Source organism: Pseudomonas sp. rhizo66 (assembly GCF_031931925.1).
GTDB lineage: Bacteria > Pseudomonadota > Gammaproteobacteria > Pseudomonadales > Pseudomonadaceae > Aquipseudomonas.
On sequence record NZ_JAUJWZ010000008.1, the window covers coordinates 1 to 115,343 of the forward strand.

Below are 115,343 nucleotides of genomic sequence, written 5' to 3' on the forward strand. Positions count from 1 at the left end.
GCTCTTACGGCGACTCACTTTTTTTACAAACCGGAAACGCCTAAAAAAAGTAAGCAAAAAAACGCTTGCTCCTACGTGCGGCCCGCTCGCTGAGGCTCGGGGTTCCTTCGCTCCGGGATTGATCCGGGCGCAGCGCCTACGGTTTGCTTCGCTGCACCTCCTCTCGCTGTGTTTGGCTTCGCCAAACGGTCGCTGCGCTCCCACCCCCGGATCAATCCCTCCACTCAGCCTTCCGACGTCGCCCGTGGGTCAAGATCAAGAGCTGCAGCCGAGCTAACGCTCATCCTGTTGAGTGGTGAGGAGCAGAAGCGATGTTAGGTGGGCGCTGCTCCTGCTTTTGCTTTTCTGTGGGAACTGGCCTGCCAGCGATGGCGGCCTGACAGCCGACCAATCTCTTACTGATGCACCCAACCCAACTGTAGGAGTGAGCCTGCTCGCGATGGCGGCCTGACATCCAACCAATCTCTAACTGAATGCACTCAACCCATTGTGGGAGCTGGCCTGCCAGCGATGGCGGCCTGACAGCCGACCAATCCCTTACTGATGCACCCGGTCCAAATGTGGGAGCGAGCCTGCTTGCGAAAGCGTTCTGACAGACACCATCAAAAGAACAGGGCATTTGCGGATTTTTCTGTCAGTAAACGCAATCCTGCAAGCACGTTTAAATCACACAACCCGTTACGCCATCGGGCCTACAACACCTTGCGCCGTTACCTACGCGTACGCCAGAATTCGCCGGCTTACGCGGCTATAGGCCGGGCTATATCGTTTGCCTGTCACTGCAAATCAGTGATCGGGTTTGGTAGCCCGCCTTAAATTGTCGTTGTTGCGACACCGTCGATGCTGTCTCCTTTTTTGAGATATGGCTTTGTATGGTGGGCATGCGTGGGGCTCCTCTGTGAGCGCCGGGTTACCCAATTTGACCGGTCTACCAACCCGCGCATGGCCGCCACCCGCCGTTTGGTAGCGAGGGTGATGGCTCCCGTTTTTTCAAATTGGAGCTTTATCTATGTTCAAAATCACACCAAATCCACCCCCCACAGACCCAATCCCTCACGACCCCGCGCTCAGCCCGCAAAAGATCAAAGAAGCAACCGACCGCGCCCTCGACTACTACCTCAAACCCGAAGACCTGGCGGCCCCGCCAAGCTCGCCCAAGTTTCGCCCCGTCTATCTCGTTGATCCCACGCTGGATGACGAAACCCTGCTGGTCGAGGCGAGCGAGTCGCTTTCATACGCCCATGCCATGGCCGGTAATATCGCCAACTCAATTGGCGGCCCGGAGCGCAAACCGCTGCTGGCGCTGCAACAGGTGATCATGCTCAACGAATTGTTGGTTAATCGGCTGCTGGATAAGCTGAAGTTGCCTCAATAATTTCGCTGGCTGTTATTGCCTCATCGCGAGCAGGCTCGCTCCCACAGGGGATTGTCGTCGGACACAAATCTGTGATCCCACTACGTTCCAAAGTGGGAGCGAGCCTGCTCGCGAAAGCGCTCTGCCAAGCACCATCACTTTCAGACAAGCAACAAAAAACCCGGAAGCTTTCGCCGTCCGGGCTTTGAAGATCAAAGGATCGCAGCCTTCGGCAGCTCCTACATTGGAATGCATGTTCCTGTAGGCGCTGCCGAAGGCTGCGATCTTTTGCTTTTAGCGGTTAAACCGCTCCACCAACGAGTACTGCGTATTCGCCGTCTTCGTCAGTTCTTCACTCAACAACGCCGAGTTATGCGCCTGCTCGGAGGTCTGATCCGCCAGTTCCGAAATATTGCTGATGTTGCGGCTGATCTCTTCAGCCACCGCACTTTGCTCTTCCGTCGCTGCAGCAATTTGCGTGGTCATGTCGGTGATGTTGGCCACCGCTTCACTGATCCCGACCAGTGCCTGATCCGCCTCCAGTACCCGCGCCACACCTTCTTCGGCCTGACGATGCCCGGCTTCCATGGTTTGCACGGCGCTTGAAGCTGTCTGCTGCAACTTGGCGATCAGGGCATGAATCTGCCCGGTCGATTCGCTGGTGCGTTGCGCCAGTTGGCGAACTTCATCGGCCACTACCGCGAAACCACGGCCCATTTCGCCGGCACGCGCGGCTTCAATCGCAGCGTTCAGTGCGAGCAGGTTGGTCTGGTCGGCGATGCCTTTGATCACATCCACCACGCCGCCGATTTCGTCGCTGTCCTTGGCCAGTTGGGTAACGGTCAGGCCGGTTTCGCCGACGACCACGGACAAACGCTGGATGGCTTCGCGGGTTTCCCCAGCGATGTCACGACCGCGACCGGTCAGGCGATTGGCTTCCTGGGTGGCGTCAGCAGTGCGCTGTACGTGGCTCGCCACTTCCTGAGTCGTCGCGGCCATCTGGTTGACGGCGGTGGCGACCTGTTCGGTTTCCACCCGCTGACGTTCCAGGCCGGTCGAGCTGCTGTGTGCCAGTCGGTCGGACTGCTTGGCCTGATCGGTCAAGTGTTCGGCGGTGTCCTGCAGACGGGTCAGGCAGGTTTTCAGGCGCGCTTCCTGGCTGAGGATGGACATTTCCAGACGCGCCTGGGCGCCACGGCTGTCGGTGTACATTTGTGCGATCAGCGGGTCGGAGGTGGTCTGTTCGGCCAGGCGCAGCAGGCGCTTGAGCCCGCGTTGCTGCCATTGCAGGCCCATCAGGCCCAGTGGCACCGACAAACCGGCCGCGAGGGCGAAGCCCCAGTGCGAGTTGAGGGTCGCGCCGATCACGAAGCTCAGTTGGCTGACCAGAATGAACGGCAGCCAGTCCTGAAGCACTGGCAGCCATTTATCGCTGGAAGGGATCGCCGACTTGCCTTGGTTGATGCGTTGGTAGAGCGCTTCGGCACGGCGGATCTGTTCGGCGGTGGGTTTGATCCGCACCGACTCGTAACCGATCACCTGACTGCCATCGAACACCGGAGTCACGTAGGCGTTCACCCAGTAGTGGTCACCGGATTTGCAGCGATTCTTGACAATGCCCATCCATGGCAAGCCTTGTTTCAGTGTGCCCCACATGTGCGAAAACACCGCCGCCGGAACGTCTGGGTGACGGACCAGGTTGTGCGGCGCACGGATCAGTTCTTCACGCGAAAACCCGCTGATTTCGACGAAAGCGTCGTTGCAGTAGGTGATCACGCCCTTGGCATCGGTTGTGGAAATCAACCGCTGCTGAGCCGGGAAAGTCCGTTCGCGTTGTGTAATGGGCTGGTTGTTACGCATGTTTTTCAATCCGCAAGGCTTTGAAAGGTTGTCGGCGGTGACAGCTTTTTATTGAAATTTTTTTTCAATAATCAGCACAGCGTCGCAAAACGGCGCTTGCTTCAGCCAGCGAGCATCGGATAAGTGAACAGGCCGAAGTGCAGCAGGTTCAGCCCGAAATGCGTGGCGATCGCCGCGCCGAGCCCGCCAAAACGGTAGGCCAGACCATAGCCGACACCCGCCAGACCCGCCAGTGACACCCAGGTCCAGCCTGCGCCTGCGTGCACCAGGCCAAACAGCAACGAGGCCAACAGCAGGGCGAGGTTTTCGCCGTAAGGCAGGTGTTTGAAGCGCTGACTCAGACCGCCCTGTATATATCCGCGAAACAGCGCTTCCTCGACCAAGGTCACCAGCAGCAGATTGTTCAGCACCCACAACCACGCCTGATCCGGCCACTTCGGTGCCCAGGCGATCACGCCCAGCAACAGCGCGCCGCCGAGAGCGAGAACCGCGCACAAGGTCAGGGCGAGGGCGGTGGCGTACACGCTCAGGCGCAACGAACGTCGCCCGACAATCCACGGGCACACCAGCAACAGCCAGAAACCAACCAGCGGTTTGTCGAGATTCAGGTACATCGCGAACGGCACGGCGTTGTCGGTGAAGCGCTGCGGATCAATCGCTCTACCGTTGGCGAAGCCCGGCAGCCAGTGCAGCGCCAGTGCCACGGCCAGCACGATAAACAGACCATGGCCTAGAAAACGTGCGACCGGCACCTGTTGTTGGCGCACCGCAAAACCGGCGAACACCAACAGCCCAATGGAAATCAGCGCCAGCCAGCCGAGGTGGCCATAACTCAGCGCCCATCCATAACCGAGGCTGAGAAGCGCCAGATAGAGCCATGGCAAAGCCTTCATCGAAAGTCCCTGTGCAAATTTTGTGGAAGGGCTTTCTACACGGACGAGCGGCGGGGGACAAGTGAAGGTGAGGCGGGATGTGGGGACGACAAACAAACCTGTGGTCAACCCCGTTACCTGTGAGAGCTGGCTTGCCAGCGATGAGGCCTGTTCAGCCGACATCTTTATAGACTGGTCCACCGCTATCGCTGGCAAGCCAGCTCCCACAGGGTTTTGTGGATGGCTGGGAATCAGTGCAAGTTAAGTTTCGCGGCCGCACGCTCGGTGATTTCCGTGCGCAGCTTCAGCGATGGCGCGGCACGCAGGCGAGCCTCATCGACAATCGCACTCGGCGCAGTCTCCGGGCTGCCCGAGTTGAACGGCGGCGCTGGCGCATATTCCAGCTGCAACTGCACCAGTTGCGCCGTGTCGGCATCGAACAATTCCGCCGCCAGCACCAAGGCGAAATCAATCCCCGCCGTAATCCCGCCACCGGTAAACAGATTGCCGTCACGCACCACCCGATCCTTCACCGCGATCGCGCCCAGTGTTGGCAGCAGATCGTGATACGCCCAATGCGTGGTCGCGTGTTTGCCTTGCAGCAGACCCGCCGCGCCGAGTACCAGCGAGCCGGTGCACACCGATGTCACGTACTTCGCCTGAAGGGCCTGGCGTTTGATGAAGCCCAGCGTCTGCGCGTCTTCCATCAACGGCCCGACACCGCCGCCACCGGGAATGCAGATCACATCAAGAGCCGGGCAATCCTCGAACGTGGTCGTCGGCTTCAGCAACAGACCGGTACTGGCGGTAACCGGCATCAAATCTTTCCAGATCAGATGCACCTGCACGCCCGGCAACGAGGCGAGTACGTCGTACGGTCCGGTCAGGTCGAGTTGCTGAACTTGCGGGAACAACAGAAAACCGATCTGCAGCGTCATTGTTCTTGCTCCATGAAAAGGGGTGGACGGCTTCACTGTAGGCGCGTAGGTTCTGGCGCATACGCCAATATCCCCACGAATTACGCCAAATGCCCAAAACCATTCATGTCCTCGCGTTTGCCAACATGCAGATTCTCGACGTCACCGGGCCGTTGCAGGTGTTTGCTTCGGCCAACGACATCGCCCGCCAGCGCGGTTTGCCGATCCCGTACGCGCCGAGCGTGATTGCCAGCGGCGGCGGGGCGGTGATGTCCTCGGCGGGTCTGGCGGTATTAGCCGAACCGTTGCCAGAAGCGCCCAGCGATACGTTGATCATCGCCGGTGGCTGGGGCATTTATCCTGCCGCTGAAGACGTGCTTCTGGTGGATTGGGTACGCGAACATGGAGCGAAATGCCGACGCGTGGCCTCGGTGTGCACAGGGGCTTTTTTGCTGGCGGCCAGTGGCTGGCTCGATGGCCGCCGCGTGGTTACCCACTGGACCCGTTGCGAGCAACTGGCACAGCAACATCCGAATTTGCACGTCGAGGCCAATCCGATTTTCATCAACGACGGCCCGGTCTGGACCTCGGCGGGGGTCACCGCTGGCATCGATCTGGCGCTGGCGATGGTTGAAGAGGATCTGGGCAGCGACATCGCCCTGGACGTCGCCCGCCATCTGGTGGTGTTCCTCAAACGCCCGGGCGGGCAATCGCAATTCAGCGTGACTTTGTCGTTGCAGAATCAGGGCAATCGCTTTGATGAACTGCACGCGTGGATCGCCGAGAATCTCACTTGCGACCTCGGCGTTCCGACCCTGGCCGAGCAGGCCGGCATGAGCGAACGCAGTTTTGTCCGCCACTACCGCGCCGACACCGGCCAGACCCCGGCGCGGGCGATTGAATTGATCCGCGTCGAAACCGCCCGGCGATTGCTCAGTGACACAGGTTTGCCGGTCAAACGCATCGCCGCCAATTGCGGGTTTGGCAGTGAAGAGACGTTGCGCCGAAGTTTTCTGCGAGCGATTGGCGTAACGCCGCAGGCTTATCGGGAGCGGTTTTCGGTCAGCGCTGCTACAGATCCAGTAATGCCTTGAGTTAAACCTCGGCTTCCGCCACCTGATTGAAATACTTGCTCCGATCCGGGGTAAACGTCACCCGCATCTTCGTCCGCGAGCACGTCAGCGAACGCTCTTCACTCAAAGCAATATCCAGATCCTCACCGCGCAAGCCTTGCCACTGCGCCAGATACTTCAGCGAGCCATATTTTTCGTTTTTCTTCAGGCTGCGACTGACGCCGCCTTTCCAGCCGAGCACGGGCAGTTCGCCGGCGAGGCATTTTTGCGCGAGGTCGGGGAAGCGGGTGGCGCGCTGGCGGCCGATTTCCCAGCATTTGATCAGGCCTTTGTCCGCGGCTTCCCAGAGTTGGTCGCGGGTCAGGCCGCTACGAAGGGGCGTGTCGATGGTGCGGTGGACATGCTGGGTCATTCTGGTTCCTTGAATTCGGGTTTTATTGGACAGCTCCGCTGTGCCCGTTGCGGTGGATGGTAGGGGTGGATGTAACAGCTGGCAACAGGGTATTACCGGGTGTGACTGCGAGTTGCAGCGCATGCACGGGTCAGAGAATGTTGACCGCTTGTAGTCTTCTGGCGAGTGAAAACTGTGGCAAGGGGCTTGCTCCCGCTCGGCTGCGCAGCAGACGCAAAGTCAGGCAACCCGGTGCTTCAATGGGATTGGGGAGGCAGGTTTCAGGGCCGCTTCGCGACCCGGCGAGAGCAAGCTCCCTCGCCATAGGGGGTGGGAGTGAGCCTGCTTTTGCGTAGGTGTCAGTCCTACAATTGGCTGTTGATGCGGACTATTTCCTACAGAGCTTGGTGACAATTACGGCTGCCAATAACTCTTTTCCCCACTCAACTTGCGATCGAGAAAACTCGCCGCGCTGATCAACGCCAGATGCGTCAAGGCCTGCGGGGTGTTGCCCAAGTGCCGGCCATGGGCATCGAATTCTTCGGCGTAAAGGCCCAGCGGATTGGCATAACGCAGCAATTGCTCAAACTCCAGATGCGCTTTTTCAATTTGCCCGGCGCGAGCCAGACATTCGACATACCAGAACGAACATGCGGCGAAGGCGCCTTCGGTGCCGGCCAGGCCATCGATATTGCTGTCGTCATTGCGATAGCGGTAAACCATGCCGTCGCGCACCAGGGTCTTTTCGATCGCCTCAAGAGTGGAGAGCCAGCGCGGATCCTTGGCGCTGACGAAGCGCACCAACGGCATCAACAACATCGAGCCATCCAGCGCCGTGCCGCCCTTGTACTGGACGAAGTGCCCGCGTTCTTCATCCCAGAAGTTGTCCCAGATATCCGCGTAGATTGCCTGCCGGGTTGTGTCCCATTGCGCAAACGGTGCCGGCAGCGAGCGCTTCGAAGCCAGTCGAATGGCCCGGTCCAGCGCCACCCAGCACATCAGCCGCGAATGCAGAAAGTGGTGTTGCTCGCCGCGCATTTCCCAGATGCCGACGTCCTTGGTCTGCCAGGTCTCGCAGACTTGATCGACCACTTCGCGCACGTGTTGCCAACCTTCGTGGGAAATTGCGTCGCCGTATTTGTTGACCAGATACACGGCGTCCATCAACTCGCCAAAGATGTCGAGCTGGACCTGGTCGTACGCGCCGTTGCCGATGCGCACCGGTTTTGCGTCGCCGTGTCCCGACAAGTGATCAAGTTCGGTTTCCGGTAATTCCTGACGGCCATCGATGGCGTAGAGAATGTTCAACTTCATCGGCTTGCCGCAGCAATCGCTGACCCGTCCGCGCAACCAGCGCATGTAGTCATTGGCTTCGCCGACAAAACCCAGGCGCATAAAGGCATACACCGTGAACGAGGCATCACGGATCCACGTGTAACGGTAATCCCAGTTGCGCTCGCCGCCCGGCGTTTCCGGCAGACCGAAGGTGGCGGCCGCGAGAATCGCGCCGTGTTTGCGCGAGGTCAGCAGCTTGAGGGCGAGGGCGGAGCGATGGACCATTTCCCGCCAGCGCCCGCGGTAAATCGACTGGCCGATCCAGTCGCGCCAGAACTTCAATGTGCGTTCCATGCACAAGTGTCCGGCGCCTTCGGCGAATCGTGGATCATCGGTCGCCCCGAGCATGAACGCCGCCGTTTCATTTTGCTTGAGCGTGAATTGTGCCACCGCCGCTTGCGCGTCGATCTGCATCGGCTGGTCCGAAGCCAGGCGCAGTGACGGTTGGCCGGAAGCGCTAAATGTCACGTCTTGTTGATCCATCTGAGCTCGGGTGTCGGCTCGGGCGTAATCGTGGCGCACGGCGCAGCGCATCGTGAAAGTCGCTTCGCCGCTGACCACGCGCACCCGACGAATCAACAGTGGCAGGTCATCGGCGTTGTCCGCCACCGGCAGCAGATCGGTGACTTCGACGACGGCGCGTTCACTCAGCCAGCGGGTTTGCAGAACGTTGGTGTCGGGCAGGTAAATCTGTTCGCGGCGGGCGTCGGGCAAGTCCGGCGCCAACTGGAAAATCCCCGCGTCCGGGGTGTCCAGCAACGAACAGAAAATCGATGGACTGTCGAACTCCGGCCAGCAGAAAAAATCCACGCTGCCCCGGTCGTTGACCAGTGCCGCACTGCGCATGTCGCCGATGATGCCGTGGGCGTCGATCGGGCTTTGTCGTTCCAGGTGATGCTCAGCCATTGCCGCGAAACTCCGGATAGAGGCTCATGCCGCCGTCGATGAACAGGGTGGTGCCAACGATGTAATCGGAGGCATCCGAGGCGAGAAACACCACGGCGTTGGCGACGTCTTCCGCGTCGCCGATGCGCCCGTAGGGAATCAGATCAAGCAGCTTCTCGCCGGCTGCGCCTTCTGTAGCATCTTGATTGATCGCCGTGCGAATCGCCCCCGGCGCGACGCCGTTGATACGAATGCGTTGGTGGCTGACTTCCTGCGCGAGGGTCTGCATCAACTGATCGACGCCACCCTTGGACGCGGCGTAATTGACGTGCCCGGCCCAGGGAATGCGCTGGTGCACCGAACTCATGTGGATGATCTTGCCGGCCGCGCGCGATACACCTTCGCGAACGCCCTGGCGATTGAAAATCCGCAGGGCAGCGCGGGCGCAGAGGAACTGTCCGGTGAGGTTGACGCCAATCACCGTGTTCCAGTCGTCCAGTGACATATCCACAACGGCGGCGTCTTTTTGCATACCCGAGTTGGCCACCAGAATATCCAGCGAACCGAAGGCATCGATGGTCGCCGAGAACAGTTGCTCCACCTCGTCTTCCTTGGAGACATCAGCGCGAATGGCGATGGCCTGCCCACCGTCAGCGATGATTTGCCGGGCCAGTGCTTCGGCAGGTTCTGCCTGGCGGTTGTAGTTGATGACCACTGCCGCGCCGGCAGCGGCCAGGGCTTTGGCGCACGCCTGGCCAATGCCGGAGCTGGCGCCGGTGATCAGGGCTGTTTGTCGGGCGAGGGAGATGTGCATGCAAAGTCGCGCCTTGGGTCGTGGGCTTATTTAGCTGACTGACAGGCGGCGACGAGAGTTCATCTCGCGATCATGAAAAGATCGACAGCTTCAGAGCTGATAACGCCCACTGGTGCGATGCCATTCCACATTGCCGGCCAGCCAGCTCTTGATTCCGCACAGGTAACGTTTGAGCGGCGCTGATGCGTGCGGCAGTACGGCCTGTTCTGCGGCCTCGTACAAATGCATGATTTCGTCGTGAATGGCAGCACTATGCGCCATTGCTTGCTCGGGCGAGCCTTGCTGTTCACGGATCAACAGTGAGGGCAGGTTGAAATCACCGATCCCGGCCTGCTGTTCCTTCAGCGCCGAAAAGAGATCATTGGCAATCATCGTCGCGCTGGCGGCCAGTGCCGTGACGCGTCGCACTCCCGGTGCGCTATACACATTCGCGGGGAGTTCGTAGCCCCCGATGATGTCGATCAACGACAGGCACGGCAGGAAACTGTTGACCTGACGGTGGGCCAGATATTCCCAAAGCGCTGGCGTGAGACCTTCGGTGCGCCAAGCCGCTTCGGCGCTCATGGTCACGAACATGGCGACGATTTCATGGCGTACGCGCGCGACCTGTGCCGGTGTAGCGAGGGCCTCGACCCGCGTCAGATAGGCGCGCAGAGCGACCAATACCGGATCGCTGTTCAATGCCTGCTCGAGGCCGGGGCGGAACCGTTCGCTCAAGTAAACCGGTTCCAGTGCCGCCAGCGCCACGGACAGGCGCGGGCCGACCATTTTCGGTTCAGATCCGCTTCTCTCATCATCACAGTAGTAATCATCCACGGCGAACAGGGCGGCAAAACATTGCGCCGCCAGCAACAGACGATCCGGATCATCCGTGTCGGTATGACACAGCATGGCGAAGCGGCCGAAGTCCATGGCGCGCACTTTTTTGTGCTGGCCTGGAAAAATCCCGACCTGCTCGATCCACGGCATAAGGCGTTCCTCCACTGCTGCGGCCAGAGCGGGGTCGACTCTGAAAGGTGCAAGTCCATACAGTGGCGGGACGGTCCAGGGCGATTGCATCGACGATTCCTTCGCGGTTGAGCGCAGGATCATCAGAGTCCGATTGGCGAAAAAAGGCACCTGTCAAACCTGACAGGTCTGTGCGCTTTGCGACAGACGGTCGTCGTCGACCCAGAATCCGACGGAGGTATCTTTCGGTCTGGTCGGTTGCCACCGGCAGGCTCGCTGGGGCGGCAGAGTCACCTGTTCAGCGAAAGGTCCTTGGGCTTCACACCTTCACATTCCACCAACAATTCCCTGCTTCCACGCCACCCGACCCTATGGCAACTTGGCGGCCCTTGATGAGGCTGCAGTCCATGGCTAACCCCTACCGCGAATTGTTCAACGCCCCCGGCGCACGGAATTTTGTGCTGGCCGGGATGATCGCGCGCATGCCGATCTCCATGACCGGCATCGGCGTGATCACCATGCTCTCGCAGTTGAAGGGCGGGTATGCGCTGGCCGGCGCGGTGGCGGCAACTTTTGCCCTGGCCACGGCGTTTTGCGCGCCGCAGGTATCGCGTCTGGTCGACCGCTATGGTCAGCGACGCATTCTGCCGGTATCGGCACTGATCGGCGGCGGGGCACTGCTGCTGTTGTTGCTGTGCACGCGGTTGCAGGCGCCGAACTGGACGCTGTTTATCTTCGCCGCGCTGGCCGGCTGTATGCCGAGCATGTCGGCGATGGTGCGGGCGCGCTGGACGGAGATCTATCGCGGCCAGCCGCAGTTACAGACGGCTTATGCGCTGGAGTCGGTGCTTGATGAAGTCTGCTTTATCGTCGGTGCACCGCTGTCGGTGGGGATGTGCGTGACGCTGTTTCCCGAGGCCGGACCGATGGCGGGGCTGTTGATGCTGGCGGTCGGCGTCACCGCGTTTGTTGCACAGCGCAGCACCGAGCCTTCGGTGCATCCGCATGAGCCACACCATCAAGGCTCGATCATTCGCTCCACGGACATGCAATGGCTGCTGTTGTTGATGACCGCCATGGGCGTCATCGTCGGTGTGATCGATGTGGTCAGCGTCGCGTTCGCCCAGCAACAAGGGCAACCGGCGGCGGCGAGTATCGTGTTGTCGGTGTACGGCATCGGTTCTTTCCTGTCCGGTATCGCGTTCGGTGCGATGCGCTCGAAGCTGCCGTTGCCGAGGCTGTTTTTGTACGGTGGGGTGGCGACGGCGGTGACCACATTGCCGCTGTTGCTGGCGAGCAATATTGTTGGATTGTCGGTGGCGGTGTTCGTCGCCGGGCTGTTCTTCTCACCGACGCTGATTGTGGCGATGGCGTTGATCGAACGCATTGTGCCGCCGGCCAAACTCACCGAAGGCCTGACCTGGCTGGTGACCGGTTTGAGTATCGGCGTGGCGGTGGGGGCTGCCGGCGCCGGTGCGCTGGTCGATGCCTTCGGCGCGCGCAGCGGTTTCTGGCTGGCGATTGCTGCCGGGGCGGTAGTCCTCGCATCGGCGGTGCAGAGTTTCCGTCATCTGAAGTGATCGGCTCACCGACTAATTCCCGCGTCACCTCATCCGTTCTCTTTTACAGATAACCCTATTGAGGTAAACGCGGTGACAAAGCTGACACTGCTGTGCCTGCCCTATTCGGGCGCCAGCGCCATGGTCTACAGCCGCTGGCGGCGCCAACTGCCGTCGTGGCTGCACCTGCAACCGGTGGAATTGCCCGGGCGCGGTGCCCGTTTCGACGAACCCCTGCAAATCGACATGCGCGCGCTGGCCCGGCAATTGGCCGGCGAGCACAAGCCCGGCTTGCAGACACCTTACGCGCTGTTCGGACATAGCCTCGGCGCGCTGCTGGCGTGCGAGATGGCACATGCCTTGCGCGAGCTCGGAGTGCCGGAGCCGGTCGCATTGTTCGCTTCCGGCACGGCCGCGCCGACGATGCGCAGTGACTACGATCGCGGCTTTGCCGATGCGCGCAGCGATGAAGAATTGATCGAGCAACTGCGCACCTTTCAGGGCACCAGCGAAGAAGTATTGGCCAACAAAGAACTGATGAGCCTGACGCTGCCGGTGCTGCGCGCCGACTTCATGATGTGCGGGCGCTTCACGCCGGCGCAGCGGCCGTTGCTCAATTGCCCGGTGCACGTGCTGGGCGGCAAGGAAGACCGCGCGACCACCGAACAACTGATCGGATGGAGCAAGGAAACCCTGGGCAGCTTTTCCGTGGACATGATGACCGGTGGGCATTTCTTCATCCATGAGCATGAAGCGCGGGTCATTCGCACGATCAAGACCCATCTGGAAGTCCATCACCGCCGGCATGCGCAGGCAGTGGCGCCGGCCTTTTAGCGCGGTTCACCTATCGAGTGATTACAGGAGGCCAGTCATGGCTGTTGCTGTGGGATTTTCCGTTCGGCCACTCTTGCCGCAACGGGGGCGCTTGCCGTTGTTGGTGGAAGCGACCGATGCGGACACTGACCTGTTGGCGGTGTTCGATGAATTGAAAGAATTGGTGGACGAACACCTGCTGCGCGACGGTGGGGTGCTATTCCGTGGCTTTCGGTTGAACGGTGCCGAGCAGTTCCGTCAGTTCGCCGCCAGTTTCGGCCATCCGCTGTTGAACTATGAATTCGGTTCGACGCCGCGCACCAACGTGACGCAGGGCGTGTACACCTCTACCGAATACCCGGCGCACCAGAGCATTCCGCTGCATAACGAGCAGGCCTATTCCCGCGACTGGCCGATGAAGATCTGGTTCTACAGCATGATCGCCGCGAAGTCGGGTGGCGAGACGCCGATTGCCGACAGCCGTGAAGTCTATCGGCGCATTCCGGCGGCGATTCGCGAGCGCTTCGTCAGCAAAGGGCTGATGTATGTGCGCAACTTTGGCAACGGGTTGGATGTGGCCTGGGAAGATGTGTTCAACACCGAAGATCGCGAAGTTGTCGAAGCCTACTGCAAGGCTCACGGCATCGTCTGCGAATGGAAGGACGACGGTGAATTGCGCACCCGCCAGACCTGTCAGGCGGTGGCGGTGCATCCGGTGACCGGCGACAACGTCTGGTTCAATCAGGCGCACCTGTTCCACATTTCCAACCTGCAAGCGGAAGTGCGCGAAAGCCTGCTGGACATCGTCGACGAAGAGGACTTGCCGCGTAACGTCTATTACGGCGATGGCTCGGCGATTGAAGATGAGGTGTTGGCGCAGATTCGTGCGGTACTCGATGAATGCGCGATCAGTTTCCCCTGGCAGGAAGGTGATGTGCTGATGCTCGACAACATGCTCTCGGCGCACGCGCGTTCGCCATTCGAGGGACCGCGCAAAGTGATTGTTGCCATGGCCGAGGGGCATTCACAGGGCCCGCTCTGAGCCAACTCCGCGCCTGTTGGTAAAGCTGCCGAAGCCGGTCTCGTACCGGCTTCGGCATTTGTGTGTCTACCGTCGAGCCGCTGTTGCGTCAGCGCGCTAAATCATCGCGTTTGTCATTCGTTCTTGTTGATACGACCGGGTCTCCTGGTCACGCCGCCGATCAGCAAGGACCCCATGCATGAATGCCGCAGACGCCCAGAAACTAGCCCGTCGCTTTATCGAACTGCCACAGGACAAACGTCGTTTGTTCCTCGCCGGCATGGCCCGTGAGGGCATCGATTTTGCGCAGCTGCCCATGACTGCCTGTGACGGGATCGCCGAGCGAGACGGGCTTTCGTATGCCCAGCAGCGGATGTGGTTTCTCTGGCAACTGGACCCGCACAGTGCCGCATACAACTTGCCGATGGCGGTGCGCCTGACCGGCGATCTGCATGTGCAGGCGCTGGAGCAGGCGTTCAGTCTGCTGGCGGCGCGGCACGAGTGCTTGCGTACCACGTTCGGTCAGGAAGGTGAGCGCGCGTTCCAGCGCGTCGCCGCACCGCAGCCGTTGAAACTGCCGATCACCGATCTCAGTGCATTGCCTGAAGCCCAGCGCTGGCCGCTGGCGCAGCAGCACATGATGGCGGAGGCCGGTCAGGCCTTCGATCTGGAGAACGGCCCGCTGCTCAGCCTGCGCCTGTTGCGTCTGGCCGAGCAGGAGCATGTGTTGCTGCTGACCTTGCACCACATCATCGCCGATGGCTGGTCGATGAACATTCTCATTGATGAATTCATGCGCACTTACGACGCTCTGGTGGCGGGGCGCGAGCTATCGTTGCCGACGCTGACCGTGCACTACCGCGATTACGCCCTGTGGCAACGCAGTTGGCTGGAGGCCGGTGAGCGCGAGCGGCAGCTGGATTACTGGCGCGCACAACTTGGCGACGAGCATCCGCTGCTTGAACTGCCGACCGATCGTGCCTATCCGGCGCAATCCAGCCATCAGGGCGCGCGCCTGGAAACGGTCATCGATGCAGCGCTGCGCCAAGAGCTGAAAAGCCTTGCCCAGCGTCAGGGCGTGACGCTGTTCGTGGTGTTGTTGGCAGCGTTCAAAACGTTGCTGCATCGCTACAGCGGTCAGACCGACATCCGCGTTGGCGGGCTGATTGCCAACCGCACGCGCAGCGAAACCGAAGGGCTGATCGGCTTCTTCGTCAACACGCAGATCCTGCGCAGCGAAGTCACTGCGCAGACCCGTTTTGCCGATCTGTTGCAGAACCTGCGTCAGGCCGCGCTCGGTGCTCAGGTTCATCAGGATCTGCCGTTCGACGCTTTGATCGAAGCCCTGCAACCGGCGCGCAGCCAAAGCCACAATCCGTTGTTCCAGGTGATGTTCAACCACCAGCCGCTGGTGACCGATTTGCACGATGTGCAACTGAAGTCGGGTTTGCAGGTGGGCTATTTGACGGAAGCGCAACTGGCCGGCAGCGGTCGCCAACATGCCGCCACCAGTGACCTGATGCTCGACACCCGCGAGGAGGGCGAGCAGTTGTTCGCGGCGTTCACTTACGCCACCGATATTTTCGATGCCGCGACCATCGCCGCGATGGCCGGGCATTGGCGCAATATCCTCGCCTCCGTGTGCCGCGATCCGCAGCAAATCGTCGGCGAAGTCGAGCTGCTGGCGGCGGCCGAACGTGCGCAACTGATCCAGGCCACCGAGGCAGAACCTGTTTTCGCTAGCGTGCAGACCCTGTTCGAAGCGCAAGTAGCGCGCACGCCACAGGCATCGGCAGTGATTCTGGCGAGCGAGCCGTCGCCGTCACTCAGCTATGCCGAGTTGAACAGCCGCAGCAATCGTTTGGCCCATCAGTTGCGCGCTCGGGGTGTAGGCCCTGACGTGCTGGTCGGCGTGGCGCTGGGGCGCTCGCTGGAATTGGCAGTGGCGCTGCTGGCGGTGCTCAAGGCTGGCGGCGCTTACGTGCCTCTGGATCCACAAACCCCGGCCGAACGCTTGCGCCATGTGCTTGATGACAGTGGCTTGAAACTGTTGCTGAGCGATCACGCCAGCCTCGCCAGCCTGCCGGATCTGGATGACGTCGATTGCCTGTGCCTGGAGCAACTGGCCGACAGTGATCCTGCCGACAATCTGCCTGTGACGGTCGCCGCGCAAAACCTCGCCTATGTGATTTACACCTCCGGTTCCACCGGGCGCCCTAAAGGCGTCGCGGTCAGCCACGGCGCGCTGAGCGAGTTCATCGCCCGCGCCATTGATTACAGCGATCTGCGCGAAGGCGATCGCGTTCTGCAGTTCGCCACCAGCAGCTTTGACGGTTTCGTCGAGCAGTTTTTCCCACCGTTGTGCCATGGCGCCGCAGTCGTCCTGCGCGATGCGCGGTTGTGGGACAGCGCGGCGTTGCATCAAGTGATTGTCGATCACGGCATCACCTTGGCCGACTTGCCGGCCGCCTACTGGTACTGGCTGGTGCAGGAATATGCCGCCAATCCCCCGGGCGGATTCGCGGCGTTACGGCAGATTCACGTCGGCGGCGAGGCGATGGCGGTGGACGGTTTGCGCCTGTGGCAACAGGCCGGTTTGGGCCATGTGCGCTTGCTCAATACCTACGGGCCGACCGAGGCCACCGTGGTCTCGACCATTCATGATTGCACGGCGCTGACGGCGGATGCCGTGTCGTGGCGCGGCATCCCGATCGGCCATGGTCTCGGCGCGCGGCGTTTGTACGTGCTGGACGATGATTTGAACCTGCTGCCGCAAGGCGCGGTGGGCGAGTTGTACATCGGTGGTCCGGGCCTGGCGCGGGGTTATCACCGCCAGCCGATGCTCAGCGCCGAGCGTTTTATCGCCGACCCGTTTGCCGATGGCCAGCGCCTGTACCGCACCGGCGACCGTGCCCGACTGCGCGCCGATGGTGCCGTGGAGTACATCGGTCGGGTCGATCATCAAGTGAAGATTCGCGGTTTCCGCATCGAGCTGGGCGAAATCGAGTCGCGCCTGCAGCAATGCCCTGGCGTTCGCGAAGCCGTGGTGCTGGCGGTGCCGCTCAGTGGCGGCCAGCAACTGGTGGCCTACGTAGTCGCCGATCAGGCCACGCTCGAAAACGCCGCGACGCAAGCGGCGTTCCGTCAGCAAATTCGCGCTGCCCTGCAAGCCCATTTGCCGGACTACATGGTGCCGGGCCATTTGCTGTTGCTGGCGAACCTGCCGCTGACACCCAGCGGCAAGCTCGATCGCAAGGCGTTGCCGGCACCGGATCCGAGTCAGCTGCAAGGCGACTATCGCCCGCCGCAAACCGATACCGAACAACAACTGGCGCAGATCTGGGCAGAGGTTCTGCAAGTGGCGCAGGTCGGTCTGGATGATCACTTCTTTGAACTGGGCGGCCATTCGTTGCTGGCGGCGCAAGTGATCGCGCGCATCAAAACCCGATTGGGCGTGGTGTTGCCGCTGCGCAGCCTGTTCGAAAAACCGCTGCTGGGTGAACTGGCGGGGGTGCTGGCGCAACTGGCTGACAGCGCAACGGACGACGACTGGTCCGACATGGATCAGTTCATCAATGCTTTGGAAGGAGAGGAAGTATGAGCGGCACTATGGCGGAGCGCATCGCGAAAAGGTTCGTCGGCTTGCCGCTGGAGCAGCGACGGCTGTTTCTGGCCAAGCTGCGCGCAGACGGCAAGGACTTCAGCCTGTTGCCGCTGCCGGTCAGTCGGCACGATGTCGCGCCGATTCCGTTGTCGTTCGCTCAGCAGCGGCTGCTGTTTCTCTGGCAACTTGAACCGCACAGCGCCGCCTACAACATGGCCGCCGGCCTGCGTCTGAACGGGCGCCTCGACGAAGCGGCGCTGCAGTGTTCCTTCGATCATCTGCTGGCGCGCCATGAAGTGCTGCGCACGGTGTTCCAGACTGACGGCGATCAACCGCATCAGGTGATTCTGGCGCAGCAACCGCTGACCGTGGAGCGCATCGACCTGACGGATTTGCCGACAGCAGAGCGCGAGCAAGCGTTGGCGCTGCAGGTCCAGACCGTCACCGCAAGGCCTTTCGATTTGCGTCACGGGCCGCTGCTGCGCGCGAGTCTGTTTGCCTTGGCCGACGAGGAATTCGTGCTGGTGGTGAGCATGCACCACATCGTCTCTGACGGCTGGTCGATGGACGTGATGGTCAAGGAATTCGTCCAGTGCTATCAGGCCTTCAGCCTGGCACGTGAGCCGCAATTGCCGGCGCTGCCCCTGCAATACGCCGACTATGCGATCTGGCAGCGTCGCTGGCTGGAAGCCGGCGAGGGCGAGCGTCAACTCGATTACTGGCGCCAGCAACTGGGTGAAGAACATCCGCTGCTGGAAGTGGCGCCGGACTTTAGCCGGCCACTGACGCAAAGCTTCGAAGGCCAGACCCTGAGTTTTGATTTCGGTGCGCCGCTGTCCCTGCAGCTCAATGCGTTTGCCCGCAGTCAAGGCATCAGTCTGTTCATGCTGGTGCTGGCCGGGTTCTCGCTGTTTCTGTCGCGGCAGGCCGGGCAGCGCGACATTCGTGTCGGCGTGCCGAATGCCAACCGTGGCCGTGCTGAAGTCGAAGGGCTGATCGGCTTTTTCGTCAACACCCAAGTGCTGCGCTGCGAGGTGGATGAGCGCGGCAGTTTTGAAGATTTGCTGGCGCGTGTACGTGAAGCCGCGTTCGGTGCCCAGGCGCATCAGGAGTTGCCGTTCGAGCAACTGGTGGACGAGTTGGTCGCTGAGCGCACCCTTGGCCACAACCCGCTGTTCCAGGCCAAGTTCAACCAGAATGTCGGCATGCAGAAACAGCGCGCGATGGCTCTGCCGGGGCTGACGGTTGCCGAATATCCGCTGGACAAGGACGGCACCCACTTCGATCTGGCGCTGGACATTACCGATGACGGCACGCTGATTCATGGCCAGATGACCTATGCCAGTGATCTCTATCGTGCGCAGACCGTGGAAGCGTTCGTGCCGGCACTGCTTGGTTTGTTCAGCGCGTTGCTGAAAGCGCCGCAAGCGCCGTTGCACAGCGTTGCGCCGATCTCACCAGCGCCGCTCCCGGCACCTTTGCAGCCTGCGTTGTCGGTGTTGCAGCACTGGGATCGGGAAGTCGCCCGCCAGCCCGAAGCACTGGCCGCGCGCGACCTGAATCAGGCCTTGAGTTATCAGGCGCTGGATCAGGCGGCCAATCGGCTGGCCCATCATCTGCGCGCCCAAGGCGTGCGCGACGGCCAACCGGTAGCGGTGCTGATGGAGCGTTCGCTGGACTGGCTGACCTGTGTGCTGGCGATCTTCAAGGCGGGCGCGGTGTACATGCCGCTGGACGTCAAAGCGCCGGACGCGCGGTTGCAGCAGATGCTCGGCGCTGCGAAAGCACGGCTGCTGTTGTGCGCCGAAGGCGATGCGCGTGTCTCCGCGCTGGCGGTCGATGGCTGTCAGGGCATCGCCTTTGCAGCGTTGCAGTGGCATTCCATGCCGGACACTTGCCCCGCCGTGACGCTGTGCGCGCAATCACCGGCGTATGTGATTCACACCTCCGGTTCCACCGGGCAACCGAAAGGCGTGCTGGTCAGCCACGGCGCGCTGGGCAGTTATGTGCGTGGTGTGCTGGAGCGGATGGCGCCGACGGTGGACAGCAGCATGGCGCTGGTCTCGACCATCGCCGCTGACCTTGGTTTTACCGTGCTGTTCGGCGCGCTGTGTTCCGGGCGCTTGTTGCATGTTTTGCCGGAAGAATTGGGCTTCGATCCGGACCGCTTTGCCGAGTACATGGCCACCCATCAAGTGGGCATGCTGAAAATCGTTCCCGGCCATCTGGCGGCGCTGTTGCAGGTCGCGCGGCCGGCGGACGTGCTGCCGGAACACGCGCTGATCGTTGGCGGTGAAGCGTGCTCGCCGGCGCTGGTCGAGCGCGTGCGCCAGCTCAAACCGGGCTGCCGCCTCATCAACCACTATGGACCGAGTGAAACCACGGTGGGCGTGCTGGCCCATGAAGTCGGTGATCTGAGCCTGACGCGCAGCGTACCGGTCGGTATCGCGCTGGCCGGCGCTCACGTTTACGTGCTCGACGATGTGCTGAACAACGTTGCCGATCAGGTGGCTGGCGAGTTGTATATCGGTGGCGACAGCGTCGCGCTGGGCTACCTCAATCAGCCGGGGCTGACCGCCGAGCGCTTCCTGCCGGACCCGTTCGGTGCGCCGGGTGCGCGGGTCTATCGCAGCGGTGATCGGGTGCGACGCAATCGTCAGCAAACGGTGGAGTTCATCGGCCGTGCCGACGATCAGGTCAAGGTGCGCGGTTATCGCGTGGAACCGGCGGAAGTCGCGCGGGTGTTGCTCGGCCTGGACGGTGTAAGCGAAGCGGCGGTGCTGGCGCTGGCACTGGATGACGACCCGACGCGTCTGCAACTGGTGGCGTGGTGCGTGCCGGCGGCGGGTCTGACCTTGCAGGCGCAGGCGCTGCGCGAGCAATTGCAGGCGTGCCTGCCGGATTACATGGTGCCGGCGCAGATCGTGCTGCTGGAAACACTGCCGCTGACCGCCAACGGCAAGCTCGACAAACGTGCCTTGCCGGTGCCGGGCGTGGTCACTCAGCGCTTCGTCGCGCCGCAAGGTGAAGTCGAAGAGAAACTCGCGGCGATCTGGGCCGATGTGCTCAAGCTTGAGCGGGTGGGCAGCAGTGACAACTTCTTCGAACTGGGCGGCGATTCGATCCTCAGCCTGCAGATCATTGCCCGAGCCAAACGCCAGGGCATCAAGCTGAGCCCCAAGCAACTGTTCGAAAAACAGACCATCGGCCAACTGGCAGCGGTGGCCAAGCTGATCGAAGCCAAACCCGTCGCGGCGGCACCGGCCACTCGCGGGCCGTTGCCATTGTTGCCGATTCAGGCACGGTTCTTCGAAACCGCGATTGCCCAGCGTCAGCACTGGAACCAGTCGGTGATGTTGCAGCCGACCACACCGCTCGACGCCGCGCATCTGCGCACAGCGCTGGCCGCGCTGATCGAACAGCACGACGCATTGGCGCTGAACTTCCAGGCATCCGCCGACGTGTGGCAGGCAATGCCGCAGGCTCAGCGTGATCCAGAGCTGGTGTGGGTGCGTGAGCTGGACAGCCTGGACGCCTTGCCGGCATTGGCCGATGTGGCCCAGCGCAGTCTGAATCTGCAACAAGGGCACTTGGTGCGAGCGGTGTTGGTGAACCTGCCGAATGCTGAACAACGCCTGTTGCTGGTCATCCATCACCTGGTGGTCGACGGGGTGTCGTGGCGCATTCTGCTGGAAGATCTGCAGCACGCTTACACCGCGTTGGCGGCAGGTACGCCGCTGGTTCTGCCGGGCAAAAGCAGCTCGCTGCACAGCTGGGCCGAGCATCTGCAGCGTTACGGGCAGAGCGAAGCGCTGGCCGTTGAAAGCGCTTACTGGCGGCAAACCCTGGAGGCGGGCGACGCGCAACTGCCACGGGACTTCCCGCAGGACACCCAGACCCGCGCTCAAGCAGCCCGGGCCAGCACGCGCTTGAGTCAGGCGCTGACCCACAAGCTGCTGAAAGTGGCGCCAGCGGCGTATCGCACGCAGATCAACGACCTGTTGCTGACGGCATTGGCGCGGGTGTTGTGCGACTGGAGCGAACAGCCTTCGGTACTGATACAACTCGAAGGACATGGTCGCGAAGATCTGTTCGACGACATCGACCTGAGCCGCACCGTGGGCTGGTTCAGTAGCTTGTTCCCGGTACGCCTGACGCCTGAATCGACGCCGGGTGCGTCGCTGTGCGCGATCAAGGAACAACTGCGTGCGGTGCCGGGCAAGGGCATCGGTTTTGGTGTGCTGCGTTATCTGAGCCGATCCGCCGAGTTGCAGGCATTGCCGCAGCCGCGCGTAACCTTCAACTACCTCGGCCAGTTCGACGGCGCATTCAATGCCGACGCTGGCGCGTTGTTCGTGCCGAGCGGTGAAAGCACCGGCGCCAATCAGGACGCGGCCGCGCCGCTGGGTAACTGGCTGAGCGTTGACGGTCAGGTCTACGGCGGTGAGCTGGAATTGACCTGGACCTTCGGCACCGGCATGTACCGCGCAGAAACCGTCGCGGCGCTGGCCGAAGCCTATCGTCGCGAGCTGGAGCGTTTGATCGAACATTGCTGCGACAGTGGTGAGGCGGCTGTGACGCCGTCGGACTTCAGTCTGGCAACGCTGACCCAGGCCCAGCTCTCGGCGCTGCCGATCCCGGCCCGCGACATCGTCGACCTCTATCCGCTGTCACCGATGCAGCAGGGCATTCTGTTCCACAGCGTCAACGATCCGGACAGCCCGGCCTACACCAATCAATTGCGTGTGGATGTGCAACAACTCGACGCCGAGCGCTTCCGTCTAGCCTGGCAGCAAACCGTTGATGCCCACGAGATCCTGCGCACCGCATTTGTCTGGCCACAAGACGCTGCCGCCGCAGTACAAGTGGTGCGTCAAAGTGCGCAGATGCCATGGCGCGTGCAGGATTGGCGCGGTCGTGCAGACCTCGACACGGCGCTGGAGCAACTGGCCGGCGACGACCTCGCCAGCGGGTTCGACCTGACCGGCGCGCCGCTGTTGCGGGTGACGCTGGTGCGCACCGACGAGGCCACGCATCACCTGATCTACACCTGCCATCACATCCTTATGGACGGCTGGAGTACCTCGCAGCTGTTCGGCGAAGTGCTGCAGCGTTATGCCGGCATGACCCCGGCGGTCGGGCAAGGGCGCTACCGCGATTACATCGAATGGCTGGGCCAGCGCGATCAGCAGGCCAGCCGTGATTTCTGGACGGCGGCCCTCGCTGATCTTGATGAGCCGACGCGTCTGGCCAGTGCCTTGTCGGGCGGGCAACAGCTGGCTGAGGGTTACGCCGATCACGAGCACGTATTCAGCGAAACCTTGACGGCGGACTTGAACCGCTTCGCCCGCGAGCAGAAAGTTACCCTCAACACCTTGGTGCAAGCGGCGTGGCTGGTGCTGTTGCAGCGTTATACCGGTCAGGACCATGTGGCCTTCGGCGCGACCGTCGCCGGGCGTCCGACGGATTTGCCGGGCGTCGAGCAGCAGATCGGTCTGTTCATCAACACCTTGCCGGTGGTCGCGGCGCCGTCCGCCGAGATCGTCGTCAGCCAGTGGCTGCAACAGGTACAGGACGTCAATCTGGCCCTGCGTGAACACGAGCACACGCCGCTATACGACATTCAGCGTTGGGCCGGTGCGGGTAACGGCGCGTTGTTCGACAGCATTCTGGTGTTCGAAAACTACCCGATGGCCGAAGCGCTGCAACAAGGCCCGGCCACCGGTCTGACGTTCTCGGCAATTCGTCGTCAGGAACAGACCAACTACCCATTGACGCTGGTGGCGGTCACCGGGCGTGCGCTGAGCCTGGGGATCAGTTACGACCGGGCCAGTTTCGATGCAACCGCAATCAGCGGTTTGAGCGCGCAACTGGAGAGCCTGCTGACGCAGTTCCTCGCCGATGCCACACAGTCGCTCGGTGCCCTGCAATTGCTCGCAGAACCGCAGCGTCAACAGGCCATTGCTTGGGGCAAGGCCGACGTCGCGGCAACCGATGCGCGCACGGTGCTGGAACACCTCGCCGTGCAAGTGCAGCGTCAGCCACAAGCACACGCGGTGCTGTTCGCCGAACAACAGATCGATTACCAAAGCCTCGATGCTCGGGCCAATCGTCTGGCGCACAAGCTGCAGGCACTGGGTGTCGGACCGGAGGTGCGCGTCGGGGTGTGCATGCGGCGTACGCCGGACATGCTCGTGTCGCTGTTGGCGATCCTCAAGGCCGGTGGCGCGTATGTGCCGCTGGATCCGGACTACCCGCAGGAACGCTTGCTGCACATGCTTGATGACAGCCGCGCCGCCGTGCTGATCACCGAGCCGGCCGCGCTGGCGCTGTTGCCTGAGACACTGAGTGCGCAGGTTCTGTTGCTGGAAGAGGGTGCGTTGAGCGCGTTCCCGGCCAGCGCACCGCTGGCGAATATCACTGCGCAGAACTTGGCGTACGTCATCTACACCTCCGGTTCCACCGGAAAACCGAAAGGCGTAGCCATCACCCACGGCAACCTGTCGGCGCTGATTCAGTGGTCGGCCGGGGTCTATCACGAAGAACAATTGCGTGGCGTGCTGGCGTCGACGTCGATCTGCTTCGACCTGTCGGTCTGGGAAATCTTTGTCACCCTGGCCTGCGGTGGTTGCCTGGTGCTGGCGGACAATGCGCTGGCGCTGGCCGATTTGCCGGCCCGCGAACAGGTCACCCTGATCAACACGGTGCCGTCGGCGATTGCCGCGCTGCAACGGGCCGGGCAGATTCCGCATTCGGTGGCGACCATCAATCTGGCCGGCGAACCGCTCAAGCAAAGCCTGGTCGACACGTTGTACGCGAGCACGTCGGTGCAGCAGGTCTACGACCTCTACGGGCCGTCGGAAGACACCACCTATTCGACCTTCACCCTGCGCACACCTCAGGGGCAGGCGAACATCGGCCGGCCGTTGCCGAACACCGAGGCCTATTTGCTCGACAGCCAGTTGCAAGTGCTGCCGAGTGGCGTTCCCGCCGAGTTGTATCTGGGCGGTGCCGGTGTGACCCGGGGTTACCTGCTGCGCGCGGCACTGACCGCCGAACGTTTTGTGCCGAACCCGTACGCCAGCAACGGCGAACGCCTGTACCGCACTGGCGATCTGGTGCGCCAGGGCCACGACGACAACATCGAGTACATCGGCCGGGCCGACCATCAGGTGAAGATTCGCGGCTTCCGTATCGAACTCAGCGAAATCGAAGCGCGGCTGCTGGAGCAGGACGAGATCCGTGAAGCGGTGGTACTCGCTCAGGACGGTGCCGCCGGAAAACACCTGCACGCCTACGTGGTGGCAGCGCAGGCAGTGGTCGATCAAACGGTGTGGGCGGAACGCTTGCGCAATGCCCTGGCCAGTCGCTTGCCGGCGCACATGGTGCCGGGCCACTTGCACCTGGTCGACGCCATCCCGCTGACCCCCAACGGCAAGCTCGATCGCAAGGCACTGATGGCGTTGGGTGACGGCCCGACGCAGCAGCATTACCAACCGCCGCAAAGCGATTTGCAGTGGGAAGTGGCGACGATCTGGCAGGAAGTGCTGGAGGTTGAGCAGGTGGGCCTCGCGGACAACTTCTTCCAGCGCGGCGGGCACTCGTTGCTGGCCACGCTGGTGGTGACCCGGATCAAGGAGCGTCTGGGCGACAAGGTGCCGCTCAAGGAGCTGTTCGAAACCGATACCCTCAAGGCGTTCTGTGCGCGAATCGAGGCCCTGCGCGTCGAAATGTCGCCCGTTCAGGATGAATTGGCTAAATCCCTGGAGGCCCTCAAACGTCTATCCCTCGATGATCTGGAAAAACTGATTTCTTGAGAGGGAAAAACGCGTGCAAGAGTTAATCGAGTCGGTAGGACAACTTTCGGCTAAGCAAAGAAAGGCTCTGGCGGTTCTGCTCAAGCAGAAAGGCGTCAACCTCTTTGACATTGCCCCGGTTTTCAAGCGCACGGCTGAAGAGCCGTTGCTGCTGTCCTACGCTCAGCAGCGCCAGTGGTTTCTCTGGCAGTGGGCGCCGCACAGTGCGGCCTACAACATTCCGACGGCCCTGCGTTTGCAGGGCCCGCTGGATGTCAGCGCGCTGGAGCGCAGCGTTCAGGCGCTGATCGACCGACACGAAACCTTGCGCACGGTGTTCTCCCAGGAAACCGCGCAACCCTTGCAAGTGGTCCTGCCCGCAGGGCCCTTTGCACTGGAGATCCATCAACTGAGCGCTGAGCTGACGAACGACGCGGAGGCCTCGATCCAGGCGTTTGTGCAGACCCAGAGCCAGAAAACTTTCGACCTGCAGCACGGCCCGCTCTTGCGCGCAGCGCTGCTGCAAGTCACCGCCAATGACCATGTGCTGGTGCTGACCCTGCACCACATCGTCTCCGATGGCTGGTCGCTGCAAGTGATGATCGAGGAACTGGTGCAGCTCTACGCCGGTTTCAACCTCGGTCACGACGCCGGTCTGCCGGCCCTGCCGATTCAATACGCCGACTACGCCTTGTGGCAACGGCAGTGGATGGAGGCCGGTGAGCAGGAGCGGCAACTGGCCTACTGGCAAGAGAAACTCGGCGGCGAGCAACCGGTGCTGGAGCTGCCGATGGACCGCCCGCGCTCCATCGAGCAAAGCTTCGCCGGCGCCAGCCACAACCTGATTCTCGACCCGGCACTGAGCAACGCGCTCAAAGCCTTCGCCCGGCAAGAAAACGTCACCCTGTTCGTGGTCTTGCTGGCCTCGTTCCAGGCCTTGTTGCACCGCTACAGCGGTCAGCCCGACATCCGCGTCGGCGTGCCGAATGCCAACCGTGGCCGGGTGGAGATCGAGCGACTGATCGGCTTCTTCGTCAACACTCAGGTGCTCAAGGCCGACATCGACGGGCAGATGTCCTTTGTCGATCTGCTGCGTCAGGTCAAACAGACTGCGCAGGAAGCGCAAGCCCATCAGGACTTGCCGTTCGAGCAACTGGTCGAAGCGCTGGAGCCGGGCCGCAGCCTCAGTCACAGCCCGCTGTTCCAGGTGATGTTCAACCATCAGGCCGAGCGCCGCGCGAGCGTCGAAACCCGTTTGAATGGCCTGAGCATCCAGCCACTGGAGTGGCAGAGCCAGACCGCGCAGTTCGACCTGACGCTCAACACCACCGAACAGGCCCATGGCATCGAAGCCGTACTGAAATACGCCACCGATCTGTTCGACGCCGCGACCATTGAGCGTCTGGCACAACACTGGAACGCGCTGTTGCGGGCCATCGTTGCCGCTCCGACTCAGCGCATCGGTCAGTTGCCGATGCTCGATGCCGGCCAGCAGCAACAATTGCTGGCGCAGTGGAACCCTCAGCGCATCGAACAACCGCTCGGACAGTGCATTCACCAAGCCATTGAAGCGCAGGCCGAGCGTTATCCCGATGCGATCGCGGTGACCTACGACGGGCAACGCCTGACGTACGCTGAACTCAATCGCCGCGCCAATCAGTGGGCGCATGCGTTGATCGCCCGTGGCGTCGGCCCGGACGTGCGCGTTGGCGTGGCGGTCGAACGTTCGCTGGACATGATTGTCGCCATCCTCGCTGTGCTCAAGGCCGGTGGCGCTTACGTGCCGCTGGATCCGGGCTACCCGGATGATCGCTTGAGCTACATGATCGCGGACAGTGGCATCGAGCTGCTGCTGACCCAAGGCCATCTGCTTGCGCAACTGCCGGTACCACCGGGGCTGGCGTGCCTCGATCTGAATCAGGCGCCAGAACCCGGCATTGAAACCAACCCGCTGTGCCTGACCACGCCAGACAGCCTGGCGTACGTCATTTACACCTCCGGTTCCACCGGCAAGCCGAAAGGCGCATTGCTGCCGCATGGCAACGTCATGCGGCTGTTCAGCGCCACTGAGCACTGGTTCGATTTCGGCCCGCATGACAGCTGGACGCTGTTCCATTCCTACGCCTTCGACTTCTCGGTCTGGGAGATTTTCGGCGCGCTGTTGTATGGCGGCAAACTGGTGGTGGTGCCCCATGACATCAGCCGTTCTCCGGAAGATTTCTACACCCTGCTGTGCGATGAAAACGTCACCGTGCTGAACCAGACGCCGTCGGCGTTCAAGCCCTTGATGCAGGTCGCCAGCGAATCGACGCGCAATAACTCTCTACGCTACGTGGTGTTCGGCGGCGAGGCGCTGGAAGTGCAGAGCCTGCGTCCGTGGTTCGAGCGTTTCGGTGACCGTGCGCCCACGCTGATCAACATGTACGGCATCACTGAAACCACGGTGCACGTGACCTACCGGCCGTTGTCGATGGCCGATCTGCAGCAAAACCACAGCAGCCCGATCGGCGAACCGATTGTCGACCTCTCGTGGTATTTGCTCGATGGCTCGCTGAACCTGGTGCCGCAAGGCTGCATCGGTGAGTTGTACATCGCCGGTGCCGGTCTGGCCCGGGGTTATCTGAATCAGGCCGGCATGACCGCCACACGTTTTGTGCCAGACCCGTTCAATCCGCAGGCCGGCGAGCGTCTGTATCGCACCGGCGACCTGGCGCGGCTGCGCGGCGATGGGGTGATCGAGTACATCGGCCGTATCGACCATCAGGTGAAGATTCGCGGCTTCCGTATCGAGCTGGGTGAAATCGAAGCGCAACTGCTCAAGCATGCCGAGGTGCGCGAAGCCGTGGTGCTGGCGGTCGACGGTATCAGCGGCCAGCAACTGGCAACCTGGATCGTCGCGAACGAAGTGCTGGACGGCGAAGGGCAGGCTGCGCTGCGCGATTCGATCAAGGCGCATTTGCGCGAGTCCCTGCCGGACTACATGGTTCCGGTCAGTTGGGCGTTCCTTGAACGTCTGCCGCTGACCGCTAACGGCAAGCTGGATCGCAAGCAACTGCCGCATCCGGAAGTTGCCCAGGTGCAGGAAGTCTATGCCGCGCCGCGCAACGAACTGGAACAGCGTCTGGCCGAGATCTGGCAGGACGTGTTGAAGGTCGAGCGGGTCGGCCTCAACGACAACTTCTTCGAACTGGGCGGCGACTCGATCATTTCGATTCAGGTGGTCAGCCGCGCGCGTCAGGCCGGCATTCGCTTCACCCCCAAAGACATCTTCCAGCACCAGACCGTGCAGCGTCTGGCGACCGTCGCGCAACAGAGCGACGCGGTTCAGATGCAGCAGGGCGAAGTGCTTGGCGATGCAGTGCTGACACCGATCCAGCATTACTTTTTCAACAGCGACATTCCGGCGCGGCATCACTGGAACCAGTCGATCCTGCTGACCCCGGCCACCGCGCTGCAAGCGGCGCCGCTGGAGCAGGCGCTGGTGCAGCTGCAACGCCACCACGACGCCTTGCGCCTGCGTTACCGGCCAACCAACGACGCTTGGCAGCAAAGCCACGCGCCTGCGGATCAGGCGCAAGCCTTGCTGCGCACGGTCACACTGGACGACAGCGCAGCATTGCCAGCGCTGTGCCTGGAGTTGCAGCGCAGCCTCGATCTGCTCGATGGCCCGTTGATTCGCGCGGTGTTGGTCGACTTGCCGGACGCCAGTCAGCGTCTGCTGCTGGTGATTCATCACCTGGTGGTCGATGGCGTGTCGTGGCGGATTCTGCTGGAAGATCTGCAAAGCGCTTATCAACAACTGAGCAGCGGTCAGGTTGTGCGTCTGCCGGCCAAGACCAGCGCGTTCAAGGATTGGGGCAAGCGTCTGCAGGCGCATGCCCGTAGCACTGAACTGGAAAGCGAACTGGATTACTGGCGCGGGCAACTGCGCGAGGTGTCGGTCGAACTGCCGCTGGATAATCCGCAAGGCCAGTTGAGCAACCGTTTCGAACGCAGCGTCGATACGCGTCTCGACGCCGAACGCACTCGCCAGTTGCTGCAACAGGCGCCGGCGGTTTATCGCACCCAGGTCAACGACCTGCTGCTGACCGCGTTGGCCCGCGTGCTGTGCCAGTGGACCCAAACCGACAGCGCCCTTGTGCAGCTTGAAGGCCACGGTCGGGAAGACCTGTTCGACGACATCGACCTCAGCCGCACGGTGGGTTGGTTCACCAGCATGTTCCCGGTGCGCCTGACCCCGGACGCCAGTCTGGAAACCTCGATCAAAGGCATCAAGGAGCAACTGCGCGCGATCCCGAACAAAGGCATTGGCTATGGCTTGCTGCGTCATCTGGGTAGCGCCGAGTCGCAAGCGGCTTTGAACGAACTGGCACAACCGAAGGTGACGTTCAACTACCTCGGCCAGTTCGACAATAACTTCGATGAACACGCCCTGTGGGTGCCGGCCACCGAAGACAAGGGCGCCGGCCAGGACGAAAACGCGCCGATGGCCAACTGGCTGACCATCGACGGCCGGGTTTATCAGGGCCAGTTGAGCCTGACCTGGACCTACAGCGGTGATGTCTTCGAAGAGAGCACCATCAACGCGTTGGCCCGCGCCTACGAAGTGGCGTTGGGTGAATTGATAAACCACTGCCTGAGCCATCCGAGCGGTGGTTTGACACCATCGGATGTGCCGTTGGCCGGGTTGTCCCTGGCGCAACTGGACAGCCTGCCGCTCGCTGCCCAGCGCATTGAGGACATCTATCCGCTGGCGCCGATGCAGCAAGGCATTCTGTTCCACAGCCTGTACGACGCCGATGCCAGCGCCTATGTCTATCAGATGCTGCTGGATATCGACGGCCTCGACGTGGCGCGTTTCCAGCAAGCCTGGCAGCGCGTGGTGGATCGCCATGAAGTGCTGCGCGCCGGTTTTATCTGGGGCCGCGATGGCCTCGATGCGCCGCTGCAAGTGATCAATCGCCAGTTGACCCTGGAAATGCCCGAAGTCGATGTGCGCGGTGTGGCGGACTTGCCGGCCGTGCTTGAGGCGCGGGCGCAGGCTGATCGCGAGCGCGGTTTCGATCTGCAGAATCCGCCGCTGCTGCGTCTGTGCCTGCTGCGCACGGCTGATGATCGCCATCGGCTGATTTTCACCTGCCACCACATCCTCATGGATGGCTGGAGCAACTCGCGGATGTTCGGCGAGGTGTTGCAGGACTACGCCGGTCAGCCGGTGCCGAGCGCGCAGGGCCGCTACCGCGACTTTCTGGTCTGGCTGCAGGGTCAGGACAAAGCCGCCTCACAGGATTTCTGGCGCGGACAACTGGCCGCACTGGACGAACCGACCCGACTCGCCTCGGCCTGCCACGGGCGAACCGTGCCGGGGCCGGGCAAACAGATGCATCGCCTGCATTTCGACGCAGCCTTCACTCAGCGCCTGAACGGTTTCTCCCGTCAGCAGCAAGTGACCCTCAACAGCCTGGTGCAAGCCGCGTGGTTGCTGGTGTTGCAGCGCTACACCGGCCAGGCCACGGTAGCCTTTGGTGCGACCGTGTCCGGGCGTCCGGTGGATCTGCCGGGCATCGAGCAGCAATTGGGCCTGTTCATCAACACCTTGCCGGTGATCGCCAGTCCGCAGGCCACGCTCAGCGTCGGCGACTGGGTGCGCAGCGTGCAGGACAAAAACCTGCTGCTGCGCGACTACGAACAGACGCCGTTGCAGGACATTCAGCGTCTGGCCCAACTGAGTGGCGATGCGCTGTTCGACACCTTGCTGGTGTTTGAAAACTATCCGGTGTCCGAAGCGCTGGAAGCCAACCCGGGTGGTCTGCGTTTTGGCGGCCTGGAGCACCGCGAGCAAACCAACTACGGTCTGACCCTGATCGCCGGGGCCAGCGATGTCCTGAATCTGGACTTCAACTACCTCACCGAACACTTTGCCGAGCGCAGCGTGCTGAGTCTGGCAGGGCATCTGGAAGAAGTGCTGCGTCAGTTCATCGAGGCGCCGCAGCGTCTGCTCGGTGAAATCGGCCTGTTGCCACTTGCCGAACGCCAGACCCTGGCGCAATGGAACGACCATCAGGCCGCGTATCCGGCTGAGCGACTGATTTCGCAGAGTTTCGAGCTGCGCGTCGCGGCGCATCCGCAGGCACTGGCGCTGAGTCATGCCGGTGTTGCCCTGAGCTATGCCGAACTCAATCAACGCGCCAACCAGTTGGCGCATCATCTTGTGGCACTGGGTGTCGGCGCGGAAATCCGTGTGGGTGTGGCGATGCCGCGTTCGGCGGAGCTGGTCATCGCCCTGATGGCGGTGCTCAAGGCCGGTGGCACCTATGTGCCGCTGGACCCGGATTACCCGGCGGATCGCGTGGCCTACATGCTCGACGACAGTCAGGCGAAAGTCTTGCTGACGCAGCAGTCGCTGCTGGCACAACTGCCGCAGACCGATGCGCAGGTGGTGCTGGTCGAGGCCGGAGGTGCGGCGTTTGCCGAGCAACCTGCGGACAATCTTCCGGCGCGCGCTGATTCGGCCAATCTGGCCTACGTGATCTACACCTCCGGTTCCACCGGCAAGCCGAAAGGCGTGGCCATTGCCCACCGCAACGTACAGGCGCTGATTCACTGGTCCGCCGAGGTCTACAGCGAAGACGATCTGCAGGGTGTGCTGGCATCGACGTCGGTGTGCTTCGACCTGTCGGTGTGGGAGATTTTCGTCACCCTCGCACGCGGCGGTTCAATCGTCATGGCACGCAATGCCCTGGAACTGCCGGACTTGCCCGAGCGCGATCAGGTGCGCCTGATCAACAGCGTGCCGTCGGCGATTGCCGCGCTGCAACGCACCGGGCAAATTCCGCCGGGCGTGCGCATCATCAACCTCGCCGGTGAGCCGTTGAAGCAGAGCCTGGTCGACACGCTCTACCGCGAGACGGCGGTGGCGCACGTCTACGACCTGTACGGGCCGTCGGAAGACACCACCTATTCGACCTGCACCCGCCGCGAACTTGGTGGTCAGGCGAACATCGGCCGGCCGCTGGTCAACACCACGGCGTACCTGCTCGACGGCCAATTGCAGCAAGCGCCAATTGGCGTGGCGGCCGAGCTGTATCTGGCCGGCGACGGCATCACCCGTGGCTACCTGTTCCGCCCGGGCCTGACTGCCGAGCGTTTCCTGCCCAATCCATTCTCGAGCAGCGGCGAGCGCATGTACCGCACCGGCGACCTGACCCGCTTCAGCGAAGACGGCCGGATCGAATACGTCGGCCGCATCGACCATCAGGTCAAGGTGCGTGGCTTCCGTATCGAGCTGGGTGAAATCGAAGCGCGCCTGCTCGCTCAGGACAGCGTGCGCGAAGGCGTGGTGCTGGCGGTGGATGGCCACAGTGGTCAGCAACTGGTGGCGTACGTGGTGCCGAGCGACAGTAGCCTCAGCCTCGAACAACTGGACGATTTGAGTGAAACGTTGCAGGCCGCGCTGAAGGCGCACCTGCCGGAATACATGGTGCCGGCGCAGTGGCTGTTCCTCGAACAGTTGCCGCTGACCCCCAACGGCAAACTCGACCGCAAGGCCTTGCCGGCAGCGGACGTCAGCCAGTCGCAACGCGAATACGTGGCGCCTTCGACGCCGTTGGAGCAGCAACTGGCCGAGGTCTGGCAGGACATTCTGAAGATCGAGCGGGTCGGCGTGACCGACAACTACTTTGCGCTGGGCGGTGACTCGATCATCTCGATTCAACTGGTCAGCCGTGCGCGGCAGCAGGGGATTCGCTTCACCCCCAAAGACCTGTTCCAGCAGCAGACCGTGCAGAAACTCGCCGCTGTGGTTGCGCTCGAGTCGTCGGCCGACGAGGCGCCGGTGGATTATCCGCTGGCCCGACTCGATCAGGCGCAACTCGATGCGTTGCCGGTGCCGGCGGACCAGATCGAGGATGTCTACCCGCTGTCGCCGATGCAGGAAGGCATGCTCTTCCACACGCTGTCGGATAACGGCAGCAGCCTGTACGTGCAACAGGTCAGCCTGCCGATCAAGGGTCTGGACGTGGAGCGCTTCCGTCAGGCGTGGGAATTTGTCATCGCCCGTCAGGCGATTCTGCGCACCAGTTTCCATTGGCAGGACGGCCTGGCCAAACCGTTGCAGGTGGTGCATCGCCATGCGCCGTTGCAAATGCAGGTGCTCGATTGGCGTGAGCGCGAAACCAGTGAAGAACTGATTGCCGAGTTTGCCAGCGCTGACCGTGCGCTCGGTTTCAATCTGGCCGATGCGCGTTTGTTGCGGGTGACCCTGCTGCGCCTGAGCGACGATCAGTACCAGATGATCTGGACCAGCCACCACATCCTCATGGACGGCTGGAGCAGTTCGCGGCTGTTCGGCGAGGTGCTGCAGTATTACGCCAAGGGCGAAGTCAGCGGCGAGAACGGTCGTTACCGCGACTTTATCGCCTGGTTGCAGGCGCAGGATCAGGACGCCCAAGAGCTGTTCTGGAAAGCGCGGCTGGCGGTGGTCAATGAGCCGACGGCACTGAGCCAGGCGATGCACCCGCGTCACAGCGCCGATGTCGCCGGTCACGATGCGATCTATTCGAACTGGGATAAAGCGCAGACCGCGCGCCTGTTGCAGTTCTGCCGCGACCTGCGCATCACCCCCAACACGCTGATTCAGGGCGCATGGCTGCTGCTGTTGCAACGCTACACCGGGCAGCAGACGGTGACCTTTGGCGCCACGGTGTCGGGGCGTCCGGAAAGTCTGGCGAATGTCGGCAACATGCTTGGTCTGTTCATCAACACCTTGCCGATCATTCAGACGCCGCAAGCCGATCAGCGTCTGGCTGACTGGCTGGGCGAAGTGCAGGCCTACAACCTCGACATTCGCGATTATTCCCAGGCGCCGCTGGCCGATGTACAGCGCTGGTCCAATCTCGGTGGGCAGGCGCTGTTCGACAGCATCGTGGTGTTCGAAAACTTCCCGATCGACGATCGCTTGCAGGAAGAAAACGACACCGACCTGACCTTCGGCAAATCCATCGGCCACGGCGTGACCAACGTGCCGATGGACCTCGCGGTGATGCTCGGCGACGAGTTGTCGATCGAATACCTGTACCTGCGCAGCCATTTCAGCGCCGAGGCGGTTGTCGGTATTCGCCAGACCATGGAAAACACCCTCGCCGCGATGCTGGCGGCGCCGTACGAACGCCTCGGCAATCTGCAGCGTCTGAGCAGCGAACAATGGCGAGCCGCGCAGGCCTGGAGCGCCGAGCCGACGCACACCCATCAAGCGGCGCTGTTGCCGGAACTGATCAGCCGTCACGCGCAACAGCAGCCGCAGGCCATCGCCCTGCAATGCGCCGGAATGAACCTGACCTACGCCGAACTCGAGCAACGCGCCAACCGACTGGCGCACTGCCTGATCGAACACGGTGCCGCACCGGAAGTGGTGATCGGCGTGGCCTTGCCACGCTCGCTGGAAATGGTCGTGAGCTTCCTCGCCGTGCTCAAGAGCGGGGCGGCGTACGTGCCGCTGGACATCGATTATCCGCCGGAGCGTCTGGCGTACATGATCGAAGATTCCGGCATGGCGCTGTTGCTGACCCAGAGCAGCCTGCGCAACACACTGCCGGCGCCGCAAGGTCTGCTGCGTCTGGAAATCGATCACCTCGACGAAAGCCGCTACGCCGACCACGCCCCCGAACGCCGCGTGCAGGAGCAGGGCCTGGCGTATCTGGTCTACACCTCGGGTTCCACCGGGCGACCGAAAGGTGTTGCCGTGACCCAAGGCCCGCTGAGCATGCACTGTCATGCCATCGCCGAGTTGTACGAAATGGACGCCAGCAGTTGCGAGCTGCACTTCATGTCGTTCGCCTTCGACGGGGCCCATGAACGCTGGTTGAGCACCTTGTACAGTGGCGGTCGTCTGGTGATTCGCGACGGTTGCCTGTGGACGCCGGAGCAGACCTATCAGGCGCTGCACGATTGCGGCATCACCATTGCCTGCTTCCCGCCGGCCTATCTCAAGCAACTGGCCGAGTACGCGGCGGCCAGCGGTATTGCGCCGCCAGCGGTGCGCATCTATTGCTTCGGCGGTGATGCGGTGCCGGATCAGACCTTCGAGCAGGTCAAGGCTGCGCTGCGTCCGCAGTACTTCACCAACGGCTACGGCCCGACCGAAACCGTGGTCACGCCGATGCTCTGGAAAGTTCCGGTCAGCCAGCATTGCGAAGCGGCGTACGCGCCAATCGGCCGCGCTGTGGGCGCACGCTCGCTGTACGTGCTGGACGAAGACCTGAACCCGCTGCCGCCAGGCTTTGCCGGTGAGTTGTACATCGGCGGCTATGGCGTCGCCCGGGGTTATCACGGCCGTCCGGACCTGACCTGCGAGCGCTTCGTGCCCAACCCGTTCGCGGCGGGCGAGCGCCTGTATCGCAGCGGCGATCTGGTGCGTTTGCGCGCCGACGGTGTGGTCGATTACGTCGGCCGTATCGACCATCAGGTCAAGGTGCGCGGTTTCCGCATCGAACTGGGTGAAGTCGAGGCCAGTCTGCGCCAGTTGCCGTCGGTCACCGATGCACTGGTGATCGCCCGCGACAATGCCTCGGGCAAGCAACTGATCGGCTATGTGGTCACCGCGAGCGGTGCAGACATCGGCGATGAACTCAAGGCGGGCCTGCGCACCTCGTTGCCGGAATACATGGTGCCGGCGCAGATCGTCTGCCTGAACGCTTTCCCGGTGACACCGAACGGCAAGCTTGATCGCAAGGCACTGCCGGAGCCTGAGTTCAAAACCGAACAATACCTGGCTCCGCGCAACGAGCAGGAAAGCCTGCTCGCGGACATCTGGGCGCAGGTGCTGCAGGTCGAACAAGTGGGCATCAGCGATAACTTCTTCGAACTGGGCGGCGACTCGATTCTGAGTTTGCAGGTGATCTCCCGCGTCAGAAACCACCCGACGTTGCAGATGGATCTCAAGCTGCGCGACCTGATGCGTTATCAGACCATCGCCGGCATCGTCGAGCAGGAAGCGGCGAAGGAGGGCATCGCACTGCCGCAGGCGGACGTCACGCACGTCGCCGCCGAGGGCTTGTTCAATCTCTTGCCGATTCAGGAGTGGTTCTTTGCCGAAGGCATGGCCGAGGCGCATCACTACAACCAGTCATTGCTGTTGAGCGCGCGCCAGCCGCTGGACCTCGATGCACTGGAGCAGGCACTGGGCTGGATCGAGCAACATCACGATTCGTTGCGCCTGCGTTTCTCCCAGGAAGGCGGGCGCTGGTTGCAGCGTTACTGCGACTTCAGTGAACAGGGCGAAGCGTTGCTCTGGCGCCGCGAGGCGGACAACAGCGAGCAGGTCGAAGCCTTGGCCAACCTCGCCCAGCGCAGTTTGAAACTCGACGACGGGCCGGTCTGGCGGGTGATGCACGTCGCCTTGCCGGATGGCCAGGCGCGCCTGCTGGTGGTGATTCACCACTTGGTGGTCGACACCGTGTCGTGGCGAATTCTGCTCGACGATTTGAAGGTAGCTTACGAGGCCTGCGTGCAAGGGATCGAGCCGAAACTGCCGATTCGCACCAGCAGTTACCGATCCTTCGCCGAAGCCTTGCAGGCGCAGGCGCCGGTGATTGCCGAGCAGGAACTGGGGTATTGGCTGGAGCAACTGGATCAGCCGGGCGTCGATTTGCCATGCGACAACCTGCGCGGCAAAAACCTCGTGCGTCAGCAGGCACAGGCGCGGCTCAAACTGTCCCGCGAGCACACGGAACAACTGCTCAAACAGGCCCCGGCGGTATATGGCACGCAGATCAACGACCTGCTGTTGTCGGCGCTCAGCCGTGCCCTGTGCCGCTGGAGCCAACAACCGTCGGCGTTGATCCTGCTCGAAGGGCATGGTCGTGAAGACCTGTTCGAGTCCATCGACCTGAGCCGCAGCCTGGGCTGGTTCACCAGCATGTTCCCGGTGCGTTTGCGCCCCGACAGCGACGACATCGGTCAGTCGATCATCAATGTGCAAGCGCAGTTGGCGGCAGTCCCGCAGAAAGGCATTGGCTATGGCGTACTGCGGCATCTGGCTGGCGCTGAGGTGTCGCGGCAATTGGCCGAGCTGCCGCAAGCGCGGGTCACGTTCAACTACCTGGGGCAATTCGATCAGAGCTTCGACGAGCAGGCGCTGCTGGTGCCGGCGCTGGAAGAAACCGGTGACAACTACAGCCTGAAAGCCAATCTGGGCAACTGGCTGGAAATTGTCGGCCAGGTCTATGACGGTCAGTTGGCCTTGCGTTGCATCTACAGCAGCCAGCGTTATCGCGCCGGCACCATGGATGCCTTGATGAGCGATTACCAGCGTGAGCTGGAGGCGTTGATCGAGCATTGCATGGCCCGCGCGGGCTGATCGCTACGCGTTCAGTCATCTCCAGGGGCGCTGCCGAGGCGCGCCCCTTTTTTTGCCGATACAAGGATTTTAGCGATGTCGTTACACCCTGATCTGGAAGCCTTTCTCGACCTGGCCCAAGACAGCCAGGACGCCGGCCTGCCGGCCATGCACCAAATGACCCCGAGCGAAGCCCGTGCGAGCTTCGAACAGACCACGGCGCAATTGCGCTGGTCGGCACCGCAAGACCTGTTGGTCAGCGAAATAGACACGTTGGCACGCGATGGTGCATCACTGGCACTGCGTCTGTATCGACCCAATGCTGCGGTTTCGCCGATGCCGGTGCTGGTGTATTTCCACGGTGGCGGTTTCGTCGTCGGCAGCCTCGATTCCCACGACGGCGTGTGCCGCGAGTTTGGCCAGCGCACGCCGTGTGCGGTGTTATCGGTCGGGTATCGACTGGCCCCGGAGCATCGTTTTCCAACGGCGCTGGAGGATGGCGAAGACGCTTTGTCGTGGTTAGCGGAAAACGCGGTGAGCCTTGGCCTTGATACCTCACGTGTGGCGTTTGGTGGTGACAGTGCTGGTGCGACCCTGGCCACGGTGTTGGCGATTCAGGCGGTGGTGCAACCGCATACTGTGGCCATCGCGCCGAAGGCGCAGTTGTTGTGCTATCCGGTGACCGATGCTTCGCGTGTGCACGATTCGCGGTTGTTGTTCAGCGAGGGGTATTTGTTGGAGAGCGATACGCTTGACTGGTTTTATCAGCATTACGCTCGCAGTCCGGAAGATTATCTGGACTGGCGTTTTTCGCCGTTGTTGGCGGAGGATCTGCAGGGGGTGGCGCCGGCGATTGTGTTGTTGGCGGGTTTTGATCCGTTGCTTGATGAGGGGCAGGCTTATGCTGACAAATTGCGGGGGCAGGGGGTGAGTGTTGAGGTTGAGCAATGTCTGGGGCTGACGCATGATTTGCTGCGGATAGCTTCGGTGATGCCTGATGTACTGCGGGTGCATGAGAGGTTGAGTCGGGCGTTGGCGCGGGTGTTGGGGTGATTGGGGTTTTGTTGGTTTTTGGGTGAATATCCGTTGCTGCGGTCACGGCTGATTAGGGTTCCGCCCTGACGTACGGCACTTCGCTGGGGCTCGGGGTTCCTTCGCTGCGGGATCGATCCGGGCGCAGCGCCTACGGTTTGCTTCGCTGCACCTCCTCTCGCTGTGTTTGGCTGCGCCAAACGGTCGCTGCGCTCCCACGCCCGGATCAATCCCTCCACTCAGCCTTCCGACGTCGCCTTACAGATCAAAAGCTGCAGCCGAGCTAACGCTCATCCTGTTGAGTGGTGGAAAAGCGTGCGGTCGGCTTTGGGTTTGCGTTGTTGCTGCCCCTCACCCCAGCCCTCTCCCGAGGGAGAGGGAGCCGATTTTTGGGCTTTTCAGAAGTCGAGTTCGACTCGGTATTGCACGTCGCGTAGCTCACCCAAACACCCCGGTCAGTCCCTCTCTCTGGAAGGATGAAAGACCGAGTTGTGCGCTTTTCAAAGCCTGAGTTCAACGCGGTATTGCATGTCGGCGTAGCTCACCCAAACACCTCGATCAGTCCCCTCTCTCTCCGAGAGGGTGAGGGCCCGATTTGTTTGCTTTTTAGGGCCTGAGTTCAACTCGGTATCGCACGTCGGCGTATCTCTCCAAAACACCTCGATCAGTCCCCCTCTCCCTCCGGGAGAGGGCTAGGGTGAGGGGCTTTTGATTTGGCTTGTGATCTTGCTTTGGCTTTGGTTTTGGCTTTGGCTTTTGATTTTTTGCCCCTTCGGCAGGCCGAGCGAAGGTGTTCATCCGGGGGTAGGCGCGTAGCGCCGTGTGGCGAAGCCGCATTCATCGAGAGGAGGTGCAGCGAAGCAAACCGTAGGCGATGCCCCCGGATGGACACCGTAGTGAGGGAACACTGAGCCTCAGCGAAGTGCCGTACGCCAGGGGCAAAGCCTTTTGCTTACTTTTCGGCGTTTGGAAAAGTGAGTCGCTGTAAGAGCGAAACCGCCAGCGGCAGCACCTGCAGCAACGGATATGTCCCCCAAAACCCAAGAAGCATGGTCGGTCCCAAGGCCGCCAAGACCAACAGGCCAAAAAAAGCCCCGCCAAAGCGGGGCTCTCTCACATCACACCCAATCAGAAGTCAGCCTTGACCGACATCACGAAGTTACGCGGATCACCATAAAAGTTACCGAACCCTTCGGTACCAATGGTCGAGTAGTAACGCTTGTCAAACAGGTTGTTCCCGTTAAGCGCCACCGACCAGGTGTCATCGATACGATAGCCAATGCGACCGTTCCAGACCGCATAACCGGCACCGTCAATGTTGTCACCGCCAATCGGCGAAGTGCGGTAGTTGCCCGTCTGCGCGTTGACCCCCGCACCGATCGTCACGCGATCCAGCGGCCCGCTCAGGCTGTAGTCACCCCACACACGCAGCAAATGGCGCGGCACGTAGGAGTTGTAGACCACGCCATCCTGCGTGGCGTCGGCATCTTCCAGCACTTTGGTCTGGGTGTAGGTGTAACCGGCGAGCAATTGCAGGCGATCAATCACCTCACCGCTGACTTCAGCTTCGAAGCCCTGGGCGCGAACCTTGCCGGAGTTGATCGAGCAAGAACTGTCTTCGCAGCGCGGGTCATCCTGAGCGGCATCTTTCTGGATGGTGCGGAACAGGTTGAAGGAGCTGTTCAGACGACCGTCGAACCACTCACCCTTGATCCCCAGCTCGTAGCTCTGGCCAACCAGTGGCTTGAGGGTGCTGCCATCGATGGTCTTGTAGGCGCCTTGCGGGGTGAAGATGTCGGTGTAACTGGCGTAGGCGGTCAGGTTGTCGTTGAGGTCGAACAGTACGCCGGCGAACGGCGTGACCTGGCCGGTTTCGGTGGACTTGGTGTCGACCTGAGTGCCTTCGCCACGGAAGTACTGCACCGAATCGGTGTCGGATTTGTACCAGCTGACGCGGCTGCCCAGTACCAGGGTCAGCGGATCAGCCAGTTTCAGGCGGGCGATGGAGTAGGCGCCGTATTGCTTGATGTGCATGTCCACCGGGCCGCCACGGGAGGCATTGGCCAGGTAGTAGCTTTCGTCCGGTTGCGGGAGGTGGTGGTTCGGGTCGAGCACGTTCTGCCGTTGTGGCAGCGCGGCGACGGCGTAGAAGTCATCCTTGTGCGAACGGCTGGCGTTGGCACCGATGGTCAGTTCATGTTGCTGGCCGAAGGCGTCGAATTTGCCGTCGACATAGGCATCGAAACCGTAGTCGCGCTGGTCGTAGTCGTAAATGCTGCCCAGCATCAGGGTGTTCGACGCGGTGGCACCGACCGGTACCGCGCCGCTCGGGAAGGCGTATTCCATGTCCTGGGTGTTGCGCGAGTACACGCCGGCGACTTTCAGCGACCAGTCGTCGTTGAACTGGTGTTTCAGGTCGGCGAAGTAGGTGGCGCGTTTGCTGCGCTGGTTGTTCCACGCGGTGTTCAGGCAGGTGGAGCGCTTGAGGTGCAGGTCGGAGCCGTCGGCGTAACGCGGCAGCCCGCCCCAGCACGGGGTGGCGTCGACGTCTTCCCAGGCGAAGCCCAGACCCAGTGTGGTGTCGGGGCTGAGGTCGAAGTCCAGCGCACCGTAGTAGATCTGGTCTTTGCGGCTGGCCACGTCGTAGAAATATTGACGGGTCTGTTCGGTGACCACGGCGCGACCACGGATGGTCCCGGAATCGTTCAGCGGGCCGCCGGTGTCGACCTGACCGCGATAGTTGTCCCAGGTGCCTGCCGACAGCGAGAGCTGCGTGTGCGCAGTGTCCTGGCCGCGTTTGCGCACGAAGTTGACGCCACCGGCGGTGCCGCCTGCGCCTTTCATCATCCCGGCCGCGCCGCGCAGGACTTCCACGCGGTCGTAGATGGCCATGTCGCTGTTGAAGCTGTCGGCCTGCACGTAGCTGCTGCCGATATCCAGCGGCACGCCGTCGTACTGGTACTGGCCAGTCATACGGAAGCCGCGGGAGTAGAAATACTTGCCACCCATGGGCGAGTCGTAAACGGTGATGCCCGGGGTCTTCTCCATCACCTGCTCGATGGTGTTGAGGTTCTGGTCATCAAGCATCTTGCGGGTCATCACCGTGACCGACTGCGGGGTTTCCTTGAGCGAGTGCTCGCCCTTGCCAATGGTCACGCCGCCGGTGGTGTAGGAGTTGCTGCCCTCAGTGGTGGCGCCGAGGCGGCTGGCGTTGACGTTGGTCGGGGCCAGTTCCATTGCGCTGCCGGTGGCCGGGCCGAGCACGGTCACGGTGTTGCCGTCACGCTGGTAGCGGATGCCGGTGCCGTTGAGCATCGCCTTGAGCGACTCGTCATCCTGGTAGCGGCCGTTGAGTGCGCTGGAGCGCAGACCTTGCAGGCTTTCCGGGCTGTAGATGATTTGCAGACTGGTCTGCTGGCCAAGGGTTTGCAGCGCCTGCGCCAGTGGCTGCGACGGGATGTTCAGGGTCCATTCCTGGGCCTGGACATACGGGGCTGCCGTGAGTGTCAGTGCCAGACCAAGGCCGGTGCCGGCCAGTCGAGTGCGTGTCGCGCCGTGCATCAGCAGGGCTCGAGTCAGAGGGCGAAGCATGAAACGGGATGCGGACATGAGGTTAAGACCTTGGCAGGTATAGTTGTTAATGGTTCTTATTCATCTCATTAAGACGAGGAAGCCGCGGCAAACCGGAAAATTATTTTTCCGACCTGGCCACGGCCTCGTCGATCAAGCGGTTTGCAGTTCGCTTCTGACCTTGCCGGCCTCCATGCGCACCAGTTGATCGGCGACGTCGAAGTAACGGTCATCGTGGGAAATGACGATGATGGTCTTGCCCAGACGCTTCAGGTCAGGCAGCAGCTCGGTGTAGAAAATTCGCCGGAAGGTCGGGTCCTGGTCGGCGGCCCATTCATCGAACACCAGCACCGGCCGCTCTTCGAGCCAGGCATTGACCAGTGCCAGGCGCTTGCGCTGGCCGGTGGACAAATCGGTGGTGCTGAACGCGCCGTCGCGCACGCTGACCTTGTGCGCGATCTCCAGACGTTCGAGGTAGCGGGTCGCGTCCTGCGGGACTTCGCGGTCGCCCTGAATCAGATCGTCGAACAGGTAGTAGTCGGCAAAGATCGTGGTGAAGTTCTGCCGGTAGTCATCGCGGTTGAGCGCGGTGATCGGCTGATCGTTGACGCGGATTTCGCCTTCGGTTGGCGCGTACAAGCCCAGCAGCAGTTTGATCAGCGTGGTCTTGCCGCAACCGTTTTCACCGACGATAAACACGATGTCGCCCTGTTCGATGCGCAGGTTCACCGGCCCCAGACGGAACGGTTCGCTGCCTTCCACGGGTGGGAAGGCGTAACGCACGTTGTGCAGTTCCAGGCTATTGACCGCACCGGGTTTCTTGCCCTGATCTTCCAGCAGCAGGTGCGGTTCGGGCGAGGAGAATTGTTCGCTGAGTTCGGCGATGCGGCGAAAGGCAATCTGCGCACGGCTGATGATCGGCAACGTGCTGACCAGATGCTCCAGCGGCCCCTTCATGTACAGCAGCACCAGGACGAAGCCGCTCATCACCGCTTTGTCGCCGCTGGGCCAGAAGGATTGCAGGGCCAGGGCCATGCCGATGACCACGAAGAACAGCATCGAACCGAAGGACTTGGCGATGACAAAGGTGTTGATGGATTTGATCTGGGTGTCGCAGATTTTCTCGGCGGTTTTCTGAATCCCGGCAACAAACATGCGCTGACGACGCGGGCGGTGAATGCGCAGTTCCTTGGCGCCCTCGGCAATCGCGTTGTAGTGCTTTTGCAGTTCATCCTCAGAGTCGCGTGCGGCGTAGAAACCGCGCATGCCCTTGGCCCGGGCAATCGCTTGAATGGTCGTGCCGATTGCAATCGCCACCAGCATCATCAGGAACATCGGCCAGGACAGCATGGCCAGATAGCCGAGGCAGCCGAGGGTGACGGTCATGGAAATCGCCAGCGGGGCAAAGGCGAAAGCGAAGTCGCTGATGGTGTCGACGTCGTGGGTCAGCACCGGAATCAGCCGATGGCTGCGGTAGCGTTCGATCTGGTCGATCGGCGCCGACAGGACTTTCTCCCCCAGTTCCTTGCGCAGCCTGGCGATGATGTGCTGGCCGACGTAGTTGGTGCCGATGTCTGACAGAATCGTCGTCAGCAAGGCCAGCGCACAGAGGCCGGCGAAGATCATCACCACGGTGCGGGTCAGGCCGTCGTCGGAATGCAGGGCATTGTTGATGGTCGCCAGCAGCACAGTGACGCTCAGGCCGCCGATCATGCCGAGCACGATGGACACAGAGACGATCAGGCGGAAGGGCTTGAGCAAGGCGAACAATTCGTTGATCGCCCCACGCGTAGGCTTGGTCATGGAGGATTCCTGCTTCGGTGCGGAGGGAGTGCCGGTACTTAAGGAAAACGAATGGTCACGGACTTTCTTTAAACGACCGCAGGCGAGACTGCGGTCGTGGCGGGCTGGGTCAGAGGTCGCGCACTACGCGAAACCCGAGCCAGTCGCCTTTGCTGGTCGGCCAACTGCTGTTGCGGTTACCGGAACGCGAGAACACCGGTGCTTCGCCCCAATCATTGCCGCGCATGACCTGACGTTCGCAGTTTTCCTGGGTCCAGGGGCGCCCGTCGTTGGGTACGCCGGAGTAATCCTTGTGATAGCAGTCGGCGGTCCATTCGTAGACGTTGCCGTGGGCGTCGTAAACGCCGAAGGCGTTGGCCGGGAAGGTGCCGGCCGGCGAGGTGAAGTTGTATCCGTCGGCGGCGCCGTAGGTGTTGGCGTGTCTGGAGATCTGGTAGTTGTTGCCTTCATCGAACGGGAAAGGGAAGGGCCCGGTGCTGCCGCCGCGTGCGGCGTACTCGCGGATCGATTCGCTTTGCAGGCGATAGGCATGGCCGGTCTTTTTCGACAGCCAGTCGATGTAGCCCTGGGCTTCGGCGACATTCATGCACACGGCCGGGTCGCGGGCAGTCTGCTTGAACTCTGGTTTGCCGGCGGTGCAGCGGCGGCCCGGGCGGTCATCGAAGTCGTAAGGTTTGTTGCCGGTTTCGCGCACATACGCATCCCACTCGCCGACCAGCACCTGGAAGCGGCTGATGGCGAACGGTTTGCTGAAGGTCACGTCGTGGCGCGGGCCTTCGTCCGGTTCGCGGCCGACTTCGTCGTCCGGGGTGCCCATGGTGAAGGTGCCGGTCGGCAGCACGACCATTTCCGGACAGTCCTTGCAGTCCTTGAACACTTTGCCCGGCGCCGGCGGTGTCGCCGCGTGAGCAGTACCAGGCAGCAAGCCGGCGCACAGCGCGGTCAGGGCCAGCGCCGGCAGGGCCTTGAAGGTAAAAGAGGCGTGAGGCTTTTTCATGAGTCGTCTCTGTGAAAGGGAAACTGGAGTCGAGGGATCAGGCGCGCCGCTGTCGACCGAGAATGGCCATGAAACGGTCCACTTCGGCTTCGTCGTTGAGCAGGCCGGGCGCCGTGCGAATCACCGGGCCGACATCGCGGCTGACCGCATCGCAGATCACCCGGTTTTGCATCAGGTAGGCGGCGACTGCATCGCTGTCCTGATCCTTGACCCGGAAGAAAGTGAAACCGGCGGAAAACTGCGGATCGAGCGGGGTCACCAGTTCGATGTTTGCGTGCTCGCGCAGGCGCTGCTTCAGGTAGCTGTTGAGCTGATGAATGCGCGCCTCAACGTCAGCCTTGCCCAGTTGCAGGTGCAACTTGAACGCTTCGTCCACCGCCCAGCGATGCTCGAAAGCGTGATAACCGCCCGGGGTCATGATCGTGGCGAAAGAGGTGGCTTCGGAGAACGTCGGCACGCTCGGGCTGACGTATTTCAGCTCTTCGCTGCGGCTGCACACGATGCCGGTGCCGCGCGGACCGAACATCCACTTGTGGGTGCCGGCGATAAAGAAGTCGCAGTTCATCTGCGGGAAACTCAGGTCGTCAACACCGAAGCCGTGCACGCCGTCGACCACGTAAATCAGCCGATCCTTGTCGTCGCGTTGACGGTTGTGTTCATCGACCAGCCGCGAGATAGCGCTGATCGGCAATTTGACGCCGCTGCCCGAATGCACCCAGGTCATGCCGAGTACGCGGGTCTCAGGGCGAATGTTGCGGTTGATCGTGTCGAGCACCTGATCCAGGGAAATGTTTTGCGGGTTGTCGAACAGCCTGAGTTTGCGCACCCGCGTGCCATCGCGGCGGCTGCGGAAATCGAGGATGTTGCGGGTGGAATAGTGCTCGTGCTCGGTGGTGAGGATTTCCTGATCCGCGCGCACTTGCACGCTGCCATAAATCATCGCCAGGCCTTCGGTGGTGCTGCCGGTGAGAGCGATCTGACCGGGCCTGGCTTGCAGGTATTGGCCGGCCCAGACCCGCACGTTGTGCTGCAATTGTTCATTGGTCCCCAGATCCCAATCCATCGCCAGCCCCGGATTGCGGTCGAGCGTGGCGCGATGGCGTTCGATGGCTTCGCGCACGGGTTTGGGATGCGAGGTGATCAGGAAGTTGGCGAAGTGAATCGCCTGCGGGTCCTGATCGAACAGCTGGCGCAATTGCGTCCATTTGTTCGCGGAGGCCACGGGCGCGGTCGCGGCCATTGCCGGCGCTGTGAGGCTGGCGCCGAACGGCAGAGCGGCCGCCATCACACCGACCTGTTTCAGAAAGGTCCGGCGGTCAGTCATGGCTTGGCAGTGTCCTGACGGGAAATCAGTGCCGGTTTCGCGGCTTTCTGCACCTGATCCCAGACGCGCATGAAGTTGCCGCCCCACAGCTTGGCGATGTCCGCTTCGGAGTAGCCGCGCTGGATCAATTCGGCGGTGACGTTGCGGATTTCGCCAACGTTTTCCCAACCCTTGATGCCGCCGCCGTCGTTGAAGTCGGAAGAAATGCCGACATGGTCGATACCGATTTTGCGCACGGTGTAATCGATGGCGTCGCCGAGATCCTTGAGGGTGGCTTTCGGCTCTTCTTCAAGGATGCCGTAGAGGCCGCTGGCGTACTGGCCGAGCTTCTGTTCCGACCATGCCGTGATGATCGGGTCGCCCGGCATCAGCGCCATGGCCAGGTTTGGCAAGGGCGGCAGATCGAAGCGTGCGCGCAGGGCATTGAGTTTGTCCTGCGTGCCCTGAGTCAGCGGTTTGAGGTACTGCGAGAAGCCGACCACCTGAACCACGCCGCCGCTGTTTTTGATCAGTTGCAATTCCTTGTCGCTGAGGTTGCGCGGAATATCCACCGCCGCACGCGGCGCCGAGTGCGAGGCCACCAACGGTGTGCGGCTCAGTTGCGCAACCTGTTCCAGGCCTTTGGTCGACATCTGCGAAACGTCGATGATCACGCCCAGATCGTTCAAGCGCTGCACGGCTTGCTTGCCGATATCGGAGAGGCCGTCGAGGGCATCCGGCGAGTCATTGAAGAACGGTAGCGGGCGCGACGAGTCGGCCCAGCTGTTGTTGCCGATGTAGCTGAAGCCGAACATGCGCATGCCGCGCCCGGCCCACAGGTCCAGTTTGCTCAGATCGTTGCCCAGCGGATAGGCGTTGAGCATGCTGATGAAAATCGCAAACTTGCCTTCGCCATGCAGGCGGCGAAAATCATCCGGGGTGTAGGCGATGCCGACCTGATTGGGGAAGTCGCGGACCATGCCGGTGATGATCTTGTAACGGACTTCCTGTTGGTTGCGGGCTTCTTCGACAAAACCTTCGGTGGGGCGATGCGGAGCGTTCGGGCCGTTCCACATTTCCGGCCAGCCGAACACCGTCAGCGCAGCGCCCGACAAGCGCCCGCGATTGGCCTTGATCAGGTCGAACTGGCCGGCGCCGTCCTTGTCGGCTTCGTTGCCGTGAGCGCCGAAGTTCAGCGGTACGGTGATGTGGCTGTCGAACGAGAGGATGCGATCCTGCAACTCGGTCGCCTGCTTCATCACTTTTACCGGGTAGCCAGGGTTGTCCCGAAACCAGTAATCCCAAGCCAGAAACCCTGCGCCGGCGCTGATCGCCAAGGCCAGCGGCAGGCCGATAAATAGAGCCTTTTTCGAACGCGGTTTTGTCATTGCCATCTCATTCAGGTTCGCCGTCGAGGTGCAGGCGCAGGGGCCTTTGCTATCTGGGAAGAACGAGTGGCCGGGCGGCTAATTTAGTCGCGCGCAGGAAAAGCGCTGACGGCGCGCAGCGATCTTTTGCCGGGGCCATAAATTTCCCCGGCGAACAAACGTTCTAGCTTGGATAAAGCCTGCTTCATGGCTGACACAGGTAGGGCAATGACGATCTCTCGACGCTGGTTCATGGCGGGCATGGCACTCACGGGCGCCGCGCTGCCTGCCGCTTTTTATGCACATCGTGAGCTGACCCGTGAGGAGTTTCCGATCACCCCGGGCGAGGCCACGGTCGACCTGGCCGATACCGCCGGTCAACAGTTGGCGGACAACCTGCGCGGCGTCTGGGATATCCGTTTCAGCGGCGCTGCGGCCGGGCTCGATGGCTTGCCGCGCGAAGGCCTGGAACTGTTTCTCGACATTGCCCACCGGGGGCGTGGCTTGCGCGGGTTTCTCGATACCGGCGCCAACCTGCGTTCAGCAGAACCTGCGCGTTATCAAGTCATCGGCGATCTGGCGCCGGGCAACGGCGCCGAAATGTACTGGCGGCTGATGCGCACCGATGCGCCGCAAGCGCCGCCGGTCTATGAATTCAAAGTCAAACTGGACGAGGTCTGGGCGGCGCTCGGCAATGCCGGCAGCGCCACGTTCACCGGGCAAGTGCTGCGCCTGGATCGGCCGTTGGCGCTGCCCGAACTGGACAATCATTTCATCGCCATCAAGCGGCGCTTTCCCGAAGCTCGCGAGCGCACGGGGTTGAACCCGACGCTGCTGGCGTGGCTGGTGGCGCCGGAACATCGCCTGTTCCACCAGCTCTGGCACGCCAGCCGCGACAAGTGGCACAAGCTCTCGGAGAAAAAACGCGACGCCCTGCGCGGTATCGGCTGGCAACCCGGCCCCCGTGACAAGGAGCGCGATGCCCGTGGGCCGAGCAAGGATCGCAACGGCTCGGGCGTTGATTTCTTCTTCATGCACCGGCACATGCTCGGCAAGGCCCGCTCGATGCAGGACTTGCCGTCCTGGCAAGCCTTCCCGATGCCGCAGCCGGAACTGGAACGTGACCGCCAGGGCTTCGCCCGCTACTTCGACAATCACGACGGCGACGCACTGCCGCCCACCTGGCTGACCGAAGGTGACGACGAGTACACCAAGTGGATCAGCGACATCAAAGCGGCCGAGACCTACCACAGCAATTTCCAGGTGTGGGAATCGCAGTATCGCGATCCGCGCTATTTGTCGAAACTCACCCTCGGCCAGTTCGGCTCGGAAGTCGAACTGGGCCTGCACGACTGGCTGCACATGCGCTGGGCGTCGGTGGCGCGGGATCCGTCCAACGACATTCCGGTGCCGATGGCACGCGATCAGGCGGATTTTGCCGCGCGCTGGTACGCCCCGGAAAACGACTTTCTCGGCGACCCGTTTTCCTCCCATGTGAACCCGGTGTTCTGGCGTTTCCACGGCTGGATCGATGACCGTATCGAAGACTGGTTTCGCGCCCACGAGCGTTTCCACCCGGGCGAGGTCAGTCGGCTGCAAGTCAACGGCGTGCCGTGGTTCGCGCCGGGGCGCTGGGTTGAGGTCGATGACCCGTGGCTGGGCCCGGACACCCATGGCTGCAGCACCGTGCCCGGTCTGCAGGTCGGGCGCTCGGTAGAGATGGATCCGGAGACCATGAAGCTGGCGTTGCGCATCACCTTTGGCGATGAAGACAACATGGCCGACCTGTTCCGCAAAGTGCCGCAGCGACCGTGGTACGCGCGGCATCTGAAAGTGAAAGGGCGGCAACTCTAGCCGCAAAAAAATCGCAGCCTGGTGCTGCGATTTTTTTTGCCCTGAGAACTCACTCAGTCACGACACGATCCCCGTGTAGGAGCTGCCGAAGGCTGCGATCTTTTGATCTTGACGCTTAAAAGCAAGATCAAAAGATCGCAGCCTCGTTGCACTCGACAGCTCCTACAGGAGCTGCTGCCGTCAGATGACTTGCCACCCCCCGCCCAGCGCCTTGTACAAGGCAATGCTCGCCTGCAGTCGCGACAAACGCAGTTGCACATTCATATCCTGCGCCGCATACAGCGTGCGCTGGGTTTGCAGCACCGTCAGCAAGTCTTCGGCACCGGCCTGATAGCGGCTCTGGGCGATGTCGAACGCAGTCTGCGCCTGGCTCAGTTCTTCGCTTTGCCACTGGCGTTGTTCATCGAGGCCGCGAATGCTGCTGAGGGCTTTTTCCACGTCGGCGAAGCCATTGATGATCGCCCCTCGATAGGTTTCCAGCAGTTCGTCCTGACGCGCCTTGGCCTTGTCACGCTCGGCGCTCAGGCGACCGTTGTTGAAAATCGGCGCAGTCAATCCGGAGGACAGGTTGTAGAACGTGGTGCGCAGCAGGTCCGCCGCCAGATCGGCACCGGTGCCGAGGCTGGCGGTGAGGGTTATTTTCGGCAGCATGGCGGCGCGGGCCACGCTGACGTCAGCCTGAGCAGCCGCCAGTTTGGCTTCGGCGCTGGCGATATCTGGACGCCGGCTCAGCAGATCGCTGGGCACGCCAGTGGCGATGTTCGGCCACTGCAACTTTTCGAATGACTGTTGCGGTGCGGACAATGCCTGCACCGGTTGGCCGAGCAGGGCGGCGAGGGTGATCAAGGCTTCGCGGGCCTGTTGCTGCACCAGCGGCAGTTTGCGCTGTTGTTCGGCGACCAGACTTTTTTGCTGGGCCAGTTCCAGTGCGGTGGCGCTGCCGGCGTCGAAACGGGTTTGCACCAGGTGCAGGACGTTTTGCGCGTTGGTCAGATTGAGCTCGGCAATGCGCGCCTGTTCGCGCAACGCCAAGGCCTGGGTGTAACTGTTGGCGACGCCGCTTTGCAGGGTCAGTTCGACGGTGGCGCGGTCGAATTCGCTGGCCTGTACGCCGAACACGGCGCTGTCGCGCGCCGCGCGTTTACCGCCCCAGAAATCGATTTCGTAACTGGCGCTCAGCTCGGCGTCGTAGTAATCCAGCGAGCGATTATCCGGGCTGACGTCGAGTTGGCTGTAGCCTTTGCCGTGCAACAGTTTCTGCCGATTGGCGTTCAGTCCGGCCTTGATTTCCGGCAGCAGCGGGGCGCCGGCAATCGTCGCACTGGCCTGGGCTTGCCGGACCCTGGCGACAGCGGCGCCGAGGTCATGGCTGCCCAGTCGCGCCTGTTCGACCAGTCGATCCAGCTCGGGGCTGCCGAACTGCGTCCACCATTGGCGGTTGATTTGCACGGCGCCGGCATGCTCAGGCGATTGCCATGCGGCGGGTGGCTGCACGCCGCTGTCGGGGCGCGGCGCGGGGCTGTTGCAGGCCGCCAGCAACACGCTGGCGGCAAGAATGGTCAGTGGCGCTTTCATAGATCGTTCATTCACTGGTAAGGGCCGTGACCGGGTCGAGCCGGGCAGCCTTGCGGGCAGGCATGAAGCCGAAGAGGACGCCGGTGACCAGTGCGCAGGCAAAGGCGCCGATGACGGCCAGCCATTGAAACGCGATCGCCACGCCGCTGAGCAACAGCACGCCACCGACCAGCATCGCCAGGCTGATGCCGGCAAGGCCGCCGACCACCGAAAGCATCACCGCTTCAGTGAGAAACTGGCGCAGGATGTCGCGCTGGCGTGCCCCCGTGGCCATGCGGATACCGATTTCCCGGGTGCGTTCGCGCACGGTCATGAGCATGATGTTCATCACCCCGATACCGCCGACCAGCAACGAGATCGCCGCGATGGCGCCGAGCATCAGCGACAGCGTGCCTTGGGTGCGTGCTTCGGCCTGAATCATCGCGGCGTTGTTGGTCAGTTCGAAATCCTTCTTGCCGTTGTGCCGCCGCAGCATCGCCTGTTCGATCGCCTGCTCGGCGTCTCTGACCTTGCGTGCGTCCTTGGCGGCGATCACCACGTATTCCGGATTGCGGCTGCCGAACAGGCGCGTGCTGGCCGCCGAGTAGGGCACGGCGATGCGATTGTCGCTGTCGGAATCGCCGGAGCTTGAACCCTTTTCCGCGAGAACGCCGAGCACCTGAAACGGCACGTTTTCGATCAGGATGTATTGGCCGATCGGGTCGGCGACATCCTTGAGCAGCTTGTCGCGCACCTTGGTGCCGATCACCGCCACGGCGGCGGCGCTGTCTTCATCGGCCTGGGTGAAGTAACTGCCCTGAACCACTGGCCAGTTGAAAATGGTTGGAAAATTGGTGTCGTTGCCACCGACGTAACTGCTGTGGTCGGCATTGCCGAAACGCACGCCGGCGGTCGAGCCGTTGACCGGCATGATCCGCTCGACCTGGGGCAGGGCGGCCAGTTCGGCAACGTCATCGAGGGTGATGATGCCCGGTGGCGTACGCGGGTTGGGCGCCGCACCGCTGAGGTAAATGATGTTGGAGCCGAAGGCACCCATTTGCGCCATCACCTGGCGTTTGCTGCCTTCGCCCACCGCGAGCATCACCACCACTGAGGCGACGCCGATGACGATCCCCAGCAGGGTCAGCGCGGTGCGAAAGCGATTGATCCACATGACCCGCCACGCCGCTTGCACGGCGTCGACCAGTTCACCTTTCCAGGCGCCGGTCTGGGTGCTGCCGCTGCTCAGGCGCTGGCGCAGATCCACCGCTTGCAGGGCGCCGGGGTTGGCGCTGCGCGGTGGGGCTGACGGGTGTTCAGCGGTGTCGCTGATGATCAGGCCGTCACGGATTTCGATGATGCGCTTGGCCCGCTGCGCGACTTCGCGGTCGTGGGTGATGAGAATCACCACATGGCCCTGACTGGCGAGTTCGTCGAGCAGGGTCATGACCTCGGCGCCGCTGTGGCTGTCGAGGGCGCCGGTGGGTTCGTCGGCGAGGATGATGTGGCCGCCGTTCATCAAGGCGCGGGCAATCGATACCCGCTGTTGCTGACCGCCGGAAAGCTGATGCGGGCGGTTGCCGGTGCGGCTGCCCAGGCCGAGCCGCTCCAGCAGGGCGCTGGCCCGGGCGTGACGTTCGGCGGCCGGGGTGCCGGCGTAGATGGCCGGCATCTCGACGTTTTCCTGGGCGGAGCCGGACGGAATCAGGTGATACCCCTGGAACACAAAACCGAATGCTTCACGGCGCAGCCAGGCCAGTTCATCGCTGTCGAGTCGGGCGACATCTTCTCCGGCGAAGCGATATTCGCCACTCGTGGGGCGGTCGAGACAACCGAGAATATTCATCAGTGTCGATTTGCCGGAGCCGGATGCGCCAACGATCGCGACGAACTCACCGGCATGAATCGACAGATCAATCCCGCGTAATACTTCCACTAGCGGGCTGTCATTGCCGCCGTAGGCTTTGCGGATCTGCCGCAGGTCAATCAGGGGCGTTTGCATTCAGCCTCCGCTGCCGGTGGCCGGCGCGCTGAGGATGTGATCGCCTTCGGCCAGGCCTTCAAGCACTTGTGTGCGCAAGCGGTCGCTGATGCCGGTGCGCACGTCGCGGGACTGGATGTCGCCATTGGCGGCGACGATCTGCGCCCGTTGCCACTGTGGGCGTGAGCCGGGTTGCAGGGCGGCGCTGGGCACGGTGAGGGTGTCTTGCGCCTGTTGCGCCACAAAGAACACCTGCGCAGTCATGTCGGTCATCAGACTGTTGTCGGCGTTGTCGACATCGAGCAACACGGTGTAGAGCACCACGCGTTCGCTGCCGCTGCGACCACTGGTGGGGCTGCCGCCCTGATTCTGTTCGAGCGGGCGCGGCGGCACCGGCAGAATCTGCCGTACGGTGCTGCTCCAGCGCCGAGTGCCGCCGCTGAGTGTGGTGAAGTAGGCGGTCATGCCGGGTTTGACGTGGCCGATGTCCGCTTCGGAAACCTCGGCCCACACGGTCATCGGCGAAAGCCGGGCGATGCGCAGAATCAGCGGGGTTTGCTGTTGCGCGTTGAGCGTCTGGCCTTCGCGGGCGCCGACGGCGACGACCGTGCCGCTCATCGGTGCATAAATGCGCGTGTAGCCCAGCTCCGCTTCGTCACTGCGCAGGCTGGCCTGAGCCTGCCGGATCTGCGCCTGGAACATGTCGATGCGCGCCTGTGTCGCGCGGACTTCGGCGCGGGCCGTCTGCACGTCTTCTTCACGGGTGGCGCCACCGGCGGCGAGCTTCTGCTGGCGCTGGTATTTCTGTTGCGCGAGGTCGTGCTGGGCGCGTTGCTCCTGCAACTGCGCCTTGAGGTTTTCGATGGAAAACCGCCCGGCATCGAGTTTGGCCTTTTGCGTGGACGGATCGATCTCAACCAGTAATTGGCCTTCCTTGACCGTGTCGCCAGCCTCGACATGAATCTTCTGGATCTGCCCGGACGCTTGCGCACCAACGTCCACATAACGACGTGGCTGCAACGTGCCCAGTGCGGTCACGCTGTTTTCGATATTGCTGCGCGTCACCTGCACCGTGGCAAGGGCGTCGCGCCCGGGCGGCAGGACTTGCCACGCGGCAACGGCGATCACGGGAATCAGGCAAAGGGCGGCGAACAAGGCGCGTCGGGCGGGGCGGGGACGTTTCATGCAGGGTTCCGGCCAGTGGAATCGGCCCGTCATTCAGCCAGTACACAGGCGTGCAGGGGCGTTGAACGCTGTCGCACGGCACGACAGATACGGGGAGCTGTCCTGTAAACGATGAATGCACAAGGGAATTTAAGCGCCGTACACATCAAGTGACAGGTAGCCGAACGCGACTATTTGGGGCGGATGTGGAAACAACTCTTTAAATCTATATGAGAATTACTATAAATTACGCACCTCAAGTTGCCACTATCTTGCTACTGCGTTTACGGCGGCTGGATCAGTGTGCTCAAGGACAGGAACTGCATCGATGCGGTCGGGAGTCATGTTGGAAAACTACTATCGCGAGCTGGTGTGTTTCCTTAACGCCAAGCTGGGCAACCGTCAGGTGGCCGAAGATGTGGTGCATGACGCTTATGTGCGGGTACTGGAGCGTTCCAGCGACACGCCGATCGAACAACCGCGAGCCTTCCTCTATCGCACGGCGTTGAACCTGGTCATCGACGATCATCGGCGCAACGCCTTGCGCCAGGTCGAATCGCTCGACGTGCTGGACAGCGAAGAGCGCTATTTCAGCCCCTCACCCCACGGCACCCTTGATCATGGCCAGCGTCTGGAGATGCTCCAGCGCGCACTGGCCGAGTTGCCGCCGCGCTGCCGCGAGAGTTTTCTGCTGCGCAAGATCGAAGGTCTGTCCCATCCGGAAATTGCCGAGCACCTGGGGATTTCCAAGGCGTTGGTGGAAAAGCACATCGTCAACGCCATGAAACATTGCCGCTTGCGGATCAAACAATGGGACGCCCATTGAGCCTCGCTGGTTAAATTTCCGTTCATCGTCCTCGTTCCTACTCAACAGACGACCTGCTGACCTGATTCAGGCCGGTCAGGCCACCCAGGCTTTATCCCCGCGTTGAGGGGTTCATCCAGAGGACACTGGAAATGACACAGGCAATTGCATCGCCCATCGTTCACGACCTGATCGGCGTCGGTTTCGGCCCTTCGAACCTGGCGCTGGCCATCGCTCTGCAAGAGCGCGGCCCGACCCAGGGCGAGCTGGATGTGCTGTTTCTCGACAAGCAGGCCAACTACAGCTGGCACGGCAACACCCTGTCGACGCAGAGCGAATTGCAGATTTCCTTCCTCAAGGATCTGGTGACCCTGCGCAATCCGACCAGCCCGTACTCGTTCGTCAATTACCTCAAGTATCACGGTCGTCTGGTCGACTTCATCAACCTCGGCACCTTCTACCCGTGCCGCATGGAGTACAACGACTACCTGCGCTGGGTCGCCGGACAGTTCACCGAGCAGAGCCGGTACGGCGAAGAAGTGCTGACCATCGAGCCAGTGCTGCACAACCATCAGGTTGAAGCACTGCGCGTCATTTCCCGCGACAGCCAGGGCCTGCAACATGTGCGCACCACCCGTTCGGTGGTGGTCAGCGCCGGTGGCACACCGCGTATTCCAGAGGCGTTCAAAGCGCTGAAGGGCGATAGCCGCGTGTTCCACCACTCGCAATACCTGGCGCAAATGGCCAATCAGCCGTGTGTGAACAATCAGCCGATGAGCATCGCGATCATCGGTGGCGGGCAGAGTGCGGCGGAAGCCTTTATCGACCTGAACGATTCGTTCCCGTCGGTGCAGGTCGACATGATCCTGCGCGGCTCGGCCTTGAAGCCTGCCGATGACAGCCCGTTCGTCAACGAAGTGTTTTCGCCGGAGTTCACCGATCTGGTGTTCCAGCAGAACAGCGCCGAGCGTGAGCGCCTGGTCAACGAGTACCACAACACCAACTACTCGGTGGTCGACATCGACCTGATCGAGCGCATCTACGGCATCTTCTATCGCCAGAAGGTGTCCGGAATTGCCCGCCACGCGTTCCGCACCCTGACCACCGTCGAGAAAGCCACAGCTACCGAAAACGGTATCGAACTGGCCCTGCGCAACAACGCCACCGGCGAAGTCAGCGTGCGCAACTACGATGCGATAGTGCTGGCCACCGGTTACGAGCGGCAGATGCACCGCAAACTGCTGGCGCCGCTGGAAGAATACCTGGGTGACTTCGAGGTCGATCGCAACTACAAACTGATCACCGACGAGCGCTGCAAGGCCGGCATCTACATGCAGGGCTTCTGTCAGGCCAGTCATGGTCTGAGCGATACGCTGCTGTCGGTGCTGCCGATTCGTGCGGACGAGATTGCCGGTTCGCTGTATGAACATGGCAAGAACCGTGGGCATCGTTCGATGGCGGATCTGTTGTTGGCGACTGCCAGCTGAATCAGCATGGCCTGATACACCGCCATCGCTGGCAAGCCAGCTCCCACAGGATCTGTGTTGGACACAAAATTTGTGTTCACTGAAGATCCCTGTGGGAGCTGGCTTGCCAGCGATGGGGTCCTTATGGCTAACAAAAATCTGATTTCTGAACCCTTCCTGAACATCCCTCCACATTCCCCGACACACCTCCTTACACGGGTTTACTCTCCCATCATCGGGGCGTAAGCTTCGCGCGTTTTCATCAATAGCGGAGACCCACAGTGGGTACTTGTTCGAGTGACAGTTGTCGGCCGGTCTCGGAAACCGGCAGATTCTCGGCAAGATAACGCGCAGCCTTTCTCTGCCGTTGTCTCGCCGTAACAGCGAGCAGCGGCATCCCGTGCATGACCCGTCCTGGGCCATGTCTGGACGTTCCTTCTCTTCGACGCTGAACAGAGCGTGATTTCGACTGCACAGTCGTGATCGCAGCCCTATCGACACGCCTGTCGTTTCTGACCGGCGCGCCAGGCCTTGCCGTGCCGGTTGTTCCGGCGGACGAGGCGCGGCCGTACCTGCTTGACGGTTTCCCGGCTGACCATAGGGGCAACAGCCATGAAACTTACGCTCAAGGAATTTTTCGCAGGTTTCCTGCGGACCCGCCACATCGCCCGGCACTTCCGTCGTCTGGCGCTGCTGGAATCGATCAACGACACCACGGTCAGCCGTGAAGTCCCGCCTACCCTGGCCAACACTTTGGTCGACGCTGCGCATTGCGACAGCGGCGAATTGCTGTCGTCACTCGGCACGCATTCCGATGGCCTGACCGATTTCGAAGTCGATGCCCTGCGCGCGCAATACGGCCTCAACGAAGTCGAACACGAGCAGCCGCTGCCATGGTGGATTCACCTGTGGCACTGCTACAAAAACCCGTTCAACCTGCTGCTGACCCTGCTGGCGGTAATCTCGTGGCTGACCGAAGACCTCAAGGCCGCCGTGGTGATTTTCTCCATGGTGGTGCTGTCGACGCTGCTGCGCTTCTGGCAGGAAAGCAAATCCAACCAGGCTGCCGACGCGCTGAAAGCCATGGTCAGCAACACCGCGACGGTGATGCGCCGTGATGCGCCACGCAGCGAATTGCCGATCAAGCAATTGGTGCCGGGCGATCTGATCGTGCTCTCGGCCGGGGACATGATTCCTGCCGATTGCCGGGTACTCAGCGCCAAGGATCTGTTCGTCAGCCAGGCGGCGATGACCGGCGAATCGATGCCGGTGGAAAAATTTCCGCGTCAGGCTGATCGCGACACGCGCAATCCGCTGGAGCTGGACAACATCCTGTTCATGGGCACCAACGTCGTCTCCGGCACAGCGGTGGCGGTGATTCTCACCACGGGCAACAGCACCTATTTCGGTGCGCTGGCCCAGCGAGTTGGCGCAACCGATCGCGCAGTGACTTCGTTCCAGCAAGGCGTGAATAAAGTCAGCTGGCTGTTGATCCGTTTCATGTTCGTGATGGCGCCGCTGGTGCTGTTCATCAACGGTTTCACCAAGGGTGACTGGACCGAAGCGTTGCTGTTCGCGTTGTCGATTGCCGTCGGTCTGACCCCGGAAATGCTGCCGATGATCGTCACCTCGACGCTGGCCAAAGGCGCGGTGTTCCTGTCGCGTAAAAAAGTCATCGTCAAACGCCTCGATGCGATCCAGAACTTCGGCGCCATGGACGTGCTGTGCACCGACAAGACCGGCACCCTGACCCAGGACAAGATCTTCCTCGCGCGCAATGTCGACGTCTGGGGCGAAGACTCTGACGACGTGCTGGAAATGGCTTATCTGAACAGCTACTACCAGACCGGCCTGAAAAACCTGCTCGATGTCGCGGTGCTGGAACACGTGGAAATTCACCGTGAACTGAAAGTCGGCACGGCATTTCGCAAGGTTGACGAGATCCCGTTCGACTTCAATCGTCGGCGCATGTCGGTGGTGGTCGAAGGACGTGGCCAGCCACATCAGTTGATCTGCAAAGGTGCGGTGGAAGAAGTCTTGGCGGTGTGCAGCCGCGTGCGTCACGGCGACGTCGATGAAGCCTTGAGCGATGAATTGCTGACCAGGATTCGTCAGGTCACCGCAGCATTCAACGCTGAGGGCTTGCGCGTGGTGGCCGTGGCCGCTCGCTCGATGCCCGAAGGTCGTGAAATCTACAGCCTGGCCGATGAGCAAGAACTGACGCTGATTGGTTACGTGGCGTTCCTCGATCCACCGAAAGAAAGCACTGCGCCCGCGCTGAAAGCCCTGGCCGAACATGGCGTGGCGGTAAAAGTGCTGACCGGCGACAACGAGCTGGTGACTGCGAAGATCTGCCGCGAAGTGGGTCTTGCGCAACAAGGTCTGCTGCTGGGCAACGACGTCGAGCGCATGAGCGATGCTGAACTGGCAGTGGCGGTAGAGACCACCAATGTCTTCGCCAAACTGACACCGTCACACAAGGAGCGCATCGTGCGCATCCTCAAAGGCAACGGTCACGTGGTCGGTTTCATGGGCGATGGCATCAACGATGCGCCAGCGCTGCGTACCGCCGACATCGGTATTTCCGTGGACAGCGCGGTGGACATCGCCAAAGAGGCGGCTGACATCATCCTCCTGGAAAAAAGCCTGATGGTGCTGGAGGAGGGCGTGCTCGAAGGGCGGCGCACCTTCGCCAACATGCTCAAGTACATCAAGATGACCGCCAGCTCCAACTTCGGCAACGTGTTCTCGGTGCTGGTCGCCAGTGCGTTCATTCCGTTCCTGCCGATGCTGCCGATGCATCTGCTGGTGCAGAACCTGCTCTACGACATTTCGCAGATTGCGATTCCATTCGATAACGTCGATGAGGACATGCTGAAAAAGCCACAACGCTGGCAGCCGGGTGACGTCGGGCGCTTCATGCTGTTCTTCGGCCCGATCAGTTCGATCTTTGACATCACTACGTTCGCCTTGATGTGGTACGTGTTTGATGCCAACACCCCGGATCACCAGACGCTGTTCCAGTCCGGCTGGTTCGTGGTCGGGTTGCTGACCCAGACGCTGATCGTGCACATGATCCGCACGCCGAAGATTCCGTTTCTGCAAAGCCGCGCCGCCATGCCGTTGCTGGTGATGACCGGGATCATCATGGCGGTCGGCATCTTCTTGCCGATGGGGCCGCTGGCGCACTACTTCAAACTGCAGGCGCTGCCATCGCTGTACTTCGTGTTCCTGCCGGTGATCCTGCTGGCGTACATGGCGCTGACCCAGGCGGTAAAAGGGTTCTACATCCGCCGGTTCGGCTGGCAATAACAGCAACACCGCTGCCCCTCTGTAGGAGCTGCCGAAGGCTGCGATCTCTTGATTCTGCTTTTTTTAGATCAAAAGATCGCAGCCTTCGGCAGCTCCTACAGGAGTGTTCGTTTCACCTGGATTTCAAGCAAACCCTACCAAAGGGATTGTTGTGTTTTTAAGAGATTTGACTATGCAAGCCATCAACAACCTCAACCTCGATTCGCTGCTCGACACCCTCGTCAGCCTCAGCGCCGCCTTCATCCTCGGTGGCCTGATCGGTTTCGAGCGTCAGTACCGGCAGCGCACGGCGGGCCTGCGCACCAATGTGCTGGTCGCCGTCGGCGCAGCGATTTTCGTCGACATGGCCAACCGTCTCGCTGGCGCCGAAGGCGCGGTGCGCGTGGTCGCTTACGTGGTGTCCGGCATCGGCTTTCTCGGCGCCGGGGTGATCATGCGCGAAGAGGGCAATGTGCGCGGCCTCAACACCGCCGCGACCCTTTGGACGTCCGCAGCGGTGGGCGCCTGCGCCGGTGCCGACCTGCTCGCCGAAGCCGTGCTCGGCACGCTATTCATTCTGGCCGCCAACACCTTGCTGCGGCCGATCGTGAACAACATCAATCGCCAGCCACTGGACGTGGTCTCGGCGGAAGTCACCAACATCGTCTATGTCATCGCCCGGCGCTCGCAGCAAACCGCCGTGTTCGCCTTGCTTGAGGCCGAACTGGAACGTAGCAATTACCCGGCCAGCGATGTCGATGTGCACGCGTTCGGTGCCGATGAAATCGAAATTGAAGCGACGCTGGCGACGACGTCGGTCGATGGTGATGAGCTGGATGCGCTGGTCGCAAGAATCTCGACTTCGGCGCTGGTGGTGCAGGCGTTCTGGAGTCCGAGTACCACTGAATAAACAGCTCTACTCGGTTCAGAACATGGCTACAGCAGGTCATGCCGATTTGCCCGCTGCACCTTCGATGAATGACCGTATTTTTCAGAATATTCCTACAGAACCCGCCCCGGGGCTTGCGTAGTCTTGCCGCACCCAGCAACCGTGACCCCGGGAGATTGACCATGATCAATAAAGCCCTGCGTATCCTGATCGCCGACTCGCAGCATTTCCACCGGATGAAAATCGAGCGTCTGTTCAATAGCCTCGATTACTACCGCGTCGCCCCGGCACAAAGTCTCACTGAGCTGTTGACGCTGGTGGACTATGGGTGCGAACCGTTCGATGTGGTGGTCGTCAATGCCGAGCTGGCGTCAGGTTCGCTGGATCTGCTGGGATTCTTTCTCGATAACCCGCAGGTTCGGCAGGCGTTGATCTACAACGAAGCCACGGCGCCGTTGCACCCGGTCTCGGGATTCGCCCAGGAAAATGTGCAGATCAACCATTTGGCGCTGCCCTCAAAGCACTCGATCAGCCAGTTGATGACGTTGGCCGATGCACCCGCAAGGCCAGAAAAACCGGCCGCGCACATGCCGCGCCCGCAGATGCAATACGCTGCATATGCATAAACTGACGCTGGCCGCAACTGTCAGGTCTGACAGGTGATTTGCTCCCCGTTCCATGTAACAGTCCCTGCGCAGCCACAAAGTCTGAATCAGCCTGCGCCAGTGGTCTGTTCGTCAGATTTGGCACCGGGAGTGGCCATGAAGTCAGCGCTGATCGTCGACGATCATCCGGTGGTGCGCGCCGCCATCCGGATCGTGTTGCAAACCGAAGGATTCAAGCAAATATACGAGGCCTCACAAGGCAACGAGGTGGTCTCGCTCATCCGTGAACACTCACCCAGACTGGTCATACTCGATCTGCATTTGCCCGTGCTCGGCGGGCTGGAAGTTCTTGCCAGAATCAAAGCCAATGGTTTTCGTTGCCGGGTGCTGGTGTTCAGTACGCACGAACCGATGTTCTATCAGGAGCGCTGTGTGCGCGCCGGAGCCATGGCCTATGTGACCAAAACCAATCAACTGGAGCAGTTGCGCGATGCCATACGGGCGGTGACGTCGGGACACACCTATTTTTCTGCATTCCCGGCCCATTTCAGCGTGCTGAATGCCGTGCAAACCACGGAAAAACAGATGATCGAGCAGCTCTCTGACCGAGAACTGAGTATTTTCGAGCAACTGGGGCAGGGCAAGTCCAACAAGGCGATTGCCGAGGACATGGCCCTGAGCCACAAAACCGTCAGCACCTATAAAACCCGGCTGATGAAAAAACTCGGGGTCACTTCAGCGGTGCACTTGCGCGATTTCGCCAAGCGCAATCATGTGATCTGAGCGAACCGACATGAGGCACGGACGCTGGGTTGCCTGGCTGTGGTTGAGCCTGATGGCTACCTGCTGGGCGAGTGATACGCCGCAGGTGCTGCAAGTGCTAAGCCGTACCGGGCTGGACAACGTCCAGTTGCGTCTGGACGAACAGGACCGGCAATGGCTGCACCAGCACCCGGTGTTGCGCCTGGGAATTTCCGGTGCGGATTACCCGCCGTTCGAGATCTCCCGCAATCAACAGGAGCTTGAGGGGCTGACTGCCGATTACGCCGATCTGCTGGCGCAGCTGCTCGGTGTACGCATCGAAGTTCACCGTTTTGCCAACCGCGATACGGTAATGGCAGCACTCAAGCGCGGCGATCTCGATCTGCTGGGCACCTCCAACAGTTTTGAAACCGCTGACCCGGACTTCATCCTGTCCCGGGCCTACGCCGAAGATCAGCCGATGCTGGTGACCCGGATCGAAGAGTCGTTGCCGAGCGATCTGGCCGGCAAACGCCTGGCCATGGTCGAGGACTATCTACCGCTGGCGAGTGTGCAAGCGTTTTATCCCCAGGCCAGTGTGCGGCGTTACCCCTCGGCTATGGACGCGCTTGGTGCGGTGGCCTTCGGTGCGGATGACGTTTATCTGGGCGACTTCATCAGTGCCAACTACCTGATCAACACCAATTATCGCAACGACCTGCAATTGGCCGGGCCGTCGCGGCTGGATGCCAACGCGTTCGGCTTTGCCCTGTTGCGCAGCAATGAGCACCTCAAACGCATGGTCGACAAGGCGTTGACGGCCATTCCCATGGAACGTCGCCAACGCATCGAGCAGCGCTGGAGCGTTGGCCTCGCCGAGATGGCGAAGCAGTCGCGGGTGCAACTGAGTGCCAGTGAACAGGCGTGGCTGGACCGGCACCCGCTGGTTCGCGTTGGCGCCATCGAGGACTTCGCGCCGCTGACGTTTTTCGACGCCGATGGCCGTTTCAGCGGACTGTCGGCACAACTGCTGAGTTTGATCAGCCAGCGCAGCGGGCTGAACTTCGAGATTGTGCGCGGGACGTCGCTGGATCGGCAGATCGAGCAGCTCAAGGCCGGTGAACTGGATGTATTGCCGGTGGTGACGCCGAGCAGCGAGCGCGAAACCGAACTGCAATTTACCCGCGCTTACCTGAACAATCCGTTTGTGCTGGTCAGCGCAATCACCGCGCAGGGGCCGCTCAATCTTGATGATCTGGCCGGTAAGCGGCTGGCGATTTATCGCGGTCATCCGTTGCGCGCTTACTTGTTGAGCCGCGTGCCGCGCATCCGTCTGGTCGAAGTCAAAAGCCCCGCAGAGGGCATGGCGTTGATTGCCAAGGGCCAGGTCGACGTCACCGTGAGTTCGTTGCTGGTGGCGCGTTTTCTGATCGCACGTCACTACCGCGAACGCTTGCGCGTTACCGGCACGATCGGCGACCAACCGGCGCGCATTGCGTTGGCGACGGCCCCGCAGATGCCGGCCCTGCATTCGATCCTGAACAAGGCGCTGCTGAGCATCGCCCCGCAACAGATGGACGAACTGGTTGAACGCTGGAGCCACGACGTGGTGGTGGAAGACAGTTATTGGTTACGCCATCGTCACGAGATTCTGCTGGGGTTTGCCGTAGCGGCGGCGTTGCTGGTGCTCGCGCTGGCCTGGATCGTTTTTCAGCGGCAACAGATTCGCCGGCGCCAGCAATGGTTGCAGCAATTGCAGGAAGCCAAGGACGCGGCGGACGACGCCAATCGGGCCAAGACCACGTTTCTGGCGACCATGAGTCACGAGATCCGCACGCCGATGAATGCCTTGATCGGCATGCTCGAACTGGCCTTGAAGCGCGCTGAGGAAGGTGTGACCGATCGTTTGGCGATTCAGGTGGCGTCCAATGCCGGGCAACAATTGCTGGCGCTGATTGGCGACATCCTCGATATCGCGCGGATCGAGACCGGGCATTTGTCGCTGGCGCCCGAACGCGCCAACCTGCGTGAGCTGGTGGTGTCGGTGTGCCGGGTGTTCGAGGGGCTGGCGCGGCAGAAGCGGTTGTTGTGGCACATCGAACTCGATGCCCGCAGCAACGTCGATGTGCTGATTGATCCGACGCGCTTCAAACAGGTGCTGTCGAATCTGCTGAGCAACGCAATCAAGTTCACCGAAGAGGGCGAGGTCAATCTGCGGCTGGTGGTAACCGCCGCGACGTCCGAGCGCCTGGCCGTGAAAGTAGTGATTGAAGACAGCGGGGTGGGGATCAGCCAGGACGATCGACAACGGCTGTTCAGCCCGTTCGTGCAGGCGAACAATCACACGCAGTCGGCCCGCAGCGGTTCCGGACTGGGCCTGGTCATCAGTCGCAGCCTCTGCGAAATGATGGGCGGCACGCTGCGGCTCGACAGCGCGCCGGGTGAAGGCACGCAAGTCGAGGTCAGTCTCGAACTGCCGTTGTTGGCTGTCCTCACTCAGATGCCAACCCCGGAAAATAAACTCGCCGCGACCTGTTCACTGAGTGTGCTGGTGGTCGACGATCACCCGGTGAACCGTTTGCTGTTGTGCTGGCAATTGACCGAACTCGGCCATCACACGGTCGACACCGAGAATGGTGATGAGGGCCTGCAACGCTGGCGGACTCAGGCGTTCGATGTGGTGATCACCGATTGCAACATGCCACGGCGCAACGGCTATCAACTGGCACGGGCGATCCGCGAAGAAGAAGCGAATTCCGGCCGGCAAGCGTGTCTGATTCTCGGTTTTACTGCCAATGCGCAGGCCGAAGAGCGCACGCGGTGCCTGAATGCCGGCATGGACGAATGCCTGTTCAAACCGATCCGCTTGCACGACCTGGCGCGGGCGTTAACGGCTGCCAGTCATTGCGACGAGGCGGCGAACCCCGGCCAGATGCCGACGCTGGCGGAAATCGACCTGAGCACGCTGGAGCAAATGGCCGGGGACAACCGTGCGCTGATCGAACAGTTGCGCAAAGAGGTGTTGAACAGCCTGCACCTCGATCTGCAACGTCTGGAGGTTTTGCAGCAGGCGCAGGATCGGCCAGGGCTGGGCGAACTGGCGCATCACATCAAGGGCGGGGCGCAGATGGTCGGTGCGGCGCGGGTAGTGGCGGCGTGTGTTGCGCTGGAACAGGCGTGTCGCGAAACGCACGCGGCGCCGCTGGGCGTTGCGAGTGAAACGTTGCGCGAGGCCATGGTCGGCCTCGCGCAACGCCTGCAAGTCTGACGGGCGGCGGGTCAGTCCCAGTGCGGCGCGATGCCTTTCGGGCTGGTCAGGCGATGGCCGCGATCGAGCGTGGCAATCAGCGCCATGTCGGCGTCGCTCAACGTCAGTGCGGTGGCGGCAAGGTTGCTTTGCAGGTTGGCGCGTTTGGTCGACGACGGAATCACCGCGTAGCCCGACTGCATGGCCCAGGCCAGCGTGACTTGCGCCGGGGTGGCTTGCAGGCGCTGGGCAATCTGCTGGATCAGCGGATCTTTCAGCACTTCACCGTAGGCGAGGGTCATGTACGAGGTGATGTGGATGCCTTGGCTGCGGGTAAACTCGACCACTTTGCGGTTCTGCAGGTACGGGTGCAGTTCGATCTGATTGGTCGCGATGTTTTCTGCGCCGACAGCTTTGATGGCTTGCTGCATCAGGTCGATGGTGAAGTTGGACACACCGATCTGCCGGGTCAGGCCCAGGCGCTTGGCTTCGAGCAGGGCACCCATGAATTCTTCGATCGGCACCTGATTTTCCGGCGACGGCCAGTGAATCAGCGTCAGGTCGAGGTAGTCGGTCTGCAGTTTTTCCAGACTCTCCTTGAGGCTGTCGATCAGGCGATCCTGGGCGAAGTTGGCGACCCAGATCTTGCTGGTGATGAACAGCTCATCGCGTGGAATGCCGCTGGCCGCAATGGCCTCGCCGACGTCGGCTTCGTTTTCGTAGATTTGCGCGGTGTCGATGACCCGGTAGCCGAGTTCGAGAGCGGTGCTCACCGAGTCGATGACCACCTGGCCTTGCAAACGAAACGTGCCAAGACCGAAAGCGGGAACAGACATGAAAGACTCCAGGGTTGCAGTGGGAATGGCCCCGAGTATCCGCGTCTGCATCGTGGAGAAAAACCGTGGGTAAGGCAAAGCACTGTTGACTACAAGTCATGAATCTTTCCCAAGACGTGTGTTGTCAGGGCTGGCCGCTTCGCGAGCAGGCTCGCTCCCACAGGAGATCTGTGGTGTTAACAAATCCTCTGTGGGAGCGAGCCTGCTCGCGAAGGGCGCACCACCGACTCAAGCAATATCGCTGTGCGCAAACTCCTCTCCGAGAAAATCAATCAACGTACGCACCGACGGTAACAACCCGCGCCGCGACGGAAAGATTGCGTGCACCACGCCGCACTTCGGCGCCCACCCCGGAATCAATTCGACGACTCGCCCAGCCGCGATGTCCTCACGCACCACCACACTCGGTAGATGCGCTACGCCAACGCCAGCAATGACTGCCTGGCGCAGGGCAATCAAATCATCCGTGACCATGCGCGGCGTATGGCGAATCAGCGCCGTGTTGTCATTCGGCCCGAGCAGCTCCCATTGATATTCACGCTGCGCTGCGCCCCAGTGCAGGCTCGGCAAACCATTGAGATCGGCAGGTGAGGGTGGTGACGACAGGTGTTGGACAAACTGCGGGCTGCCGACCACCGACTGCGTGCTGTTGCCCAGCACCTTCATGACCATGTCGGTGTTCTCCAACGGCGGAAAGCGCACGCGCAGGGCGATGTCGAAACCTTCGTGCAGCAGATCGACGCGGCGGTTGGTGCTCTCGATAAACAACTCCACCAGCGGGTACTTGAGCATGTAACGGGTGAGCATCGGCCCGACCCACGAGTTGAGCAGCGCTGTCGGGCAACTCAGGCGCACCAGTCCCTGCGGTTCGGAGCGGTTGCGTTCGATCAGCTCGGCGGCGCTTTCGGCTTCGACGCGCATGGCCAGACAGCGCTGGTAATAGGCCTGGCCGATTTCGGTCAGCGAGCAATGGCGGCTGGTGCGGTGCAGCAGGCGCACGCCGAGGCGTTCTTCCAGTTCGGAAATACGTCGGCTGAGTTTTGATTTGGGCATGTCCAGTGCGCGCCCGGCGGCGGCGAAACCGTGATGTTCGACCACTTGGGTAAAGTAGTAGAGGGTGTTGAGGTCTTCCACCATCGTTCTCCAGATAGAACGCTAAGGCTGATTTTTGCAGTCTAGTGCATTAATGGTCATGGATTTAAGCTTGATCCATCGCATCACTCACCCCCCATTGGAGACAACCATGAAAAACATCATCGGTATCTACACCAGCCCGCGCGGCCATTGGGTCGGCGATGGTTTCCCGGTTCGCACGCTGTTTTCCTACGACAACCTGGGCAAACACATCAGCCCGTTCCTGCTGCTCGACCACGCCGGCCCGGCCGATTTCACCCCGACCACCGAACGCCGTGGCGTGGGTCAGCATCCGCACCGTGGTTTCGAAACCGTGACGATCGTTTATGAAGGCGAAGTGCAGCACCGCGACTCGACCGGCAGCGGCGGCGTGATCGGCCCGGGCGATGTGCAATGGATGACCGCGGCTTCCGGGATCCTCCATGAGGAGTTTCACTCGGAAAACTTCGCCAAGAGCGGCGGCAAACTGGAAATGGTCCAGCTGTGGGTCAACCTGCCGGCCAAGGACAAAATGGCCGCGCCGGGTTACCAGACCATTCTCGACAGCGACATCCCGAGCATTGCGCTCAAGGACAACGCCGGTCGCCTGCGGCTGATCGCCGGCGAGTTCGAGGGCCACACAGGCCCGTCGCATACGTTTACCCCGATCGATGTGTGGGACTTGCGCCTGAACGCCGGCAAGTTGCTGACGCTCGATCTGCATGAAGGCCGCAACACGGCGCTGGTGGTGTTGAAAGGTTCGGTGCAGGTCAACGCAGTGGAGTCGGTGCGCGAAGGGCAGTTGGCGCTGTTCGAGCGTGACGGCCATCAATTGACGATCGAAGCCAGCCAGGACGCGGTGGTACTGCTGCTCAGCGGCGAGCCGATCGACGAACCGATCGTCGGTCACGGCCCGTTCGTGATGAACACCGAGCAGGAAATCCACCAGGCTTTCGCCGACTTCCAGTCCGGCCGCTTCGGCCAGATGCACGCTTAACGCACCACCACTGCGCTCTACACAGGACGCGTAGGCCGGTTCGCAGGCCAGGGATGGCTGTTGCCTATAGAAAAGAGGAAACGCCCATGAACACCCAATACAAACGTCTGGACAAGAACAACGCTGCGGTACTGCTGGTTGACCATCAGGCCGGGCTGCTGTCGCTGGTGCGCGACATTGAGCCGGACAAGTTCAAGAACAACGTGCTGGCGCTGGCCGATCTGGCCAAGTACTTCAAGCTGCCGACGATCCTCACCACCAGTTTCGAAACCGGCCCCAACGGCCCACTGGTGCCGGAGCTGAAAGCGCTGTTCCCGGACGCGCCGTACATCGCCCGTCCGGGGCAGATCAACGCCTGGGACAACGAAGATTTCGTCAAGGCAATCAAGGCCACTGGCAAGAAGCAGTTGATCATCGCTGGCGTGGTGACGGAAGTCTGCGTGGCATTCCCGGCGCTGTCGGCGCTGGAAGAGGGCTTCGATGTGTTCGTGGTGACTGACGCCTCCGGCACGTTCAATGAACTGACCCGCGAATCGGCGTGGAACCGCATGTCCACGGCTGGCGCGCAATTGATGACCTGGTTCGGCCTGGCCTGCGAGCTGCACCGCGACTGGCGCAACGACATCGAAGGGCTGGGCACGCTGTTCTCCAACCACATCCCGGACTACCGCAACCTGATGACCAGCTACAGCACCCTGACTAACGGTAAGTAATCTGTCACCCCGTAAACCTGTGTAGGAGCTGCCGCAGGCTGCGATCTTTTGATGTTGTTTTTTAAAGATCAAAAGATCGCAGCCTGCGGCAGCTCCTACATGGGGTTTGTGGTGTTTTTGCGGGCGGGTTCATCCTCTGAAATCAATTGCTCCTACACTTGCTCAATCTGTGCGATCTTCTCGCGATTGGCCCCCGTCGGAGTTGTTTGATGCTGTCTCTGCTCACCGAACATCCGTTGTTCTGCGCGTTGATCCTGATCCTCCTCGATCTGGGCTTGTGGCGTCTGATCAGTTCCCATGGCAGCGAATGGAAACTGCTGGTGCGGGTGCTGATTTTCAGCCTGTTCAGCGTGCTGCTGTTCAACGAAGGCCTCAATCCGATGGAGCCGGCGCCGTGGGCCGATAACGTGCCGCTGCACCTGGCGGCGACCGGCCTGCAGATTGGCTGGTGGCTGTTCGGCGCGCGCACCCTGACGGTGTTGATTGGCGCAGTGATGATGCAGCGGGTCGGCCACACCGGGCGGCTGTTGCAGGATTTGCTTGGCGCGGTGATTTTCCTCATCGCGATTATTGCGGCGCTGGCCTATGTGCTGGATTTGCCGGTCAAAGGCGTGCTGGCAACCTCCGGAGCGTTGGCGATCATTGTCGGTCTGGCCTTGCAGAGCACGCTCAGCGACGTGTTCTCCGGGATCGTCCTCAACACCACCAAGCCTTATCAACTCGATGACTGGATTTCCATCGACGGCACCGAAGGCCGGGTCACCGATATCGACTGGCGCGCCACGCGCCTGCAAACCAGCCAGGGCAGCATGGCGGTGATTCCCAACTCGCTGGCGGCCAAGGCCAAGATCATCAATTTCAGTCGGCCGAGCAATATGTTCGGCGTCGCGGTCAGCGTGCAGGTCAGCCCGCATGCGCGGCCCAGTTCGGTGATCGATGCACTGGAGCGGGCGATGCAGGGCTGTCGCCAGTTGCTCGACACACCTGCACCGAGCGTCGCACTGAAAAGCTCCGGCAGCAGTGGTGCGGAATACGAGATCAGTGGCTTCGTTGCATCGATGGGCGAGAAGCGCGTGGTGCGCAATCAGCTGTTCGACCTGGCGTATCGGCACTTGCAGGCGTCCGGGGTCAATTTGCTGTCGAGCGATGAAAGTGCTGCGCCGACCAACCTGTCGCGGCCTAGGGCGTTGCTCGACAGCTCGCCGATCTTCTCGACCCTGCGTCAGGAAGAGAAAGACACCTTCAGCCAGAACATGAACCTGCAAACCTTTCGTGCCGGCGAAGTCATTCTGGCGGGCGGGGAGGTCAGCGATCACCTGTTCATTATTGAGTCCGGTGTGGTGTCGGTGACGTTGAAGCGCCACGGCACGCCGTTCGAGTCCGGGCGCATGGGGCCGGGCGAGGTGATTGGCGAGGCAGGGATCTTGTCCGATACCGCGTTGCCGGCGGACTTTTCGGCGAAAACCTTTTGCGCGTTGTATCGCATCGAGAAGTCTTACCTCAAACCATGCCTCGATGCGCGTCATGACATCCACGACGCGATGCAGACGCTGCTCGATTTCCGCCTGCACAAGGCGCAATCGCTGACCGAGGAAGCGCCGGCGGTTGTCCCCAAAAGAGGCTTTTTGCAGTGGCTGCGCAATCGCGCCTGAGCATTACCGGTCGCCGACGGCACGACCCTGTGTACCGATCCGATGCAACCGCCGCGAGGGTCTCGGGGTCAGATTTTTCACAGCCCACGGGCAGGAGCCTCAGCCGATGAAAAACCTGCGGATCGCCACCTATAACGTCAACGGTTTACGCGCGCGTTTGCCGAACCTGCTGGACTGGCTCAAGCGCGAACAACCGGACATCGCTTGCCTGCAAGAATTGAAATCGGTCGACACGGCGTTTCCTGCGGCAGAACTGGAAGCCGCCGGTTACGGCGCGATCTGGCAGGGCCAGGCCTCGTGGAATGGCGTGGCGATTCTCGCCCGCGACGCGCAACCGCTGGAGAGCCGGCGCGGTTTGCCGGGCGATCCCGATGACAAGCACAGCCGTTATCTGGAAGCGGCGGTGCACGGCGTGCTGGTCGGCTGCCTGTATCTGCCCAACGGCAACCCGCAACCGGGGCCGAAATTCGATTACAAACTGGCCTGGTTCGAACGGTTGATCAGCTACGCGAAAGACTTGCAAAGCAGCGATCATCCGGTGGTGTTGGCCGGCGACTACAACGTCGTGCCCACCGACATGGACATCTACAACACCCGTTCCTGGCTCAAGGATGCGCTGCTGCAACCCGAAAGCCGCGAGTGTTATCAGCGCCTGCTGGATCAGGGCTGGACCGATTCGCTGCGGCATCTGTATCCCGAAGATCGGCTCTATACGTTTTGGGATTACTTCCGCCAGCACTGGCAAACCAACTCCGGTCTGCGCATCGATCATCTGTTGCTCAACCCGGCGCTGAGTCCGTATTTGCACGAGGCTGGGGTAGACGCCTGGGTGCGCAATGAACCCCACGCCAGTGACCATGCGCCGACGTGGATCCGTATCGGTTCGCGCAAGAAACGCTAGCGGTCGATTGGCGAAATCAATTGTCGAAAACAGTGCCTGATCCCGTATACATGGCGACCATCAACGCAGTGACCTGCGGCCCCATGCAAAAGGACTGAGCAATGAGTGAGCCACGCCTGACGAATCTGAAGCTGTACTTGCAGCGTCTGGGGTTTGATGCGCCGCCGGCACCGACGCTGGCAACGCTGCGCCTGTTGCAATTGCGTCACACCGGCGTGTTCCCCTTCGAGAACCTGGCGACAATCACCGGGGCGCCGGTGTTGATCGATCTGCCGTCCATCGAAGCAAAAATCCTCGTCGGTGGCCGTGGTGGTTACTGCTACGAACTCAACAACCTGTTCTTCGCCCTGTTGCTTGAATTGGGCTTCGATGCCCGGGCCATCAGCGGGCGCGTGGTGATGAATCAGCCCGAGGGCAGCTGGACGGCACGCACGCACCGCTTGAGTCTGGTGACCATCGACGGCGTGCGCTACATAACGGACGTAGGTTTTGGTGGCATGGTGCCCACCGCGCCGCTGCTCCTCGACACTGAGGCCGAGCAGGCCACCCCGCACGAACCCTATCGCATAGAACAGCAGGCCGAGGGCTACATGCTGCGTGCCAATGTGGCGGGTGAATGGCGACCGATGTACCTGTTCGATCTGCAACGCCAGGAAGACATCGATTACACCATTGGCAACTGGTATGTCTCGACTCACCCTGAGTCACCGTTTACCCAGCGTCTGATGGTCGCGCGCACCGGGGATGGCTGGCGCAAGACCCTGAACAATGGCAGTTTCGCTGTTCATCGCATGGGTGCCGAGAGCGAGCGGCGTGATGTCGCGGACGTCGAGGATCTACTCGATTTGCTTGAGGTTGAGTTCGGGATACGGGGCGCGATCCCTCAGTTGTTGAGGCCGGTGCTCGGACGCCTTATCGAGTCTGGTCAGGGATCCTCAGCGTAAGCATCGACCTGGATCGTGAAGAGATTGATTTTGGCCCACGACTCTCGTTGCCTGACCTCTGTTTCCTCTGAGCCAATGCTGATCAGGTAGTTGATGCCTGTTGCTGGATCTCTGAATCCATTTTGGGTCGAGTCCCAGACACAACAGGCGCGCGTGATCGGCGAAATCCCGAAGTGCTGTTCAAGGTACTGTTCGGCTTTCGAAGCATTGGCCCCGGATACTTCATAGCTGGCTGAAAATGGCTGGCCCATGCGGTCGAGCGCCTGTTTGCAGCCTTTGAATTCAACAAACGATGGCTTGTCTGCGAGCTTCGACAGAAAGTCATCACAGCCAAAGTCGGCACTGGCGCTGTTGGCAATGACCAGCAACAGCGCGGGTATCAATCGGATCAGTAGTAGCCGTTTCAATTATTTCTCCACCAGCAATTCACCGACATATTTCCCGCCTTCACCTTTGACTCGCCGGCAGATCAGGTAGTCGTAGATGTCGTTCCATTTGATCAGCTCATAAAAGGTGACACAGCCGTCGGACAAATGGCCGACGTGGATGTAACGACTGCTGTTGCCTTTTGTGCCTTGCAGTTCAATGGGAAACCAGACGTCGGTGCAATGCAGATTACCTTGTGCCTTGTAGCCACCTGTGGAGATATTCCCGTGGGAGCGGTCGGGTGCCATGATCCGGTGGCGTCCGGGAGGAATCGGGGTAAATTCGCCGCCCCACTGGCTGTTCAGCGTCACCTTCGCCGTTTTGCCATTGAAGCTGACCTGTGCCCATTGCTGCAGCAGTTTGCCTTTGAACTCCGAGACCGCATGAGCCGGTGCACCGGTGTACTTGACCTTGACGGTGGCCGGCGCCGTTGGCGGGGTATCCATCAGATATTTCAAGGCATTTTCGGTTTTCAGGCTGGCCGTCTGCCCGACGAACTCCGAATTGCCATCGGCAATCCTGAAGTAGGTTCGACCACCGGACTCCTTGGTGAAGGTCACTTTGGTGTATTCGCAGAGGGCGACGAGCGTGCCTTTTGGCTCGAGTTTGACACTCAGCCAACCGTTTTCGTCAGCCCGTTTGGTGTATTTGGTAACAACGACCGCCGGATGCGTACTGCCACCCTGTCGATTCGAGGGAGCCCGGTTATTGCTGAGTATTGCCTGCGCCATGCTGGTTACAACTCCTTTCAGGTGAATTCAGCCACTGGTTGTTCCTGTTCAGGCCAGGTCGTCAGGCTCCAGATGCAGCAGTTCACTCGCTCGGGTCGACACTCTCTGGGTCAGTCCGCGCTCATTGGTGACGCCGCGAATGACCTTGCCCGACGCGGTGGTGATTTTGTAAGCGAAGTCGGGCACGGGCTCGCCATCGGCGTCCAGCAGGGTGAACTGCTCATCGAAACCCAAGTTGATCGGCGGAACGGGACTGATCGGCGCGCCACCACCACTCTGGCCAATGATGACGGTGCCCGAACCGCCGACGATAACGTCGCCGTGGCTGCCCTGACTGCCTTGCGTGGCGGCGTTTTTACCGTTGATGAAGACGGTTGCGGAAATGTTACCGCTGATGGCGCTGCCGCAAGAGGCGGGGTCGCCGAGGCGCGCGGCTGGCAAACCATCGAAGAATACGTCGGGGGAGCCGGAAACTATTTTCTGTGCCGCATGGGCAGGGCATGTTGTGGCGTCTGTGGCGCGAGCAGCGGGTTTTCCACTCATGGTGACTTCCTTTTCTTGCCCGGCAGGGGGCATCCGTTGATCCGTACGGCATGGCTTCTGATCGTGCCACGTGATGAGGGGGTACTCAAGTCATCAGGCCGTTTGAGTGACGAGTAACCCGCCTCTGATATTTTGTATACAAAACAATAGACACTTGTCGCGAGTATTGAATACAGTGTGCGCATAACAAAAACCAGGGAACCCCCCACCATGAAAACGCCCCATGTTTCACACCAACGGCCCGAGGACGAAAATCTCGGGGTCGGCGCGAATATGGCTTACGGCCTGCAACATGTTCTGACCATGTACGGCGGTATCGTTGCGGTGCCACTGATCATCGGCCAGGCGGCCGGCCTGTCGCCGGCGGACATTGGTTTGCTGATTGCTGCTTCATTGTTTGCGGGGGGGCTGGCGACGCTGCTGCAAACCCTGGGTCTGCCGTTTTTTGGCTGTCAGTTGCCGCTGGTGCAGGGCGTGTCGTTCTCTGGCGTGGCGACCATGGTCGCGATCGTCAGCAGCGGCGGGGAGGGCGGCTTTCAATCCGTGCTCGGTGCGGTGATTGCGGCGTCGTTGATCGGCTTGCTGATCACACCGGTATTCTCGCGAATCACCAAGTTCTTCCCGCCCTTGGTGACCGGCATCGTGATCACCACTATCGGCCTGACGCTGATGCCGGTGGCCGCACGCTGGGCCATGGGCGGTAACAGCCACGCGCCGGACTTCGGCAGCATGCAGAACATCGGTCTTGCGGCAGTCACACTGGTTCTGGTGTTGCTGCTGAGCAAAGTCGGCAGCTCGACCATCTCGCGTCTGTCGATCCTGTTGGCCATGGTGATCGGCACGGTGCTGGCGGTGTTCCTCGGCATGGCGGACTTCTCCAACGTCACCACCGGGCCGATGTTCGGCTTCCCGACGCCGTTCCACTTCGGTATGCCGACTTTCCACTTTGCCGCGATCCTGTCGATGTGCATCGTGGTCATGGTGACCCTGGTGGAAACGTCGGCAGACATTCTCGCGGTCGGTGAAATCATCGGCACCAAAGTCGATTCCAAACGCCTGGGCAATGGCCTGCGCGCGGACATGCTGTCGAGCATGTTTGCGCCGATCTTCGGTTCGTTCACTCAGAGTGCCTTCGCCCAGAACGTCGGTCTGGTGGCGGTCACCGGGATCAAGAGCCGCTATGTAGTGGCCACTGGCGGCATCTTTCTGGTGATTCTTGGCCTGCTGCCGTTCATGGGCCGGGTCATCGCCGCGGTGCCGACTTCGGTACTCGGCGGCGCCGGTATCGTGCTGTTTGGCACTGTGGCAGCGAGCGGTATCCGTACGCTGTCCAAGGTGGATTACCGCAACAACGTCAACCTGATCATCGTCGCCACCTCGATCGGTTTCGGCATGATCCCGATTGCCGCACCGAACTTCTACGATCACTTCCCGAGCTGGTTCGCGACCATTTTCCACTCGGGTATCAGCTCGTCGGCGATCATGGCGATCCTGCTTAACCTGGCGTTCAACCACTTCACCGCCGGCAACTCGGATCAACAGTCGGTGTTTGCCGCGGCAGAAGAGCGGACCCTGCGCTATCGCGATCTGGCGGCGCTGCGTGAAGGCGATTACTTCAGCGACGGCAAGCTGCATGACTGCGATGGCAAGGAAGTGCCGGTCATCGAGCCAGATGACCACGATCATGGGCACGGCGCGCCGAAGGCGCAGGTGAAGAGCAGCGAACACGTCTGACGGCAGTATGTGAATAGAAAAGGGCCGATCTGTTTTATACAGATCGGCCCTTTTTATTTGAGGATCAAAAGATCGCAGCCTTCGGCAGCTCCTACACAGATCTCATACTCCGCCCACTTTGAGGATGAACGCTGAATCTGTAGATGCCGAAGGCTGCGATCTTTTGTTCTTTTCGAGCGCCCACAAAAAAGCCCCTGAATCTTTCGATTCAGGGGCTTTGCTATTTGGCTCCACAACCTGGACTCGAACCAGGGACCCAATGATTAACAGTCATTTGCTCTACCAACTGAGCTATTGCGGAATTGGTGCGTATGTTACTGATTCAAAAAGAGAAGTCAAGCATCGGTTGTAAAAATGACTGAATCTTCGGGACGGACGGTGACTTGTCAGCGATTGGCGGTTACCAGAAACGCAGCAGAGGTCTACCATGGCTGCCCGGAAGTGGTCACACGCGCTGCCGGCCATTCGCCGAAAAAGGTCCGCGCCATGAACCGTTTGTCCCGCAACAGTGAGGTGTTCGCATGAGCATCGCGCAAATCAGTCTGCCCAAGGGCGTCGGTCCCCACGCCGAAAAACTCTTCGATGCAATCACCCAGGCCAGCACCGCTGAGGAATTGAACCGCGCCGGTGGCAAGGCCGAAGGTTTTGTCCTGGGCCTTGAAAGCACCAAGGCGATCAAAAGCCAGATCGCCGAATCGCTGTACGTCGTTTATGACGACGCCGCGAGTCAGCGTGCCACCGAACTGGCTTAACTGCCGAAGGTGATAGTGCCCATCATCAGCTTGGCGTAAGCCGCGGTGGCCGCCAGTTGCACCAGCCACAGGACCAGGCCACCCAGGAACACGCCGGTGGCGACTTGCAAAACCAGGCTCTTTTCGCGTTTTGCCGCTGTGCGGGGGATGAAGTCATCCAGATCGTCACGGTCGGCGCGCAGGTTGTCGTTTTTCATATAGGGTCTCTTTCAGAAATCTTGGGTTCACACAAAACCTGTAGGAGTGAGCCTGCTCGCGATAGCGTCGTGTCAGCCGAAGCTTCATTACCTGACACGCCGCCATCGCGAGCAGGCTCACTCCTACAATGGGATTTATGTGCAGTCTAGAGGTTAAGCAGCGTTCATTCGGACAAATAAAAAACGGGAAGCCCCAAGGCTTCCCGTTTTTCATAACGCGCTGAAATCAGATGACCTGAACAATCGCATCCGTCACAGCTTTGATGTTGCTCTGGTTCAGCGCGGCCACGCAGATGCGGCCGGTGTCCAGGGCGTAGATGCCGAACTCGTTACGCAGGCGATGCACTTGTTCAGTGGTCAGGCCCGAGTAGGAGAACATGCCGCGCTGACGACCGACGAAGCTGAAGTCGCGACCCGGGGCTTTTTCTGCCAACAGGGCAACCATCTGCTCGCGCATGCCGCGAATGCGCAGACGCATTTCCGCCAGTTCGGCTTCCCACTGTGCGCGCAGTTCCGGGCTGTTCAGTACAGCTGCAACGATGCTTGCGCCGTGGGTCGGCGGGTTGGAGTAGTTGGTGCGGATCACGCGCTTGACTTGCGACAGCACGCGCGCGCTTTCTTCTTTCGATTCGCTGATGATCGACAGCGCACCAACGCGCTCGCCGTACAGCGAGAACGACTTGGAGAACGAGCTCGAGACGAAGAAAGTCATACCGGACTCGGCGAACAGACGCACGGCAGCGGCGTCTTCATCGATGCCGTCACCGAAACCCTGGTAAGCCATGTCGAGGAACGGCACGTGACCTTTGGCCTTGACCACTTCCAGCACGTTGTTCCAGTCCGCCGGGGTCAGGTCGACGCCGGTCGGGTTGTGGCAGCACGCGTGCAGAACAACGATCGAGCCGTTCGGCAGGGCGTTGAGATCGTCGAGCATGCCGGCACGATTTACATCGTGGCTGGCAGCGTCGTAGTAACGGTAGTTCTGCACCGGGAAGCCGGCGGTTTCGAACAGGGCGCGGTGGTTTTCCCAGCTCGGGTCGCTGATCGCCACAACGGCATTCGGCAGCAGTTGCTTGAGGAAGTCGGCACCGATCTTCAGTGCGCCGGTCCCGCCGACGGCCTGAGTGGTGATTACGCGACCGGCGCTGATCAGCGGCGAGTCGTTGCCGAACAGCAGTTTTTGCACGGCCTGGTCGTAGGCGGCGATGCCATCGATCGGCAGGTAACCGCGCGAAGCGTGTTGAGCTGCGCGAACGGTTTCGGCTTCGATCACGGCGCGCAGAAGTGGAATTCGCCCCTCTTCGTTGCAGTAAACACCCACGCCCAGGTTGACCTTGGTGGTCCGGGTATCGGCGTTGAATGCTTCGTTGAGGCCCAGGATTGGATCGCGGGGTGCCATTTCGACAGCGGAGAACAGGCTCATTATTGCGGCGGCTCTGAATGGAGAATGGAGGGACGTGTCGCGCTCCAGCCGGATGCACTAGAGCGGTGCACAAACGGGGAGCTAGTATAGAGGCCATTACCGAGCAATGGCGACAGGCGATTCGGCTTTTAGGGTAAGTTTTTCCGATTATTTCTTGACCGTTAGTCGACTGCGCGTGTCAGAGTCTTTACCGGATGTAGGACGTTTGCCTTGAAAGGTGAGGCAATCGCCACCACATTGAGCACAATCCAGGTTTTTTCTTGCGCGACACCGGTCGTTTGCGGTCGTCCCCGTGGTGCTCCGCTTGCTCGGAATGCCGCGATCCCAGAGGTGTATATGTCCGAATTCCAGCTCGTCACCCGCTTTGAGCCCGCCGGCGATCAGCCGGAAGCCATCCGCCAACTGGTGGAGGGCATCGAAGCCGGGCTGGCGCACCAGACGCTGCTTGGTGTGACCGGCTCGGGCAAGACCTTCAGCATCGCCAACGTCATCTCGCAGGTGCAGCGCCCGACCCTGGTACTGGCGCCGAACAAGACCCTCGCCGCGCAGCTGTACGGCGAGTTCAAGGCGTTTTTCCCGAACAACGCCGTCGAATACTTCGTTTCCTACTACGACTACTACCAGCCCGAAGCCTATGTGCCGTCGTCCGACACCTTCATCGAGAAGGATGCATCGATCAACGACCACATCGAGCAGATGCGCCTGTCCGCAACCAAAGCGCTGCTCGAACGCAAGGACGCGATCATCGTCACCACGGTGTCGTGCATCTACGGTCTCGGTAGCCCGGAAACCTATCTGAAGATGGTGCTGCACGTCGATCGCGGCGACAAACTCGATCAGCGTGCGCTGCTGCGGCGTCTGGCGGACCTGCAATACACCCGCAACGATATGGATTTCGCCCGTGCGACTTTCCGCGTGCGCGGCGATGTGATCGACATCTACCCGGCGGAATCCGATCTGGAAGCGATCCGCATCGAGCTGTTCGATGACGAAGTCGAAAGCATTTCCGCGTTCGACCCGCTGACCGGCGAAGTCATCCGCAAGATGCCGCGCTTCACGTTTTACCCGAAGAGCCACTATGTGACGCCACGGGAAACCCTGCTCGACGCCATCGAACACATCAAAGTCGAATTGCAGGAACGTCTGGAATACCTGCGCAGCAACAACAAACTGGTGGAAGCCCAGCGACTGGAGCAGCGCACCCGTTTCGACCTGGAGATGATTCTCGAGCTGGGTTACTGCAACGGCATCGAAAACTACTCGCGCTACCTGTCCGGACGTCCGGCCGGCGCGGCGCCGCCAACGCTCTACGATTACCTGCCGGCCGATGCCTTGCTGGTGATCGACGAATCCCACGTCAGCGTGCCGCAGGTCGGCGCGATGTATAAGGGCGACCGTTCGCGTAAGGAAACTCTCGTCGAATACGGCTTCCGCCTGCCGTCGGCGCTGGATAACCGGCCAATGCGTTTTGACGAGTGGGAAGGGGTGAGCCCGCAGACCATTTTTGTTTCGGCAACGCCGGGCAATTACGAGGCCGAGCACGCCGGACGTGTGGTCGAGCAATTGGTGCGTCCGACCGGTCTGGTCGATCCGCAGATCGAGGTGCGTCCGGCGCTGACTCAGGTCGACGATTTGCTCTCGGAAATCACCAAACGCGTGGCCATCGAGGAGCGGGTGCTGGTGACCACGCTGACCAAGCGCATGGCCGAAGACCTCACCGATTACCTCGCCGACCACGGCGTGCGCGTGCGTTATCTGCATTCGGACATCGATACCGTTGAGCGTGTAGAAATCATTCGCGACTTGCGCCTCGGTACCTTTGATGTGCTGGTGGGGATCAACCTGCTGCGTGAAGGTCTGGACATGCCGGAAGTGTCGCTGGTGGCGATCCTTGATGCCGACAAGGAAGGCTTCCTGCGTTCCGAGCGCTCGCTGATCCAGACCATTGGCCGGGCGGCGCGTAACCTCAATGGTCGGGCGATTCTTTACGCCGATCGCATGACCGGTTCGATGGAGCGCGCAATCGGTGAAACCGAGCGACGTCGTGACAAGCAGATCGCCTTCAACCTGGAAAACGGCATCACCCCCAAAGGCGTGTTCAAGGATGTCGCCGATATCATGGAAGGCGCCACCGTGCCGGGTTCGCGCAGCAAGAAGCGCAAGGGCATGGCCAAAGCCGCTGAAGAGAACGCCAAGTACGAAGCTGAATTGCGCTCGCCGAGCGAGATCACCAAACGCATTCGTGCACTGGAAGAGAAGATGTATCAGCTGGCGCGGGATCTGGAGTTTGAAGCGGCAGCGCAGATGCGTGACGAGATTGCCAAACTGCGCGAACGGCTTTTGGCAGTTTGATTGATGTTGCCTGGTCGGGCCCCATCGCTGGCAAGCCAGCTCCCACAAGGATTGATGGCGTACACGAAATTTGTGAACACCAAAGAAACCTGTGGGAGCTGGCTTGCCAGCGATGGGGCCAGACTAGGCACAGCAAATATCAGTGGGACTCCCCAGCCTTCAATCCTTGTGGCAATTTCTTGGTCAACAAGACGGCCAACATACTGATCCCCAGCGCAATCCCGACAAAGTGAAACGCATCGTTGTAAGCCATGATCGCCGCCTGCTGGTGGACGATTTCGCTCAACTTGCCCAGCGCCGCCGTATCACTGCCAAACCGATCCGTCATCGACGCCAGTCGCTCGGCCACCTGTGGATTGGTCGGCACCACCGCCTCACGCAAGTAATCGAAGTAAGTCTTGGTCCGCGCATCCAGCAGCGTTGCCAGCAAAGCAATCCCGATCGCACCGCCGAGGTTACGCAGGATATTGAACAGACTCGACGCCGAACCCGCGTCCTGCGGCAGGATATACGCCGTGGCGATCAACGAAATAGTCACCATGATCAATGGCTGCCCCAGTGCGCGGATGATCTGGATCTGATTGAACTGCGGCCCGGCGAAATCCGGGTTGAGCACCCCCGAAGAAAAACTCGCTAGCCCGAACAATCCAAAGCCGATCGTGCACAGCCATTTCGGCGAAACAAACTTCATCAGCTTCGGCACCAGCGGAATCAGGAACAACTGCGGCACGCCCATCCACATGATCACTTCGCCGATCTGCAGGGCGTTGTAGTTCTGGATCTGCGCCAGGTACAGCGGCAATAGATAGATCGAACCGTACAACCCGACACCCATGCCGAGGCTGGAAATGCTCGACAAGCCAAAGTTGCGATTACGCAGGATGCCGAGGTTGATCAGTGGATTCGGTTTGGAAATCTGCACGATTACAAAGGTGATCAAACTTACCAGCGCAATGCTGCCCAAGGTCACGATCAGGCTCGATTCCAGCCAGTCCTTGCGATGGCCTTCTTCAAGAAACACCTGCAAGCACCCGAGGCCGATCCCGAGCGTGAGGATGCCGGTGTAATCGGTGCTTTTCAGCAGTTCCCAGTGCGCTTCTTTCTTCTCCAGCCCGTACATCAGCCCGGCGATCATGATCAGGCCCGGCGGAATGTTGATGTAGAAGATGTACTCCCAGCCCCAGTTTTCCGTTAGCCAGCCGCCCAGCGTCGGGCCGATGGACGGGGCGAACGTGGCGGTCATGGCAAACATCGCCATGCCTTTGGCGCGGTGGTGTTCGGGGAGTTTGATCAGGGTCAGGGTGAACGCCAGCGGGATCAGCGCGCCGCCGGTGAAACCCTGCATGGCGCGAAAAACGATCATGCTTTCCAGGCTCCAGGCCATCGAGCAGAGCAGCGAGGAAACCAGAAACCCCAGCGACACCCACACCGCCAGCCGTCGTGCCGAGAGCAACTGCACCAGCCATGCGGTCAGCGGGATCATGATGATTTCCGCGACCAGATACGAGGTGGAAATCCACGAGCCTTCTTCCAGCGTCGCCGACAGCGCGCCCTGAATATCTTTCAGCGACGAGTTGGTGATCTGGATGTCGAGTACCGCCATAAAGGCGCCGAGCATCACGCTCATCACCGCAATCCAGTCGCGCCGGGTCGGTTCGCCGACCGGGCGGATCAGCGAATCACCGGCCATTGTCCGGGGCGTCTTTGATGTTCACTTTGGCGGTGACGGACATGCCCGGGCGGATCTTGCCGTGCAGCGGGTTGTCGGCTTTGAAGGTCAGTTTCACCGGAATCCGTTGCACGACTTTGGTGAAGTTGCCAGTGGCGTTGTCCGGCGGCAACAGACTGAATTGCGCGCCGGACGCGGCGAACAGGCTGTCGACTCGGGCTTCGATTGGCGTATCGCTGTAGGCATCGAAGGTCAGCTCGGCTTTCTGCCCGGGTTGCATGTGGCCGATCTGGGTTTCCTTGAAGTTGGCCTGCACCCAGATGTCTTCGTCCGGAACGATCGACAGCAGGTAAGCGCCGGCCTGCACCACTTGGCCGTTACGGGCGGCGCGCTGGCCGACCAAGCCACTGATCGGCGCGTGGATTTCGCTGCGGGTCAGGTTGAGTTCGGCTTGCGCGAGATCGGCGCGGGCGTTGGCGATCTGTGCGTCGAGGCGCTTGATTTCGGCGTTCAGGGCGTTGACCTGCTGGCGCTGGCCTTGCGCGTCAGCCTGCGCCTTGGTCACTTGCGAACGGGCGATATGAGCGTCAGCGGAGAGGGTGGTCACCCGTTCTTCGGAAACGTAACCGGGTTTGCGCAGGGTTTCGGCGCGCGACAAATCCATCTGCGAGCGCCCGAGCGTTGCCTGGGTGGTCGCCACTTGCGCATCGCTGGACGCAATCAGGCTGGCTTGTTGAGTCAATTTGCTTTGCGCTTGCAGGCGTTCTGCTTCGCGAGTGGCGAGGGCGGCGTTGGCGCGGTCGATGGCCAGACGGAAATCATTCGGTTCGAGGCGCACCAGTAGCTGGCCTTTTTCCACGTGCTGATTGTCTTGCACCAGCACTTCATCGATGCGCGCGCTCAATTGGCTCGACACGCGGGTGATTTCGCCCTGGACATAAGCGTTGTCGGTGCTTTCATAAAAGCGTCCCTTGAAAAACCAATGGGCGAAAAAGCCCCCGGCGATCAGCAGGACGAGCAGCAGGAAAATCAACAGGCGACGCTTGAGTTGGGCAGGCATGGGCAAACTGTAGTCGAGGAATTGTAAGTAAAGTTATCAGCAGGCGAATCTGGCATACAGCCGATAAACGGTAAATGCCATCTGCTGATATTTGCCCATTCACCGCGGCTTACGGGCGTTCCAGAGGCAAACTTGGCTTAAATGCCCTGCCCGCTGGAGCGGGGCGGGTGTCGCCTGTTACCATTCGCCGCTTGATTGTTTTGCTTTTCATTCTTTTCGAGACATGCCATGACCACCGTCCGCACTCGCATCGCGCCATCGCCTACCGGGGATCCCCACGTAGGTACCGCTTACATCGCATTGTTCAACTACTGCTTTGCCAAGCAGCATGGCGGTGAGTTCATCCTGCGCATCGAAGACACTGACCAGTTGCGTTCGACCCGCGAGTCCGAACAGCAGATATTCGACGCCCTGCGCTGGCTGGGGATCGACTGGAGCGAAGGCCCGGACGTCGGCGGCCCGCACGGCCCGTATCGCCAGAGCGAGCGTGGTGACATCTATCAGAAGTACTGCCAGCAACTGGTCGACATGGGCCACGCGTTCCCATGCTTCTGCACCGCTGAAGAACTGGATCAGATGCGCGCCGAGCAAATGGCTCGCGGCGAAACCCCGCGTTACGACGGCCGCGCACTGCTGCTGTCGAAGGAAGAAGTCGCCGCCCGTCTGGCTGCCGGCGAACCCCACGTGATCCGCATGAAAGTGCCTAGCGAAGGCGTTTGCGTGGTGCCGGACATGCTCCGTGGCGATGTCGAGATCCCGTGGGATCGCATGGACATGCAAGTGCTGATGAAGACCGATGGCCTGCCGACGTACTTCCTCGCCAACGTGGTCGACGATCACCTGATGGGCATCACCCACGTGCTGCGTGGCGAAGAGTGGCTGCCATCGGCACCGAAACTGATCCTGCTTTACGAGTACTTCGGCTGGGAACAACCCGAGCTGTGCTACATGCCGCTGCTGCGTAACCCGGACAAGAGCAAGCTGTCCAAGCGCAAGAACCCGACCTCGGTGACGTTCTACGAGCGCATGGGTTTCATGCCGGAAGCGATGCTCAACTATCTCGGGCGCATGGGCTGGTCGATGCCGGACGAGCGCGAGAAGTTCTCGTTGCAGGAAATGGTCGACAACTTCGATCTCAAGCGTGTGTCCCTCGGCGGGCCGATCTTCGACATCGAGAAGCTGTCGTGGCTCAACGGCCAGTGGCTGCGTGATCTGCCGGTGGAAGAATTCGCCGCGCGCGTGCAGAAGTGGGCATTCAACTCCGAATACATGATGAAGATCGCGCCGCACGTTCAGGGCCGCGTGGAAACCTTCAGCCAGGTTGCCCCGCTGGGTGGCTTCTTCTTCGCCGGCGGCGTCAATCCGGATGCCAAGCTGTTCGAGTCGAAGAAACTCTCGGGCGATCAGGTTCGCCAGTTGATGCAGTTGATCCTGTGGAAGCTGGAAAGCCTGCGTCAGTGGGAGAAGGACAGCATCACCGCAACGATTCAGGCCGTGGTCGAATCGCTGGAGTTGAAGCTGCGCGATGCGATGCCGTTGATGTTTGCGGCGATCACCGGTCAGGCGAGTTCGGTCTCGGTGCTCGATGCCATGGAAATCCTTGGCCCGGATCTGACCCGTTATCGTCTGCGTCAGGCGATTGACCTGCTGGGCGGTGTGTCGAAGAAAGAAAACAAAGAGTGGGAAAAGCTGCTGGGCGCTATCGCCTAAGCGCTTGCGGCTTTGTGCAGGAGCTGCCGAAGGCTGCGATCTTTTGATCCTGCCTTCGGCGCTTCTCCCGAATTTACGGGGGGAGGGCGGTAAGTGATTGTTATGCCGACGAAAAATTTTGAAATTTTTCAAAAATAAGTTTGACAGGCTTTCGATACGCCCTTAAGATTCGCCCCGTCCTCAGCGATGACATCAACGATGAGGGGCTATAGCTCAGCTGGGAGAGCGCTTGCATGGCATGCAAGAGGTCGACGGTTCGATCCCGTCTAGCTCCACCAATTTACACTTCGAAGCCTGGCCACACCGGCTCCGAAGCGATCAACACTCAGCGTTGATCAGTTGTATAGAAGGGTTTGCGTCCCCTTCGTCTAGTGGCCTAGGACACCGCCCTTTCACGGCGGTAACAGGGGTTCGAGTCCCCTAGGGGACGCCAGTTTTACAGAAGTGATGTTGCAAGATGTCACTCCGCCGAGAGGCGAAAAATCCGGGGCTATAGCTCAGCTGGGAGAGCGCCTGCATGGCATGCAGGAGGTCAGCGGTTCGATCCCGCTTAGCTCCACCAATTTACAGTTCAAGGTCTGGCCACACCGGCCTTGAATCGATCAGTTCTCAGCGCTGATCAGTTGTATAGAAGGTTTGTGTCCCCTTCGTCTAGTGGCCTAGGACACCGCCCTTTCACGGCGGTAACAGGGGTTCGAGTCCCCTAGGGGACGCCACGATTACCCGCTCTGCGGGATTTTATAAGGGTCATTCAATTATTGAATGGCCCTTTTGTTTGTCTGGCGTTTGGCCAAATCTCCTTTTTCCTTACACTGTGCTTCAGACCAGCGGTCATATCCTTGACTTGCAGAATATTATTATGCGAATAATATTCTAGTCGTAATATTCGGAGGCAACGATGAACGATAAAAAAGCCCAAACCCGCGAACGCATCCTCAAGGCTGCCAGCGCCGCACTGATTCAGCGTGGCCCGGCCGACCCCAGCGTGGGCGAAGTGATGGGCGCAGCCGGCCTGACCGTCGGCGGTTTCTATGCGCACTTCGAAAGCAAGGACGCGATGATGCTCGAAGCGTTCAAGCAACTGCTCGGCCGCCGCCGCGACCTGATTGCCGACATGGATGCCGATCTGACCGGCGAAGAGCGTCGCGCCTTGGTCGCTGCGTTCTACCTGTCGCGCAAACATCGTGATTCCAGCGATGCGGCGTGCCCGATTCCAGCGTCCATCGGCGAGTTGGGGCGTTTGCCGGAGTCGTTCCGCGTCGCGCTGAACGAACACCTGGAATTGATGATTGCGCAGTTGGCGTCCAGCCCCGAGGACACCGACAAAGCCTTGGCCGATGTGGCCTTGATGGTGGGTGGTCTGGCGCTCGCAAGGGCTCTGGGCCCGGGAGATTTATCCGATCGATTGCTGCGCGCGGCCAAGTCGGCAGTGCGTTGACCTGAAGGCAATACGCCTGAGGAGAGAGCGATGAACACGTTGAAGTGGATTCGTGGCGTTAATGGCACCTTGGGCTGGATTGCACCGAAACGCGTGGCGAGCAAAATGCGTCTGGCATTCATGACGCCACGTTCGCTGCCACTTCGTGATTGGGAGCTGCCGCTGCTGGCCAGTTCCGAACGCATCACTTTGCGCTTTGGCCTCTCGGCGCTGCGCTGGGGCCAAGGCCCGACAGTGTTGCTGATGCACGGCTGGGAAGGGCGGCCAACCCAGTTCGCCGCGCTGATCACTGCCCTGGTCGACGCCGGGTATACCGTCGTCGCGCTCGATGGTCCGGCCCACGGTCGTTCACCGGGGCGTGAAGCCAATGTGGTGTTGTTCGCTCGGGCGATGCTCGAAGCCGCTGCCGAGTTGCCTCCATTGCAAGCGGTCATCGGCCACTCCATGGGCGGCGCCAGCGCCATGCTCGCCGTGCAACTGGGCTTGCGTACCGAAACCCTCGTGAGCATTGCCGCACCTGCTCGAATCCTCGGTGTACTGCGCGGTTTTGCCCGCTACGTTGGCATGCCGCCCCGGGCCCGTTCAGCCTTCATCCGCCAGGTCGAACAAGACGTCGGTATGCGTGCTGCCACGCTCGATGTTGCCCACTATCAACTGGATATGCCCGGCCTGATCGTGCACGCCGAGGACGACAATTTCGTCTCGGTCAAAGAGTCGCAACTGATCCACGAAGCCTGGTTCGACAGTCGTCTGTTGCGCCTCGAAGGCGGTGGTCATCAGCGTGTGCTGGCCGACCCTCGGGTGATTGATGGCGTGTTATCACTGCTGGCCGGTCGTAGCCTTCAGGCGCGCCAATCGGCTTGAGCTCCGTTACACTGCCCCGGTGGAATACATTGACCAGGAGTGGGGCATGGGCTGGGATCGGGCAACGCCGTTTACCATTGATCTGCAAGTAGGCGCCGAGGACATCGACGGGCTGGGCCACGCGAACAACGCAGTGTACGTGACCTGGCTCGAGCGCTGCGCCTGGCGCCATTCGCAGCGTCTGGGGCTGGATCTGGTCGAGTATCGGCGACTGGATCGGGCGATGGCGGTGGTCCGTCATGAGATCGATTATCTGGCTGCGGCTTATGAAGGCGACGAACTGCAATTGGCGACCTGGATCGTCGATTGGGATCAGCGCCTGAAAATGACCCGGCATTTCCAGCTCAAGCGCCCGAGCGACAACGCCACGCTGTTGCGCGCGCAGACAACTTTTGTCTGTATCGAGCTGTCCACGGGCAAGCCCAAGCGCATGCCGGCCGAGTTCGTCGAGGGCTACGGCCCGGCGATCCTGGCACTAGCCTGACCCGATCCCTGTAGGAGCTGCCGAAGGCTGCGATCTTTTGATCTTGATCTGCAAACAGCAAAAGCAAAAGATCGCAGCCTTCGGCAGCTCCTACAAGGGATCTGCGGATTTGTGCGATATCCAGTAAACTGCCGCACGTTTTTCTTCAAGTAGTGTTTTCCCATGCAAATTGCTCTGGCGCCCATGGAGGGGTTGGTTGACGACATTCTCCGCGACGTGCTGACCCGCGTTGGTGGCATCGACTGGTGCGTGACCGAATTCATTCGGGTCAATGACCAGTTACTCACGCCGGCCTATTTCCACAAGTTCGGCCCGGAGCTGCTCAACGGTGCCCGCACGGCCTCCGGTGTGCCATTGCGCGTGCAATTGCTCGGTTCTGATCCTGTGTGCCTGGCGGAAAACGCTGCGTTGGCCTGCGAACTCGGTTCTGAGGTGATCGACCTCAACTTCGGCTGCCCGGCCAAGACCGTCAACAAATCCCGTGGCGGCGCGGTGCTGCTCAAGGAGCCGGAGCTGCTCAACCAGATCGTTGAGCATGTCCGTCGCGCTGTGCCGGCACATATTCCCGTGACCGCAAAAATGCGCCTGGGCTTCGACAGCCCGGACGGCTCGCTGGTCTGCGCCACGGCGTTGGCCGAAGGCGGCGCCGAGCACATCGTGGTTCATGCGCGAACCAAAATGGACGGCTACAAACCGCCGGCGCATTGGGAGTGGATTCCGCGTGTACAAGACGTGGTCAAAGTCCCGGTGTTCGCCAACGGCGATATCTGGAGCGTCGAAGACTGGCGGCGTTGTCGCGAAATCAGTGGCGTAGAAGACATCATGCTCGGTCGCGGCCTGGTCTCGCGCCCGGATCTGGCCAAACAAATCGCTGCCGCCCGCGCCGGTGAAGAGGTGGTCGAGATGACCTGGGCCGAGCTGATGCCGCTGATTCAGGACTTCTGGCTGCAAGCCAAAGCGCAGATGACTGCACGCCAATCGCCGGGCCGTTTGAAGCAATGGTTGGCCATGCTGACGCGCAATTATCCCGAGGCGACCGAGCTGTTTACCGTGCTGCGGCGTGAGACGGAGCCGGATCAAGTCTCGCGTTTGCTTGGTCTGCCGGTCGCTGAAGCGGCCTGAAAAAAATCTGCGAATAATCTCTTGAAATCAAATCAGCGGTCCCTATCTAAGGGTTACGCGATGCCGAATTCGGGTCGCGGAGACAAAAAAACTTGCTGATTTGTTTTCAGGAGATTTGAACCATGAGTACTGCATTTTCCCTCGCACCACTGTTCCGTTCCTCGGTGGGTTTCGACCGTTTCAACGACCTGTTCGAAACCGCCCTGCGCAACGAGCCAGGCAGCACCTATCCACCTTACAACGTGGAAAAACACGGTGATGACCAATACCGCATCGTCGTAGCGGCAGCCGGTTTCCAGGAAGAAGACCTGGAGCTGCAAGTCGAGAAAGGTGTGCTGACCATCAGTGGCGGCAAGCGTGATGCTAATGAAGGCGTGACCTTCCTGCATCAGGGCATTGCCCAGCGTGCTTTCAAGCTGTCCTTCCGTCTGGCCGATCACATCGAGATCAAGGCCGCGGATCTGAGCAACGGTCTGCTGAGCATCGACCTGCTGCGGGTGATCCCGGAAGAGGCGAAAGCCAAACGCATCCCGATCAACGGGACGCAGAAGCCGGCGTTGCAGCACTGAGTCATGTGCCGCAACACAATCGTCTGAACGGACGATGAGCCGTTGAATGAAGGCCCCGATACGTCGGGGCCTTTTTTGTGCGCGCAAGAAAACCGCTGTTCGACTTTGCCGCTGGCGGTGGTTTCTCTACAATCCGCGGCAGTTTTGCCGACCCCCATTCCTCACCGGTCGGCCTGGAGCCTTTTTTCATGGACGATATTCAGCAGCGCTGGCTGTGCGCCCTGTCTGCGCCAATGGCGGCGATCAATACCGGTGCCAGCTACGACGACCCCGCGTTCTGCGACGATCACTACATCGATCTGCAAGACAGCTGGGGTATCGATGACCGTGGGCAGTTGTTCGACATGCTCGAACGGATGACTGACGACGGCCATGCCAAACACCTCAGCGCGGCCTATCTGGCGTGGCAGCGTTGCCTGCCGAGTGAATGGCAGGCTTTGCTTGACGATCTCCCGGCTCGTGAACGCATCCTGCATGAATTTGCCAGTCGCACCTTCGGCAGTTGCGGGCCGGGCGGGATATTGTCCTGGGACTATGGCCGCATGGGCTTTCTCTTGCGTTGCGCCGTGCGCAATCAGTGGATTGACCTGGATGAGAGCAACTGGCTGCACAGTCGTTTGGCCCTCAGAGCGCAATTTCACTACGGTAGCTGGATGGCTTACTTCGATGGCTTTGTCGTGGGCCGAACCTTTTGGTCGTGCCTGAGCGCCAGTGACGATGAGCTGGCGCGCGAACTGGATCGCCAAGGGGCCAACGCCCTTAACGTGCGGATTGCCCGTGGCCTTGCCGAGAACATCCCTCGGTTTCTGGCTGATTTGCCATGGCACATGGAAATTGACCTGCCGCCACGTCCGGAATCGCTCAAGGAGTTCGACTGGTCATGAGTTGCTGGATCCGCTTGGGCATCGAGCCTACCACCGACGAAAACCTGATTCGCAATGCCTACCGCGCACGCTTGCCGGCGCATCACCCGGAGACTGATCCGCAAGGGTTTCAGGCGCTGCGCATTGCCTACGAAAATGCTCTGCGTCTGGCGCGTGAGGAAGACGAAGAAGAGCCCGAACCGACGCTCGAAGCTTCAGAACACAAGGTCGTTGAAGTCCCTCAGGCGTTCGTGGATTTCTGCGAGTTGCTGGATGATCCCGCTCGCCGCTTCAATTTTGCTGCGTGGCAGGCATTTGTCCGGGGTCTGGATGAGCTGCCTCTGGAGGTGCTCGATGACCTCGGCTGGGGGCTGTACCACCGGCTCGCCGACGCCGGTCCGTTGTCGTACCGCTGCGCGAATCTGTTGGCCAAACGTATGGCCTGGGATCAGCAACTGCTGGATCTGGAGTACGACGACGCCCATCAGGTGGGATTCTTTCTCCAGCGAATCGAAACGCCTGACCCGTTCGATACGGATCTGATGAGCACATGGTCAGAGGCTGCACAGACCGAATCGCTGTGGTACGCCCGTAGTCTCGACTTCATCTTCACCCAGCGTCCACTCCATGAGTTCGCCGAGTTCGCCACTCGACACACCTGCCTGCCGTTGCCGGATGATGCCGCGTTTCTCAAACGGGTGTTGGTGCAGTTCACTCAGGCGGGAATCGGCGTGCCGATATTTTTGCAGTGCTGCGTCGAACAGCAACTTGCAGCGCCGGATGACGTCGACTGGCTTTATCTGCTGGCGTGTCAGAGCAGTCTGCTCGGGCGCGACGATCAGGCATTGCCTTGCTGGATCCGGCTGTGGAACGAACATCGTCATCCAATGGCGGAAAGTCGCCTGCTGGAGTTGTGTGCCAAGCGGCAGTCGACTTTTCTACCTCTGCTGATTCAGGCATTTGATCGCCTCGAGGACTGCTCTGACTGGTCGGAGGATCTCGGCGATGACGGCCAGGTGTATGGCAGCCCGTCACAACATCCCGAGACGCTGAACCGTTGGCTGGGTGTCGCAAGATTAGCGCTTGATAGCCTCGCGCAAAGCTTTGTCGATTGGCGTATGACGGGTGATGAACTGCCATTGCTCGCGCAGCTGCTGGGCGAGAACGCCGACAGCCGACTGTTGCATCTGTACCGGCACGCCTGGGCACTGCACCGGGGTGATTCGGCTTTGCTGCAGCAGATTCTGGATGCACCGTTGCCGGTCGATGCTCTCGAAAACCTGGTGATGAGCGGATTCAAATACCAGGCCGAGCAACACTTGCGCTGGTTGAGCAGGGCTCCGATTGCACTGGCCATGCGCGCTTTCAGTGACGCGAATCCAAGCTTGCGGCCATTGCCGCAGGTGCTGACGCAAGGTGAGCCGCACAAGGTCTGTCGGTTATGGTTGCGCCGCTTGCGGCCCTACAACGATGCTGCGCTGGAGCGAATCGCAGAAGCCTTCAAGCTGGGTGCGGTCAAAGACGACTGTGACTTGTCCGAACTCGACTTGATGCTCCAGTTGAGCCGTCGCGGGATCCAGTTGCCGCCGGTCGGGCTGGGGGAGGCGACGTGGGAGTGGCATGCCCAGACGTTGTTTTTGCTGGCGTTGCTGGAACAACCCGAACGCTGGTTACACATGATTGATGCGCAGTCCCTGGAGCGTCTGGCATTCAATCCGGCCCATCCTTTGAGTCGTCTGCAGCCTCTGTTGCGGCGCTTGCAGCGTGAACAAGGCCATTGCGACGGTTTGTTGGGATGGCTGCAGGGCCATGATCCGGTGCACGGTTTGCTGGTGCAGCAATTGTTCAGCGTTCAACAGGCACTCGACAGCGCGCGATTGCCTGCCAATACCCTGCTTTACACATGCCTCGAAAGCGATCGTGCTGCATGCGGCGACGATTTGCTGGGGTTGATGATGTTCTGGGGCGTGCTCTATCACGACCCGAGCCTGAGTGCTGAGCAGCATCGCGCATTGCTGCAGTCAATCGCGGCGATCAGTTGTGAAGACGATTGGTTCGAAGGCTTTCGCGACGGCTTGATCAAGGGCGAACCGGTGTGGCCGCCGCGCCAAGTGCTGACGGATTTTGGCGTCGACAAGTTGCTGGCCTACGAGGCGCTGGATACGCTCAAGGGCTTGGTTCGTTATGGGGCTGCTGGCGTGCCGAAAACCCGAGTCTTGCGGCAGTTGCAGCAGGGCAAGGATGACTTGCAGAACGGCATCGGCCTGCGATTGGCGCTGTGCGCCTTGCTGTCCTGGTCGGAGCGTTTGCTGCTGGCGAGAAGCGATGTTCAGCCGGTACCGGCGAGAGCGATCTGGCGTCTCGGCTCGCGGTTGGGGCGCAAGGCTTTTATCGGCCAGGTGCTGGGGTGTTTGGTGATTACACCGGTGGCAGGGCTGCTCACGGGCACCACGGGCGCTGGCATGCTGGTCTTGTTGCTGGGCGTGCTGTTGGTGTTCGGCGCCATTCTTCGTCGATTGCACGACATGGGCCGGGGCATTCCCACGCTGCTGATTTTCATGGCGCTGACGCCGGTTTTGCCATTTTTGCCATTGGTGCTGTTCGGATTGCCCGGTGACAAGTTGCCCAACCGCTATGGTGTGCCGCCGGACAGCGGCGATAGCGAGATGCTGTCCGGCGGCCTGCAAGCTGCCTTGCGGCGGCTCAACGGTTAGAGGCGCAGTTGATCCAGCGCCTTGTTCAGCTCTGCGCGATGGCTGGCAATCGCCGAGGGTTGCTGGCCGGCGAGCACGGTAGTGAAGTTGTGCAGCCATTCGGCAATGTGCTCGCGTTGCGTGCCGAGGCTTTGCATCCATGCCCGCTCCAAACGGGCGAGCAGTGTGCGGTTGGGCAGCGCATCGCGTGGATGGACTTTCAGAGTGGACAGGCGGTTATGGCTGTCGCGACGCGCTTGCTCGTCCAGACCGGTGGGGCTGCGATCGATGCTGTGACTGTGGCGTTCACCGGTTTCGAGCAGGGTGACGTCGACTTCGAGCAAACCGTTGATGTCATAGCTGAAGCGTACGTCCAGCTCCTGGATGTGCTCAGTGGGCGTCAACGTGACATCGAAAGCATCAATCAGAATGTTGTCGCACACCCACGGCCGCTCACCCTGATAGACGGCGATGCGCAGCACTGTTTGCTTGGGTTGGGTGGTGTAATAGCGCTCCACCCTTGAGGTCGGGATGATGGTGTTGCGTTCGATGATCGGCGAGAAAGCACCTTTGATGTCTTCGCCACGCATGGTCGCAATCCCCAGCGTGTACGGGCAGACATCCGTCAGAATCAACTCTTCAACCGCCCCGTCACGCGCCTTGCACGCCGCTTGCGTCGCCGCGCCCAACGCCACAATGGTATCCGGATCAAGATGCCGGTAAGGCAGGCGCCCGAACAGCGTGGCGACCATTTGCTGCACCGCCGGCATGCGCGTGGCGCCGCCGACCAGTACCAGGCTGTCGAGGTCGCGCGGCTTGAGGCGGGCATCGCGCAGGGCTTGTTCGATCGGTGCGCGCAAACGGGCCAGCAGCGGCTCCCAGATTCTTACTGCGGCGGCTTCGTCCAGCGACCATTCGAACGTCTTGTCACCATGGCGCCAGCTCAGTGGCTGAACACCTTCAGCGAGTTTGCATTTCAGTTGCTCCAGCGCATCGCCGAGAGTTGCCATGCTTTGCGCATCGACCATGGCCGGGGTCAGTTGCCAGTGTTTCAGGCAGGCCTGCAATAGCGCAGCGGTGAAGTCTTCGCCGCCGAGAAAGTTGTCGCCGGTGGAGGCGTGCACTTCGATCAGTGGCAAAGCGTATTCCAGCACCGTGACATCGAAGGTGCCGCCGCCCAGATCGAAGATCAGCGTGCGTTCGAATTTCTGTTCATGCAGCCCGTAAGCCATGGCGGCAGCGGTCGGCTCGTTGATCAGACGTGTCACCGAGAGCCCGGCCAGTTCGGCGGCAAACAGCGTGCGTTTGCGTTGTTCGTCGCTGAAATACGCCGGGACGGAAATTACCGCTTCCGAAACGCTATGGCCGAGAAAGGCTTCGGCGTCCTGCTTGAGTGCGCCGAGCACCAGCGCCGACAACTCTTCCGGGCTGAACTGACGAGCACCGAGCTGGATTTGTTTATCGCTGCCCATGAAGCGCTTGAATGCTGCGGCGGTGCGATCCGGGTGCGTGGTCAGGCGGGCGCGGGCGGCTTTGCCGACCAGAATGGTGTCGTCTTCATCGAGGCTGACCACCGACGGCGTCAGCACATCGCCCAAGGCGTTGGGAATCAGTCGGGCCTGACCGTCCTGCCAGACGGCGATCAGGCTGTTGGTGGTGCCAAGGTCGATGCCCAGCAGAGCCGGGCGGGGGAGGGTTGCATCCTGCATGACAGATCTCGAAACGGCGCAAAAACCGCGACCCTACAGGTTGGCGCAAAGCGTGGCAATTGCGCTTCTGTTGCAACGTGCACCGGTTATGGCAGGAGCTTTTTCAGATCCTCCAGCGCAACCGGTCGACTGTGCAGATAGCCTTGATACAAATGACAGCCCAACCCTTGCAGAAACGCCAGTTGTTCCGGGGTTTCCACGCCCTCGGCAATCACCTCCAGCTCAAGGCTGCGCGCCATGGCGACGATCGCGCGGATGATCTCGGCATCGTTCGGGTCGGTCGTCGCATCACGGATAAACGACTGATCGATTTTCAGCGTGTCCACCGGCAGACGCTTGAGGTAAGTCAGCGACGAATAACCGGTGCCGAAATCATCCATGGCAAAGCTCACGCCGAGCTTTTTCAGGCGGCGCATTTTGCTGATGGTGTCTTCCAGATTCTGGATGACGATGCCTTCGGTGATCTCCAGTTTCAGCAGCGAGCAGGGCAGACCATGGCTGCTCATGCTGTGTTCGATGCGCTCGACGAAATCGTTCTGGCGGAACTGGCGCGGGCTGATGTTCACGCACAGGCTGAACTTCAGCGGGTCGACCAGTTTCAGGGCGATCAGTTGTTTGAACGCATTGCAGGCTTCGTCGAGGATCCAGGTGCCGACTTCGAGAATCAGGCCGCTGTCTTCCAGCACTTTGATGAATTCGGTGGGTGATTGCGCGCCCAGCTCCGGGTGATTCCAGCGCACCAGGGCTTCGGCGCCGATGATTCTGTTGTCGCGGGCGTCGACCTGCGGCTGAAAGTGCATGTTGAACTCACCGCGCGACAGCGCCAGGCGCAAGTCGGTCTCCATGCGCAGCCGTTCGCTGGCGGCTTTCTGCATGGTGTTGTGATACATCTGCGTGGTGTTGCGCCCGGAATCCTTGGCCCGGTACAGGGCAATGTCGGCGCGTTTGAGCAGGTCGGTCGGCGTCGAGCCGTGATCGGGGATCAACGCCACGCCGATGCTCGGGGTCACTTGCAGACGCTGGCCGTCGAGGAACATCGGCTCCGAGAGTAATTCGCGCAAGGTGTCGGCGAGCGAACGTACTTGCGCGCTGACCTCATTGCGCGAGCCTTCGAGGCCGCTGAGCAGCACCACGAACTCGTCGCCACCGAGGCGCGCGACCGTGTCTTCCATGCGCACACTGGCTTCGAGCCGCGCCGTGATGATTTTCAGCACCGTGTCGCCGACCGGGTGGCCAAGGGAATCGTTGATGTGCTTGAAGTGATCGAGATCGAGAAACAGCAAAGCGCCGCGCAGGTTGTGGCGCTTGAGCAGGGCGATCTGCTGGCTGAGGCGATCCATCAGCAAGGCGCGATTGGGCAGGTTGGTCAGCGGGTCGTGATAAGCCAGATGCCGAATCTGTGCTTCGGCGTTTTTCAGCAGGCTGACGTCCCGCGCGGTCAGCAGCAGGCACGCGGTTTCATTGAGGGTGATCGGTTCGACCGACACTTCCACCGTCAGCAACTCACCGCGTTTGTTGCGTCCGAGCATTTCCTGATGGTGCACGCGGCCCTTGATCTGCAATTCGGCAAGTAACGCCGAGCGCTGTTTTTCCTCGGCCCAGATGCCCACCTGATACACGGTTTTGCCTACGACTTCTTCGGCGCGATAACCAGTGAGGCGGCAGAAACCGTCGTTGACCTCCAGATAACGCCCGGTGTCGCGCTCGGTGATGGTGATCGCGTCGGGGCTGGAGTGAAACGCTTTGGCGAATTTCTCTTCACTGGCTTTCAGCGCCGCTTCCGAGCGCTGCTGCTGGGTGATATCGCGCAGGGTGGTGACGATGCAGGGCTGATCGCCGACGCTGATTTGCCGGCTGGAAATGACGCAAGTCAGCGACTGCCCGTCCTTGTGCTGGACGATGATCGCGACATTGCTCAAGCCCTGTTCGCGGATGACCCGTTCAATGCGTTGCAGGCTTTTCGCCGATGCGTCCCACAGGCCGATTTCTTCGGCGGTGTGACCGATGACGTCAGCGGCGCTCCAGCCGAACGTCTGGGTAAAGCTGTTATTGATTTCAATGAACTCGCCGCTGTCCTGGCGGGTGACGCAAATCGGGTCCGGGCTGACCTGGAACAGCGTGGCGAACTTCTCTTCCGAAGCCACCAACCGTTGCTCGCGCTCGACCTGGTCGGTGATGTCCAGCAAGGTGCCGGCCATGCGCAGCGGGGCGCCGTTGTCGTCACGGTAGAGGCGGGCGCGGCTTTCCAGATAGCGTGAGCTGCCGTCCGGCAATTGCACGCGATAGGTCAATTGATAGTTGCCCGCCGGGCCTTCGCGCAGGCTGCGGTAGGCATCGCGCATGCTGTCGCGTTCCTCACCGGGCACGCCTTCGAAAAACTCTTCGAACGATTCATGGAACGGTTTCGGTTCCAGTCCGTGCAATTGCGCCGCCCGGGCGGAGCCGTAAAGCATGCCGCTGGGGATGTGCCAGTCCCAGGTGCCGAGCTGCGCTGAATCCAGTGCCAGATCGAGGCGTTCCTGGCTGTCCTTCAAGGCGAGTTCAGCGGCTTTGCGTTCGGTGGTGTCGAGGAACGTGCTGAGCAGATACGGCTGGCCTTCGAGTTCGACTTTCTGCGCACTTAGAATACCGTCGTGGATCTGCCCGTTGCTGGCGCGAAACTGCACTTCCATGGCGATCAGCTCGCCTTTGGCTTTGGTCTTTTTCACCAGCTCTGTGCGTTGCTCGGGGTGTACCCACAAGCCCAGCTCCAGCGTGGTGCGGCCGATAGCGCTCTGTACCGGCCAGCCAAACAGGCTTTCAAAATACTGATTGGCCTCGCTGATGAGGCCGTCTTCCTGCCGGGTCAGCAAGACCATGTTCGGGCACAGATGAAAAAGTGTCGCGAAACGTTTCTCCGAACTGCTGAGGGCCTGCTCGCGCTGGCGCTGGTGGGTGATTTCACGAATCACCCCGATCATTCGGGGGCGGCCGTTTTTATCCGGCAGCAGGCTGCCGCTGATCTCCAGCCAGTGCAGGCTGCCGTCGGGCCAGCGGATGCGGTGGTGCATCGCTTGTTCCAGCGGCGCGCCGGCAATTACGGCGTGAAAAGCGCGAACGGTCTTGGCGCGGTCTTCCGGGGGTAACAGATCGAGATACTCCAGATCTTGCGGCAGTGGTTGCCGTGGATCGAAACCGAACAACGCCTGGGTGCCACGCGACCAACTGATCTGCCCGCGCTCGATGTCCCAATACCAGGCGCCGAGCCGCGCGCCGTTGAGCGCGGCCAGCAATTGCGGCGCGCTCTCCCAGCTCTGCTCGGAATGTCGCGGGTCAATCGCCTGAATACGCGGCATCGGCGGAATTCGGTCAACAGATTTCGGCATCGTGGACAGGCCTTGAGCTGATGGTGGCGTTAGGCACAGGGGCGGCGGCTCTATAGGAGTAGCACAAGTTGGCCTCAAGTCCCTGGCAGATCGATTTGTGCATCCAACAGGGCCATGAAGGCTCTTGCCGCATTCGAGAGTGTCCGTTCGGTGTGCAGGATATAGCCTAGCTGGCGAGTGAGCTGTATGCCCGGCAAAGCGATGCTCGCCACTTGATCGTCGAGCATGGTGCGCGGCAAAACGCTCCAGGCCAGGCCGATCGAGACCATCATCTTGATGGTTTCCAGGTAGTTGGTGCTCATGGCGATGTTCGGCGTCAGGCCCTGGGCTTCGAATAGACGTTGGACAATGTGATGCGTGAAGGTGTTGCCCCCGGGGAACACTGCCGGATGACCGGCAATGTCCGCCAGATTGACGGGGCCATTGCCGATCAGCGAATGCTCCGGGGCGACCACGAAATCCAGCGGGTCGTCCCAGACCGGCGTGGCTTTGACCAGTGCGTGAGGTTCCGGCGCCAGGGTGATGACCGCCAGTTCGGCGCGGCCATGGAGAATTTCTTCGTAGGCCACTTCCGAATCGAGGAACTGAATATCCAGCGCAACCTGTGGGTAGCGGCGGGTGAATTCCCTTAACAGCGGCGGCAAACGGTGCAACCCGATGTGGTGACTGGTGGCCAGGGTCAGGCGCCCGCTGACTTCACCCGTCAGGTTGGTCAGGGCGCGGCGGGTGTCGTCCAGCACGTTGAGAATCTGGTAAGCACGCGGCAGCAGGGCCCGGCCGGCCTCGGTCAGGCCGACTTCACGGCCCAGTCGGTCGAACAGACGCACCTTCAATTGCTGCTCCAGCCCGGCGATGCGTTTGCTGATCGCCGGCTGTGTCAGGTGCAAGCGTTCGCCGGCGCCGGAGAAGCTGCCGGTCTCGGCAATCGCGATAAAGGCGTTGAGGTTGGCCAGATCCATGTTCGTATTCCAGTTGGTTATCCAAAGCATAAAAAATATGAATTTGAGTTATTTAATCTAACCCCATAGGATCGGCCTCACAAGCCAAAGGGTTATTGATAAGCCCAGGGCATAGAAACAAGCTGATGAGGAACCGTCTGATGGCCGGCAAAACGCTCTACGACAAGCTCTGGGATTCGCATTTGGTCAAACAGCGCGACGATGGCTCGGCGCTGATCTATATCGATCGTCACATCATCCACGAAGTGACTTCGCCGCAAGCCTTCGAAGGCCTGCGTCTGGCCGGGCGCAAGCCATGGCGCATCGATGCCAACATCGCGACCCCGGACCACAACGTACCGACGACTCCAGAGCGCAAGGGCGGCATCGCAGCCATTGCCGATCAGGTCTCGCGTTTGCAGGTTCAGACCCTCGATGACAACTGTGATGAATACGGCATCGTCGAGTTCAAGATGAACGACGTTCGCCAAGGCATCGTCCACGTGATCAGCCCGGAGCAGGGCGCGACCTTGCCGGGCATGACCGTGGTCTGCGGCGACTCGCACACCTCGACCCACGGCGCGTTCGGTGCCTTGGCGCACGGTATCGGCACCTCCGAGGTCGAGCACGTGCTCGCCACCCAGTGCCTGGTCGCGAAGAAAATGAAGAACATGCTGGTGCGCGTTGAAGGGCAATTGCCGTTCGGCGTGACGGCCAAGGACATCGTCCTCGCGGTGATCGGCAAGATCGGCACCGCTGGCGGTAACGGCCACGCCATCGAATTCGCCGGCAGCGCGATCCGCGACTTGTCCGTCGAAGGCCGCATGACCATCTGCAACATGTCCATCGAGGCCGGCGCCCGCGTGGGTCTGGTGGCAGCGGATCAGAAGACTGTCGATTACGTGAAGGGCCGTCCTTTTGCACCGAAAGGCGCCGAATGGGACATGGCCGTCGAGGCCTGGAAAGACCTGGTCTCCGACGCCGATGCCAAGTTCGACACCGTGGTTGAGCTGGACGCTGCGCAGATCAAGCCGCAAGTCAGCTGGGGCACTTCCCCGGAAATGGTCTTGGCGGTTGATCAGAACGTCCCGGATCCAGCCAAAGAGATGGATTTGGTCAAGCGTGACTCGATCGTCCGTGCCTTGAAATACATGGGTTTGACCGCCAATCAGGCGATCACCGACATTCAACTGGATCGCGTGTTTATCGGTTCCTGCACCAACTCGCGGATCGAAGATTTGCGCGCTGCTGCCGTGATCGCCAAGGGTCGCAAAGTTGCTTCGACCATCAAGCAAGCGATCGTGGTGCCGGGCTCGGGTCTGGTGAAAGCTCAGGCTGAGGCCGAGGGTCTGGACAAGATTTTCCTCGAAGCCGGTTTTGAATGGCGTGAGCCGGGGTGCTCGATGTGCCTGGCGATGAACCCGGACCGTTTGGAGTCCGGCGAGCATTGTGCCTCGACCTCCAACCGTAACTTCGAAGGCCGTCAGGGCGCCGGTGGCCGTACCCACCTCGTCAGCCCGGCCATGGCGGCTGCGGCAGCGGTGAACGGTCGCTTCGTCGACGTCCGTGAATTGATTTAAAGGAGCGCAGCATGAAAGCTTTTACCCAGCACACTGGTCTTGTCGCGCCTCTGGATCGTGCCAACGTCGACACTGACCAGATCATTCCGAAGCAGTTTTTGAAGTCGATCAAGCGCACCGGTTTCGGTCCGAACCTGTTCGATGAATGGCGTTATCTGGACGTTGGTCAACCGTATCAGGACAACTCCAAGCGCCCGCTGAACAAGGACTTCGTCCTCAACGCCGAGCGTTATCAAGGCGCCAGCGTGTTGCTCGCCCGCGAAAACTTCGGTTGCGGCTCCAGCCGTGAACACGCGCCGTGGGCGCTGGAAGAATACGGTTTCCGCAGCATCATCGCGCCGAGCTATGCCGACATCTTCTTCAACAACAGCTTCAAGAACGGCTTGCTGCCGATCATTTTGAGCGACGCTGAAGTCGATGAGTTGTTCAAGCAGGTCGAGGCTGAGCCGGGTTATCAACTGCAGGTCGATCTGCAGGCGCAGACCGTGACCCGTCCGGATGGCAAGGTGTACAGCTTTGAGATCGACGCGTTTCGCAAGCATTGCCTGTTGAACGGTCTGGACGATATCGGTTTGACCTTGCAGGACGGCGACGCGATTGCGGCGTTTGAGGCCAAACATCGTGTGAGCCAGCCGTGGTTGTTCCGCGACGCGTGATTGATTCGAGATTGATGTAGTCAGGGCCGGCCCCATCGCTGGCAAGCCAGCTCCCACAGGGATTTGCGGTGTTCACAAAATCTGTGGGAGCTGCGGTGCGACGATTCGACTTGCCAGCGATGAGGCCGGAACAAGCACCACAAGATTCAAGGAAAGATCCCATGACCAGCACCGCCCAGCACACCCAGGTCGTCCAGAAGCAATTCGGTGAACAGGCCGCCGCCTACCTGAGCAGCGCCGTTCACGCTCAAGGCACCGAGTTCGCACTGCTACAGGCTGAACTGGCAGGGCAGGGCAGCGCCCGAGTGCTGGATCTGGGTTGCGGCGCCGGTCACGTCAGTTTCCACGTCGCACCGCTGGTCGGGGAAGTGGTCGCCTACGATCTGTCGCAGCAGATGCTCGACGTGGTCGCCGCCGCTGCCGTTGATCGCGGGATGAGCAACATTGCCACGGTCAACGGCGCCGCCGAGCGCTTGCCGTTTGCCGATGGCGAGTTCGACTTCGTGTTCAGCCGGTATTCGGCGCACCATTGGGGCGATCTGGGTGTGGCCCTGCGCGAAGTGCGTCGGGTCCTGAAGCCGGGCGGTGTGGCGGCGTTCGTTGATGTGTTGTCACCGGGCAGTCCGTTGTTCGACACTTACCTGCAAAGCGTCGAAGTGCTGCGCGATACCAGTCATGTGCGCGATTATTCCGCCGCCGAATGGCTGCGGCAGGTCAGTGAGGCCGGGCTGCAGGTGCGCAGTACCACACGTCAGCGCCTGCGTCTGGAGTACAGCAGTTGGGTTGAACGCATGCGCACGCCTGAAGTGATGCGCGCGGCGATCCGCCAGTTGCAGCAATCGATGGGCAACGAAGTGCGCGAGTATTTTGAGATTGATGCCGACGGCTCGTTCAGTACCGATGTGATCGTACTGATGGCCGAGCGATAAGAATTTTTCCGGGCGTGCCGGTAAAGGCGCACCGATTGAAGACACGAGGAAAGCATGAGCAAGCAGATTCTGATTCTCCCAGGTGATGGTATTGGTCCGGAAATCATGGCCGAAGCGGTCAAGGTGCTGGAGCTGGCCAACGACAAGTACAGCCTGGGTTTCGAGCTGAGCCATGACGTGATCGGTGGCGCCGCCATCGACAAGCACGGCGTGCCATTGGCCGATGAAACCCTCGACCGCGCTCGCGCTGCCGATGCTGTACTGTTGGGCGCCGTCGGCGGCCCGAAATGGGACACCATTGAGCGTGATATCCGCCCTGAGCGTGGTCTGCTGAAAATCCGTGCGCAACTGGGCCTGTTCGGCAACCTGCGTCCGGCGATCCTGTACCCGCAACTGGCCGACGCTTCGAGCCTGAAGCCGGAAATCGTTGCAGGCCTGGACATCCTGATCGTCCGTGAGCTGACCGGCGGCATCTACTTCGGCGCGCCACGCGGCACCCGTACTCTGGAAAACGGCGAGCGTCAGTCCTACGACACGCTGCCGTACAGCGAAAGCGAAATCCGCCGCATCGCCCGTGTCGGTTTCGACATGGCCATGGTCCGTGGCAAGAAGCTCTGCTCGGTGGACAAGGCCAACGTCCTGGCGTCCAGCCAACTGTGGCGTGAAGTGGTCGTGCAAGTGGCCAAGGACTATCCAGAAGTCGAACTGAGCCACATGTACGTCGACAACGCCGCCATGCAACTGGTGCGCGCGCCGAAGCAGTTCGACGTGATCGTCACCGACAATATGTTCGGCGACATCCTCTCCGACGAAGCGTCGATGCTCACCGGCTCCATCGGCATGCTGCCGTCGGCCTCGCTGGATTCCAACAACAAGGGCATGTACGAGCCTTGCCACGGTTCCGCGCCGGACATCGCTGGCAAAGGCATTGCCAACCCGTTGGCGACCATTCTGTCGGTGTCGATGATGCTGCGTTACAGCTTCAATCTGCATGACGCGGCCGATGCCATTGAAAAAGCCGTCAGCGTTGTCCTTGATCAAGGGTTGCGCACCGGCGACATCTATTCGGCCGGTTGCACCAAAGTCGGTACGCAGGAAATGGGCGACGCAGTAGTCGCCGCGCTGCGGAATCTGTAATCTCTCGGGCCCGCTGCGAAATTCAATACAAAGCAGCGGCCCACTTTTCAAGAAGGTGTAGTTGCGATGAAACGTGTAGGTCTGATCGGTTGGCGCGGGATGGTCGGTTCCGTGCTCATGCAGCGGATGCTGGAAGAGCAGGATTTCGATCTAATCGAGCCGGTGTTTTTCACCACGTCCAACGTCGGTGGCCAAGGCCCGTCCGTGGGCAAGGACATTGCTCCGCTCAAGGATGCTTACAGCATTGACGAGCTGAAGACCCTCGACGTGATTCTGACCTGCCAGGGTGGCGACTACACCAGCGAAGTGTTCCCGAAGCTGCGCGAAGCCGGCTGGCAGGGTTACTGGATCGACGCGGCCTCGAGCCTGCGCATGAACGATGACGCGGTCATCATTCTGGATCCGGTCAACCGCAAGGTCATCGACCAGCAGCTCGACGCGGGCACCAAGAACTACATCGGCGGCAACTGCACGGTCAGCCTGATGCTGATGGGCCTGGGCGGTCTGTTCGAAGCCGGTCTGGTCGAGTGGATGAGCGCCATGACCTATCAGGCGGCCTCCGGTGCCGGCGCGCAGAACATGCGTGAACTGATCAAGCAAATGGGCGCGACCCACGCCGCTGTCGCCGATCAACTGGCCGATCCGGCCAGCGCGATCCTCGACATCGACCGTCGCGTGGCCGACGCCATGCGCAGCGAAGCGTACCCGACCGAAAACTTCGGCGTACCGCTGGCTGGCAGCCTGATCCCGTGGATCGACAAGGAACTGCCGAACGGCCAGAGCCGCGAAGAGTGGAAGGCCCAGGCCGAGACCAACAAGATCCTCGGTCGCTTCAAGAGCCCGATCCCGGTCGACGGCATCTGCGTACGCATCGGCGCCATGCGTTGCCACAGCCAGGCGCTGACCATCAAGCTGAACAAAGACGTGCCGATCGCCGATATCGAAGGGCTGATCAGCCAGCACAACCCTTGGGTCAAACTGGTGCCGAACCAGCGTGAAATCAGCATGCAGGAGCTGAGCCCGACCAAGGTCACCGGCACCCTGAACGTGCCTGTTGGCCGTCTGCGCAAGCTGAACATGGGTTCGCAGTTCGTTGGTGCGTTCACCGTCGGCGACCAACTGCTGTGGGGCGCGGCCGAACCGCTGCGTCGCATGCTGCGGATTTTGCTTGAGCGTTGATCGCTTGCAGCAATGAAAGAGCCCGTGCCTTGAAAGGGGTGCGGGTTTTTTTATGCCTGTGGTTTCTCGGGTGTTTGGACTGGCCCCATCGCTGGCAAGCCAGCTCCCACAGGGATTTGTGGAGTACATAAAATCTGTGAATCGCAACGCCCATTGTGGGAGCTGGCTTGCCAGCGATGAGGTCGGTGCAGGCGCCGCAAATCCTCGGCAGAAATTGCCTGCATGGCGGTCACCCGGTAAAGTGCCGCTCCCCCCGTTTCGCCAGAGGCTCGCACCATGACCCAGACCCTAGACATTGCCGTGATCGGCGCCACCGGTACTGTCGGCGAAACCCTCGTACAGATTCTCGAAGAGCGCGACTTTCCGGTTGGTAACCTGCACCTGCTGGCGAGCAGCGAATCCGCCGGCAGCTCGGTGCTGTTCCGTAACAAGAACGTGCGCGTACGCGAAGTCGACGAGTTCGATTTCAGCAAGGTCAAACTGGTGTTCTTCGCCGCCGGCCCGGCGATCACCCTGAGCTATGCCGCCCGTGCCCACGCTGCCGGCTGTTCGCTGATTGATTTGTCCGGCGCCTTGCCGGCCGATCAGGCGCCACAAGTGGTTCCGGAAGCCAACGCCGCTGTCCTAGCTGGTTTGAAAGCACCATTCCAGGTCAGCAGCCCAAGCCCGTCGGCCACTTCGCTGGCGGTGGTGCTGGCGCCGCTGCTTGATCTGATCGACCTGCAATATGTCAACGTTACCGCCAATCTGGCGGTTTCCGCCCAAGGTCGTGAAGCCGTCACCGAGCTCGCACGGCAGACCGCCGAGCTGCTGAACATGCGCCCGTTGGAACCGACGTTCTTTGATCGGCAGATGGCTTTTAACCTGCTGGCTCAGGTCGGCACGCCTGACGCGCGGGGCCACACACTGCTGGAAAAACGTCTGGTGCGCGAGTTGCGCCAGGTGCTGGCTTTGCCTTTATTGAAGATTTCCGCAACTTGCGTTCAAGCCCCGGTGTTTTTTGGCGATAGCTTTAGCGTGACCTTGCAGTCAACTAAGCCTGTCGACCTGATAAAGGTCAACGCCGCACTCGAAGATGCGCCGGGTATCGAACTGGTCGAGGCCGGTGATTACCCGACTGCGGTCGGTGACGCGGTGGGGCAGGATGTGGTCTATGTCGGTCGTGTGCGCAGCGGTGTCGACGACCCGGCGGAACTTAATCTGTGGCTGACGTCAGATAACGTACGCAAAGGCGCGGCCCTTAACGCTGTGCAGGTGGCTGAATTGTTGATAAAAGACCTGCTGTAAAAGATACTTGGCAACAATTTGTCGACTGATTCTAGGTGAGCGCTATGCTTGCCCAGATCGCTTGATAACGTGTCACCCTCCGGGACTTTCCGGGGCATCAAAGAAATGATCGCGCGCGACATCTGTCGTCGTCGCGCGCAATGCCTTACGGCAGCGGTATTCAACATCTTCTCGCTGGCCGAGGAACGTTCAAACAAAGGATGAGGCTATGGTTCAAGTTCGCAAACTGGTGTTAGCAATAGCGGCCGCCTCGGCGCTGTCCTCCGGTATGGCGCATGCCCTCGGGCTCGGGGAGCTGACCCTGAAGTCGACCCTGAACCAGCCGCTGGTGGCTGAAATCGAGTTGCTCGACGTCAAGGATCTCACCGCTGCCGAAGTGGTGCCGAGCCTGGCTTCACCTGAAGACTTTGCCAAGGCCGGCGTCGATCGCCAGGCCTTCCTCAATGATCTGACCTTCACCCCGGTGCTCAACGCCAGTGGCAAAAGCGTGCTGCGCGTAACCTCGAGCAAGCCGCTTTCGGAACCGATGGTCAAATTCCTCGTGCAGGTGATGTGGCCGAATGGCCGTCTGCTGCGCGATTACAGCGTGCTGCTGGATCCATCGAAATTCTCGCCACAGACCGCTGACGCCGCCGCACAACCGGCGCCGTCGCAGACCATCGCTGCGCCGACCACGGGCGCTACGCACCCGACGCAATACACCACCACGCCGCGCGATACCCTTTGGGAGATCGCCGCGAAGGCGCGGACCGGTGGCTCGGTGCAGCAGACCATGCTGGCCATTCAAGCGCTGAACCCGGATGCGTTCATCGGCGGCAACATCAACCGCCTGAAAACCGGCCAGGTGCTGCGTCTGCCGGATTCGGTGCAAAGCACTGCGCTGCCGCAATCGAAAGCGATTGCCGAAGTGGCGGCGCAGAATGAAGCCTGGCGTCAGGGCCGTCGTTATGTAGCCAAGCCGGGCACCGGTCAGCAGCAGCTCGATGCGACCAACCGTGGTCGCGGCAATACCGGTGCTGCGCAGAACGCCCAGGACAATCTGAGCCTGGTCTCCGCCGAAAACACCAAGGCGCGTGGCAAAGGCCCGGCCGGTGATGCCAAGGCACTGAGCAACAAGCTCGCGGTCACTCAGGAAAGCCTCGACACGACCCGTCGTGACAATGAGGAACTGAAAAGCCGCATGTCCGATCTGCAGAGTCAGCTGGACAAACTGCAAAAGCTGATCGAGCTGAAGAACAACCAACTGGCAAAACTGCAGGCCGAAGGCGCGGGCGCTGCGCCGACCGCCAATCCTGCCGCACCGGCGGTGCCTGCGATCACAGCCGAGCTGGCCGCCACACCGCCTGCCACCCCGGCAGACGCAGCGCCGACGCCAGAGTCCGCCATTGCGCCACCGGCTGAGACGCCAGTCGTCGAGCCAGTGGTCGCGCCGAAGCCGGTTGTCGAAGACGAGAAAACCTTCAACGAACTGCTGACCAACCCGATTCTGCTGGGTCTGGTGGGCGGTGGTGCTGTGGTTCTGCTGCTCCTGTTGTTGCTGTTGGCGCGTCGCCGCAAAGCGCAGCAAGAGGCCGAGAAACACATGCGCATGGCCCGTGCACTATCGGAAGAGCAAGAGTTCTCCGCCGAGCAGGATCTGCGGGAAAGCAGCTTCGAAGGTCTGGAAACCCCGGCGGCGAGCGTCAAGCTCAACACCCCGGCACCTGCGCCAGCACCTGCTGCGGCAGCGGTAGTGGCGCCGATCGTGATGGCTGAGCCGATTGCCGCACCGCTGGTGGCGCCGGCCGCCGAGCGTTCCGACGACGTACTCGACAAGGCGCAGTCGCATATCAACGCCGGTCGCCTGAACCAGGCTGCCGCGCTGCTCGAAGAAGGCGTCAGCCTGGAGCCGCAGCGCAGTGATCTGCGTCTGAAGCTGATGGAAGTCTACGGTCAGCAGGGCGACCGCGACGCGTTCGTCGGTCAGGAGCGTCAACTGGTGGCCAACGGTGAGAACTTCGCCAAGGTCGAAGAACTGAAAAGCCGCTTCCCGGCCATGGCGGTTGTCGCGGCCAGTGGTCTGGCTGCGGCCGCCGTCGCTGCCGAACTGGATGCGCAATACGTCAAGGATCTGCTGCTCGATGAGCCTGAAGCACCGGCGCCGGCGCCAGTGGAAGATGATCTCGACAGCGCGTTTGATTTGAGCCTGGATGATCTCGACAACATCACGCCAGTAGAGCCTGCGCCTGTGGTCGAGCCTGAAGCGCCGGTCGAGCTGGACGAATTCCCGGCGGACGACGACCTGAGCTTCGAATCGGTGCTGCAACAACAGACCGAGATCAAAGAAAATCTGGATGACCTGTCGGACTTCGACCTGGATCTGGACCTTGGTGCCGAGCCGGTGGCTCCAGCGGCTGATCTGGCGGACGATGACTTCCTGCTGGACCTGGACGAAGGCGTGAAGGATCTGCCGCCGGTCGAGGCGCCAGTGGTGGCTGACGTGCCACAAGATGATCTGGAGCTGCCGGCCGATTTCGATCTGTCGCTGGCCGACGAAATGGACAGCAATCCAGCGGCCGAACCGGATGCGTTCGCTGCTGAGCTGGATGACGTCAACGCCGAGCTGGATCGCCTGTCGCAAAGCATCGCCGAGCCGACCTTCACCGAAGCCGACGCGGAACTGGGTGATGATCTGGGTGAAGATGATTTCGACTTCCTCGCTGGCACTGACGAAGCCGCTACCAAACTCGATCTGGCTCAGGCCTACATCGATATGGGTGACAACGACGGTGCGCGTGACATCCTCAACGAAGTGTTGACCGAGGGTGACGAGAAGCAGCGCGGCGAAGCCAAGGAAATGCTGTCGAGCCTTTAGTAAATCCAGCGGTACACGAAAACGGCAGCCCAGTGAGGCTGCCGTTTTTGTTTGGGCCGGATCCAGTGGTGTTTGAAGGATTGCTATCGCGAGCAGGCTCACTCCTGCATGTTGGAATGCGTTCCCCTGTAGGAGTGAGCCTGCTCGCGATAGGACCAGAACTGCCAATAGAGAACTCTGGCATCCCTGAACCACAGCCTTATAATGCCCGCCTTTGCACAAACAGCAGGCTGTCCCACCTTGGCAAACATAGATAACCCGGCCGCCGAAATGGCCCCCGAGGGCTTTTACCGCGTCGCGCTGGGCGTTGAGTACAAAGGCTCGCGCTACAGCGGCTGGCAGCGTCAGTTTACGGGGGTGGCGACGGTGCAGGAAGAGCTCGAAAAAGCCCTGTCGAAAGTCGCCAACTCGCCGGTCTCCTTGCAGTGCGCCGGGCGCACCGACGCAGGCGTACATGCCTGCGGGCAAGTGGTGCATTTCGATACGACCGTCGATCGTTCGCTGAAAGCCTGGGTCATGGGCGCCAACATCAATCTGCCCCATGACATCAGCGTCAGTTGGGCGCGGGTGATGCCAGCGCATTTCCATGCGCGCTTCAAAGCCATCGCCCGACGCTATCGCTATGTGATCTACAACGATCAGATCCGCCCCGCGCACCTCAATGAAGAAATCACCTGGAACCACCGCCCGCTGGATGTCGAGCGCATGGCCGAGGCCGCGCAGTATCTGATCGGTACTCACGATTTCAGTGCGTTTCGCGCCGGCCAGTGCCAGGCCAAGTCGCCGATCAAGAAGATGCATCACCTGCGCGTGACCCGTCACGGCAAGATGATCGTGCTCGATATTCGCGCCAACGCGTTTCTGCATCACATGGTGCGCAATATCGCTGGCGTGCTGATGACCATCGGCGCGGGCGAGCGGCCCGTGGAGTGGATGAAGGAAGTGCTGGAGAGTCGCGAGCGCCGTTCCGGTGGCGTGACGGCGCATCCGTACGGACTGTACCTGGTGCAGGTCGAGTACCACGATGAATTCCCGTTGCCCGAGCGTTTTATCGGGCCACATTTCCTTACGGGATTCTCCGAACTTGACGGCTGACGCCCTCGAACGCTTTTGTTACCATCCGGGACTTTCCCGGTTTTTGCCTCGGAGTTTTTCTCGATATGTCAGCCGTTCGCAGCAAGATCTGCGGGATTACCCGCATAGAAGATGCGCTGGCCGCCGTTGAGGCCGGGGCAGATGCGATCGGGTTCGTGTTCTATGCCAAGAGTCCGCGTGCGGTCACCGTGCAGCATGCGCGGGCAATCATCAAAGCGTTGCCGCCATTTGTCACCACTGTGGGGTTGTTCGTTAACGCCAGCCGCTGCGAGTTGGGGGAAATCCTCGACGCGGTGCCGCTGGATCTGCTGCAGTTCCACGGCGATGAAGTCGCTGAAGACTGTGAAAGCTGGCATCGCCCGTATATCAAGGCACTGCGGGTCAAGGCGGGTGATGACATCGCAGCAGCGGTGGATGCCTATCCGAGTGCCAGTGGCGTGCTGCTCGACACGTATGTTGAGGGCGTGCCTGGCGGAACCGGCGAGGCGTTCGACTGGTCTTTGATTCCTCAGGGTTTGCGCAAGCCGTTGATCCTGGCCGGTGGCTTGACGCCCGAAAACGTCGCAGAGGCCGTGGCTCGGGTGAAACCGTACGCGGTTGATGTCAGCGGCGGGGTAGAGGCAAGCAAGGGCATCAAGGATCACGCAAAGATTCGAGCGTTCATCAACGCGGTACGCAAAGCGCCATATTGATGTGACGGCTGGCAGTCTGCCGCCGTCCATCAATGCACTTGCACAAAGCAGGCGCGGCTGAGGGTTTCTGGATCGCACGCAGGTCATGTTTCGCGCTGACCGTGGCTGTCCACCAATCATCGCCACACACATGAATTTAGCTGAAGGGCATACGCGGGGCTGCGAACCAGAGCGTTCGGGCCGCCGGTACTGGAGAAAGAAAGCATGAGCAACTGGTTAGTAGACAAACTGATCCCTTCGATCATGCGTTCCGAGGTCAAGAAGAGCTCGGTCCCTGAAGGTCTGTGGCACAAATGCCCGTCTTGCGAGGCGGTGCTGTATCGTCCGGAGCTGGAAAAGACCCTGGACGTTTGCCCTAAATGCAACCACCACATGCGCATCGGCGCACGTGCGCGCATCGACATCTTCCTCGATGCCGAAGGTCGCAACGAACTGGGCGCCGATCTGGAGCCGGTTGACCGTCTGAAATTCCGCGACGGCAAGAAATACAAGGATCGCCTGACCGCTGCACAGAAGCAGACCGGCGAAAAAGACGCGCTGATCTCCGTCAGTGGCACCTTGCTGGGCATGCCGGTGGTGGTTTCCGCGTTCGAATTCAACTTCATGGGCGGTTCCATGGGCGCCATCGTCGGTGAGCGCTTCGTCCGCGCCGCCAACTATGCGCTGGAAAACCGCTGCCCGATGATCTGCTTCGCTGCCTCCGGTGGTGCACGCATGCAGGAAGCGCTGATCTCGCTGATGCAGATGGCCAAGACCTCGGCCGTGCTGGCGCGTCTGCGTGAAGAAGGTATTCCGTTCATCTCCGTACTGACCGACCCGGTTTACGGCGGTGTTTCCGCAAGTCTGGCAATGCTCGGCGACGTCATCGTCGGTGAGCCGAAAGCCCTGATCGGCTTCGCCGGTCCGCGTGTTATCGAACAAACCGTGCGTGAAAAACTGCCGGAAGGCTTCCAGCGCAGCGAATTCCTGCTGGAACACGGTGCAATCGACATGATCATCCACCGTCAGGAACTGCGCCCGCGTCTGGGTAACCTGCTGGCACAAATGACTGGCAAACCGACGCCGAAATTCGTCGCCGCGCCAATCGAGCCGATCGTGGTACCACCGGTCCCTGCTGGCCTATGACCGAGCGCACCCTTGGCGAATGGCTCGCCTACCTTGAGCAGTTGCATCCTTCGGCCATCGACATGGGGCTGGAGCGTTCACAACAGGTAGCGTCCCGCATGGGGCTGGGCCAGCCGGCGCCTCGGGTGATCACGGTCACCGGCACCAACGGCAAGGGTTCGACCTGCGCATTCGTGGCTTCATTGCTGCGGGCGCAGGGCCTGAGCGTCGGTGTCTACAATTCTCCGCACCTGCTGCGTTACAACGAGCGGGTGCAGCTCAATGGCGTCGAAGCCACTGACGCGCAGCTGTGCGAAGCCTTTGCTGCAGTCGAGGCCGGGCGCGGCGACACTTCCCTGACTTACTTCGAAATGGGCACCCTCGCGGCGTTCTGGCTGTTTCAGCAGGCCGGGCTTGATGCGGTGGTGCTGGAGGTCGGTCTGGGCGGGCGTCTGGACACGGTCAATGTGGTTGATGCCGATATCGCCCTGGTTACCAGCATCGGCGTCGATCACGCTGATTATCTGGGGGATACCCGCGAATCCGTGGCCTTCGAGAAGGCCGGGATCTTCCGCCAGGGCAAGCCTGCCCTGTGCGGCGACCTGAATCCGCCGCAACCGTTGCTCGACAAGGCGCGTGAACTGGCCTGTCCGTTTTTCCTGCGCGGACGTGATTTTGACCTCGGCATTACCGATCAGCACTGGCAATGGCGCGGCACCGATGCGCAGGGTCAGGCTGTCGAATTGCACGACTTGCCGTTGCTCGATCTGCCGATGGAGAACGCCGCGCTGGCGTTGCAGGCTTATCTGTTGCTCGGTTTGCCGTGGAATGCATCGCAGATTGTCGCCGCCTTGCAGTCGACTCGCGTGGTCGGTCGACTGGATCGCCGTTCGTTCGAGTGGAACGGCAAGCGCCTGAATCTGTTGCTGGATGTTGGCCACAACCCGCATGCCGCCGAGTATCTGGCCCGCCGCTTGGCTGCGCGGCCACCGGTCGGCAAGCGTCTGGCGGTATTCGGCCTGTTGGCCGACAAGGATCTGGATGGTGTTGTCAGCGAATTGAATGCTAGTGTCGAGCATTGGGCCGTTGCCCCACTGGATTCGCCGCGTGCCCGTCCGGTGGCTGAATTAAACGCTGCATTGCAGAACCTTGGCGCTGCGGTCACGTCTTACGACAGTGTCGCCGCGGCCCTGGAAGGGCAGTGCGCAGTGGCTACAAGCGACGACGAGATTCTGTTGTTCGGATCATTTTATTGTGTCGCCGAGGCCCTTGAATGGTTGGCCCGGCGCTCCACGGAGGAAGCGGCAAATGGCTTTGCTGGATAAAGCGTACAAGCAGCGCATGGTTGGCGCTTTGGTGCTGGTCGCGCTGGCGGTGATTTTTCTACCGATGCTGTTTTCCCGTCAGGACGAGCAGCGTCAAGTGACGGTCGAAGCACCCGCCGCGCCGCAAGCGCCTGTCGTGCCGCAAGTGCAGATGGAAACCGTGGCCGTTCCCGAGCCGCAAGTCTTGCCACAAGAGCCGGTGCCGACCGATGAAGAAGTCGCCGAAGACACCGCGCCTGCTGCACCGGTTGCGCCAGCGCCGGCACCGACAGCTCCGATCTTGATTGCCAAGCCCGCCGCGCCGCCAGCGGTGGCCAAGCCGATTCCTGCACCTGCGCAGCCTATTTCCTCGGCATCGACCAAGCCTGACACCACGCAAAGCCGCGTCGATGCCAACGGTCTGTCAGTGAGCTGGTCGGTGCAGCTGGCCAGTCTGTCGAGTCGTGCCAGCGCCGAAAGCCTGCAGAAAACCCTGCGCAGCCAAGGCTATAACGCCTACATCCGCTCGGCTGATGGCAAGAACCGGGTGTTCGTCGGGCCGCTGATCGAGCGCGCCGAAGCCGATCGTCTGCGTGATCTGTTGAGTCGTCAGCAGAACCTCAAGGGCTTTGTAGTGCGCTTCCAGCCAGAGCGCGGTTAAAAACTATCGCCTCGATTGAAATGCACTGACAATCGCAGCTTACCGAGAGGCATGCGCTCTGCTAAAATGCGCCGCCTTATCCGTCTGTAGGCTGCACTGTGCCATTTACCTGGGTTGACTGGGCGATCGTTGCAATCATCGCCATCTCCGCTTTGATCAGTTTGAGCCGCGGCTTCGTCAAGGAAGCATTATCGCTGGTGACCTGGATCATCGCAGGAGTCGTCGCCTGGATGTTCGGTGGCTCATTGTCCGAGTACCTCGCCGGATACATCGAAACCCCATCGGCTCGCGTGATCGCGGGCTGTGCCATCATGTTTGTCGCCACACTGATCGTGGGCGCAATGATCAATTATCTTATCGGCGAGTTGGTTCGCGTCACCGGGTTGTCCGGGACCGATCGATTCCTCGGCATGGCCTTCGGCGCTGCGCGTGGCGTGTTGCTGGTGGTCGTGGCGGTCGGGCTGTTGAGCCTGGGGCCGGTACAGCAGGACGGGTGGTGGAAAGAATCACAGCTCGTGCCAAAGTTTCTATTGGTCGCTGATTGGTCCAAAAACCTGATTCTCGGGTGGAGCAGTCAGTGGCTTGCCAGCGGAATCAGCGTACCCGCTGATATTCCGTTCAAGGAGCAACTCTTGCCGTCGGCGAAAACGCCTCAGTGAGTGTTGTTCAGTTCAGATCCATTAAGTAGGGGTTGCGTCGCATGTGTGGCATCGTCGGTATCGTCGGTAAGTCGAACGTCAATCAGGCGCTGTATGACGCGCTAACCGTGCTCCAGCACCGCGGCCAGGACGCTGCCGGTATCGTGACCAGCCATGATGGCCGGTTGTTCCTGCGCAAGGACAATGGCCTGGTGCGTGACGTGTTTCAGCAGCGTCACATGCAGCGCCTGGTCGGCCATATGGGTATCGGCCACGTCCGTTACCCGACCGCGGGCAGCTCGACTTCGGCCGAAGCCCAGCCGTTTTACGTCAACTCGCCTTACGGCATCACTCTGGCGCACAACGGTAACCTGACCAACGTTGAGCAGTTGGCCAAAGAGATCTACGAATCCGATCTGCGTCACGTCAACACCAGTTCCGACTCGGAAGTGCTGCTGAACGTGTTCGCCCACGAGCTGGCCCAGCGCGGCAAGCTGCAACCGACCGAAGAAGACGTGTTTGCCGCCGTGACCGACGTGCACAACCGTTGCGTCGGTGGTTACGCGGTAGTGGCCATGATCACCGGTTACGGCATCGTCGGTTTCCGCGACCCGCACGGCATTCGTCCGATCGTGTTCGGCCAGCGTCACACCGACGAAGGCGTCGAGTACATGATCGCCTCGGAAAGCGTCTCGCTGGACGTGCTCGGTTTCACCCTGATTCGCGACCTGGCCCCGGGCGAAGCGGTCTACATCACTGAAGACGGCAAGCTGCACACCCGTCAGTGCGCGACCAACCCGTCCCTGACCCCGTGCATCTTCGAACACGTCTACCTGGCGCGTCCGGACTCGATCATCGACGGCGTGTCGGTCTACAAGGCCCGTCTGCGCATGGGTGAGAAGCTTGCCGAGAAGATTCTGCGCGAGCGTCCAGAGCACGACATCGACGTGGTCATCCCGATTCCGGACACCAGCCGTACCGCGGCACTGGAACTGGCGAACCACCTGGGCGTGAAATTCCGCGAAGGGTTCGTCAAGAACCGGTACATCGGTCGTACCTTCATCATGCCGGGCCAGGCTGCACGCAAGAAGTCGGTTCGCCAGAAGCTCAATGCCATCGAGCTGGAGTTCCGCGGCAAGAACGTGATGCTGGTCGACGACTCGATCGTACGCGGCACGACTTGC

Annotated in this window: 74 protein-coding genes and 5 tRNA genes (1 of these 79 running past the window's edge); 51 read left to right on the forward strand and 28 right to left on the reverse strand. The window is 61.0% G+C overall.

What is annotated here, in order from left to right; all coding sequences use genetic code 11:
• Positions 1 to 1,009 precede the first annotated feature (1,009 nt).
• A complete protein-coding gene (locus QZR14_RS11430; protein WP_311996595.1) occupies positions 1,010 to 1,375 on the forward strand; it encodes a DUF6124 family protein in 366 nt (121 codons plus the stop codon).
• A gap of 273 nt (positions 1,376 to 1,648) precedes the next feature.
• On the opposite strand, the gene QZR14_RS11435 is transcribed toward QZR14_RS11430, so the two are convergent.
• The 3 genes from QZR14_RS11435 to inhA all read right to left on the reverse strand — a co-directional run bounded on the left by QZR14_RS11435 (position 1,649) and on the right by inhA (position 5,024).
• The gene (locus QZR14_RS11435) at positions 1,649 to 3,214 is read right to left on the reverse strand and encodes a methyl-accepting chemotaxis protein (RefSeq protein ID WP_250604052.1); all 1,566 of its coding nucleotides are present in this window, start codon (positions 3,212 to 3,214) and stop codon (positions 1,649 to 1,651) included.
• Positions 3,215 to 3,315: 101 nt separating this feature from the next.
• Positions 3,316 to 4,107, reverse strand: a complete 792-nt coding sequence (locus QZR14_RS11440) for a CPBP family intramembrane glutamic endopeptidase (RefSeq protein WP_311996596.1) — start codon at positions 4,105 to 4,107, stop codon at positions 3,316 to 3,318.
• A 230-nt stretch (positions 4,108 to 4,337) separates the two neighbouring features.
• Positions 4,338 to 5,024, reverse strand: coding sequence for an isonitrile hydratase (gene inhA, locus QZR14_RS11445; RefSeq protein WP_311996597.1), 687 nt, complete (start codon positions 5,022 to 5,024; stop codon positions 4,338 to 4,340).
• A gap of 89 nt (positions 5,025 to 5,113) precedes the next feature.
• On the opposite strand from inhA, the gene QZR14_RS11450 reads away from it, so the two are divergent.
• Positions 5,114 to 6,097, forward strand: coding sequence for a GlxA family transcriptional regulator (locus QZR14_RS11450; RefSeq protein ID WP_311996598.1), 984 nt, complete (start codon positions 5,114 to 5,116; stop codon positions 6,095 to 6,097).
• Position 6,098: 1 nt separating this feature from the next.
• Here the strand turns inward: QZR14_RS11450 and QZR14_RS11455 are convergent, their stop codons facing one another.
• The 4 genes from QZR14_RS11455 to QZR14_RS11470 form a co-directional block, all read right to left on the reverse strand.
• Positions 6,099 to 6,488 carry a hypothetical protein gene (locus tag QZR14_RS11455; RefSeq protein ID WP_311996599.1) on the reverse strand — a complete coding sequence of 130 codons (390 nt, stop codon included), beginning with the start codon at positions 6,486 to 6,488 and terminating at the stop codon, positions 6,099 to 6,101.
• 393 nt (positions 6,489 to 6,881) lie between these two features.
• Positions 6,882 to 8,708, reverse strand: a complete 1,827-nt coding sequence (locus QZR14_RS11460) for a glycoside hydrolase family 15 protein (RefSeq protein ID WP_311996600.1) — start codon at positions 8,706 to 8,708, stop codon at positions 6,882 to 6,884.
• Positions 8,701 to 9,501 (reverse strand): glucose 1-dehydrogenase, encoded by an 801-nt coding sequence (locus QZR14_RS11465; RefSeq protein ID WP_311996601.1) that lies wholly within the window; start codon positions 9,499 to 9,501, stop codon positions 8,701 to 8,703. The genes QZR14_RS11460 and QZR14_RS11465 overlap by 8 nt, the downstream gene beginning before the upstream one ends.
• A gap of 90 nt (positions 9,502 to 9,591) precedes the next feature.
• Entirely contained in the window at positions 9,592 to 10,593 is a 1,002-nt protein-coding gene (locus QZR14_RS11470; protein ID WP_311996602.1) for a family 2 encapsulin nanocompartment cargo protein terpene cyclase, read from the reverse strand.
• A gap of 263 nt (positions 10,594 to 10,856) precedes the next feature.
• On the opposite strand from QZR14_RS11470, the gene QZR14_RS11475 reads away from it, so the two are divergent.
• The 7 genes from QZR14_RS11475 to QZR14_RS11505 all read left to right on the forward strand — a co-directional run bounded on the left by QZR14_RS11475 (position 10,857) and on the right by QZR14_RS11505 (position 38,629).
• The gene (locus QZR14_RS11475; RefSeq protein WP_311996603.1) at positions 10,857 to 12,029 is read left to right on the forward strand and encodes an MFS transporter; all 1,173 of its coding nucleotides are present in this window, start codon (positions 10,857 to 10,859) and stop codon (positions 12,027 to 12,029) included.
• Between the two features lie 72 nt (positions 12,030 to 12,101).
• Positions 12,102 to 12,842, forward strand: a complete 741-nt coding sequence (locus QZR14_RS11480; RefSeq protein ID WP_250604067.1) for a thioesterase II family protein — start codon at positions 12,102 to 12,104, stop codon at positions 12,840 to 12,842.
• 37 nt (positions 12,843 to 12,879) lie between these two features.
• Positions 12,880 to 13,863 (forward strand): TauD/TfdA family dioxygenase, encoded by a 984-nt coding sequence (locus tag QZR14_RS11485; RefSeq protein WP_095111786.1) that lies wholly within the window; start codon positions 12,880 to 12,882, stop codon positions 13,861 to 13,863.
• A 178-nt stretch (positions 13,864 to 14,041) separates the two neighbouring features.
• Entirely contained in the window at positions 14,042 to 17,443 is a 3,402-nt protein-coding gene (locus QZR14_RS11490; protein WP_311996604.1) for an amino acid adenylation domain-containing protein, read from the forward strand.
• A complete protein-coding gene (locus tag QZR14_RS11495) occupies positions 17,440 to 25,263 on the forward strand; it encodes a non-ribosomal peptide synthetase (RefSeq protein WP_311996605.1) in 7,824 nt (2,607 codons plus the stop codon). The genes QZR14_RS11490 and QZR14_RS11495 overlap by 4 nt, the downstream gene beginning before the upstream one ends.
• A 13-nt stretch (positions 25,264 to 25,276) precedes the next feature.
• Positions 25,277 to 37,597 (forward strand): non-ribosomal peptide synthase/polyketide synthase, encoded by a 12,321-nt coding sequence (locus QZR14_RS11500; protein ID WP_311996606.1) that lies wholly within the window; start codon positions 25,277 to 25,279, stop codon positions 37,595 to 37,597.
• Between the two features lie 75 nt (positions 37,598 to 37,672).
• Complete coding sequence (locus tag QZR14_RS11505) at positions 37,673 to 38,629, forward strand: alpha/beta hydrolase (RefSeq protein ID WP_311996607.1); 957 nt, start codon at positions 37,673 to 37,675, stop codon at positions 38,627 to 38,629.
• 1,107 nt (positions 38,630 to 39,736) lie between these two features.
• Here QZR14_RS11505 and QZR14_RS11510 read toward each other — a convergent pair.
• The 5 genes from QZR14_RS11510 to pvdM form a co-directional block, all read right to left on the reverse strand.
• Positions 39,737 to 42,217, reverse strand: a complete 2,481-nt coding sequence (locus tag QZR14_RS11510; protein WP_311996608.1) for a TonB-dependent siderophore receptor — start codon at positions 42,215 to 42,217, stop codon at positions 39,737 to 39,739.
• A 114-nt stretch (positions 42,218 to 42,331) separates the two neighbouring features.
• On the reverse strand, positions 42,332 to 43,981 hold the full coding sequence (locus QZR14_RS11515; RefSeq protein ID WP_311996609.1) for a cyclic peptide export ABC transporter: 1,650 nt from the start codon (positions 43,979 to 43,981) through the stop codon (positions 42,332 to 42,334).
• Positions 43,982 to 44,090: 109 nt separating this feature from the next.
• A complete protein-coding gene (pvdO, locus tag QZR14_RS11520) occupies positions 44,091 to 44,978 on the reverse strand; it encodes a dihydropyoverdine dehydrogenase (protein WP_311996610.1) in 888 nt (295 codons plus the stop codon).
• Between the two features lie 37 nt (positions 44,979 to 45,015).
• On the reverse strand, positions 45,016 to 46,302 hold the full coding sequence (gene pvdN, locus QZR14_RS11525; RefSeq protein ID WP_311996611.1) for a pyoverdine-tailoring periplasmic protein PvdN: 1,287 nt from the start codon (positions 46,300 to 46,302) through the stop codon (positions 45,016 to 45,018).
• A complete protein-coding gene (gene pvdM, locus QZR14_RS11530; protein ID WP_311996612.1) occupies positions 46,299 to 47,669 on the reverse strand; it encodes a pyoverdine-tailoring dipeptidase-like protein PvdM in 1,371 nt (456 codons plus the stop codon). The genes pvdN and pvdM overlap by 4 nt, the downstream gene beginning before the upstream one ends.
• Before the next feature lie 207 nt (positions 47,670 to 47,876).
• Between pvdM and pvdP the strand changes: the two genes are divergently transcribed.
• Positions 47,877 to 49,502, forward strand: a complete 1,626-nt coding sequence (gene pvdP / locus QZR14_RS11535) for a pyoverdine maturation tyrosinase PvdP (RefSeq protein WP_311996613.1) — start codon at positions 47,877 to 47,879, stop codon at positions 49,500 to 49,502.
• 180 nt (positions 49,503 to 49,682) lie between these two features.
• Here pvdP and QZR14_RS11540 read toward each other — a convergent pair whose 3' ends face one another.
• Genes QZR14_RS11540 through QZR14_RS11550 form a run of 3 tightly spaced genes read right to left on the reverse strand, consistent with a single transcriptional unit; the run spans position 49,683 to position 54,222 of the window.
• Positions 49,683 to 51,077 (reverse strand): efflux transporter outer membrane subunit, encoded by a 1,395-nt coding sequence (locus QZR14_RS11540; protein ID WP_311996614.1) that lies wholly within the window; start codon positions 51,075 to 51,077, stop codon positions 49,683 to 49,685.
• A gap of 7 nt (positions 51,078 to 51,084) precedes the next feature.
• Positions 51,085 to 53,058, reverse strand: a complete 1,974-nt coding sequence (locus QZR14_RS11545; RefSeq protein WP_311996615.1) for a MacB family efflux pump subunit — start codon at positions 53,056 to 53,058, stop codon at positions 51,085 to 51,087.
• Complete coding sequence (locus QZR14_RS11550; protein WP_311996616.1) at positions 53,059 to 54,222, reverse strand: efflux RND transporter periplasmic adaptor subunit; 1,164 nt, start codon at positions 54,220 to 54,222, stop codon at positions 53,059 to 53,061.
• Positions 54,223 to 54,544: 322 nt separating this feature from the next.
• Between QZR14_RS11550 and QZR14_RS11555 the strand changes: the two genes are divergently transcribed.
• From QZR14_RS11555 to QZR14_RS11585, 7 genes are all read left to right on the forward strand, one after another.
• Positions 54,545 to 55,027: a sigma-70 family RNA polymerase sigma factor gene (locus QZR14_RS11555; protein ID WP_311996720.1), complete on the forward strand. Its 483-nt coding sequence runs from the start codon at positions 54,545 to 54,547 to the stop codon at positions 55,025 to 55,027.
• Positions 55,028 to 55,158: 131 nt separating this feature from the next.
• Positions 55,159 to 56,493 (forward strand): lysine N(6)-hydroxylase/L-ornithine N(5)-oxygenase family protein, encoded by a 1,335-nt coding sequence (locus QZR14_RS11560; RefSeq protein ID WP_311996617.1) that lies wholly within the window; start codon positions 55,159 to 55,161, stop codon positions 56,491 to 56,493.
• Positions 56,494 to 57,084: 591 nt separating this feature from the next.
• On the forward strand, positions 57,085 to 59,784 hold the full coding sequence (gene mgtA, locus QZR14_RS11565) for a magnesium-translocating P-type ATPase (protein ID WP_311996618.1): 2,700 nt from the start codon (positions 57,085 to 57,087) through the stop codon (positions 59,782 to 59,784).
• A gap of 172 nt (positions 59,785 to 59,956) precedes the next feature.
• On the forward strand, positions 59,957 to 60,673 hold the full coding sequence (locus QZR14_RS11570; protein ID WP_007913384.1) for an MgtC/SapB family protein: 717 nt from the start codon (positions 59,957 to 59,959) through the stop codon (positions 60,671 to 60,673).
• Between the two features lie 161 nt (positions 60,674 to 60,834).
• Positions 60,835 to 61,278, forward strand: a complete 444-nt coding sequence (locus tag QZR14_RS11575; protein ID WP_311996619.1) for a chemotaxis protein CheY — start codon at positions 60,835 to 60,837, stop codon at positions 61,276 to 61,278.
• Positions 61,279 to 61,413: 135 nt separating this feature from the next.
• On the forward strand, positions 61,414 to 62,040 hold the full coding sequence (locus QZR14_RS11580; RefSeq protein WP_311996620.1) for a response regulator transcription factor: 627 nt from the start codon (positions 61,414 to 61,416) through the stop codon (positions 62,038 to 62,040).
• A 52-nt stretch (positions 62,041 to 62,092) separates the two neighbouring features.
• Entirely contained in the window at positions 62,093 to 65,266 is a 3,174-nt protein-coding gene (locus QZR14_RS11585) for a transporter substrate-binding domain-containing protein (RefSeq protein ID WP_442967398.1), read from the forward strand.
• 11 nt (positions 65,267 to 65,277) lie between these two features.
• On the opposite strand, the gene dkgB is transcribed toward QZR14_RS11585, so the two are convergent.
• Positions 65,278 to 66,081: a 2,5-didehydrogluconate reductase DkgB gene (dkgB, locus tag QZR14_RS11590; protein WP_311996622.1), complete on the reverse strand. Its 804-nt coding sequence runs from the start codon at positions 66,079 to 66,081 to the stop codon at positions 65,278 to 65,280.
• Positions 66,082 to 66,309: 228 nt separating this feature from the next.
• Entirely contained in the window at positions 66,310 to 67,218 is a 909-nt protein-coding gene (locus QZR14_RS11595; RefSeq protein ID WP_311996623.1) for a LysR substrate-binding domain-containing protein, read from the reverse strand.
• Between the two features lie 106 nt (positions 67,219 to 67,324).
• On the opposite strand from QZR14_RS11595, the gene QZR14_RS11600 reads away from it, so the two are divergent.
• From QZR14_RS11600 to QZR14_RS11620, 5 genes are all read left to right on the forward strand, one after another.
• On the forward strand, positions 67,325 to 68,191 hold the full coding sequence (locus QZR14_RS11600) for a pirin family protein (RefSeq protein ID WP_250607324.1): 867 nt from the start codon (positions 67,325 to 67,327) through the stop codon (positions 68,189 to 68,191).
• Positions 68,192 to 68,277: 86 nt separating this feature from the next.
• Positions 68,278 to 68,904, forward strand: coding sequence for an isochorismate family cysteine hydrolase YcaC (gene ycaC, locus QZR14_RS11605; RefSeq protein WP_250607323.1), 627 nt, complete (start codon positions 68,278 to 68,280; stop codon positions 68,902 to 68,904).
• 209 nt (positions 68,905 to 69,113) lie between these two features.
• Positions 69,114 to 70,556 (forward strand): mechanosensitive ion channel family protein, encoded by a 1,443-nt coding sequence (locus QZR14_RS11610; RefSeq protein WP_311996624.1) that lies wholly within the window; start codon positions 69,114 to 69,116, stop codon positions 70,554 to 70,556.
• A gap of 106 nt (positions 70,557 to 70,662) precedes the next feature.
• On the forward strand, positions 70,663 to 71,457 hold the full coding sequence (xth, locus tag QZR14_RS11615) for an exodeoxyribonuclease III (protein ID WP_095047670.1): 795 nt from the start codon (positions 70,663 to 70,665) through the stop codon (positions 71,455 to 71,457).
• 101 nt (positions 71,458 to 71,558) lie between these two features.
• Complete coding sequence (locus QZR14_RS11620; RefSeq protein ID WP_311996625.1) at positions 71,559 to 72,401, forward strand: arylamine N-acetyltransferase family protein; 843 nt, start codon at positions 71,559 to 71,561, stop codon at positions 72,399 to 72,401.
• Here QZR14_RS11620 and QZR14_RS11625 read toward each other — a convergent pair.
• The 3 genes from QZR14_RS11625 to QZR14_RS11635 are packed head-to-tail and all read right to left on the reverse strand — an operon-like array spanning position 72,383 to position 74,101.
• A complete protein-coding gene (locus QZR14_RS11625) occupies positions 72,383 to 72,808 on the reverse strand; it encodes a DUF4952 domain-containing protein (protein ID WP_187676915.1) in 426 nt (141 codons plus the stop codon). The genes QZR14_RS11620 and QZR14_RS11625 overlap by 19 nt on opposite strands.
• Entirely contained in the window at positions 72,809 to 73,558 is a 750-nt protein-coding gene (locus QZR14_RS11630) for a hypothetical protein (RefSeq protein ID WP_311996626.1), read from the reverse strand. It abuts the gene before it with no gap.
• A 48-nt stretch (positions 73,559 to 73,606) separates the two neighbouring features.
• Complete coding sequence (locus QZR14_RS11635; protein ID WP_311996627.1) at positions 73,607 to 74,101, reverse strand: PAAR domain-containing protein; 495 nt, start codon at positions 74,099 to 74,101, stop codon at positions 73,607 to 73,609.
• Positions 74,102 to 74,311: 210 nt separating this feature from the next.
• On the opposite strand from QZR14_RS11635, the gene QZR14_RS11640 reads away from it, so the two are divergent.
• Positions 74,312 to 75,835 carry a nucleobase:cation symporter-2 family protein gene (locus QZR14_RS11640; protein ID WP_250607317.1) on the forward strand — a complete coding sequence of 508 codons (1,524 nt, stop codon included), beginning with the start codon at positions 74,312 to 74,314 and terminating at the stop codon, positions 75,833 to 75,835.
• Positions 75,836 to 76,060: 225 nt separating this feature from the next.
• Here the strand turns inward: QZR14_RS11640 and QZR14_RS11645 are convergent.
• Positions 76,061 to 76,136 (reverse strand) — tRNA-Asn (locus QZR14_RS11645).
• A gap of 220 nt (positions 76,137 to 76,356) precedes the next feature.
• On the opposite strand from QZR14_RS11645, the gene QZR14_RS11650 reads away from it, so the two are divergent.
• Entirely contained in the window at positions 76,357 to 76,587 is a 231-nt protein-coding gene (locus QZR14_RS11650) for a hypothetical protein (RefSeq protein WP_123463450.1), read from the forward strand.
• On the opposite strand, the gene QZR14_RS11655 is transcribed toward QZR14_RS11650, so the two are convergent.
• Together QZR14_RS11655 and QZR14_RS11660 are read right to left on the reverse strand one after the other, a co-directional pair.
• The gene (locus QZR14_RS11655) at positions 76,584 to 76,784 is read right to left on the reverse strand and encodes a hypothetical protein (RefSeq protein ID WP_250607314.1); all 201 of its coding nucleotides are present in this window, start codon (positions 76,782 to 76,784) and stop codon (positions 76,584 to 76,586) included. The two genes, QZR14_RS11650 and QZR14_RS11655, sit on opposite strands and share 4 nt — an antisense overlap.
• A 226-nt stretch (positions 76,785 to 77,010) precedes the next feature.
• Positions 77,011 to 78,207: an amino acid aminotransferase gene (locus QZR14_RS11660; protein WP_250607312.1), complete on the reverse strand. Its 1,197-nt coding sequence runs from the start codon at positions 78,205 to 78,207 to the stop codon at positions 77,011 to 77,013.
• Between the two features lie 336 nt (positions 78,208 to 78,543).
• Between QZR14_RS11660 and uvrB the strand changes: the two genes are divergently transcribed.
• Positions 78,544 to 80,559 (forward strand): excinuclease ABC subunit UvrB, encoded by a 2,016-nt coding sequence (gene uvrB / locus QZR14_RS11665; RefSeq protein ID WP_250607309.1) that lies wholly within the window; start codon positions 78,544 to 78,546, stop codon positions 80,557 to 80,559.
• A gap of 139 nt (positions 80,560 to 80,698) precedes the next feature.
• Here the strand turns inward: uvrB and QZR14_RS11670 are convergent, their stop codons facing one another.
• Together QZR14_RS11670 and QZR14_RS11675 are read right to left on the reverse strand one after the other, a co-directional pair.
• Positions 80,699 to 82,189 (reverse strand): MDR family MFS transporter, encoded by a 1,491-nt coding sequence (locus QZR14_RS11670; RefSeq protein ID WP_223027994.1) that lies wholly within the window; start codon positions 82,187 to 82,189, stop codon positions 80,699 to 80,701.
• 49 nt (positions 82,190 to 82,238) lie between these two features.
• Positions 82,239 to 83,288: an HlyD family secretion protein gene (locus QZR14_RS11675; protein WP_311996628.1), complete on the reverse strand. Its 1,050-nt coding sequence runs from the start codon at positions 83,286 to 83,288 to the stop codon at positions 82,239 to 82,241.
• Between the two features lie 228 nt (positions 83,289 to 83,516).
• Here QZR14_RS11675 and gltX point away from each other — a divergent pair, with 228 nt between their 5' ends.
• The 12 genes from gltX (at position 83,517) to QZR14_RS11735 (ending at position 93,052) form a co-directional block, all read left to right on the forward strand.
• On the forward strand, positions 83,517 to 84,998 hold the full coding sequence (gene gltX / locus QZR14_RS11680) for a glutamate--tRNA ligase (protein ID WP_311996629.1): 1,482 nt from the start codon (positions 83,517 to 83,519) through the stop codon (positions 84,996 to 84,998).
• A gap of 202 nt (positions 84,999 to 85,200) precedes the next feature.
• Positions 85,201 to 85,276, forward strand: a tRNA-Ala gene (locus tag QZR14_RS11685).
• Between the two features lie 79 nt (positions 85,277 to 85,355).
• Positions 85,356 to 85,431: transfer RNA gene (locus QZR14_RS11690), tRNA-Glu, on the forward strand.
• Positions 85,432 to 85,484: 53 nt separating this feature from the next.
• Positions 85,485 to 85,560, forward strand: a tRNA-Ala gene (locus QZR14_RS11695).
• A gap of 78 nt (positions 85,561 to 85,638) precedes the next feature.
• Positions 85,639 to 85,714, forward strand: a tRNA-Glu gene (locus QZR14_RS11700).
• A 182-nt stretch (positions 85,715 to 85,896) separates the two neighbouring features.
• A complete protein-coding gene (locus QZR14_RS11705) occupies positions 85,897 to 86,436 on the forward strand; it encodes a TetR/AcrR family transcriptional regulator (protein ID WP_123463439.1) in 540 nt (179 codons plus the stop codon).
• Positions 86,437 to 86,466: 30 nt separating this feature from the next.
• Positions 86,467 to 87,300 (forward strand): alpha/beta fold hydrolase, encoded by an 834-nt coding sequence (locus tag QZR14_RS11710; RefSeq protein WP_250607306.1) that lies wholly within the window; start codon positions 86,467 to 86,469, stop codon positions 87,298 to 87,300.
• A 46-nt stretch (positions 87,301 to 87,346) separates the two neighbouring features.
• Entirely contained in the window at positions 87,347 to 87,784 is a 438-nt protein-coding gene (locus QZR14_RS11715) for an acyl-CoA thioesterase (RefSeq protein WP_311996630.1), read from the forward strand.
• 162 nt (positions 87,785 to 87,946) lie between these two features.
• Positions 87,947 to 88,906: a tRNA dihydrouridine synthase gene (locus tag QZR14_RS11720; protein WP_085711993.1), complete on the forward strand. Its 960-nt coding sequence runs from the start codon at positions 87,947 to 87,949 to the stop codon at positions 88,904 to 88,906.
• A gap of 122 nt (positions 88,907 to 89,028) precedes the next feature.
• Positions 89,029 to 89,475 carry an Hsp20 family protein gene (locus QZR14_RS11725; RefSeq protein ID WP_123448646.1) on the forward strand — a complete coding sequence of 149 codons (447 nt, stop codon included), beginning with the start codon at positions 89,029 to 89,031 and terminating at the stop codon, positions 89,473 to 89,475.
• Positions 89,476 to 89,663: 188 nt separating this feature from the next.
• Entirely contained in the window at positions 89,664 to 90,359 is a 696-nt protein-coding gene (locus QZR14_RS11730; RefSeq protein ID WP_311996631.1) for a DUF1266 domain-containing protein, read from the forward strand.
• Positions 90,356 to 93,052, forward strand: a complete 2,697-nt coding sequence (locus QZR14_RS11735) for a DUF805 domain-containing protein (RefSeq protein WP_311996632.1) — start codon at positions 90,356 to 90,358, stop codon at positions 93,050 to 93,052. The genes QZR14_RS11730 and QZR14_RS11735 overlap by 4 nt, the downstream gene beginning before the upstream one ends.
• Here QZR14_RS11735 and QZR14_RS11740 read toward each other — a convergent pair.
• The 3 genes from QZR14_RS11740 to QZR14_RS11750 all read right to left on the reverse strand — a co-directional run bounded on the left by QZR14_RS11740 (position 93,049) and on the right by QZR14_RS11750 (position 99,064).
• On the reverse strand, positions 93,049 to 94,740 hold the full coding sequence (locus tag QZR14_RS11740; RefSeq protein ID WP_311996633.1) for a molecular chaperone HscC: 1,692 nt from the start codon (positions 94,738 to 94,740) through the stop codon (positions 93,049 to 93,051). The genes QZR14_RS11735 and QZR14_RS11740 overlap by 4 nt on opposite strands.
• Before the next feature lie 86 nt (positions 94,741 to 94,826).
• Positions 94,827 to 98,105 (reverse strand): sensor domain-containing protein, encoded by a 3,279-nt coding sequence (locus QZR14_RS11745; protein ID WP_250607298.1) that lies wholly within the window; start codon positions 98,103 to 98,105, stop codon positions 94,827 to 94,829.
• A gap of 74 nt (positions 98,106 to 98,179) precedes the next feature.
• Complete coding sequence (locus QZR14_RS11750) at positions 98,180 to 99,064, reverse strand: LysR family transcriptional regulator (RefSeq protein ID WP_250607296.1); 885 nt, start codon at positions 99,062 to 99,064, stop codon at positions 98,180 to 98,182.
• A 140-nt stretch (positions 99,065 to 99,204) separates the two neighbouring features.
• On the opposite strand from QZR14_RS11750, the gene leuC reads away from it, so the two are divergent.
• From leuC to purF, 14 genes are all read left to right on the forward strand, one after another.
• Positions 99,205 to 100,623 (forward strand): 3-isopropylmalate dehydratase large subunit, encoded by a 1,419-nt coding sequence (leuC, locus tag QZR14_RS11755; RefSeq protein WP_250607294.1) that lies wholly within the window; start codon positions 99,205 to 99,207, stop codon positions 100,621 to 100,623.
• Positions 100,624 to 100,634: 11 nt separating this feature from the next.
• Positions 100,635 to 101,279: a 3-isopropylmalate dehydratase small subunit gene (gene leuD / locus QZR14_RS11760; protein WP_250607291.1), complete on the forward strand. Its 645-nt coding sequence runs from the start codon at positions 100,635 to 100,637 to the stop codon at positions 101,277 to 101,279.
• 161 nt (positions 101,280 to 101,440) lie between these two features.
• Positions 101,441 to 102,208 carry a class I SAM-dependent methyltransferase gene (locus tag QZR14_RS11765; RefSeq protein ID WP_311996634.1) on the forward strand — a complete coding sequence of 256 codons (768 nt, stop codon included), beginning with the start codon at positions 101,441 to 101,443 and terminating at the stop codon, positions 102,206 to 102,208.
• A gap of 54 nt (positions 102,209 to 102,262) precedes the next feature.
• Positions 102,263 to 103,345: a 3-isopropylmalate dehydrogenase gene (gene leuB / locus QZR14_RS11770; protein WP_311996635.1), complete on the forward strand. Its 1,083-nt coding sequence runs from the start codon at positions 102,263 to 102,265 to the stop codon at positions 103,343 to 103,345.
• A gap of 66 nt (positions 103,346 to 103,411) precedes the next feature.
• Entirely contained in the window at positions 103,412 to 104,524 is a 1,113-nt protein-coding gene (asd, locus tag QZR14_RS11775; RefSeq protein ID WP_007913448.1) for an aspartate-semialdehyde dehydrogenase, read from the forward strand.
• Between the two features lie 276 nt (positions 104,525 to 104,800).
• The gene (locus QZR14_RS11780; protein WP_311996636.1) at positions 104,801 to 105,811 is read left to right on the forward strand and encodes an aspartate-semialdehyde dehydrogenase; all 1,011 of its coding nucleotides are present in this window, start codon (positions 104,801 to 104,803) and stop codon (positions 105,809 to 105,811) included.
• Between the two features lie 208 nt (positions 105,812 to 106,019).
• The gene (locus QZR14_RS11785; RefSeq protein WP_311996637.1) at positions 106,020 to 108,665 is read left to right on the forward strand and encodes a FimV/HubP family polar landmark protein; all 2,646 of its coding nucleotides are present in this window, start codon (positions 106,020 to 106,022) and stop codon (positions 108,663 to 108,665) included.
• 270 nt (positions 108,666 to 108,935) lie between these two features.
• A complete protein-coding gene (gene truA / locus QZR14_RS11790; RefSeq protein ID WP_311996721.1) occupies positions 108,936 to 109,760 on the forward strand; it encodes a tRNA pseudouridine(38-40) synthase TruA in 825 nt (274 codons plus the stop codon).
• 65 nt (positions 109,761 to 109,825) lie between these two features.
• Complete coding sequence (locus QZR14_RS11795) at positions 109,826 to 110,452, forward strand: phosphoribosylanthranilate isomerase (RefSeq protein ID WP_311996638.1); 627 nt, start codon at positions 109,826 to 109,828, stop codon at positions 110,450 to 110,452.
• Between the two features lie 204 nt (positions 110,453 to 110,656).
• Positions 110,657 to 111,577: an acetyl-CoA carboxylase, carboxyltransferase subunit beta gene (gene accD, locus QZR14_RS11800; RefSeq protein WP_123448656.1), complete on the forward strand. Its 921-nt coding sequence runs from the start codon at positions 110,657 to 110,659 to the stop codon at positions 111,575 to 111,577.
• The gene (gene folC / locus QZR14_RS11805; protein WP_311996639.1) at positions 111,574 to 112,881 is read left to right on the forward strand and encodes a bifunctional tetrahydrofolate synthase/dihydrofolate synthase; all 1,308 of its coding nucleotides are present in this window, start codon (positions 111,574 to 111,576) and stop codon (positions 112,879 to 112,881) included. The genes accD and folC overlap by 4 nt, the downstream gene beginning before the upstream one ends.
• Positions 112,865 to 113,521 (forward strand): SPOR domain-containing protein, encoded by a 657-nt coding sequence (locus tag QZR14_RS11810; RefSeq protein ID WP_311996640.1) that lies wholly within the window; start codon positions 112,865 to 112,867, stop codon positions 113,519 to 113,521. Before folC ends, QZR14_RS11810 begins: the two co-directional genes overlap by 17 nt.
• Before the next feature lie 98 nt (positions 113,522 to 113,619).
• Positions 113,620 to 114,180, forward strand: a complete 561-nt coding sequence (locus QZR14_RS11815) for a CvpA family protein (RefSeq protein WP_007913461.1) — start codon at positions 113,620 to 113,622, stop codon at positions 114,178 to 114,180.
• Positions 114,181 to 114,221: 41 nt separating this feature from the next.
• A protein-coding gene (purF, locus tag QZR14_RS11820; protein WP_003226416.1) for an amidophosphoribosyltransferase crosses the window boundary here: on the forward strand, positions 114,222 to 115,343 show its 5' portion. It continues 384 nt past the right edge of the window; only the first 1,122 of its 1,506 coding nucleotides appear in the window; the start codon lies at positions 114,222 to 114,224; the stop codon falls past the right edge of the window.

What these genes read in the sequence shown, in the direction of transcription:
- QZR14_RS11430 (WP_311996595.1), top strand. Translation starts at nt 1,010, where the DNA reads ATGTTCAAAATCACACCAAATCCACCCCCCACAGACCCAATCCCTCAC.
- QZR14_RS11435 (WP_250604052.1), bottom strand. Translation starts at nt 3,214, where the DNA reads ATGCGTAACAACCAGCCCATTACACAACGCGAACGGACTTTCCCGGCT.
- QZR14_RS11440 (WP_311996596.1), bottom strand. Translation starts at nt 4,107, where the DNA reads ATGAAGGCTTTGCCATGGCTCTATCTGGCGCTTCTCAGCCTCGGTTAT.
- inhA (WP_311996597.1), bottom strand. Translation starts at nt 5,024, where the DNA reads ATGACGCTGCAGATCGGTTTTCTGTTGTTCCCGCAAGTTCAGCAACTC.
- QZR14_RS11450 (WP_311996598.1), top strand. Translation starts at nt 5,114, where the DNA reads ATGCCCAAAACCATTCATGTCCTCGCGTTTGCCAACATGCAGATTCTC.
- QZR14_RS11455 (WP_311996599.1), bottom strand. Translation starts at nt 6,488, where the DNA reads ATGACCCAGCATGTCCACCGCACCATCGACACGCCCCTTCGTAGCGGC.
- QZR14_RS11460 (WP_311996600.1), bottom strand. Translation starts at nt 8,708, where the DNA reads ATGGCTGAGCATCACCTGGAACGACAAAGCCCGATCGACGCCCACGGC.
- QZR14_RS11465 (WP_311996601.1), bottom strand. Translation starts at nt 9,501, where the DNA reads ATGCACATCTCCCTCGCCCGACAAACAGCCCTGATCACCGGCGCCAGC.
- QZR14_RS11470 (WP_311996602.1), bottom strand. Translation starts at nt 10,593, where the DNA reads ATGATCCTGCGCTCAACCGCGAAGGAATCGTCGATGCAATCGCCCTGG.
- QZR14_RS11475 (WP_311996603.1), top strand. Translation starts at nt 10,857, where the DNA reads ATGGCTAACCCCTACCGCGAATTGTTCAACGCCCCCGGCGCACGGAAT.
- QZR14_RS11485 (WP_095111786.1), top strand. Translation starts at nt 12,880, where the DNA reads ATGGCTGTTGCTGTGGGATTTTCCGTTCGGCCACTCTTGCCGCAACGG.
- QZR14_RS11490 (WP_311996604.1), top strand. Translation starts at nt 14,042, where the DNA reads ATGAATGCCGCAGACGCCCAGAAACTAGCCCGTCGCTTTATCGAACTG.
- QZR14_RS11495 (WP_311996605.1), top strand. Translation starts at nt 17,440, where the DNA reads ATGAGCGGCACTATGGCGGAGCGCATCGCGAAAAGGTTCGTCGGCTTG.
- QZR14_RS11505 (WP_311996607.1), top strand. Translation starts at nt 37,673, where the DNA reads ATGTCGTTACACCCTGATCTGGAAGCCTTTCTCGACCTGGCCCAAGAC.
- QZR14_RS11510 (WP_311996608.1), bottom strand. Translation starts at nt 42,217, where the DNA reads ATGTCCGCATCCCGTTTCATGCTTCGCCCTCTGACTCGAGCCCTGCTG.
- QZR14_RS11515 (WP_311996609.1), bottom strand. Translation starts at nt 43,981, where the DNA reads ATGACCAAGCCTACGCGTGGGGCGATCAACGAATTGTTCGCCTTGCTC.
- pvdO (WP_311996610.1), bottom strand. Translation starts at nt 44,978, where the DNA reads ATGAAAAAGCCTCACGCCTCTTTTACCTTCAAGGCCCTGCCGGCGCTG.
- pvdN (WP_311996611.1), bottom strand. Translation starts at nt 46,302, where the DNA reads ATGACTGACCGCCGGACCTTTCTGAAACAGGTCGGTGTGATGGCGGCC.
- pvdM (WP_311996612.1), bottom strand. Translation starts at nt 47,669, where the DNA reads ATGACAAAACCGCGTTCGAAAAAGGCTCTATTTATCGGCCTGCCGCTG.
- pvdP (WP_311996613.1), top strand. Translation starts at nt 47,877, where the DNA reads ATGACGATCTCTCGACGCTGGTTCATGGCGGGCATGGCACTCACGGGC.
- QZR14_RS11540 (WP_311996614.1), bottom strand. Translation starts at nt 51,077, where the DNA reads ATGAAAGCGCCACTGACCATTCTTGCCGCCAGCGTGTTGCTGGCGGCC.
- QZR14_RS11545 (WP_311996615.1), bottom strand. Translation starts at nt 53,058, where the DNA reads ATGCAAACGCCCCTGATTGACCTGCGGCAGATCCGCAAAGCCTACGGC.
- QZR14_RS11550 (WP_311996616.1), bottom strand. Translation starts at nt 54,222, where the DNA reads ATGAAACGTCCCCGCCCCGCCCGACGCGCCTTGTTCGCCGCCCTTTGC.
- QZR14_RS11555 (WP_311996720.1), top strand. Translation starts at nt 54,545, where the DNA reads ATGTTGGAAAACTACTATCGCGAGCTGGTGTGTTTCCTTAACGCCAAG.
- QZR14_RS11560 (WP_311996617.1), top strand. Translation starts at nt 55,159, where the DNA reads ATGACACAGGCAATTGCATCGCCCATCGTTCACGACCTGATCGGCGTC.
- mgtA (WP_311996618.1), top strand. Translation starts at nt 57,085, where the DNA reads ATGAAACTTACGCTCAAGGAATTTTTCGCAGGTTTCCTGCGGACCCGC.
- QZR14_RS11570 (WP_007913384.1), top strand. Translation starts at nt 59,957, where the DNA reads ATGCAAGCCATCAACAACCTCAACCTCGATTCGCTGCTCGACACCCTC.
- QZR14_RS11575 (WP_311996619.1), top strand. Translation starts at nt 60,835, where the DNA reads ATGATCAATAAAGCCCTGCGTATCCTGATCGCCGACTCGCAGCATTTC.
- QZR14_RS11580 (WP_311996620.1), top strand. Translation starts at nt 61,414, where the DNA reads ATGAAGTCAGCGCTGATCGTCGACGATCATCCGGTGGTGCGCGCCGCC.
- QZR14_RS11585 (WP_442967398.1), top strand. Translation starts at nt 62,093, where the DNA reads ATGGCTACCTGCTGGGCGAGTGATACGCCGCAGGTGCTGCAAGTGCTA.
- dkgB (WP_311996622.1), bottom strand. Translation starts at nt 66,081, where the DNA reads ATGTCTGTTCCCGCTTTCGGTCTTGGCACGTTTCGTTTGCAAGGCCAG.
- QZR14_RS11595 (WP_311996623.1), bottom strand. Translation starts at nt 67,218, where the DNA reads ATGGTGGAAGACCTCAACACCCTCTACTACTTTACCCAAGTGGTCGAA.
- QZR14_RS11600 (WP_250607324.1), top strand. Translation starts at nt 67,325, where the DNA reads ATGAAAAACATCATCGGTATCTACACCAGCCCGCGCGGCCATTGGGTC.
- ycaC (WP_250607323.1), top strand. Translation starts at nt 68,278, where the DNA reads ATGAACACCCAATACAAACGTCTGGACAAGAACAACGCTGCGGTACTG.
- QZR14_RS11610 (WP_311996624.1), top strand. Translation starts at nt 69,114, where the DNA reads ATGCTGTCTCTGCTCACCGAACATCCGTTGTTCTGCGCGTTGATCCTG.
- xth (WP_095047670.1), top strand. Translation starts at nt 70,663, where the DNA reads ATGAAAAACCTGCGGATCGCCACCTATAACGTCAACGGTTTACGCGCG.
- QZR14_RS11620 (WP_311996625.1), top strand. Translation starts at nt 71,559, where the DNA reads ATGAGTGAGCCACGCCTGACGAATCTGAAGCTGTACTTGCAGCGTCTG.
- QZR14_RS11630 (WP_311996626.1), bottom strand. Translation starts at nt 73,558, where the DNA reads ATGGCGCAGGCAATACTCAGCAATAACCGGGCTCCCTCGAATCGACAG.
- QZR14_RS11635 (WP_311996627.1), bottom strand. Translation starts at nt 74,101, where the DNA reads ATGAGTGGAAAACCCGCTGCTCGCGCCACAGACGCCACAACATGCCCT.
- QZR14_RS11640 (WP_250607317.1), top strand. Translation starts at nt 74,312, where the DNA reads ATGAAAACGCCCCATGTTTCACACCAACGGCCCGAGGACGAAAATCTC.
- QZR14_RS11650 (WP_123463450.1), top strand. Translation starts at nt 76,357, where the DNA reads ATGAGCATCGCGCAAATCAGTCTGCCCAAGGGCGTCGGTCCCCACGCC.
- QZR14_RS11655 (WP_250607314.1), bottom strand. Translation starts at nt 76,784, where the DNA reads ATGAAAAACGACAACCTGCGCGCCGACCGTGACGATCTGGATGACTTC.
- QZR14_RS11660 (WP_250607312.1), bottom strand. Translation starts at nt 78,207, where the DNA reads ATGAGCCTGTTCTCCGCTGTCGAAATGGCACCCCGCGATCCAATCCTG.
- uvrB (WP_250607309.1), top strand. Translation starts at nt 78,544, where the DNA reads ATGTCCGAATTCCAGCTCGTCACCCGCTTTGAGCCCGCCGGCGATCAG.
- QZR14_RS11675 (WP_311996628.1), bottom strand. Translation starts at nt 83,288, where the DNA reads ATGCCTGCCCAACTCAAGCGTCGCCTGTTGATTTTCCTGCTGCTCGTC.
- gltX (WP_311996629.1), top strand. Translation starts at nt 83,517, where the DNA reads ATGACCACCGTCCGCACTCGCATCGCGCCATCGCCTACCGGGGATCCC.
- QZR14_RS11705 (WP_123463439.1), top strand. Translation starts at nt 85,897, where the DNA reads ATGAACGATAAAAAAGCCCAAACCCGCGAACGCATCCTCAAGGCTGCC.
- QZR14_RS11710 (WP_250607306.1), top strand. Translation starts at nt 86,467, where the DNA reads ATGAACACGTTGAAGTGGATTCGTGGCGTTAATGGCACCTTGGGCTGG.
- QZR14_RS11715 (WP_311996630.1), top strand. Translation starts at nt 87,347, where the DNA reads ATGGGCTGGGATCGGGCAACGCCGTTTACCATTGATCTGCAAGTAGGC.
- QZR14_RS11720 (WP_085711993.1), top strand. Translation starts at nt 87,947, where the DNA reads ATGCAAATTGCTCTGGCGCCCATGGAGGGGTTGGTTGACGACATTCTC.
- QZR14_RS11725 (WP_123448646.1), top strand. Translation starts at nt 89,029, where the DNA reads ATGAGTACTGCATTTTCCCTCGCACCACTGTTCCGTTCCTCGGTGGGT.
- QZR14_RS11730 (WP_311996631.1), top strand. Translation starts at nt 89,664, where the DNA reads ATGGACGATATTCAGCAGCGCTGGCTGTGCGCCCTGTCTGCGCCAATG.
- QZR14_RS11735 (WP_311996632.1), top strand. Translation starts at nt 90,356, where the DNA reads ATGAGTTGCTGGATCCGCTTGGGCATCGAGCCTACCACCGACGAAAAC.
- QZR14_RS11740 (WP_311996633.1), bottom strand. Translation starts at nt 94,740, where the DNA reads ATGCAGGATGCAACCCTCCCCCGCCCGGCTCTGCTGGGCATCGACCTT.
- QZR14_RS11745 (WP_250607298.1), bottom strand. Translation starts at nt 98,105, where the DNA reads ATGCCGAAATCTGTTGACCGAATTCCGCCGATGCCGCGTATTCAGGCG.
- QZR14_RS11750 (WP_250607296.1), bottom strand. Translation starts at nt 99,064, where the DNA reads ATGGATCTGGCCAACCTCAACGCCTTTATCGCGATTGCCGAGACCGGC.
- leuC (WP_250607294.1), top strand. Translation starts at nt 99,205, where the DNA reads ATGGCCGGCAAAACGCTCTACGACAAGCTCTGGGATTCGCATTTGGTC.
- leuD (WP_250607291.1), top strand. Translation starts at nt 100,635, where the DNA reads ATGAAAGCTTTTACCCAGCACACTGGTCTTGTCGCGCCTCTGGATCGT.
- QZR14_RS11765 (WP_311996634.1), top strand. Translation starts at nt 101,441, where the DNA reads ATGACCAGCACCGCCCAGCACACCCAGGTCGTCCAGAAGCAATTCGGT.
- leuB (WP_311996635.1), top strand. Translation starts at nt 102,263, where the DNA reads ATGAGCAAGCAGATTCTGATTCTCCCAGGTGATGGTATTGGTCCGGAA.
- asd (WP_007913448.1), top strand. Translation starts at nt 103,412, where the DNA reads ATGAAACGTGTAGGTCTGATCGGTTGGCGCGGGATGGTCGGTTCCGTG.
- QZR14_RS11780 (WP_311996636.1), top strand. Translation starts at nt 104,801, where the DNA reads ATGACCCAGACCCTAGACATTGCCGTGATCGGCGCCACCGGTACTGTC.
- QZR14_RS11785 (WP_311996637.1), top strand. Translation starts at nt 106,020, where the DNA reads ATGGTTCAAGTTCGCAAACTGGTGTTAGCAATAGCGGCCGCCTCGGCG.
- truA (WP_311996721.1), top strand. Translation starts at nt 108,936, where the DNA reads ATGGCCCCCGAGGGCTTTTACCGCGTCGCGCTGGGCGTTGAGTACAAA.
- QZR14_RS11795 (WP_311996638.1), top strand. Translation starts at nt 109,826, where the DNA reads ATGTCAGCCGTTCGCAGCAAGATCTGCGGGATTACCCGCATAGAAGAT.
- accD (WP_123448656.1), top strand. Translation starts at nt 110,657, where the DNA reads ATGAGCAACTGGTTAGTAGACAAACTGATCCCTTCGATCATGCGTTCC.
- folC (WP_311996639.1), top strand. Translation starts at nt 111,574, where the DNA reads ATGACCGAGCGCACCCTTGGCGAATGGCTCGCCTACCTTGAGCAGTTG.
- QZR14_RS11810 (WP_311996640.1), top strand. Translation starts at nt 112,865, where the DNA reads ATGGCTTTGCTGGATAAAGCGTACAAGCAGCGCATGGTTGGCGCTTTG.